The organism is Actinopolymorpha sp. B11F2 (genome assembly GCF_040195635.1).
Lineage (GTDB): Bacteria > Actinomycetota > Actinomycetes > Propionibacteriales > Actinopolymorphaceae > Thermasporomyces.
Genome location: NZ_JBEFTX010000004.1, coordinates 286,156 through 401,498, shown reverse-complemented (window position 1 = coordinate 401,498; position 115,343 = coordinate 286,156). Strand labels below are relative to the sequence as shown.

General features: G+C 68.8%; 105 protein-coding genes, 1 tRNA gene and 2 pseudogenes (2 of these 108 only partly in view). 71 read left to right on the top strand and 37 right to left on the bottom strand.

Annotated elements, in window-relative coordinates; all coding sequences use genetic code 11:
- From ABN034_RS10750 to ABN034_RS10725, 6 genes are all read left to right on the top strand, one after another.
- Positions 1-1,331, top strand: partial view of an FGGY-family carbohydrate kinase gene (locus ABN034_RS10750; RefSeq protein ID WP_349690847.1) — the 3' portion only. It extends 157 nt beyond the left edge of the window; the window shows 1,331 of its 1,488 coding nt (coding positions 158-1,488); the start codon falls outside the window, past its left edge; the stop codon is at positions 1,329-1,331.
- Positions 1,332-1,613: 282 nt separating this feature from the next.
- Positions 1,614-2,258: a histidine phosphatase family protein gene (locus tag ABN034_RS10745; protein ID WP_349690846.1), complete on the top strand. Its 645-nt coding sequence runs from the start codon at positions 1,614-1,616 to the stop codon at positions 2,256-2,258.
- A gap of 109 nt (positions 2,259-2,367) precedes the next feature.
- Complete coding sequence (locus ABN034_RS10740) at positions 2,368-3,444, top strand: 2-hydroxyacid dehydrogenase (protein ID WP_349690845.1); 1,077 nt, start codon at positions 2,368-2,370, stop codon at positions 3,442-3,444.
- Positions 3,441-4,994 carry an FGGY family carbohydrate kinase gene (locus ABN034_RS10735; protein ID WP_349690844.1) on the top strand — a complete coding sequence of 518 codons (1,554 nt, stop codon included), beginning with the start codon at positions 3,441-3,443 and terminating at the stop codon, positions 4,992-4,994. Before ABN034_RS10740 ends, ABN034_RS10735 begins: the two co-directional genes overlap by 4 nt.
- Positions 4,991-5,707, top strand: coding sequence for a class II aldolase/adducin family protein (locus ABN034_RS10730; protein ID WP_349690843.1), 717 nt, complete (start codon positions 4,991-4,993; stop codon positions 5,705-5,707). Before ABN034_RS10735 ends, ABN034_RS10730 begins: the two co-directional genes overlap by 4 nt.
- Positions 5,708-5,709: 2 nt before the next feature.
- Entirely contained in the window at positions 5,710-7,434 is a 1,725-nt protein-coding gene (locus tag ABN034_RS10725) for a glycerol-3-phosphate dehydrogenase/oxidase (RefSeq protein ID WP_349690842.1), read from the top strand.
- Between the two features lie 283 nt (positions 7,435-7,717).
- On the opposite strand, the gene ABN034_RS10720 is transcribed toward ABN034_RS10725, so the two are convergent.
- Genes ABN034_RS10720 through ABN034_RS10710 form a run of 3 tightly spaced genes read right to left on the bottom strand, consistent with a single transcriptional unit; the run spans position 7,718 to position 9,732 of the window.
- The gene (locus ABN034_RS10720; RefSeq protein WP_349690841.1) at positions 7,718-8,641 is read right to left on the bottom strand and encodes a sulfotransferase family protein; all 924 of its coding nucleotides are present in this window, start codon (positions 8,639-8,641) and stop codon (positions 7,718-7,720) included.
- Between the two features lie 30 nt (positions 8,642-8,671).
- A complete protein-coding gene (locus ABN034_RS10715; RefSeq protein WP_349690840.1) occupies positions 8,672-9,115 on the bottom strand; it encodes a nitroreductase family deazaflavin-dependent oxidoreductase in 444 nt (147 codons plus the stop codon).
- Positions 9,112-9,732: a PadR family transcriptional regulator gene (locus ABN034_RS10710; RefSeq protein ID WP_349690839.1), complete on the bottom strand. Its 621-nt coding sequence runs from the start codon at positions 9,730-9,732 to the stop codon at positions 9,112-9,114. The genes ABN034_RS10715 and ABN034_RS10710 overlap by 4 nt, the downstream gene beginning before the upstream one ends.
- Before the next feature lie 165 nt (positions 9,733-9,897).
- Between ABN034_RS10710 and ABN034_RS10705 the strand changes: the two genes are divergently transcribed.
- From ABN034_RS10705 to ABN034_RS10685, 5 genes are all read left to right on the top strand, one after another.
- Positions 9,898-11,436: a xylulokinase gene (locus ABN034_RS10705; protein WP_349690838.1), complete on the top strand. Its 1,539-nt coding sequence runs from the start codon at positions 9,898-9,900 to the stop codon at positions 11,434-11,436.
- An 84-nt stretch (positions 11,437-11,520) separates the two neighbouring features.
- Positions 11,521-13,335, top strand: coding sequence for an NAD-binding protein (locus ABN034_RS10700; protein WP_349690837.1), 1,815 nt, complete (start codon positions 11,521-11,523; stop codon positions 13,333-13,335).
- 109 nt (positions 13,336-13,444) lie between these two features.
- Positions 13,445-14,392 carry a tetratricopeptide repeat protein gene (locus ABN034_RS10695; RefSeq protein ID WP_349690836.1) on the top strand — a complete coding sequence of 316 codons (948 nt, stop codon included), beginning with the start codon at positions 13,445-13,447 and terminating at the stop codon, positions 14,390-14,392.
- 129 nt (positions 14,393-14,521) lie between these two features.
- A complete protein-coding gene (locus ABN034_RS10690) occupies positions 14,522-16,270 on the top strand; it encodes a hypothetical protein (RefSeq protein WP_349690835.1) in 1,749 nt (582 codons plus the stop codon).
- A gap of 6 nt (positions 16,271-16,276) precedes the next feature.
- Complete coding sequence (locus tag ABN034_RS10685; protein WP_349690834.1) at positions 16,277-17,281, top strand: DUF8094 domain-containing protein; 1,005 nt, start codon at positions 16,277-16,279, stop codon at positions 17,279-17,281.
- A 69-nt stretch (positions 17,282-17,350) separates the two neighbouring features.
- Here the strand turns inward: ABN034_RS10685 and ABN034_RS10680 are convergent, their stop codons facing one another.
- Entirely contained in the window at positions 17,351-18,022 is a 672-nt protein-coding gene (locus tag ABN034_RS10680) for a GmrSD restriction endonuclease domain-containing protein (RefSeq protein WP_349690833.1), read from the bottom strand.
- 221 nt (positions 18,023-18,243) lie between these two features.
- On the opposite strand from ABN034_RS10680, the gene ABN034_RS10675 reads away from it, so the two are divergent.
- The 3 genes from ABN034_RS10675 to ABN034_RS10665 all read left to right on the top strand — a co-directional run bounded on the left by ABN034_RS10675 (position 18,244) and on the right by ABN034_RS10665 (position 22,608).
- Entirely contained in the window at positions 18,244-20,997 is a 2,754-nt protein-coding gene (locus tag ABN034_RS10675; RefSeq protein WP_349690832.1) for a glycoside hydrolase family 84 protein, read from the top strand.
- A gap of 384 nt (positions 20,998-21,381) precedes the next feature.
- Entirely contained in the window at positions 21,382-21,573 is a 192-nt protein-coding gene (locus ABN034_RS10670; RefSeq protein ID WP_349326075.1) for a hypothetical protein, read from the top strand.
- 267 nt (positions 21,574-21,840) lie between these two features.
- Positions 21,841-22,608 carry a class I SAM-dependent methyltransferase gene (locus tag ABN034_RS10665; RefSeq protein ID WP_349690831.1) on the top strand — a complete coding sequence of 256 codons (768 nt, stop codon included), beginning with the start codon at positions 21,841-21,843 and terminating at the stop codon, positions 22,606-22,608.
- A gap of 267 nt (positions 22,609-22,875) precedes the next feature.
- Here ABN034_RS10665 and glgB read toward each other — a convergent pair whose 3' ends face one another.
- From glgB to ABN034_RS10645, 4 genes are all read right to left on the bottom strand, one after another.
- Positions 22,876-25,095, bottom strand: coding sequence for a 1,4-alpha-glucan branching protein GlgB (gene glgB, locus ABN034_RS10660; protein WP_349690830.1), 2,220 nt, complete (start codon positions 25,093-25,095; stop codon positions 22,876-22,878).
- 101 nt (positions 25,096-25,196) lie between these two features.
- A complete protein-coding gene (locus ABN034_RS10655; protein WP_349690829.1) occupies positions 25,197-26,627 on the bottom strand; it encodes a maltokinase N-terminal cap-like domain-containing protein in 1,431 nt (476 codons plus the stop codon).
- Positions 26,628-26,729: 102 nt separating this feature from the next.
- Positions 26,730-28,550, bottom strand: coding sequence for a maltose alpha-D-glucosyltransferase (gene treS, locus ABN034_RS10650; RefSeq protein ID WP_349690828.1), 1,821 nt, complete (start codon positions 28,548-28,550; stop codon positions 26,730-26,732).
- On the bottom strand, positions 28,547-30,907 hold the full coding sequence (locus tag ABN034_RS10645) for an alpha-1,4-glucan--maltose-1-phosphate maltosyltransferase (RefSeq protein ID WP_349690827.1): 2,361 nt from the start codon (positions 30,905-30,907) through the stop codon (positions 28,547-28,549). Before ABN034_RS10645 ends, treS begins: the two co-directional genes overlap by 4 nt.
- Positions 30,908-31,198: 291 nt before the next feature.
- Between ABN034_RS10645 and glgP the strand changes: the two genes are divergently transcribed.
- Complete coding sequence (gene glgP / locus ABN034_RS10640; protein ID WP_349690826.1) at positions 31,199-33,913, top strand: alpha-glucan family phosphorylase; 2,715 nt, start codon at positions 31,199-31,201, stop codon at positions 33,911-33,913.
- 151 nt (positions 33,914-34,064) lie between these two features.
- Positions 34,065-35,000: a putative endonuclease domain-containing protein gene (locus tag ABN034_RS10635; protein WP_349690825.1), complete on the top strand. Its 936-nt coding sequence runs from the start codon at positions 34,065-34,067 to the stop codon at positions 34,998-35,000.
- A gap of 75 nt (positions 35,001-35,075) precedes the next feature.
- Here the strand turns inward: ABN034_RS10635 and valS are convergent, their stop codons facing one another.
- Positions 35,076-37,706: a valine--tRNA ligase gene (gene valS, locus ABN034_RS10630; protein WP_349690824.1), complete on the bottom strand. Its 2,631-nt coding sequence runs from the start codon at positions 37,704-37,706 to the stop codon at positions 35,076-35,078.
- A gap of 267 nt (positions 37,707-37,973) precedes the next feature.
- Here valS and ABN034_RS10625 point away from each other — a divergent pair, with 267 nt between their 5' ends.
- The gene (locus ABN034_RS10625; RefSeq protein WP_349690823.1) at positions 37,974-38,333 is read left to right on the top strand and encodes a hypothetical protein; all 360 of its coding nucleotides are present in this window, start codon (positions 37,974-37,976) and stop codon (positions 38,331-38,333) included.
- A complete protein-coding gene (locus tag ABN034_RS10620) occupies positions 38,326-38,784 on the top strand; it encodes a hypothetical protein (RefSeq protein WP_349690822.1) in 459 nt (152 codons plus the stop codon). Before ABN034_RS10625 ends, ABN034_RS10620 begins: the two co-directional genes overlap by 8 nt.
- Before the next feature lie 225 nt (positions 38,785-39,009).
- On the opposite strand, the gene ABN034_RS10615 is transcribed toward ABN034_RS10620, so the two are convergent.
- Positions 39,010-39,642, bottom strand: a complete 633-nt coding sequence (locus ABN034_RS10615) for a GNAT family N-acetyltransferase (protein WP_349690821.1) — start codon at positions 39,640-39,642, stop codon at positions 39,010-39,012.
- Between the two features lie 73 nt (positions 39,643-39,715).
- Here ABN034_RS10615 and ABN034_RS10610 point away from each other — a divergent pair, with 73 nt between their 5' ends.
- From ABN034_RS10610 to ndk, 6 genes are all read left to right on the top strand, one after another.
- A complete protein-coding gene (locus tag ABN034_RS10610) occupies positions 39,716-42,424 on the top strand; it encodes a valine--tRNA ligase (RefSeq protein ID WP_349690820.1) in 2,709 nt (902 codons plus the stop codon).
- A 68-nt stretch (positions 42,425-42,492) separates the two neighbouring features.
- Positions 42,493-42,726 carry a DUF6364 family protein gene (locus tag ABN034_RS10605; protein ID WP_349690819.1) on the top strand — a complete coding sequence of 78 codons (234 nt, stop codon included), beginning with the start codon at positions 42,493-42,495 and terminating at the stop codon, positions 42,724-42,726.
- 23 nt (positions 42,727-42,749) lie between these two features.
- On the top strand, positions 42,750-43,163 hold the full coding sequence (locus ABN034_RS10600) for a PIN domain-containing protein (protein ID WP_349690818.1): 414 nt from the start codon (positions 42,750-42,752) through the stop codon (positions 43,161-43,163).
- Between the two features lie 133 nt (positions 43,164-43,296).
- Positions 43,297-44,676, top strand: coding sequence for a bifunctional folylpolyglutamate synthase/dihydrofolate synthase (locus ABN034_RS10595; protein WP_349690817.1), 1,380 nt, complete (start codon positions 43,297-43,299; stop codon positions 44,674-44,676).
- A 10-nt stretch (positions 44,677-44,686) separates the two neighbouring features.
- Positions 44,687-45,202, top strand: a complete 516-nt coding sequence (locus ABN034_RS10590; RefSeq protein ID WP_349690816.1) for a DUF4233 domain-containing protein — start codon at positions 44,687-44,689, stop codon at positions 45,200-45,202.
- A gap of 74 nt (positions 45,203-45,276) precedes the next feature.
- A complete protein-coding gene (gene ndk / locus ABN034_RS10585; RefSeq protein ID WP_349326091.1) occupies positions 45,277-45,687 on the top strand; it encodes a nucleoside-diphosphate kinase in 411 nt (136 codons plus the stop codon).
- Positions 45,688-46,059: 372 nt separating this feature from the next.
- On the opposite strand, the gene ABN034_RS10580 is transcribed toward ndk, so the two are convergent.
- Entirely contained in the window at positions 46,060-47,724 is a 1,665-nt protein-coding gene (locus ABN034_RS10580) for a glutamate--tRNA ligase (RefSeq protein ID WP_349690815.1), read from the bottom strand.
- Positions 47,725-47,923: 199 nt separating this feature from the next.
- Here ABN034_RS10580 and ABN034_RS10575 point away from each other — a divergent pair, with 199 nt between their 5' ends.
- Positions 47,924-48,832: an ankyrin repeat domain-containing protein gene (locus ABN034_RS10575; RefSeq protein WP_349690814.1), complete on the top strand. Its 909-nt coding sequence runs from the start codon at positions 47,924-47,926 to the stop codon at positions 48,830-48,832.
- A 398-nt stretch (positions 48,833-49,230) separates the two neighbouring features.
- Here ABN034_RS10575 and ABN034_RS10570 read toward each other — a convergent pair whose 3' ends face one another.
- The 5 genes from ABN034_RS10570 to ABN034_RS10550 all read right to left on the bottom strand — a co-directional run bounded on the left by ABN034_RS10570 (position 49,231) and on the right by ABN034_RS10550 (position 54,502).
- Positions 49,231-50,688, bottom strand: coding sequence for a sulfatase family protein (locus ABN034_RS10570; RefSeq protein WP_349690813.1), 1,458 nt, complete (start codon positions 50,686-50,688; stop codon positions 49,231-49,233).
- A 75-nt stretch (positions 50,689-50,763) separates the two neighbouring features.
- A complete protein-coding gene (locus tag ABN034_RS10565; RefSeq protein ID WP_349690812.1) occupies positions 50,764-51,783 on the bottom strand; it encodes a LacI family DNA-binding transcriptional regulator in 1,020 nt (339 codons plus the stop codon).
- A 150-nt stretch (positions 51,784-51,933) separates the two neighbouring features.
- Positions 51,934-52,362 (bottom strand): hypothetical protein, encoded by a 429-nt coding sequence (locus ABN034_RS10560; protein WP_349690811.1) that lies wholly within the window; start codon positions 52,360-52,362, stop codon positions 51,934-51,936.
- A 283-nt stretch (positions 52,363-52,645) separates the two neighbouring features.
- The gene (locus ABN034_RS10555) at positions 52,646-53,659 is read right to left on the bottom strand and encodes a magnesium and cobalt transport protein CorA (protein WP_349690810.1); all 1,014 of its coding nucleotides are present in this window, start codon (positions 53,657-53,659) and stop codon (positions 52,646-52,648) included.
- Positions 53,660-53,791: 132 nt separating this feature from the next.
- Positions 53,792-54,502: a hypothetical protein gene (locus ABN034_RS10550; RefSeq protein ID WP_349690809.1), complete on the bottom strand. Its 711-nt coding sequence runs from the start codon at positions 54,500-54,502 to the stop codon at positions 53,792-53,794.
- Positions 54,503-54,694: 192 nt separating this feature from the next.
- Between ABN034_RS10550 and ABN034_RS10545 the strand changes: the two genes are divergently transcribed.
- The 15 genes from ABN034_RS10545 (at position 54,695) to ABN034_RS10475 (ending at position 69,087) form a co-directional block, all read left to right on the top strand.
- The gene (locus tag ABN034_RS10545; RefSeq protein WP_349690808.1) at positions 54,695-56,626 is read left to right on the top strand and encodes a TIGR03960 family B12-binding radical SAM protein; all 1,932 of its coding nucleotides are present in this window, start codon (positions 54,695-54,697) and stop codon (positions 56,624-56,626) included.
- A gap of 10 nt (positions 56,627-56,636) precedes the next feature.
- A complete protein-coding gene (locus ABN034_RS10540; RefSeq protein ID WP_349690807.1) occupies positions 56,637-57,503 on the top strand; it encodes a TIGR03936 family radical SAM-associated protein in 867 nt (288 codons plus the stop codon).
- 182 nt (positions 57,504-57,685) lie between these two features.
- A complete protein-coding gene (locus ABN034_RS10535) occupies positions 57,686-60,835 on the top strand; it encodes an Rne/Rng family ribonuclease (RefSeq protein WP_349690806.1) in 3,150 nt (1,049 codons plus the stop codon).
- Between the two features lie 249 nt (positions 60,836-61,084).
- Positions 61,085-61,396, top strand: coding sequence for a 50S ribosomal protein L21 (rplU, locus tag ABN034_RS10530; RefSeq protein ID WP_349326624.1), 312 nt, complete (start codon positions 61,085-61,087; stop codon positions 61,394-61,396).
- Between the two features lie 68 nt (positions 61,397-61,464).
- Positions 61,465-61,734: a 50S ribosomal protein L27 gene (gene rpmA / locus ABN034_RS10525; RefSeq protein WP_349326102.1), complete on the top strand. Its 270-nt coding sequence runs from the start codon at positions 61,465-61,467 to the stop codon at positions 61,732-61,734.
- 177 nt (positions 61,735-61,911) lie between these two features.
- A complete protein-coding gene (gene obgE, locus ABN034_RS10520; protein ID WP_349690805.1) occupies positions 61,912-63,273 on the top strand; it encodes a GTPase ObgE in 1,362 nt (453 codons plus the stop codon).
- Entirely contained in the window at positions 63,273-64,415 is a 1,143-nt protein-coding gene (gene proB / locus ABN034_RS10515; protein WP_349326104.1) for a glutamate 5-kinase, read from the top strand. The genes obgE and proB overlap by 1 nt, the downstream gene beginning before the upstream one ends.
- 15 nt (positions 64,416-64,430) lie before the next feature.
- Complete coding sequence (locus ABN034_RS10510) at positions 64,431-64,787, top strand: DUF8830 family protein (RefSeq protein WP_349690804.1); 357 nt, start codon at positions 64,431-64,433, stop codon at positions 64,785-64,787.
- A gap of 152 nt (positions 64,788-64,939) precedes the next feature.
- Positions 64,940-65,344, top strand: a complete 405-nt coding sequence (locus ABN034_RS10505; RefSeq protein ID WP_349326106.1) for a VOC family protein — start codon at positions 64,940-64,942, stop codon at positions 65,342-65,344.
- Positions 65,345-65,556: 212 nt separating this feature from the next.
- The gene (locus ABN034_RS10500; RefSeq protein ID WP_349690803.1) at positions 65,557-66,819 is read left to right on the top strand and encodes a glutamate-5-semialdehyde dehydrogenase; all 1,263 of its coding nucleotides are present in this window, start codon (positions 65,557-65,559) and stop codon (positions 66,817-66,819) included.
- An 82-nt stretch (positions 66,820-66,901) separates the two neighbouring features.
- Positions 66,902-67,066 (top strand): hypothetical protein, encoded by a 165-nt coding sequence (locus ABN034_RS10495; protein WP_349690802.1) that lies wholly within the window; start codon positions 66,902-66,904, stop codon positions 67,064-67,066.
- 58 nt (positions 67,067-67,124) lie between these two features.
- Positions 67,125-67,727 carry a nicotinate-nucleotide adenylyltransferase gene (gene nadD / locus ABN034_RS10490; protein ID WP_349690801.1) on the top strand — a complete coding sequence of 201 codons (603 nt, stop codon included), beginning with the start codon at positions 67,125-67,127 and terminating at the stop codon, positions 67,725-67,727.
- Between the two features lie 121 nt (positions 67,728-67,848).
- Positions 67,849-68,274 carry a ribosome silencing factor gene (gene rsfS / locus ABN034_RS10485; RefSeq protein ID WP_349690800.1) on the top strand — a complete coding sequence of 142 codons (426 nt, stop codon included), beginning with the start codon at positions 67,849-67,851 and terminating at the stop codon, positions 68,272-68,274.
- Positions 68,271-68,909 (top strand): histidine phosphatase family protein, encoded by a 639-nt coding sequence (locus ABN034_RS10480; RefSeq protein WP_349690799.1) that lies wholly within the window; start codon positions 68,271-68,273, stop codon positions 68,907-68,909. Before rsfS ends, ABN034_RS10480 begins: the two co-directional genes overlap by 4 nt.
- 105 nt (positions 68,910-69,014) lie before the next feature.
- A tRNA-Ala gene (locus ABN034_RS10475) sits at positions 69,015-69,087 on the top strand.
- A gap of 480 nt (positions 69,088-69,567) precedes the next feature.
- Here the strand turns inward: ABN034_RS10475 and ABN034_RS10470 are convergent.
- The 4 genes from ABN034_RS10470 to ABN034_RS10455 form a co-directional block, all read right to left on the bottom strand.
- Positions 69,568-69,999 carry a class I SAM-dependent methyltransferase gene (locus ABN034_RS10470; RefSeq protein ID WP_349690798.1) on the bottom strand — a complete coding sequence of 144 codons (432 nt, stop codon included), beginning with the start codon at positions 69,997-69,999 and terminating at the stop codon, positions 69,568-69,570.
- Positions 70,000-70,020: 21 nt separating this feature from the next.
- The gene (locus ABN034_RS10465) at positions 70,021-70,329 is read right to left on the bottom strand and encodes a class I SAM-dependent methyltransferase (protein ID WP_349690797.1); all 309 of its coding nucleotides are present in this window, start codon (positions 70,327-70,329) and stop codon (positions 70,021-70,023) included.
- Positions 70,330-70,886: 557 nt separating this feature from the next.
- Complete coding sequence (locus ABN034_RS10460; protein WP_349690796.1) at positions 70,887-71,279, bottom strand: hypothetical protein; 393 nt, start codon at positions 71,277-71,279, stop codon at positions 70,887-70,889.
- Between the two features lie 436 nt (positions 71,280-71,715).
- A complete protein-coding gene (locus tag ABN034_RS10455) occupies positions 71,716-72,159 on the bottom strand; it encodes a hypothetical protein (RefSeq protein ID WP_349690795.1) in 444 nt (147 codons plus the stop codon).
- 925 nt (positions 72,160-73,084) lie between these two features.
- Between ABN034_RS10455 and ABN034_RS10450 the strand changes: the two genes are divergently transcribed.
- Together ABN034_RS10450 and ABN034_RS10445 are read left to right on the top strand one after the other, a co-directional pair.
- The gene (locus ABN034_RS10450; protein ID WP_349690794.1) at positions 73,085-73,351 is read left to right on the top strand and encodes a hypothetical protein; all 267 of its coding nucleotides are present in this window, start codon (positions 73,085-73,087) and stop codon (positions 73,349-73,351) included.
- A 197-nt stretch (positions 73,352-73,548) separates the two neighbouring features.
- Positions 73,549-73,695, top strand: coding sequence for a hypothetical protein (locus ABN034_RS10445; protein ID WP_349690793.1), 147 nt, complete (start codon positions 73,549-73,551; stop codon positions 73,693-73,695).
- A gap of 102 nt (positions 73,696-73,797) precedes the next feature.
- On the opposite strand, the gene ABN034_RS10440 is transcribed toward ABN034_RS10445, so the two are convergent.
- Both ABN034_RS10440 and ABN034_RS10435 read right to left on the bottom strand, forming a co-directional pair.
- Entirely contained in the window at positions 73,798-74,328 is a 531-nt protein-coding gene (locus ABN034_RS10440) for a GNAT family N-acetyltransferase (RefSeq protein WP_349690792.1), read from the bottom strand.
- Between the two features lie 21 nt (positions 74,329-74,349).
- On the bottom strand, positions 74,350-75,351 hold the full coding sequence (locus ABN034_RS10435; RefSeq protein ID WP_349690791.1) for a phosphotransferase: 1,002 nt from the start codon (positions 75,349-75,351) through the stop codon (positions 74,350-74,352).
- A gap of 230 nt (positions 75,352-75,581) precedes the next feature.
- Between ABN034_RS10435 and ABN034_RS10430 the strand changes: the two genes are divergently transcribed.
- The 3 genes from ABN034_RS10430 (at position 75,582) to helR (ending at position 80,461) form a co-directional block, all read left to right on the top strand.
- Positions 75,582-76,049, top strand: coding sequence for a hypothetical protein (locus ABN034_RS10430; protein WP_349690790.1), 468 nt, complete (start codon positions 75,582-75,584; stop codon positions 76,047-76,049).
- A 907-nt stretch (positions 76,050-76,956) separates the two neighbouring features.
- Entirely contained in the window at positions 76,957-78,162 is a 1,206-nt protein-coding gene (locus ABN034_RS10425; protein WP_349690789.1) for a glycosyltransferase, read from the top strand.
- Between the two features lies 1 nt (position 78,163).
- The gene (helR, locus tag ABN034_RS10420) at positions 78,164-80,461 is read left to right on the top strand and encodes an RNA polymerase recycling motor ATPase HelR (RefSeq protein ID WP_349690788.1); all 2,298 of its coding nucleotides are present in this window, start codon (positions 78,164-78,166) and stop codon (positions 80,459-80,461) included.
- A gap of 37 nt (positions 80,462-80,498) precedes the next feature.
- Here helR and ABN034_RS10415 read toward each other — a convergent pair whose 3' ends face one another.
- Both ABN034_RS10415 and ABN034_RS10410 read right to left on the bottom strand, forming a co-directional pair.
- Positions 80,499-80,912, bottom strand: a complete 414-nt coding sequence (locus tag ABN034_RS10415) for a hypothetical protein (RefSeq protein ID WP_349690787.1) — start codon at positions 80,910-80,912, stop codon at positions 80,499-80,501.
- Positions 80,887-81,294 carry a hypothetical protein gene (locus ABN034_RS10410; protein WP_349690786.1) on the bottom strand — a complete coding sequence of 136 codons (408 nt, stop codon included), beginning with the start codon at positions 81,292-81,294 and terminating at the stop codon, positions 80,887-80,889. Before ABN034_RS10410 ends, ABN034_RS10415 begins: the two co-directional genes overlap by 26 nt.
- Positions 81,295-81,448: 154 nt before the next feature.
- On the opposite strand from ABN034_RS10410, the gene ABN034_RS10405 reads away from it, so the two are divergent.
- Positions 81,449-81,574 carry a hypothetical protein gene (locus ABN034_RS10405; protein ID WP_349690785.1) on the top strand — a complete coding sequence of 42 codons (126 nt, stop codon included), beginning with the start codon at positions 81,449-81,451 and terminating at the stop codon, positions 81,572-81,574.
- Positions 81,575-81,915: 341 nt separating this feature from the next.
- On the opposite strand, the gene ABN034_RS10400 is transcribed toward ABN034_RS10405, so the two are convergent.
- Entirely contained in the window at positions 81,916-83,178 is a 1,263-nt protein-coding gene (locus tag ABN034_RS10400; protein WP_349690784.1) for an MFS transporter, read from the bottom strand.
- 209 nt (positions 83,179-83,387) lie between these two features.
- On the opposite strand from ABN034_RS10400, the gene ABN034_RS10395 reads away from it, so the two are divergent.
- Together ABN034_RS10395 and ABN034_RS10390 are read left to right on the top strand one after the other, a co-directional pair.
- Positions 83,388-84,437, top strand: coding sequence for a LacI family DNA-binding transcriptional regulator (locus ABN034_RS10395; protein ID WP_349690783.1), 1,050 nt, complete (start codon positions 83,388-83,390; stop codon positions 84,435-84,437).
- A 53-nt stretch (positions 84,438-84,490) separates the two neighbouring features.
- Positions 84,491-85,381: a hypothetical protein gene (locus ABN034_RS10390; RefSeq protein ID WP_349690782.1), complete on the top strand. Its 891-nt coding sequence runs from the start codon at positions 84,491-84,493 to the stop codon at positions 85,379-85,381.
- A gap of 57 nt (positions 85,382-85,438) precedes the next feature.
- Here the strand turns inward: ABN034_RS10390 and ABN034_RS10385 are convergent, their stop codons facing one another.
- Both ABN034_RS10385 and ABN034_RS10380 read right to left on the bottom strand, forming a co-directional pair.
- On the bottom strand, positions 85,439-86,341 hold the full coding sequence (locus ABN034_RS10385) for an aminoglycoside phosphotransferase family protein (RefSeq protein WP_349690781.1): 903 nt from the start codon (positions 86,339-86,341) through the stop codon (positions 85,439-85,441).
- Complete coding sequence (locus ABN034_RS10380; protein WP_349690780.1) at positions 86,338-87,372, bottom strand: phosphotransferase enzyme family protein; 1,035 nt, start codon at positions 87,370-87,372, stop codon at positions 86,338-86,340. The genes ABN034_RS10385 and ABN034_RS10380 overlap by 4 nt, the downstream gene beginning before the upstream one ends.
- A 485-nt stretch (positions 87,373-87,857) precedes the next feature.
- Between ABN034_RS10380 and ABN034_RS10375 the strand changes: the two genes are divergently transcribed.
- The 6 genes from ABN034_RS10375 (at position 87,858) to ABN034_RS10350 (ending at position 92,763) form a co-directional block, all read left to right on the top strand.
- Complete coding sequence (locus ABN034_RS10375; protein ID WP_349690779.1) at positions 87,858-88,148, top strand: type VII secretion target; 291 nt, start codon at positions 87,858-87,860, stop codon at positions 88,146-88,148.
- Between the two features lie 16 nt (positions 88,149-88,164).
- Entirely contained in the window at positions 88,165-89,871 is a 1,707-nt protein-coding gene (locus ABN034_RS10370) for an alpha/beta hydrolase (protein WP_349690778.1), read from the top strand.
- Positions 89,868-90,374, top strand: a complete 507-nt coding sequence (locus ABN034_RS10365) for an LppA family lipoprotein (RefSeq protein WP_349690777.1) — start codon at positions 89,868-89,870, stop codon at positions 90,372-90,374. Before ABN034_RS10370 ends, ABN034_RS10365 begins: the two co-directional genes overlap by 4 nt.
- 5 nt (positions 90,375-90,379) lie before the next feature.
- Entirely contained in the window at positions 90,380-91,429 is a 1,050-nt protein-coding gene (locus tag ABN034_RS10360) for an endonuclease/exonuclease/phosphatase family protein (protein WP_349690776.1), read from the top strand.
- Positions 91,426-92,274 (top strand): hypothetical protein, encoded by an 849-nt coding sequence (locus ABN034_RS10355; RefSeq protein WP_349690775.1) that lies wholly within the window; start codon positions 91,426-91,428, stop codon positions 92,272-92,274. Before ABN034_RS10360 ends, ABN034_RS10355 begins: the two co-directional genes overlap by 4 nt.
- A 75-nt stretch (positions 92,275-92,349) precedes the next feature.
- Positions 92,350-92,763, top strand: coding sequence for a cupin domain-containing protein (locus tag ABN034_RS10350; protein ID WP_349690774.1), 414 nt, complete (start codon positions 92,350-92,352; stop codon positions 92,761-92,763).
- A gap of 37 nt (positions 92,764-92,800) precedes the next feature.
- Here the strand turns inward: ABN034_RS10350 and ABN034_RS10345 are convergent, their stop codons facing one another.
- The 3 genes from ABN034_RS10345 to ABN034_RS10335 form a co-directional block, all read right to left on the bottom strand.
- The gene (locus tag ABN034_RS10345; RefSeq protein ID WP_349690773.1) at positions 92,801-94,174 is read right to left on the bottom strand and encodes an amidase; all 1,374 of its coding nucleotides are present in this window, start codon (positions 94,172-94,174) and stop codon (positions 92,801-92,803) included.
- 86 nt (positions 94,175-94,260) lie between these two features.
- Entirely contained in the window at positions 94,261-95,010 is a 750-nt protein-coding gene (locus ABN034_RS10340) for a TMEM175 family protein (RefSeq protein ID WP_349690772.1), read from the bottom strand.
- A 5-nt stretch (positions 95,011-95,015) separates the two neighbouring features.
- A complete protein-coding gene (locus tag ABN034_RS10335; protein ID WP_349690771.1) occupies positions 95,016-96,344 on the bottom strand; it encodes a CocE/NonD family hydrolase in 1,329 nt (442 codons plus the stop codon).
- 338 nt (positions 96,345-96,682) lie between these two features.
- Between ABN034_RS10335 and ABN034_RS10330 the strand changes: the two genes are divergently transcribed.
- Together ABN034_RS10330 and ABN034_RS10325 are read left to right on the top strand one after the other, a co-directional pair.
- Positions 96,683-97,630, top strand: coding sequence for a hypothetical protein (locus ABN034_RS10330; protein ID WP_349690770.1), 948 nt, complete (start codon positions 96,683-96,685; stop codon positions 97,628-97,630).
- Positions 97,631-97,844: 214 nt separating this feature from the next.
- Positions 97,845-98,729 (top strand): peptidoglycan-binding protein, encoded by an 885-nt coding sequence (locus ABN034_RS10325; RefSeq protein ID WP_349690769.1) that lies wholly within the window; start codon positions 97,845-97,847, stop codon positions 98,727-98,729.
- A 31-nt stretch (positions 98,730-98,760) separates the two neighbouring features.
- Here ABN034_RS10325 and ABN034_RS10320 read toward each other — a convergent pair whose 3' ends face one another.
- Positions 98,761-99,279 carry a DinB family protein gene (locus ABN034_RS10320; RefSeq protein ID WP_349690768.1) on the bottom strand — a complete coding sequence of 173 codons (519 nt, stop codon included), beginning with the start codon at positions 99,277-99,279 and terminating at the stop codon, positions 98,761-98,763.
- 187 nt (positions 99,280-99,466) lie between these two features.
- On the opposite strand from ABN034_RS10320, the gene ABN034_RS10315 reads away from it, so the two are divergent.
- The 5 genes from ABN034_RS10315 (at position 99,467) to ABN034_RS10295 (ending at position 102,662) form a co-directional block, all read left to right on the top strand.
- Positions 99,467-99,829, top strand: a complete 363-nt coding sequence (locus tag ABN034_RS10315; RefSeq protein WP_349690767.1) for a GNAT family N-acetyltransferase — start codon at positions 99,467-99,469, stop codon at positions 99,827-99,829.
- A gap of 63 nt (positions 99,830-99,892) precedes the next feature.
- Positions 99,893-100,498: a winged helix-turn-helix domain-containing protein gene (locus ABN034_RS10310; RefSeq protein ID WP_349690766.1), complete on the top strand. Its 606-nt coding sequence runs from the start codon at positions 99,893-99,895 to the stop codon at positions 100,496-100,498.
- Positions 100,495-100,959 carry a HEPN domain-containing protein gene (locus ABN034_RS10305; protein ID WP_349690765.1) on the top strand — a complete coding sequence of 155 codons (465 nt, stop codon included), beginning with the start codon at positions 100,495-100,497 and terminating at the stop codon, positions 100,957-100,959. Before ABN034_RS10310 ends, ABN034_RS10305 begins: the two co-directional genes overlap by 4 nt.
- A 249-nt stretch (positions 100,960-101,208) precedes the next feature.
- Positions 101,209-101,739, top strand: coding sequence for a pyridoxamine 5'-phosphate oxidase family protein (locus tag ABN034_RS10300; protein ID WP_349690764.1), 531 nt, complete (start codon positions 101,209-101,211; stop codon positions 101,737-101,739).
- A gap of 23 nt (positions 101,740-101,762) precedes the next feature.
- Positions 101,763-102,662 (top strand): phosphotransferase, encoded by a 900-nt coding sequence (locus ABN034_RS10295; RefSeq protein ID WP_349690763.1) that lies wholly within the window; start codon positions 101,763-101,765, stop codon positions 102,660-102,662.
- A gap of 239 nt (positions 102,663-102,901) precedes the next feature.
- Here ABN034_RS10295 and ABN034_RS10290 read toward each other — a convergent pair.
- Positions 102,902-103,476, bottom strand: a pseudogene (locus ABN034_RS10290) (IS701 family transposase); the annotation flags it as partial.
- Between ABN034_RS10290 and ABN034_RS10285 the strand changes: the two are divergent.
- Positions 103,460-103,708 carry a DUF488 family protein gene (locus ABN034_RS10285; protein ID WP_349690762.1) on the top strand — a complete coding sequence of 83 codons (249 nt, stop codon included), beginning with the start codon at positions 103,460-103,462 and terminating at the stop codon, positions 103,706-103,708. The pseudogene ABN034_RS10290 and the gene ABN034_RS10285 overlap by 17 nt on opposite strands.
- Before the next feature lie 688 nt (positions 103,709-104,396).
- Here ABN034_RS10285 and ABN034_RS10280 read toward each other — a convergent pair.
- A complete protein-coding gene (locus ABN034_RS10280; protein WP_349690761.1) occupies positions 104,397-105,212 on the bottom strand; it encodes an LLM class flavin-dependent oxidoreductase in 816 nt (271 codons plus the stop codon).
- A 47-nt stretch (positions 105,213-105,259) separates the two neighbouring features.
- On the opposite strand from ABN034_RS10280, the gene ABN034_RS10275 reads away from it, so the two are divergent.
- The 3 genes from ABN034_RS10275 (at position 105,260) to ABN034_RS10265 (ending at position 108,792) form a co-directional block, all read left to right on the top strand.
- Positions 105,260-105,763, top strand: a complete 504-nt coding sequence (locus ABN034_RS10275; RefSeq protein WP_349690760.1) for a GNAT family N-acetyltransferase — start codon at positions 105,260-105,262, stop codon at positions 105,761-105,763.
- A gap of 567 nt (positions 105,764-106,330) precedes the next feature.
- A complete protein-coding gene (locus ABN034_RS10270) occupies positions 106,331-106,876 on the top strand; it encodes a dihydrofolate reductase family protein (protein ID WP_349690759.1) in 546 nt (181 codons plus the stop codon).
- A gap of 359 nt (positions 106,877-107,235) precedes the next feature.
- A complete protein-coding gene (locus ABN034_RS10265; protein ID WP_349690758.1) occupies positions 107,236-108,792 on the top strand; it encodes a carboxylesterase/lipase family protein in 1,557 nt (518 codons plus the stop codon).
- 237 nt (positions 108,793-109,029) lie between these two features.
- Here the strand turns inward: ABN034_RS10265 and ABN034_RS10260 are convergent.
- Positions 109,030-109,167, bottom strand: a pseudogene (locus ABN034_RS10260) (IS701 family transposase); the annotation flags it as partial.
- Positions 109,168-109,336: 169 nt separating this feature from the next.
- Between ABN034_RS10260 and ABN034_RS10255 the strand changes: the two are divergent.
- The 4 genes from ABN034_RS10255 (at position 109,337) to ABN034_RS10240 (ending at position 112,105) form a co-directional block, all read left to right on the top strand.
- Positions 109,337-110,365 (top strand): phosphotransferase enzyme family protein, encoded by a 1,029-nt coding sequence (locus ABN034_RS10255; protein WP_349690757.1) that lies wholly within the window; start codon positions 109,337-109,339, stop codon positions 110,363-110,365.
- Positions 110,366-110,387: 22 nt separating this feature from the next.
- Positions 110,388-110,672: a hypothetical protein gene (locus tag ABN034_RS10250; protein ID WP_349690756.1), complete on the top strand. Its 285-nt coding sequence runs from the start codon at positions 110,388-110,390 to the stop codon at positions 110,670-110,672.
- Between the two features lie 64 nt (positions 110,673-110,736).
- Complete coding sequence (locus ABN034_RS10245) at positions 110,737-111,366, top strand: hypothetical protein (protein ID WP_349690755.1); 630 nt, start codon at positions 110,737-110,739, stop codon at positions 111,364-111,366.
- Between the two features lie 253 nt (positions 111,367-111,619).
- Positions 111,620-112,105 (top strand): hypothetical protein, encoded by a 486-nt coding sequence (locus tag ABN034_RS10240; RefSeq protein WP_349690754.1) that lies wholly within the window; start codon positions 111,620-111,622, stop codon positions 112,103-112,105.
- An 88-nt stretch (positions 112,106-112,193) separates the two neighbouring features.
- Here the strand turns inward: ABN034_RS10240 and ABN034_RS10235 are convergent, their stop codons facing one another.
- The 3 genes from ABN034_RS10235 to ABN034_RS10225 all read right to left on the bottom strand — a co-directional run bounded on the left by ABN034_RS10235 (position 112,194) and on the right by ABN034_RS10225 (position 113,760).
- The gene (locus ABN034_RS10235; protein WP_349690753.1) at positions 112,194-112,643 is read right to left on the bottom strand and encodes a DUF6174 domain-containing protein; all 450 of its coding nucleotides are present in this window, start codon (positions 112,641-112,643) and stop codon (positions 112,194-112,196) included.
- Positions 112,644-112,749: 106 nt separating this feature from the next.
- Positions 112,750-113,109, bottom strand: a complete 360-nt coding sequence (locus ABN034_RS10230; protein ID WP_349690752.1) for a VOC family protein — start codon at positions 113,107-113,109, stop codon at positions 112,750-112,752.
- A gap of 324 nt (positions 113,110-113,433) precedes the next feature.
- Positions 113,434-113,760, bottom strand: coding sequence for a hypothetical protein (locus ABN034_RS10225; RefSeq protein ID WP_349690751.1), 327 nt, complete (start codon positions 113,758-113,760; stop codon positions 113,434-113,436).
- 309 nt (positions 113,761-114,069) lie between these two features.
- Between ABN034_RS10225 and ABN034_RS10220 the strand changes: the two genes are divergently transcribed.
- Complete coding sequence (locus ABN034_RS10220) at positions 114,070-114,990, top strand: transglutaminase domain-containing protein (RefSeq protein WP_349690750.1); 921 nt, start codon at positions 114,070-114,072, stop codon at positions 114,988-114,990.
- A 279-nt stretch (positions 114,991-115,269) separates the two neighbouring features.
- On the top strand, positions 115,270-115,343 hold the beginning of the coding sequence (locus ABN034_RS10215; protein ID WP_349690749.1) for an NUDIX domain-containing protein. Its footprint extends 451 nt past the window's final position; 74 of the gene's 525 nt are visible here — the first part of the coding sequence; it begins with the start codon at positions 115,270-115,272; its stop codon lies beyond the right edge, outside the window.

Here is a 115,343-nt window from a genome sequence, read left to right as displayed (position 1 = left end):
TGCGGGACGGTCACCGGCACGAACAGGACCCGGAGGACTGGTGGTCGGCGTTCATCCGTGCCGCCGGGTCAGCCACGCGCGACCTTGACAGCGCGCGGATCCGTGGCTTGTCGGTGTGCAGCACATCGGGAACCGTTCTCTTCGTGGAGTCCGCGGGTGACGAGCCCTCGCGGCCGGTGTCGCCGGCACTGATGTACGACGACGGTCGGGCAGTGGAGTACGCCGACCGGATCGGTCGGGCGCCAGCGCCGGGATGGCTCACCGCGGGCGCCCGGCCGCAGGTGACCTGGGGACTCGCCAAAGCGCTGTGGTTGCTCGACCACGCCGACGTGCCGCGCCGGGCGCGACTCGCCCACCAGGCAGACGTCGTGACCTCCCGGCTGGTCGGCGTACCGGTCGCGACCGACTGGAGTCACGCGCTGAAGACCGGTGTCGACCTGGAGACCGGCGAGTGGCCGGTGGACGTCCTCGAGCGCTGCGGGCTCGACGCCGCTCGGTTGCCCGCCGTGGTCCCGCCGGGGGCGATTCTCGGAGCGGTCGGCGCGGGGGCCGCCGCGCTCACCGGGATCCCTGCCGGTACGCAGGTCTTCGCGGGGCTCACCGACGGATGTGCCGCGCAGGTCGCTTCAGGTGCGCTGGCGGTCGGCTCCTGGAACTTCGTCCTCGGCACGACGCTGGTCCTCAAGGGCACCACGAAGGAGCCGCTGCGGGATCCGAGCGGTGCGGTCTACTCCCATCGCAGCCCGGACGGGACATGGTGGCCGGGCGGCGCGTCGAGCGCGGGCGCGGGTGCGCTCGCGGCGGAGTTCGGCGGCGCCGACCTGGCGTCGCTCGATGAGGCCGCCGCCGCGCGGGAGCCGGCTGGGTGCCTGCGATATCCCCTCGTGGGAACAGGGGAGCGGTTCCCGTTCCGGCGCACGGACGCCGTGGGGTTCACGGTGGGGTCGCCCCGCGATGATGCCGATCGTTACGCCGCGCTGTTGCAGGGCGTGGGTTTCGTCGAACGGCTGAGCCTGGACCACGTGCGCGGGCTGGGCGCGTCGGTCGGTACGTCGGTCCGGCTCACCGGCGGGGGAACCCGCAGTGCGTACTGGTGCCAGCTCCAGGCCGACATCCTCGGTGGCGAGGTGGTGGTGCCGGAAGTGGCGGACGGAGCGTTCGGGATGGCCGTGCTGGCGGCGCGGTCGGCGTACGGCTCGCTGGAGGACGCGGCGGCCAAAATGGTGCGGATACGGGCGCGATTCGTGCCCCGGGCCGAGGTGTCGGAGCGGCTGAGTGAGGCCTACGTCCGATGGCGGGCCGAACTCCGCTCCCGCGGCTGGCTGTCCTGATCGGGACGTCCGCCCAGACCCGGCGTCCCGTGATCATGATCGTGATCATGAAAGTTTTGTCGATGTATGCGCCGTTTTTCTTCATGATCACGGCGGGACACTTGCGGTCAAGAAGTTCCGCGGGCGAGGTCAAAGCACGGCCGAGCCGTCATGATCACGGCGCGACCCTTGCGGTCAAGAAACTCCGGCGGGCGAGGGCAAAGCACGGGCGAGCCCGTCATGATCACCAGTCGGGGCGCCTGGCGAGCGTAGGGGGTTGCGGCGACGGTCTATGGTCGATGCGTGACGAGGCGCACCAGCACCCCGGTGACCGTGTTCCTGATCCGCCACGGCGAGACGCCCTACCACGCAGAGAACCGCTATGCCGGCAGGACCGACCTGCCGTTGACCGATCGCGGCCAGGCGCAGGCGCTCGAGCTCGGCGAGTGGGCGGCGGCGGCTCGGCTGTCCGGCATCGTGGCTTCGCCACTGCGCCGGGCGCGCCAGACCGCGGAGCCGGTGGCCAGCAAGACCGGGCTCGACCTGGTGCTCGACGAGCGCCTGGTCGAGCTCGATTTCGGTGCCGCCGACGGCCTGACCGCCGCCGAGATGCGGGAGCGGTTCCCGGCGGAGCGGGCGGCGTTCGAGGCCGATCCGTACTCCCATCCGTTCCCGGATGGCGAGGCGCCGTGTGACGCGCTGACCCGCGGGCGGGCGGCCTTGGCCGACCTCGCCTCCGGCGAACGCGGCGAGCGGGTACTCGTCGTGGCGCACGGCACCTTCCTCCGGATCGTCCTGTGCGACCTTCTCGGTCTTCCGCCCGGCCGCTACCGCTCGGCGTTCCCCGTGATCCGCAACGCCACGGGTGCGGTGTTGCGGCGTACGGCAGATTCCTGGGGTCTGGTCGCGTGGAACCCGCCGCTCGTGCTGGGCGCGCACACCTGGTGACCGGACTCGTCGGACGACGTCGGATGACAGGGGGTCAGCGACCCGGTGACCGCGCGAGGGGGATGTGGTGATCATGAAGCCTGACGGGTCCGTGAAGGATGACGGGGCTATGGAGCCCCGAAGCCTTCATGATCACGATCATGATCACCGGATTCTGGCGGTGGGGGATGAGTTCGTACGCACGGACCTGTTGGTGCGGGCTCTGCGGGACCGGATCGGTGCGGGACCAAGGATCCAGGAACTCGCGCTGGATTGGCCGACGACGCCGTGGGGCGATGTTGCGGAGGTGACCGAGGCGGCGGGCGATGAGGACACGATCATCGCCGCCCTCGCCGGAGTCCACGCCGCCGTCACCCACCTGGCGCCGTTCACCGAACGCGTCTTCGCGGGCGCCCCCGACCTGCGCCTGGTCGTCGTGTCCCGCGGCGGCCCTGTCAACGTCAACCTGACCGCGGCCACCGAGGCCGGCGTGACCGTCTGCTACGCACCTGGACGCAACGCGCAGGCGGCGGCGGAGTTCGCCGTGGGCCTGCTCCTCGCGACGTGCCGCAACATCGCGGCCGGCCACGCCGACCTCCGCAGCGGTAGCTGGCCCGACCACTACTTCCGTTACGACTCCGCCGGCTTCGAACTGCACGGCTCCACCGTCGGTCTGGTCGGCTACGGCGCCATCGGCCGGATCGTCGCCCGGATCCTCACCGCGTTCGGCGCCCACGTCCTGGCGTACGACCCGATGGCGCCGGCGAAAGCGTTCGGTCCCGAAGTCGAGCGGGTCGACGCCCTCACCGACCTCCTGGCCCGCTCGCGCGCGGTGAGCCTGCACGCGCGGCTCACCCCCGAGACGACACATCTGATCGGTGCCGCCGAGCTGGCGGCCATGCCCGAGGACGCGGTGCTCGTCAACACCGCACGGGGTGGGCTCCTCGACTACGACGCACTCTGCGACGCGCTGGACTCCGGCCACCTCGCCGCATCCGGTCTCGACGTCTACCCGGCCGAACCCCTCCCGCCGGACTCGCGTCTCTTCACCACCCGCGGCATCGTGATGGCACCGCACATCGCCGGCTGCAGTCGCGAGGTGGCCGAACGCGCGGCCAGGATCTGTGCCGACGAGGTGGGTAGGTGGCTCGCCGGTGAGCCACCGCTGCACTGCGCCAACCCCGACGTGCTGGGGGCCGCCACGTGAGCTACATCGGCGTCGACATCGGTACGTCGGTCATCAAGGCCGCGAGTTTCGACACCGGTGGTCGCCAGCTCGCGGTCGCGTCCCAGCCCGCACAGGTCGTGAGCCCGCGGCCGGGGTGGTTCGAGCAGGACATGGACGACGTCTTCGCGGCGGTCGCGGGCGTGATCGGGCAGCTGGTGGGCGGCGGCGCGGCGGCCCCGGAGCTGATCGCCCTCACCGGGCAGGGCGACGGTGTGTGGTTGGTCGACGCCGACGGTCACGCCGTCCGTCCGGCCGTGTCGTGGATGGACGCCCGCGCCGCCGGGATCGTCGACCGGTGGCAGGCCGACGGCACGGTCGAGGCGGCGTTCCGGCGTACGGGTGGGGCGATGTTCCCCGGGTCGCCAGGGCCGGTGCTCGCCTGGCTCGATGCGTACGAGCCGGACGTTCTCGACCGAGCCCGCACGGCGGGTTACTGCAAGGACATGGTGATGCAGCGGCTCACCGGCCTGCGGGCGACCGACGCCTCCGACGCGTCGCAGCCGTTCCTCGATCCGGCCACGAGGACGTACGCACGAGACGTTCTCGACCACTGCGGCCTCGCCCACCGGGCAGACCTGCTGGCGCCCGTGGTCGAACCCGTGCCGGCGGCCGGTCTCACCGGGAAGGCGGCGACGCTGCTCGGCCTGCCGGAGGGTACGCCGGTCACCGCCGGGCCGTTCGACCTGCCGGCCTGCGCGCTCGGCTCCGGCGTCACCGCACCCGGCCAGGGTCACCTCATCGTCGGCACCACGCTCGCCTGTCAAGTCATCGTTGACACCCTCGACCTCTCCGGCGAGGTCGCCGGGCTCACGCTCGCACTCACCACGCCCGGCCAGTGGTTGCGGGCGATGCCGGCGATGGTCGGTACGGCGGCGCTGGACTGGATCCTCGCCCGCGTCGGGGTTCCCCATGCGGAGGTCGACGACCTGCTCGCGGAAACGGAGCCGGGTGCGGGTGGGGTCGACTGCCTGCCGTACTTCTCGCCGGCGGGGGAGCGGGCGCCCTTCGTCGAGTCGGGTGCACGCGCCCGCCTCGACGGGCTCACCCTGCACACGTCGACCGGCGAGCTGGTACGTGCGGTCTGCGAGGGCATCGCGTTCGCCGCCCGACACTGCTTCGAGGCGGCCAGCGCCGGTGGGGCGACCCTGCAGGAGGTCACGTGCTGCGGCGGCGGGACCCGGAGCCGGCAGTGGCTGCAGTTGTTCGCCGACGTCCTCGGCCGGGAGGTCCGGGTCGCCGCCAAACCGGAGGTGGGAGCCTATGGGGCAGTACTCGCCGGGCTCGCGGCAATCGACACTGGGGTCGACACCGGCGTCGACACCAGCGGATGGACCGAGCCGGCCGCCGTCGTGCAACCCGCGCCCAGGTCGATGGGTGTCTACGCAGAGAAGTACGCGCGATACCTCGCCGCCGTCGGCCGGGCCCGCACGGAGTGGAAGGAGCGTTCGTTGACTCATCCGTCCGACGCAGTTCGCGGCCACCCTGCTGGCGCCGACGACCAGCCCGGCGCATCTGGAGGTCCGGCATGAAACTGGAGCGGGAGCGCGCTGAGGTCGTGAGGTACGCACAGTCGCTGCGCCCCGACGGCCTCGTGGTCGGTACGTCGGGCAACCTCAGCATCCGGGTCGGCGATCTGGTCGTCGCGACGCCGAGCGGCCTCGACTACGACGCCCTCACGCCCGAACTCGTCTGCGTGTGCGACCTCGAGGGCCGGCTGCTCGAAGGGCCGCTGGAACCCACCTCGGAGATGCCGCTCCACCTGTCGGTCTACACCACGACGGCCCACCAGGCGGTGGTCCACACCCACGCGACCGCCGCGGCCGCGGTTTCGCTGCTCGTGGACGAGCTGCCGTCGATCCACTACCTCGTCGCGCTGTTCGGCGGAGCGGTCCGCGTCGCGCCCTACGCGACGTACGGCACTCCCGAACTCGCCTCCTCGGTGATCGAGGCCCTCGAAGGGCGGACCGGCGCCCTGATGGCCAACCACGGGACGGTGACGGTCGGTACGAACCTCGCCCAGGCGTACACGCTGAACCACTACCTCGAATGGCTGTGCGAGGTCTGGCTGCGGGCCTCGACCGCGGGCGGAACGATGGGCCTGCAGCCGCGCGAGCTGCCACCGGAGGAGATCGAGCGGGTGATCGCGAAGTTCGCGACGTACGGCCAGGCCGTCCCGGCGGACCAGGCTGAGCCGTCCGGCGAGACCAGCGCGGATCCGTCCGGCGAGACCAGCGGCGGGTGACGATGGACCGGTCCCGCCTCTCCGCCGCCCGCAGGGACGAACAGCTGCGGACTCTCGGCGCCCGCAGCTTCGATCTCGCGGTCGTCGGTGGTGGCGTGACCGGGGCTGGCGTCGCGCTGGACGCCGTGGCCCGCGGGCTCACCGTGGTGTTGGTCGAGGCCGGCGATCTGGCGAGCGGTACGTCATCGCGATCGGGCAAGGTCTTCCACGGCGGGCTGCGCTATCTCGAACAGCTCAACTTCGGGCTCGTCCGGGAGGCCCTTCTCGAACGCGACCTGATGGTCGAACGGTTGTGCCCACACCTGGTGGAGGCCGAACCGTTCCTCTTCCCGTTCACCCGACACTGGCAGCGGCCGTACGTCGGGGCCGGTGTCGCGTTGTACGACCTGTTCCGGTTGAGCGGCTCGCGCAGCGTGCCGGGGCACCGGCACCTGCGGCGGCGGGCCGTCCTCGCCGAGATGCCCGCGTTGCGGCCGGACCGGATCACCGGCGGTGTGCAGTACCACGACGTCCGCGTCGACGACGCCCGGCACACGATGACCGTCGCCCGGACAGCCGCGAGTCTCGGCGCGACGGTCATCACCCGGGCGCGCGTGGTGGCGACCATCCGCGAGGCCGGGCGGGTGCGGGGCGTACGCGTCCACGATCTCGAGTCGGGCCACCACGTCGATGTGTCGGCACGCGTCGTCGTCAACGCCGCCGGTGTGTGGGCCGACGAGGTACAGGCGCTCGCCGGTCAGCAGAACCTCATGGTGACGGCGGCGAAGGGGGTCCACGTCGTCGTACCCGCCGACCGGATCGAGTCGCGTACCGGCCTCATCGCGAAGACTCGCGACAGCGTCTTCATCATCCGCCGGTGGTTCGACTACTGGCTGATGGGGACGACCGACACCGCGTGGGAGTACGACCGGGACCGTCCACTCGCGACCAGGGCCGACACCGACTACCTGCTCGACCAGGCCAACCACTGGCTGCGGCGCAAACTCACCTACGACGACGTGGTGGGCGTCTATGCCGGTCTGCGGCCCCTCCTCGCCCGCACCGGGGGAGGAGCGAGCGGCCTGCTCGGCACCGACTCGACCGCGGCGGTCCGGCGGGACCACACCGTGGTCGAAGGACCGCTGGGCATGGTCACGGTGGTCGGCGGCAAGTACACGACGTACCGGCTGATGGCCCGCGACGCGGTCAGCGCCGCCGCCCGCCCTCTTCGTCGTACCCTCCCGGCGTCCACCACCGACCGGCTGCCGCTGCTCGGTGCGGTGGGGTTCGAGGCCCTACGGCACCAGCGGGAGGCGTTGGCCCGCGACGCCGGTCTCGACGTGGAGTGGATCGACCACCTGCTCGGCCGCTACGGCACCCTCGTCACCGAGGTGCTCGACCTCATCGCCGACAACCCGGCCCTCGGCCGGCCCTTGCTCGGTGCGCCGCACTATCTCGCCGCGGAGGTCGTCTACGCGGTGCAGGCCGAAGGTGCGCTCCATCTCGTCGACGTTCTGGCTCGCCGCACGCGGGTGTTCATGGAGACCGCTGACCGGGGTACGCATGCGGCGCCGAACGCAGCCCGGTTGATGGGCGAGGTCCTGGGTTGGGACGACACGCGGCGGGGCGAGGAGATCGCGGCCTATCGCCGGATGGTCGACGCCGAGCGCCGAGCCGCGGAGATGCCGACCGACGAGAAGGCCGTCGAGACCTGGCGCTCTCTCGCGGATTCGCCGGACTCGACCTGATCCGTGATCATGATCGTGATCATGAAGAGTGTGCGGATCTCCCATGATCAAGAGGCAGAAACCGGGCGTTTGAGTCCGGCAAAAGCCCCGTAAGTGACTCTTGATCATGGACGCCGCCGGGTGCTGGACTGCTGGCGGAGCCACGACGCCGCCCTGCGCGTGGACAAGCGCTGCCGCTCCGCGCGTGACCAGGACGACCCGTCCCGCGCGTGGACCAGGACGGCCCGCTCCGCGCGTGGACCAGCGCTGCTGCCCGCGCGTGAACCATGACGGAAGAGGCGTGTCAGTAGCCGTAGCGCCAGCGGGTGGGTGCCGTGAGCGTGGACACGACGAGCCGCCGCACCGGGTCGAGATCGTCGCGCCACCTCGTGTCCGCGCGTACGGCGACCGCGCCGGTGGTGAACCGCATCGGGTTGCCTGAGACCGCGTGGCTGCTGGACAGGCGTGCCACCTGGTCGGCACCCAACGGCACCGCACCGCGATGACCGGCGAAAGCAGCGACTGCCCGGAACTCCTCGACTGGCCTCGCGGCGAAATCTTCGTACCGCACGCGGCGGGTCGGCACGCCCCGACGGGCGAGTGCGGCGAAGACGGAGTTCTGCGCCATCCACTGTGCGGCGGCCACGCCCGGTGAGTACCGCGCCATCTCCTGCTCGGGGCTGGTCGCTGTCGCCTCCGGTCGCCGGACCTGCTTGTTCCAGGCGTACGCCACCGCCCGCGGATCACGCACCACGTGGACCACCTGGAACCGCGCGCCGTAGCGCTGCCACAGGCACGCGGCGAGGGAACCGTGCTTGCTGGCGTCCACGACGACGCCGCAGCCGCTGACTGAGGCGATCGCCGCGTAGAGCCGGTGGTACAGCTCGGTGTAGCGGTCGATCCTGGCGGCCAGTTCGCGCGGCGGGCGCGCACGCAGGAGGGACGGAACGAAGCGCATCCGGTCGACCGAGTCCTTGAGGGCGAGGATCTCGCCGGCGTCGACGCGACCCCATCCGCCGTAGGCATGGTTGCCGACGGCGCGCCAGAACCCGCAGTCGCCGAAGGGTGCGCCACATCCGCAGGCCTCGTTGTCGACCAGGCTTCGCCGCCACATGTGCACGACCTCGCCGACCGAACACACGCCGGGCAGCTCGCCGAGGAGCCGCTCGACCAGCGTTGATCCTGACCGGCCCATCCCGCCGACGAAGACCAGCCGGAAATCATCCACGAGCAGGCATCTTGCCATGCCGACGTCGGCTCACAGGCGTTCGATGCGGAACACCCCGCAGCGCTGCGCGGCGGCCTCGAAGCCTTCCGGGGTAGGGCTCTCCACCGTCCCCGTCTTGAGGAACATCGTCACGCCATGGGGCACCTTCACCGGAAACTCGCGCAGGATCCGTCCCCGCTCGGCTACCGGTAGCTCGACCAGTCGGACGTCTTCGCGGCGACGTCCACGAGCGAGGATCGCGTTGCCTGCCGCTCGAACGTTCTTCGCCCAGTCGCCGTCCACCTGGCCGGCGACGACGTAGCGCTGCCCGTCGACGGTGTACGGCGACACCGGGGTCGTGCGCGGCGCCCCGGTGCGGCGGCCAGGCACGGTCAGGAGGTGCATGGTGCCGAAGGGGAGGCCGAGCCGCTGGAGGCCGATGATGATCTTGTTGGCCCACTTCAGCCAGGGCGGAGGAAACGTCGAACTGCTCATGGGTTCTCCTTGTCGCTAGGTGTGGCGGACGTCTCGGCTCGGGCTGGCTGTTCGATCCATGGAAGGGCCCCTTCGCGTACTGCGTCCACGATCTGGCGCAGCCAGTGAAGTTCCGCTCGGCGCAGAACCTGGGCGTACTCCACTTCGAGGAGGACGACGCGGGCGATGCCGGCCTCGCGCAGCGGCTCGAGTTGGCGCTCGGTCTCGTCGATATCGGCGTGCACGGACTCCGCGCGCGCGTCGAGCAGGTCGACCGCGTCGCCCGCGGTCACGTTGAGGATGTGGGCCAGTCCGGCCGCGAAGACCGGGTACTCCTGCGCGGGGACGCCGACGTACTCGCGGACGAGCGCGTCCAGTAGATCGCGTCCAGCCTCGGTGATGGCGTAGGCCGTGCGCTCGGGCCGGCCGCCGGACCGGCTGGTTTCCACCGGTTCGACCAGTCCGGCCCGGTGGAGGCGCCCCACGCTGTCGTAGAGCGAACCGCCGCGCAGCTTCACCACCTCGCCGATGTGGCGGGCGCGGACGAGCGCCTGCAGCTCGTACGGATGCCGCGGTTGTTCGCGGAGCAGGCTCAGCACGGCCATGGTCAAGGGCGTGCGGAGAGCGCGGAGCGACATCGACGATCTCCCTTCGCGCCTTGCGGTGACTCTAGTCGAACTCGGTTAATCGATATCGACTATACGTCCGAAGGCGGCGCGCGGACAACCGGGGCGGCGGTCCGGCGGCATGCTGGTGCCTACATCCGGCTGGTGATGTGGTCCCGGAGCGGAAAGCAGGGTGGGATGGTCGGCGGCAGGGTCCACGGCGACGGTGTGATCGGAGTCGACATTGGGACGACCGGCGCCAAGGCGGTCCTGGTCGACGACGCCGGGCGGGTCCGTGCCGAGGCCGGCGAGGAGTACCCCACCCGGTACCTCGAGCCGAACGGCGCCGAGCAGGACCCCGACGACTGGTGGGCCGCGACCTGCCGGTGCGTACGGGCGGTCCTCGGTCGGTCCGGCATCGACCTCGCACGGATCGGCGGGATCGGCATCAGCAGCCAGGCCCCGAGCGTGGTCGTCGTCGACGCGTCGGGTGTTCCCGTGCGGCCCGCACTGCTCTGGCTCGACCGGCGTGGGCAGCCCGCCTGCCGGCAGCGCGCGGACGCCGCCGCAACGGTCGTCTCGACGACCGGCAACCGGATCGACGCGTACTTCGCGGCTCCCAAGCTCGCCTGGCTCCTGGCGAACGAGCCCGGGATTCGGCAGACCGGCGCCGGCGTCCTGATGGCCAACGGCTATGTCGTACGCAGGCTCACCGGCGTGGCGGTCTGCGACTCCGGGCACCTCGGGCTGACCCTGCTCGGGGACCTCGACACCGGCCAGTGGTCGGCCGGCATGGTCGACTTATGGGGCGTGCCGCCCGCGTGGCTGCCCCCGGTAGCGGAACCGACCGATGTCGTGGGAACGGTGACGAACGACGCCGCGGAGGCGACCGGACTGCTGGCCGGTACGCCGGTGGTGGCGGGTGTCGTCGACGGGGCGGCGGCCAGCCTGGAGGCGGGACTCGCCCACCACGGCGACGTCTGCGAGATGACCGGCCAGTCGACCGTCGTCAACGCCGCCGTGGAGGCGAAGCGCCTCCGCCGCGACCGGCTCGGCACCCTGAGTGTCCTGCCGTACCCCCTGCCCGGCCACCATCTCGTCTACGGCTCCATGGTCGCGACGGGCGGGATCCTGCGCTGGTTCCGCGACGAGTTCGGCGACGCCGAACCTGCCTCCGACGCGTTCGCTGCTCTCGACGCGCTCGCCGCGACGGCGCCGCCCGGTAGCGGCGGCCTCGTCCTCCTTCCGTATTACCTGGGCGAGCGCTCGCCGCTGTGGAACGCCGACGCGCGAGGTGCGCTGGTCGGCCTGTCGATGGCGAGCCGGCGGGCCGACGTCGTCCGCGCGATCCTCGAGGGCACGGCGTACGGTCTCGCCCACAACCTCGAGGAGCTGGGGCGGCTCGGCCTGCGGCCGGGTGTGCTGCGCTCGGTCGGCGGAGGCGCCCGCGGAACCACCTGGACCCAGATCAAGGCCGACGTCACGGGCCTGCCGATCGACGTGCCGAAGGAGTCGCGTGGCGCGCCCGTCGGCGCCGCACTGGTGGCGGCTGCCGCAATCGGGCTCGTCCCCGACCTGGCCGCGACGGTGCGCTCCCGGGCCGCCGGCGTTCTCCGGCACGTCGACCCCGATCCGGCGCGTCATGCGGTGTACCAGCGCTACTACGCGGTCTTTCGGGACCTCTACCCGGCACTCGGTCGTACGTTTGACCAGCTCGCGGGCCTCCGCGCCACCTGAGGACTCCGAGCGGAAGCTCTAAGATCGTTTTCGCCGCGTACCGACACGGGAGGGTTCGAACGGGTGCTGACGCGACTGCGACGCATGCTTGACCTTCAGACCAGGACGCGGAACGGCATCGTCGGACGGGTCCGCGACCGTGGCCGCGGCCGCACGCAAGAGCCCGCTGCGGAGCGTTCCGACACCAGGAAGGCCACCCGGACGACCGGCCACTACGTCGTGTGTGGCTCGGACAGCACCGCCGCGCGGATCACCACCGAGCTGCTGGCGGTCAACGAGGCCGTGACGGTGATCGTCCCCGACGCCGACTCCGACCATGCCCAGGAGATGGCGGCCATGGGAGCAACTCTCGTCGTCGCCGCGCGACCCCACGAAGCGGCGCTGCGGGAAGCCGGAGTCGAGACCGCGCAGGCGATCGCCCTCGTCGCGCCCGATGATCTCGGCAATGTCCATGCCGCCTTGACCGCGGAGGAGCTGAACAAGTCGATCCGGCTGGTCGTCCACATCGTCAATCCGCGGCTCGCCGAGTTCGTCGAAAACCTGGTCGCCTGCGAGGCCATGTCGGCGGCGGACATGGCCGCGCCGGAGTTCGTGGCCGCGGCGTTGGGGGAGTCCGAGATCCAGTCGATGACGGTGGGTGGGCGGAAGGTCGTCGCGGGGCCGGCCGAGCTCCTCGCCGACCCGCCACTGACCGGGCTCGCGCGGACATCGGACGGTCGTACGGAGCTGTTGCCGAACGAGCACGCCGACCTGGTCCTTGCCACCGGAGTCCGGCGGAGGCCCAGGCGGGTGCATCCACGACTGGACGACTTCCTCACCGACCTGCGGCGGGTCTTCGACGCCCGCCTCCGGCTGGTCGCCCTGTTCCTGGTCGCTGTCATCGCCGTGGGCAGTCTGCTCGTGCACTTCTGGCCGCGGAAGCAGAACCAGGAGATCGAGTGGCCCGACGCCATCTACATCGCCGTCTCGACCGTGACTTTGACGGGTTTCGACGACCCGCGAACGTCCGGCGCGACCACCTGGGTCAAGCTTTTCGCGGTCGGTGTCCAGCTTTTCGGGCTCGTGATGGTGTCGCTGGTGACGGCAGCGATCGTCGACGCGTTCGTGGGCGCCTCACTGGCGCGGTCGCTCGGCGTCCTGCGTGGCCGGCCGCGCGGGCATGTCGTGGTGTGCGGGCTCGGCACGGTCGGCACCAGGGTCGCGGAGTTGCTCCATGACAGGGGTTTCAACGTCGTCGCGGTGGAGGTCGATCCTGAGAAGCCGGGCGTCCGCACCGCCCGCGCGCTCCGCATCCCCGTTCTCATCGGCGATGTCAGCCAGGACGCGGTGCTTCGCGAAGCCCGGCTACATCGCTGCCGAGCACTGCTCGCCGTCACGAACGACGACGTGGCCAATCTGCAGGCCGGGCTGTACGCACGAGCACGCAACGCCGATGCCCGCGTCGTCCTGCGCCTCTTCGACCACGAGTTCGCCGGACGTGTCCAGGACCGTAAGGGAATGGGCTTCACCACGCGAAGCGTGTCCACGCTCGCCGCTCCCGCGTTCGCCGACGCGCTGCTGGAGCGTCGGGTCGACGCGGTCGTACCGGCCGGGCGGCGGGTGATCGTCGTCACCGAGGTGACCATCCGCGACGGTGCCGCCGTCGTGGGTGACCTGCTCGGCGACCTGGTGGAGCCGCAGATGGTCCGGTTCCTCGCCCACCGGACGCTCGCCGGGGGATGGAACTGGGATCCCGCTCTCACGACGCCGCTGCGCGCCGGTGACCGCGTGGCGGTCGTCACCAGCCGGGCCGGGCTGGCCCGCGTCCTGCTGGCCGCCAGGCCCGCGCGGCAGCCCTCGGCCTCATCCGCCGCCGACCAGGACGATTCGCTGAGTTCCGACATCCACGCTGAGGCATGAGTGGTGCCGACTCGCAGACGAGGCGTGACCAGCGGACCCGCCCCTGCCCACGCGCATGGATGGGGACCTCCCGTGGCAGGGAGAAGTCCAGTCGGGAAGAATCGCCCTCATGACGTCCGAGAGCTTCTCGCGCCCCGGTGCCGTCGACCTGTCCGGCCTCAGCGCACCAACAGGCTCACCGGGAGCGACGACGGGTCGACCCGGTGCGCCCGGCCAGGGTGCTGCGGGTGGCGGATACGTCGTCGAGGTGACCGAGGCCAACTTCCAGACCGAGGTGGTCGAACGGTCGGTCACCGCACCTGTCGTCCTCGATTTCTGGGCGACATGGTGTCAGCCCTGCAAGCAACTGAGCCCAGTGCTCGAGCGTCTCGCGACGGAGTACGCGGGACGCTTCCTGCTCGGCACGATCGACGTCGACCAGAATCCCCGGATCGCCCAGGCGGCCGGGGTCCAGAGCATCCCGCTCGTCGTGGCCGTCGTCCGGGGTCAGCTCGTGCCGTTGTTCCAGGGGGCGGTGCCCGAGGCGCAGGTCCGGCAGTTCATCGAGGAACTCCTTCGACTGAGCGAAGGTCAGGGCGCCGCCGGTACGCACCAGCCGGTCGGTGGCGCACCGGTCGAGGATGCCGGCGAGGAACCCGCCCGCGACCCGCGCTACGCCGATGCCGACGCGGCCCTGGAACGCGGCGATCTCGACGGGGCCGTCGCCGCCTTCGAACGGATCCTCGCCCAGGCACCCAGCGACGCCGAGGCAACCCGTGGCCTCGCCCGCGCCAAGCTCCTGCGGCGGGTTTCGGCTCTCGGCTCCGGCGCCGATGTCCGGGCGGACGCGGCGGCGAAGCCTGACGACGCGCGCGTCCAGTGCGCGGTCGCCGATCTCGACGTGGCCGGCGGTCATGTGGCCGACGCGTTCAGCCGGCTCGTCGACACGGTCCGGCGTACGACCGGAGACGACCGCAACGTCGTCCGGCTGCATCTGCTGGAGCTGTTCGAGGCCGTCGGGCCCGAGGACGAGCGGGTCCGGCAGGGCCGGAAGGACCTGAGCGCCGCGCTCTTCTGACCCGCCGGATCGAGGGTCGCCGGGTTGTCCACCGGTGGAGAATCGTGCCTGACCCGACCTGGCTCGGCTTGGTTAGGCTACGGATCAGCAGGTACTTCCGACTTTGGTCACAGGGGTCATCAGGTGAGCATGCGTGCTTTGCGTGTGGCTGCCGGGATCCTGGCTGCCCTCGTCGGAGTGGTGGCGCTCGGCGTCGGCGCCGTGGTGGGTTTCTGGATCGTCGGCCCCGACGACGTCCTGAGCGCCGAACCGCGGCCGGTCGCCAGCAAGGGACTGGCGCTCACGGCCCCACCCGATCTCGTCGACTACTACGGAACTCGCGCCGTGGTGACAGTCGATCCCGCGATGGCGGACAGGGACGTGTTCGTCGGCGTCGGGCACGACATCGACGTCCGCAGCTACCTCGACAAGGTGGCGCAGACCCGGTTCACCGAGGTCAGCTACCCGTCGACGGTGAAAACCCAGGAGGTCAGGGGCGCTACCTCGCGCGTCCTGCCACCGACCGAGCTGGACTGGTGGACCGCTCACGTCTCGGGTCGCGGCGCCCAGACGCTGGAGTGGGAACTCGCCGACGGTCCCTACGACCTGGTGATCATGGCGGCCGACGGCACGCCCGGTGTCGACGTGACCGCCACGTTCGGGTTGGAGATCAAGGGCGCCTTCGCGAGTTCTCTCGCCGTGGCTGGCGCAGGGATGGTGCTCCTCGCCGGCGCCGGTCTGCTCTTCCGATCCCTCCGGAAGGATTCTGCGCTCGACAACGACGTGCTGTGGGAGGACCGGGAGCTCTGGGAGAGCAACGGCTACTGGGGATCACCCGAGCGGTCGGTGCCGTTGGCGGAGCTCCCCGGCATATCGGCAGACGCCCGCGCCGTGCCTGCCCACGCATCCAGCGCGCAAGGCCCTGCGCGGAGCGCGCCCGCTCATCCCGGGCAGGGACGGCACCCCGGTCAGCAGGGAGGGCACTCCGGTCAGCAGGGAGGGCACCCCGGTCAGCAGGGAGGGCACCCCGGTCAGCAGGGACAGGGGATGCCGACAGGACCCTCGGCGGCACCACCCCCGGGCAGCGCGTGGCCGCCGCCGGGGGTGTGGAATCCCGACAGCCGGCCACAGCGCATCTCGGGCGGCCCCGCGACCGTTCCGCCCTCGCCTTCCTCAGCGCCCGCCGCGAGGCACAACGGCAGTTGGCCGCCGGCGCATCGCCACCCTCCTGATCTGCCGGGGAGGCCGACGGACCCGCAACACCACATCCCGCGGAGCGCACCTCCGGGCACGCCACTGGGCGCGCCTCCCGGTGGTCCGACCGGCTTCAGCGAGGCATCCGCCCGACTTCCATGGCAACCGCCGATTGGGCCCAGCGAACTGAGCGCCCCCGACGGCGTTGGCGGACCGAGCGGGGTTGGCGGCGTTGGCGGGCCGAATGAGGTCGGTGGGCCGAGTGAGGTTGGTGGACCGAGCGGGGCCGCCGACGTTGGCTGGTCTGGCCCACCGGCAAGCCCGACTGCGCCCGGCCAGCCGACTGCGCCTGGCCGGCCGAGCACAGCCGATGGTCTGGGTTGGCAGAGCAGACCTCAGGGAAGTGGGCAGAGCGGACCCCAGGGAAACGAATGGTGGAGCGCTGCCCGCGGCGCACCCACCTCGCCTGCTTCCCGTGCACCGGAAGGGCCCGACTGGCGGCCCCAGCGAGGACCTGCAGCTTCGCCGACGCCCGACCTGTCGGACTTCCCGGCGTTCGAACCGGATCTCTCCGACTTCCCGTCCTTCCCGCCCGTCGACGCCAGCGGGCACGGTTACTCCCCGCCCGCGGACCGTGCGTACGACGACCGGACCACCATCGACGCCCTGTTGCAGGGCGACGCCGACCGGGCGGAAGGTCGGTGACGGAGGATGCCTGACCGGCGCCCCCGGACCGTCCGCCGTGCCGTCCCCCTCGGTGCCCTGCTGCTCGCACTGGCCGCGAGTGCGGGCTGCGTCTCGCTGCCCGAGACCAGGACCGGAAGGTCGCCCGAGTGGTCACCGGCGAGCCAGGACAAGACGATCGGGTTCCTCCAGCGGTACGACAAGATCAACGCCAAGGCGAGCGCCGCACGCGATTCCGACCTCATCGAGTCGATCCAGTCCGGCCCGCTCCTGACGGCGAGCCAGGCCCAGTTCCGGATCGCCAAACGGCTCGACCCGGACGACAAGAATCCCGGCGCGGCGGTCAGCCACAGCGATCCGCGGGCCTACCTCCCCGCGTTCGAGGGCTACCCGGTGTGGTACTTCGCCGTCTCGACGGTCGCCGGCGAGGGCGACACCGCCGTCGACCTGGTCATGCGCCCGACCGCGGGTTCACTGTGGCGCAAGGCCCAGTCCGTCGTCCTCGACGACGACGCGGAGGTCCCGGAGATCCTCGACCGTGACAGCGCTGCCGTCGTGGTGCCTCCGGGCGAACGAGAGGGCCGGGCCCGGGCACCCGCTGAGGCGGCGGCCGCCTACGCGGCCTTGCTCGAGGAGGGGCCGGAGGCGCCCCAGGCCCCGGCGTTCGTCCCTCATCCGGACACCGAACGCAGCCACCGCGCCTCCCAGCAGAACCGCAGCCAGGCCAACGCCTTCACCTACGAGCAGGAGTTCTCCGTGACGTCGGTGCGGGCGCTCGCGACCAAGGACGGTGGCGCGCTCGTGCTCTTCACGATGACGGAGGCGGAGAGTATCGCGATGCGCAACGCGAGCCTGGAGTTCGACCAGGACGACGCCGTCGCCGCCTACACCGGGCTCGCCAAGGGGGAGGCGTTCCTGCGTACGTCATGGATCTGGCAGGTGGTCGCGGCGGTCCCGACGCAGGACGCCGAGGACATCAGGGTCCGCATCCTCGGCACGGAGCGTTCCCTCGCGTCGGCTGACATGAAGTGACGGCCCGCCTCCCGACCGCCTCCCCAGCCCTCCCGTACGCGAGGGAACGCACCCGACCGCAGTGACCGCTCAGCAGGAGCCGAGCAGTGACTGCAGGGCCTGCTTCTCGGCAGTGTCCACGGTGAGCCCGTAGCTGCTCTTCACCCAGATCCACTCCCGGGCGTAGATGCACCACGTGTTCTGGTTCGGTGGTGTCCACTCGGCTGGGTCCTTGTCACTCTTCGAGGAGTTACTTGACGCGGACACGGCGATGAGTTGGGCGATCGAGAGGTTGTTCGCGAACTCCTGCCGCCGCGTGGTGGTCCACCCGCTGGCACCGGACCGCCACGCCTCGGCGAGGGCGACGATGTGGTCGATGTCGACGTCGGAGGAGTCGGTGACCCAGGTCGCGTCGTAGACGCTGTACCACTGGCCCGTGGTGGGCTGGCAGGACGAGTCGACGGCGACGCCGGTCCCGTCCCGCTGGAGGACGACTTCACGGGTGTCGCATGCCCCGCTCTGGTTGATCCAGTGCGGGAAGAGGTCGCGGTCGTATCCGTCGGACGATCCCTCCGGAGCGACCGTGAGCGCGGCGAGCATCGACGCGGCCTCGCCGGCGCTCGGCGGGGTGGGCGGGTACGCCACAGCGGACTGCTGGGTGGACAGGACGAGCGCCACGCTCGCCAGGACGACGACGAGGATCGCCGGCCGCTTGCGGGGACTTCGACGGGCTGGGTCGGGACCTGATCGCCACCTGGACACGGCTGCCACCTCCGGGCTCATCGCCATCGCGGATCTCGCGAACTGATGCGGTGTCATTCGGTGTCTCGGGTTTCTCATCCCAGTTTGGGCCGTTTGCTGGTGAGCCGGAGGAACGCCTGGGTAAGCACCTGATGACCTGTCCGGGTCTGGCAAGGGGGTGCCAGGGAAATCCCCAGGGCGTACCGGGGGATCCGGTCACAGGTAAGGGGGACGCCGCGGCGATGGGTGGACGTGAGCGAGGCGGGCTCGTACGCCGGTTGGTCGTGGCGGCGGTGGGGGTCCTGGTGGCCGTGGCGATGTTGCCGAGCGCCGAGGCCGAGGTGGCGCGCTCCTTCGAGGGATTCGGCCTGATCGGCCCCGTCGGGATCGTCCGCGGCGCCGACTCCGACGAGCAGACCGAGCAACTGGTCCGCGATGTCCTCGCCCGCGCCGGTGTCCGCACGGTGGTCGACACGGACGGAACACAGCCGCGCACCCACCTCACTGTGTGGCTCGGCGACGCTGCCACGACTCTGGCGGCCCTCGGCTCCAAGACGGCCGACGCGCTACCCGCCGACAGCTACATCATCGCTGTCGGGAAGGACCACGACGGGCGTGGTCACGTGGTGCTGGACGGTGCGGGCGCCGACGGGACCTTCTACGCGGCCCACGCACTGGATGACCTGTTTCAACGTCGCAGCGGACCCGACTTCATGCCCCCGACGCACGTGCAGGAGACGCCCTCGATGCGGTACCGCGGCGTGGTCGAGGGTTTCTACGGCACGCCGTGGTCGTTCGAGGAGCGCCTCGATCTGCTCGACTTCATGGGCACGCATCGGATGAACACCTACGAGTACGCACCGAAGGACGATCCGTACCAGCGCGAGCTCTGGCGGATGCCGTACCCCGCCGAGAAGCGCTCCCAGCTGGCCACGCTGGTGCGCAGGGCACGGCAGAACCGCGTCGACGTCGGATTCACGCTGTCGCCGGGACTGTCGATGTGCTTCAGCGGCGATCAGGACTTCAAGGCCCTGACGGCGAAGCTCGACTCGATCTACGCCCTCGGCGTCCGGTCCTTCACGATGGGCTTCGACGACATCGATCCCACCCAGTGGCACTGTGCCGCGGACGAGACGACGTACGCCGACAAGCCGGGAGGGTCCGCCGAGGCGCAGGCCGCTCTGCTCACCCGTCTCCAGCACGAGTGGGCGAACGGCAAGCCCGACATCGCGGCGCTGCGGATCGTGCCGACGGAGTACGACAGCGTCACCGACTCGCCCTACAAGAAGGTCCTGCGGGCCAAGCTGCAGACGGGTGTGACGGTGTACTGGAGCGGGGTGGCTAACATCCCGCGCTCAGTCAGCCGCGACCAGGCGGCGCAGGCGGCCAGGGTGTTCGGGCACGAGATCATCCTCTGGGACAACTATCCGGCCAACGACTACATCCCCGGCCGGATCCCGCTCGGTGCGTACTCCGGCCGGGAGAACGGGCTGTCCGGTGAGGTCGCGGGCGTTCTGTCCAACCCGATGAACCAGTCGGCGTTGAGCAAGATCGCGTTGTCCGCGGTCGGCGAGTTCGGCTGGGACGACGAGGGCTTCGACCCGGCGGTAGCGTGGACGCGCGCACTGGCCGCCCAGGCAGGTGGCGACCGGAGAGTGGCCGGCGCTCTCCGCTGGTTGGCAGACCTCAACAACTTCGACGGCGCGCTGCACTATGCCCGGGCGCCGGTGCTCTCGGTGGAACTGGCGGACTTCTGGACCGCGTGGAACGACGGCGACCGGACCCGCGCGGCGGCGGAGCTGCGTCGCACGCTGGCTGAGATCGCCGCGGCACCGCAACTGATCCGGGAAGGTGTCGACGACCCGAACTTCGCGACCCAGGCCGCCGGCTGGCTCGACGCGACCGAACTGTGGGCCCGAGCCATGCAGGCATCGCTCGCCGCCCTGGTAGCGGCGGAGGAGAACAACCTCGCGGCGGCAGCGGACGCCCGCGCCGCGGCGAACGGCCTGGTCGAGCGCGCCAAGGAGATCCGGGACACCCGAAGCCCGCACGCTGGTCGTCCTCTGATGGTCGGCGACGGGGTGGTCGACGATTTCGCCGCCCGGGTCGACCGGGCGGTCGATGCCGCCCTCGGCATCGGGCTCGACCGGCCGCAGGCGCAGGCATCCATGGACACCTACGCCGGCCACGAACCGGCCCAGATGCTCGACGGCGACAAGAGCACCTACTACTCCAGTGCGCGGGCTCCCGTGGTCGGCGACTTCGTCCAGGTCGATCTCCGTGTCGAGCACGAAATCGGCGAGGTGCGGCTCGAGCTGGCGTACGCCAACTCACCGAAGGACTACCTCCGGTCGGGCGTACTGGAGTACTCCACCGACGGCGAGACCTGGACCGTTCTTACCCGAGGCGACGCTTCGGAGGTGGTGGCGAAGGCGCCGAAGGGGACGCGGGCGCGCTACGTCCGCTACCGCGCTGCGGCGGCGAACGCTCCGTACTGGCTCGTGGTCCGTGAGTTCGACGTCGAGGTACTCGACCGTACGACTCTCTCCGTCGACGGCGGCTCCGAGAATGAGGACGAGTCCGACGGCGAGAACGGGGCGGACGACGAGAACGGGGCGAACGACGAGAACGAGGCGGACGGCGAGAACGATGCGGGCGGCGCGAGCGGTACGGCGAATGCCGCGGTGGACGGCGACCCCCACTCGAGTTACCTCGGGACCGGTCCGGAGGGCGACGATGACCATCTGGTGGTCACGCTGTCGACGGCCCGCCCGCTGGAGCGGGTGAGCCTCCTGCAGGCCGCAGGCGAGATCTCGCAGGGGACGCTGGAGGTGCGCAGGAGCGGGACGTGGTCGGTGATCGGCCAGGTGGGCGGCACCTACACGTCGATCCCGGTGCGGGACCATGCCCCGGTCGAGGCACTCCGCCTACGGTGGGAACGCGGCGAGGTCGCTCCCAGGGTCGCGGAGATCGTTCCGCACTACCTGCCCGACTGAGGCAGCCCGCGCCGCCGTGGAGGGCGGGGCGGGCTCAGGAAGTTGGACCCGGACCAGAAATATCTTGCGAAGGCTGGAATGTCCGACCAGGCTACGACGTTGCCACCTATTGGTTGGGAAGGCACCAAGCCGAAGCACCGCAGAAATACTGCCCACACAAACCCGGATCATCATCGAAGGAGTGGTCAGCCAGCGAGCTGCCACGCGAGCCAGCCGGTCGCACCAGCGCCGGTTCGGCCGCCGGAGTCGACCCAGAAGTCGACGCCACTCGATGTCGGGGGTCAAGGAAGACGCCTGGGCAAGGCGGCGTGCGGCTGGTCGTCGAGGGAGTGAACCTCCCCGTTCCCGACCATTCATCACCAAACCTACGGAGATCGAAGAACCATGTGGCCTGCCATCAGCAATTTCGCCAACGACTACAACTACCGGTACGACGAGCGGACCCGGCACCAGGTGGTGCCCTTCCCGCGTCAGCGCAACCGGTGGGTCGTCCGGTCGCTTCGCGGCACCGGGGCGCAGCTGGTCCGGTTCGCCGACCGGCTCGACGCCCCCCGTCCCAACGCCGAGACCTGCTGACCGGACCGGACGGGCCTGGTCAATGACCTGACCGGACCGTCCAGGTCACGCACGCACAGCGCTACCTGGAGCAGCACGTCCTGCGGGGCCCCTTTTTGCAGGGGCCCCGCAGTCTTGTGTGCGACGGGCGGAGGTGCTCCCGAGCGTGTCCCAGACGGGGGCGGCCCTGCGAGCGCTGTCCCAGACGGGGGCATCGCGTCTGCTACCGACGTTGCTGCGCCGGAAAACCGCTCGCGGCGACCCGGCGTGGGGGTCATCCTTCTCGCTATGGCCACCACAACAGCGTCGTTCGAAGAGTTGCTCGCCGAAGGCGAGGCCGTACCTGTCGAAGGGTGGGACTTCTCCTGGTTCGAGGGTCGGGCGACCGAGGAACGTCCCTCCTGGGGCTACTCACGCCTCCTCGCCGCCCGCATGGCCACCGCCGCAGCCGGTCTCGACATCCAGACCGGGGGCGGTGAGGTCCTGGCCAGCATCCCCCAGGCGCCGCCCGTGCTGGCCGCCACCGAGTCGTGGCCGCCGAACATCGAGGTCGCCCGACGGAACCTGCGCCGGCTGGGCGCTTCGGTGGTCGAGGTCGCCGACGATGCGCCCCTCCCGTTCCCGGATGCGTCGTTCGATCTGGTGGTGAGCCGGCACCCGACGGTCACGCTGTGGGACGAGATCGCACGGGTTCTCCAGCCGGGTGGGACCTACCTGTCGCAGCAGGTGGGTGCCGGTACGGTCCGCGAGCTCAAAGACTTCATGATGGGCACCCAGCCGGTGGGAGGCGACAGCACCCAGCGGGCCGCGACGGAGGCCGACCGGGCCGGCCTCGAGGTGGTCGACCTGCGCCACGAGTCGCTGCGTGCGGAGTTCTTCGATGTCGCCGCCGTGGTGCACTTCCTACGCAAGGTGATCTGGATCGTCCCCGGCTTCACGGTCGAGGCGTACCGCCCCAGGCTGGCCGACATGCACGCGCACATCGAGCGGCACGGGTCCTTCGTCGCCCACACCCAACGGTTCCTCGTCGAGGCCCGCAAGCCCGATGTGAGCTGACCCTCAGGCTCACTGTCGACCCGCCGCCCCGTCGCCTCCGGTGCAGCCGCCCCGCCGCCCGGTAAATGACCACGCTGAGCATGCCAGTGGCAGCGGGATCAGCCATCCACGCCTCGCCGGATACCACAGGCATGCTCAGCGTGGTCATTTGCCGGGCGTTGCGTGCTCAGCGTGGTCATTTGCCGGGCGCTGCGTGCTCAGCGTGGTCATTTGCCTCATTTGCCTCAATCGCCGGGTCGTCGCGGCGGGCCAGGACCCGAGTCCCGGTCAGGGCGCAGGCTTGTGGCGGAGCCAGACGGTGCCGAGGGGCGGGACCCGGAGGGTCGCCGACGCCGGGCGGCCGTGCCAGGGTTCGGCCACTGCCTCGACGGCACCCAGGTTGCCGACGCTACTGCCGCCGTACGCATCGCCGTCGGTGTTGAGCACCTCGTGCCACGCGCCCGTCGTAGGAAGTCCGATCCGATACCCCTCGTGCGGTACGGCGGCGAAGTTGGCGACGCACGCCAGCAGCGAGCCGTCCGGCCCGGCCCGGACGAAGCTGAAGACGTTGTTGCCCGCGTCGTTCGCGTCGATCCACGCGAACGCACCGGAGTCCTGCTCGCGCGCCCACAGCTCCGGCGACTCGCGGTAGACCCGGTTGAGGTCGCGTACCAGCGCCTGCACGCCCTGGTGTTCGGCGAACTCCAGCAGCCACCAGTCGAGCTCGCGCGACTCTGCCCATTCGTTGCTCTGCGCGAACTCCCCGCCCATGAAGAGCAGCTGCTTGCCCGGATGAGCCCACATGTATCCGAGGAAGGCCCGCAGGTTGGCGAGCTGCTGCCACCGATCACCCGGCATCTTCGCGATCAGGGACCCCTTGCCGTGCACGACCTCGTCGTGGGAGAGCGGCAGGACGAAGTTCTCGGAGTACGCATAGATGAGGGAGAACGTCATCTGGTGATGGTGGTACTGCCGGTGGACCGGCTCGTGTCGGATGTACTCCAACGAGTCGTTCATCCAGCCCATGTTCCACTTGAACCCGAACCCGAGCCCGCCCAGATGCGTGGGCCTGGTGACCCCGGGCCATGAGGTCGACTCCTCGGCGGCCGTGACGATGCCGGGCACCCGCCGGTAGCAGGTCGCGTTGACGTCCTGCAGGAAGCTCACCGCGTCGAGGTTCTCCCGCCCGCCGTACTCGTTGGGGGTCCACTCGCCTTCCTTCCGCGAGTAGTCGAGGTAGAGCATCGACGCGACCGCGTCGACGCGCAGCCCGTCGATGTGGAACTCCTCCAGCCAGTAGAGCGCGTTGGCCAGCAGGAAGTTGCGGACCTCCCGGCGGCCGAAGTCGAAGACCAGCGTGCCCCAGTCCGGGTGCTCGCCGCGGCGTGGATCGGCGTGTTCGTACAGCGGTGTGCCGTCGAACCGCGCCAAGGCCCACTCGTCGCGCGGGAAGTGTGCCGGAACCCAGTCGAGCAGGACCCCGATGCCGGCCTGGTGCAGCGCGTCGACAAGCGCTCGGAAGCCGTCCGGGTCACCCATCCGCGCGGTCGGCGCGAAGTACGACGACACCTGGTAGCCCCACGACGGACCGTACGGATGCTCCATCACCGGCATGAGCTCGACATGGGTGAAGCCGAGGTCGCGGACGTACGGCACCAGCTCGTCGGCGATCTCGCGGTAGGACCGTCCCATCCGCCACGATCCGAGGTGCACCTCGTAGATGCTCATCGGTTCGGCGTGCGGCTGGGCGGCGGCGCGCCGGGCGAGCCACTCGCCGTCGTCCCAGGCATACGACGAGGTGTAGACGATGGAGGCGTTGGCCGGTGGCGCCTCGGACCGGAACGCCAGCGGATCGGACTTCTGCCGCCACCCGCCGTCGCGCACGAGGATCTCGTAGCGGTAGAGGGTGCCGTCGCCGACGTCGGGGATGAACAGCTCCCAGACGCCGCTGCTGCCGAGCGAGCGCATCGGATGCCCGCGCCCCTCCCAGAAGTTGAAGTCGCCGACCACTCGGACACCGCGCGCGTTGGGCGCCCAGACGGCGAACGACGTACCGGTGACCGGACCGGCCGGGGTGTCGTAGGTGCGGACGTGCGCACCCAGCACGGTCCAGAGCTGTTCGTGACGACCCTCGCCGATGAGGTGCAGGTCCATCTCGCCGAGCGTGGGCAGGAAGCGGTACGGGTCGTCCGTACGGACGCTCACTCCGTCGGGATAGCTCACCTCGAGCCGGTAGTCGGGTACCTGCGAGCCCGGGAGGACGCCGACCCAGATGCCTTCGTACTCGTGGGTGAGCTCGACGAGGGTGCTCGTGTCAGGTGTGGCGCCCACGCGGACGCAGACCTTCTCCGCCAGCGGACGCAGGACGCGGACGGTCACCACGCCGTCGGAGCCGACGTGGGGGCCGAGGATCCCGTGCGGGTCGTGGTGCTCCCCGGCGACCAGCCGGGCCAGCTCCTCGCGGGCGATCTCGGCGGGCTGGGCGGGAACGGTGGTGTGGTCGGGCATCGTGGGGACACCTTCTTCGGGCCGATGCTGCGGCGTGTCTCGCGGTATGAGGGTGGCGCACTCCAAGGTGTTCGGTGCCTATTACCTCATCAACGGACTGTTCAACCGGCGAGGCGCCGGATCGCCGCGAGGGGGATCCCGATCCAGTCGGGTCGGGTGCGGGCTTCGTAGACGACCTCGTAGACCGCCTTGTCGGTTTCGTACGCACGCATCAGGACGCCCTGGTCGCGCGGGTCGCTGCCGGCCACCTCGCCGTAGCCCTCACAGAACGCCGAGCGGTTGCGCTCTGACCACTCGGCCGCGCGGTAGGCGAGCTGGTGCTCGTCGGGGTGGTCGTGGCCGGCGAGCAGGTGCTGCGCGGCGTAGTCGAACGAACGGAGCATCGCCGCCACGTCGCGGATCGGGGAGTCGAGCGCGGTGCGTTCGGCCCAGGCGCGGGCCGGCTCGCCCTCGAAGTCGATGATCCGCCAGCCGCCGACGGTCCGCATGGTCTGGCCGAGGTGGAAGTCGCCGTGGATCCGCTGGACCTGGACGGACTCGAGGGCGCCCTCGAGGTCGTCGTAGGCCTGGCGCAGGCCGCTGGCGTAGGTCTGCAGGGCCGGTACGACGTCGATCGCCGCGGCCAGCCGGGACCGCATCGCTCGGGCCAGGCTGACCAGCTCGTCGCGCCCCCACTCGCCGGTCGGGAGGTAGCGGGCCATGTCGGCGTGGATCTGAGCGGTCGTGGCGCCCAGCCGGTGGGACTCAGCCGCGAAGTCGCCGCCTACCTCGTCGGCGTGCAGGTCGGCCTCGGCGTAGAGGTCGCGCACACTGGTGATGGCCAGCTCCCACCCGTCGGTCGCCGTACGGAAGAAGTCGCTGAACATCCCCAGGTCGCCTCGCCCTGGCTTGCCGTCGGCGTCGGGCCACTCCGCCTCGATCCAGCCGAAGAGGCGGGCCACATTGCCACAGTCGTGCCGGGCGAAGGCCTCGTGCACCTCGATGTCGGGGTTGCGCCCGTGGTGCACCCGCCGGAACACCTTCAGCAGCACGTCCTCACCGAACACCAGGGACGTGTTGCTCTGTTCGCCGGTCAACACCAGCGACGGCAGCTCGGTGTCGACGTTCAGGGTCCCGATCCGCTGGAACGCCAGGTCGCCTGTGACCGTCGTACGCAGCAGACCCTGGAGGAAGGCCGGTGTGGCCTCCTTGTCGTGCAGGGCGTCGTAGGCCCAGACGATCTTGCCGCCGAGCTCGGGCTCGGCCCAGTCGGCGATCGCGGCGTGGCCGAGGTGGTCCTCCGGTTCGCGCCGGTAGGAGACCGGGAGCTGGTAGACGTCGACCAGGTTGCCTCCCCCGTCGGCATAGCGAACGGTCACCAGCTCGATCCGGACCGCGGGCCAGGCCGTGTTGTTCGAGTCGGCCGGCGGTGCGGAGAGCCAGCTCAGGGGGTGGATGGCTTCCACGGTGAACTCTCGTCCCTTGCCCGCGAACCATCGCTGGCGTTCGAGATAGTCATGGAGACCGGTGGTCTGAGCGGCTTGTCCCATCATCGCCTTTCGGTCGCCTTCCTCGAGAGCGGTGTCGTCTCAAGACTGTGTTGACTCGAGAGTGTGTTGACTCGAGGAAGTGTCGTCTCGCCCTGTCGCTTTGCCTCAGGCCAAGGGCTCCTCACCTGTGGGTAGGGGCAGCCGGAACCAGTAGAACCCGTGGCCACCGAGGGTCAGCAGGTACGGCAGCTCGCCGATCTTCGGGAACCGCACCCCGCCGATCAGCTCGATGGGCTCGACCCCCTCCCATCGGCGCAGGTCGAGCTCGACCGGCTGCGGGAACCGGGACAGGTTGTTGACGCAGAGCACCGCGTCGTCGCCCTGTTCCCGAACGAACGACAGGACGCTGGGGTTGCTACCCCCAAGATCGGTGAACGAACCGGAACCGAACGCCGGATTCTGCTTGCGTACCCAGATCATCCGGCGCACCCAGTGCAGCAGCGAGGAGCTGTTCTGCAGTTCGGCCTCGACGTTGACGGCCTGGTAGCCGTAGATCGAGTCCATGATGACCGGCAGCGCGAGCCGGCCGGGGTCGCAGGCGGAGAAGCCGGCGTTGCGGTCCGGGGTCCACTGCATGGGAGTACGTACGCCGTCACGGTCGCCCAACCAGATGTTGTCGCCCATGCCGATCTCGTCGCCGTAGTAAAGCACCGGCGACCCGGGCAACGACAACAGGAGCGCGGTGAACAGCTCCATCTGGTTGGTGTCGTTCTCCAGCAGGGGAGCGAGGCGCCGGCGGATCCCGATGTTCGCCTTCATGCGGGGGTCCTTGGCGTACTCCGCCCACATGTAGTCGCGGTCCTCGTCGGTGACCATCTCCAGCGTCAGCTCGTCGTGGTTGCGCAGGAAGATGCCCCACTGGCAACGGTCGGGGATCTTCGGCGTCTGCGCCATGATCTCCGAGATCGGGTAGCGCGACTCCCGGCGTACGGACATGAAGATGCGGGGCATCACCGGGAAGTGGAACGCCATGTGGCACTCGTCGCCACCGCTGCCGAGATCCCCGAAGTACTCCACGACGTCGGCCGGCCACTGGTTGGCCTCGCAGAGCAGCACCCGGTCGGGGTACTCCTTGTCGACCTCCTTGCGGATCCGGCGCAGGAACTCGTGGGTCTTCGGGAGGTTCTCGCAGTTCGTGCCCTCCTCCTCGAAGAGGTACGGCACGGCGTCGAGGCGGAACCCGTCGATCCCGAGGTCGAGCCAGAACTTCAGCGCGTCGATGATCGCTTCGCAGACCTTCGGATTCTCGAAGTTGAGGTCCGGCTGGTGGGAGAAGAACCGGTGCCAGAAGTACTGCTTGCGTACGGGGTCGAAGGTCCAGTTGCTGGTCTCGGTGTCGACGAAGATGATCCGCGCGTCCGGATATCCCTCGTCGGTGTCGGCCCAGACGTAGAAGTCGCCGTACGGACCGTCGGGGTCGTTGCGGGACGCCTGGAACCACGGGTGCTGGTCGGAAGTGTGGTTCATGACGAAGTCGATGATCACCCGGATACCCCGGGCGTGCGCGGCCTCGACGAACGACACGAAGTCGTCGTGGCTGCCGATGTCGGGCGCGATGGCGGTGTAGTCGGCCACGTCGTACCCGCCGTCGCGCAGCGGCGAGGCGTAGAACGGCGGCAGCCACAGGCAGTCGATACCCAGCCACTCGAGGTAGTCGAGCTTCTCCCGCAGCCCGCTGATGTCACCGATCCCGTCGCTGGTGGAGTCGGCGAAGGAACGGACGAGCACTTCGTAGAAGACCGCCCGCTTGTACCACTCGGGATCCGACCCGAGGCCGCCAACCACGCCGGACGCGCTGGCGTCCGGTGCCGTCGATGTGGAACCGGCCGTCGATGTGGAACCGGCCGTCGACGTGGAACTGGGGTCGGGAGGGCGCCCGCCGGAGGTCCCGGACGGGCGGTCCCCTGGGGCAGCAGTCTGGATCATGCGATACCTCGTCGGAGGGAGAGGATGTGGGCCGGCTGGACAGCGGGGTCGAGCCGGAGATAGTTGTGCTGTCCCCAGCGCCAGGTCTCGCCGGTCAGCTCGTCGTGCACGACAAAGGTGTCGTGCCAGTCCAGGCCCAGGTCGGGCATGGTGAGGGAAACGACCGACTCACGGGTCCCGTGCGGGTCGAGGTTGACTGCGACGATAACGGTGTCGGCTGCGCCGCTGCGAGCGCTGTCGCGCTGCCCGTCGGTGTGGTCGCCGTCCGGCAGCTGCTCGCGCTTGGAGAAGACGAGCAGACTGTCGTCTGGAACATGGTGGAAGCGTAGGTTGCGCAGGCGTTGCAGGGCCGGATGTGCACGGCGGATGTCGTTCAGTTGGCGCAGATAGGGCATGATCGACTGGCCCTCGCGTTCGCCGCCCGGTTCGTAGGCGGACCAGTCGCGGGGTCGGTACTGATACTTCTCGGAGTCGAGATACTCCTCGCTGCCCGGACGCAGGGCGAGGTGCTCGCAGAGCTCGAAGCCGGAGTAGACACCCCAGGTGGGGGAGAGCATCGCCGCCAGGACGGCGCGGATCTTGAACGCCGCCGGCCCGCCGTCCTGCAGGAACGCGGTCAGGATGTCCTGGGTGTTGACGAAGAAGTTCGGCCGCAGGAACGCCGACGTCTCGCGGCTGAGCTCGGTGAGGTAGGACTCGAGCTCGTGCTTGGTGTTGCGCCAGGTGAAGTACGTGTAGGACTGGTGGAAGCCCACCTTGGCCAGCGTCTGCATCATCGCCGGCCGGGTGAACGCCTCGGACAGGAAGAGCACGTCCGGATCGGTCGTACGAATCTCGGCGAGCAGCCACTCCCAGAACTGCACCGGCTTGGTGTGCGGGTTGTCGACCCGGAAGATGCGTACGCCGTGGTCCATCCAGTGCCGGACGATCCGCAGCACTTCGGCGTAGATCCCCTCGGGGTCGTTGTCGAAGTTCAGCGGGTAGATGTCCTGGTACTTCTTCGGCGGGTTCTCGGCGAAGGCGATGGTTCCGTCGGACAGCGTGGTGAACCACTCGGGGTGCTCGGCGACCCACGGGTGGTCGGGCGCGGCCTGCAGGGCCAGGTCCAGCGCGACCTCCAGGCCCAGCTCGCCCGCGCGGGCCACGAAGGCGTCGAAGTCCTCCAGGGTGCCCAGGTCGGGATGGACGGCGTCGTGGCCGCCCTCGTCGGACCCGATCGCCCAGGGCGAGCCGGGATCGCCGAGCCCAGGATCGAGGGTGTTGTTGGGGCCCTTGCGGTTGACCTTGCCGACCGGGTGGATCGGTGGCAGGTAGACGACGTCGAAGCCGTTGGCGGCGATGGCGGGCAGGCGTTCGGCGGCGGTCTTGAACGTGCCGGAGACCCAGCGGCCATCCTCCGCGGCGAGGTAGGCGCCCTCGGACCGCGGGAAGAACTCGTACCAGCTTCCGTACAACGCCCGCTCGCGGTCGACCCGCAGCGGGAAGGGTTCGGAGGCGGTCAGCAGGTCGCGTAGCGGGTGCGCGGCCAGGACGTCGGACACCTCCGGCGCCGTGGCGACATGCAGCCGGGCCTCGGCGGGGCGGGAGTCGTCACGGAGCGCGTGGACCGCCGCCTCGAGGATCGCGCGACCGGCCTGGTCGGCCGCCGGAAGGTTGACAGCCGCGCGCTGGAGGACCTGGGCGCCCTCGGCGAGCATGAGCGGGACGTCGAGACCAGCAGGGACTTTGATCTCCGCAGCGTGCCGCCAGGTGGACACGGGATCGCCCCACGCTTCGATCGTGTAGGTCCAGTCACCCTCCGCATCGGGACGGATCTCCGCGAACCACCGGTCGGTCCCCGGCTCGCCGGGGCGCATGGGGATCCAGCCGAGGGTGTGCCCGTCCGGGCCGAGGGTGACGACATTGGCGCCGAGCGCGTCGTGGCCCTCGCGGAAGATCGTCGCCGCGACCGTGAACGCCTCGCCGACGACGGCCTTCGCGGGGAACTGCCCGCCGGCGCGTACGACCGGATCCACCGAGATGATCGGGATCCGGCCGATGACGGTGTGCGGGGCCCAGGACCGGTCCGCTGCCGGGTCGGGCCGGTGGCGCGCACCGGTGGTGTCCTCGCCGACCTCCGCGACCTCGGGGGCCTCGGTCACCTCCGCGACCTCGGGGGTCTCGGTCACCTCCGCGACCTCGGGGGTCTCGGTCTCGGTCACCTCCGCGACCTCGGGGGTCTCGGTCTCGGTCCCCTCCGTGACCTCGGGGGCCTCGGTCGCTTCGGCGACCTCCCCCGAGGTGATGGTGCCGCGGCCGGGATCCGGCGCGCCGTGAGCCTGCTGCCTGGGGTCTTGGGGCATCTCGTTGGGAGCCATGGAAGTCCGGGAGCTGGGGGATGGGCGGGCGTGGGATCGGTTGTTTCGGGATCGACGCTGAGACACAGCGGTGAACCTACTCATCCCAGTATCACGGGTAGAGCCAGGGCATGCTCGGGTTGGGTACGGTTGGCGCCGCGCCGCCAACGCGAGGCCCGCCACGAGGCCGACCAGCAGCAGGTTCATACCCGGGTGGTTCCCCCGGAGCGGCTGCAAAACCTTGCTTGTTCTGCAACGACAGAGCAGGCCCCACGGCGTGTCGGAGATGGCGCTGGGTTAGCGTGTGCCCTCGTGCGTGCCATCCGTCGTTTCACCGTCCGTCCGATGCTCCCCGAGCCGCTCGCGCCGCTCGGCGACCTCGCCCTCAACCTCCGCTGGTCGTGGCACCCGCCCACCCAGGACCTGTTCGCCGCCGTCGACGGCGAGTTGTGGGAGGCGAGCGGCCATGATCCCGTACGCCTGCTGGGCGAGGTCACGGCCGAGCGCCTCGCCGAACTGGGCTCCGACCAGGGCTTCCTGGCCCGCCTCGGAGAGTCCGCGGACGACCTGCGCGACTACCTCACGAGCGACCGTTGGTACCAAGCGCAGGGGCCGGATGCTCCGCGCCAGATTGCGTACTTCTCACCCGAGTTCGGGATCAGCGCGGTGCTTCCGCAGTACTCCGGCGGCCTCGGCATCCTTGCCGGCGACCACCTCAAGGCGGCCAGCGACCTCGGCGTACCGCTGATCGGTGTCGGCCTGCTCTACCGCCACGGCTACTTCGTCCAGTCGCTCTCCCGCGAAGGCTGGCAGCAGGAGCGCTACCCGATCGTCGATCCGCAGGCGATGCCGCTCACGCTGCTCCGCGAGGCGGGCGGTACGCCTGCCCGGGTGAGCGTCGCGCTGCCTGGTGGCCGGCAGCTCGCCGCCCAGATCTGGGTCGCCCAGGTCGGCCGGGCGCCCTTGCTCCTCCTCGACTCCGGCATCGAGGACAACCAGCCCCTCGAACGGGACGTGACCGACCGGCTCTACGGCGGCGGCACCGAGCACCGGCTGCTGCAGGAGATGCTGCTCGGCATCGGCGGCGTACGCGCCCTGCGGGTCTACAGCCGGATCACCGGCGCGACCCCACCGGAGGTGTTCCACACCAACGAGGGCCACGCGGGCTTCCTCGGCCTCGAACGGATCCGGGAGTACGTCGAGGGACACGGCCTCGACTTCGACGCCGCGCTGGAGATCACCCGGGCCGGCACCGTCTTCACCACCCACACTCCGGTCCCTGCCGGCATCGACCGGTTCACCCGCGAGCTCGTGGAGCAGCACTTCACCGTGTGGGCGCGTACGCCGGTGGCCACGTCCGCGTCATGGGAGCGCGGGCACGACGGGTCCGGCGCTGCCGCAGGCTCGGGCTCCGGCGATGGCGGCGCGGTGGGCGCCGGCATCCCGATCGGCCAGGTGCTCGCACTCGGCGCCGAGGACTACGAGGGCGGCGACCCAGGCCTGTTCAACATGGCGGTGATGGGCCTGCGGCTCGGTCAGCGCGCCAACGGCGTCAGCGCCCTGCACGGCGAGGTGAGCCGCGGCATGTTCGCCGGGCTGTGGCCCGGCTTCGACGCCACCGAGCTTCCGGTGATCTCCGTCACCAACGGCGTCCACGCTCCGACCTGGGTCGCCCGGGAGATGAGCGAGCTCGAGGCTGGCGCCGACGGGTCGGGCGATCCTGACGACCGCCTCGCCGGGATCGTCGATGCCCCCGGCACCTGGGACGTCGCCGACCAGATCCCGATGGCGGAGATCTGGTCGGCCAAGGCGAAGCTCCGGGCCCGGCTCGTGGAGTTCTCCCGCGCGCGACTGCGCAAGGCGTGGCTCGCCCGTGGTGCCTCCGAGGCCGAGCTGGGCTGGATCGACGACGCGCTGGACCCGAACGTGCTGACGATCGGCTTCGCCCGGCGGGTTCCTTCGTACAAGCGGCTCACTCTCATGCTCACCGACCGCGAGCGGCTCAAGCGACTGCTGCTCGACCCCGAGCGGCCGATCCAGCTGGTGATCGCCGGCAAGTCGCACCCGGCCGACGACGGTGGCAAGAAGCTCATCCAGGAGATCGTGTGGTTCGCCGACGATCCCGAGGTGCGCCACCGGATCGTCTTCCTGCCCGACTACGACATGTCCCTGGCGCATCCGCTGGTCACCGGCTGCGACGTGTGGCTCAACAACCCGTTGCGCCCGTACGAAGCGTGCGGGACGTCCGGGATGAAGGCGGCACTCAACGGCGGGCTCAACGTCTCGATCCGCGACGGCTGGTGGGACGAGTGGTTCGACGGCGAGAACGGCTGGGCGATCCCGTCCGCCGACGGGGTGGACGACGCCTACCGCCGGGACGAGCTCGAGGCGACCGCGTTGTACGACCTGGTCGAGAACCAGGTCGCGAGGCGCTTCTACGACCGTGACGCCGCCGGCCTGCCGCGCCGCTGGCTGGAGATGGTGCGGCACACGCTGAAGTCGCTCGGGCCGAAGGTGCTGGCGAGCCGGATGGTCGGTGACTACGTACGCGAGCTGTACACGCCGGCGGCCCAGAGCTCCCGGGCGCTCAACTCCTCGTTCGACGGGGCGCGGGCGCTCGCGGCATGGAAGCGCAGCGTGCGTGACGGCTGGTCCGGCGTACGCGTCGACCATGTGGAGTCGACGGGCGCCGGCGATGGCGCCCAACTGGGTGGCTCGGCCGCGTTGCGGGTCTTCGTCAGCCTGGGGTCGCTCGCGCCGGAGGACGTCGACGTGCAGGTGCTGCACGGCCGGGTGGACGACTCCGACCAGCTGAGGGACCCGACCGCGGTGTCGTTGAAGCAGGCCGAGGCGTATGAGGCGGGGCGGTATCGCTACGAAGGGGAGGTCCACTTCGACAGGACCGGCCCCGTCGGCTACACGGTGCGGATCCTGCCGCATCATGAGCGGCTGGCGAGTCCCGCCGAGCTGGGTCTGGTGGCCTGGCCACCCTCGAGTCCCGGCTTCACCAACGGCGACCTCCGCTAGGCGTTCCTGCCCGCGATGACCTGTTGGAGGTTCATCGGCATAGAAGCCGACGAACCTCCAACAACCCGGCAGGCGGGAGGAGTTGTCCACAGCGCGGCGGCTGTGGATGACCGTCTGCACGAGCGGCAGAAGGACGGCACGCTTTCCCTTCATGCCACGAAGTGTGCGAAGGCCCAGCCGTGACGCATTCACCGCGCTCGCCGCCGACCAGGACGGTGTGGTCTCGCGAGCGCAGCTTGCAGACCTCGGTTGGGACGCCGACCACGTCGCGAGCGAGGTGACCGCCAGACGATGGGCGGCGTACGGCCATCGTGCCGTCGTCCTCCATCGCGGTCCGCTCACCACTCGCCAGCGCAGGTGGGTCGCCGTCCTGAACGCGGGTGCGACCGCGACACTCGCTGGACTCACCGCCGCGGAAGAGCTCGGGCTCCGCGGCTTCGAGACCGAAACGATCCATGTCGTCGTAGTCCAGGACGCCTGGGTGCCGCACAGCCACCCCGGCGTCAAGGTGCACGTGTCCCGCCGCTTCGACACCGGCCACCGCCATCCCGCTCGCCTACTTCCGACCGTGCGTATCACCCGGGCGCTCGTGGATGCCGCGGCATGGACAAGGTTCCCGCGCCGGGCGGCAGCGATCGTCACGGCAGGCGTCCAGCAACGACTGGCTCGACCTGATCAGCTGCGTACAGAGCTCGAGGCGGCAGGTCATGTCCGCCACCGGCGCTACCTGCTGGCTGTCCTCCACGACGTCGAAGGCGGTGCCCAGGCGCTGTCCGAGCTGGACTTCGTACGCCTGTGCCGGCGATCTAGTCTCCCAACGCCGGAGCGCCAACGCCGGCGCCGAGGAGCAGATGGCCGGATCCGCTACCTGGACGCGGTGTTCATCCGGCGGGATGGTCGAGTTCTCAACGTCGAGATCGATGGCGCCGCCCACTTCGACGTCCTGGCTGCGTGGGCCGATATGGATCGGGACATCGCGTTGCTGGAACTGGGCGAACCCACGGTCCGGATACCCAGTGCCATCCTTCGGGCCGACCCGCAGGGCGTAGCGAGACGCCTCCGAGCGCTGCTGGACGCACCATTTTGACCAGGTGAGCGCCATAGCGTTGTTGGAGGTTCATCGGCTTCTAGGGCGACGAACCTCCAACAACTGACGAGGCGGTCAGGCGTCGACCGTCACGGCCGTGTCCGCGTCCGGATGCAGGTCGATGACTCCGATCCGGCCGGCGTTGCGGAGGTCCGCAGCCGCTGCGGCGATCCTGTCAAGCTCGGCTTGCGCCCCGCGCACGGTGACCCGGGACAGCTCTGCCTTCATGGAAAGCTTGCGAGCCGACTTCGCTCCGCGGACGGCCGCGAGAACAGTGCTGATCGCGCTCAGGAGGGCTGGGTCGCCGTCCAGGTGGGCGAACTCCTCGCCGCTCGGCCACGACGCACGGTGGATGGAACCTTCCTGCCACCATGACCAGACCTCCTCGGTCACGAACGGCATGTACGGCGCGAAGAGCCGCAGCTGCACCGACAGGGCCAGTGTCAAGGCCGCCTTGGCAGACGTACTCCCCGCGTTGTTCGCACCGCCGTTACCAGCACCGTCCTCGCGACCCTGACCGGCGTACGCACGGTCCTTCACGAGTTCCAGGTAGTCGTCGCAGAAGTCCCAGAAGAACCGCTCCGCCGTCTCCAGGGCGCTCGTGTAGTCGTACGCGTCGAGCGCTTCCGTCGCCGCCCGCACCACCTCGGCCAGTCGGGCGAGCAGGGCACGGTCGAGCGGTTCGGTCACCAGCGTGGGATCGGGCGAGGCCGAGCCGAGCCCGAGCACGAACCTGCTGGCATTGAGGATCTTCGTCGCGAGCCGCCGGCCGACCTTCATCTGCGCCTCGTCGAACGGCGAGTCCAGACCCGGCCGGGCACCGGCTGCCCGCCAGCGCACGGCGTCGGTGCCGTAGCGGTGCAGCACGTCGATCGGCGTACTGGCGTTGCCGGTCGACTTGCCCATCTTCTTGCGGTCGGGGTCCACCACGAAGCCCGAGATCGCCGCACGCTTCCACGGCAGCGAGTCGTGAGCGAGGTGGGAACGCACGACGGTGTCGAAGAGCCAGGTCCGGATGATGTCGTGGGCCTGGGCGTGCAGGTCCATCGGGAACGTCTTCGCCCACAGGTCCGGGTCGCGTTCCCACCCGCAGATGATCTCCGGCGTCAGGGACGAGGTGGCCCAGCTGTCCATGACGTCAGGGTCGGCGATGAACCCACCGGGAACGCCGCGCTGGTCTGCGCGGTAGCCGTCGGGAACGTCCGACGCCGGGTCGACCGGCAGCCGGTCCTCACCAGGCAGGAGCGGCCGGTCGTAGTCCGGATCGCCCGCGGCATTCAGGGGATACCACACCGGGAACGGCACCCCGAAGAACCGTTGCCGGCTGATCAACCAGTCGCCGGTCAGCCCTTCGACCCAGTGTTCGTACCTGTGGCGCATGAAGTCAGGGGTCCAACCCAGCTCGCGACCACGCGCAAGGAGAGCTTGACGTAGCCTCGGATCCGTTCCACCGTTACGGATGTACCACTGCCGGCTGGTCACGATCTCGAGCGGCAGCTCGCCCTTCTCGTAGAACTTCACCGGATGGGTGATCTCACGAGGTTCGCCGATCAGCTCGCCGGACTCGCGCAACAGCTCGACCATCCGCCGCTGTGTCTGCTTGATAGTGTGGCCGGCGAGTTCCGCGTACGCCGTTTTCCCTTGTGGGGCAAGGCCTTCTGGCGGATCGGCGAGGAACCGTCCGTTACGTCCGATCACCGCGCGGATCGGCAGGTCGAGCTCGCGCCACCAGGTGACGTCGGTGGTGTCGCCGAACGTACAGATCATGGCGATCCCGGTGCCCTTCTCGGGATCGGCCAGCCGATGGGCGAGGACCGGGACCCGCGCACCGAACACCGGCGTACGCACGGTCGATCCGAACATCGGCTGGTAGCGCGCGTCATCTGGATGCGCGACGAGTGCGACGCAGGCAGGCAGGAGTTCGGGCCGGGTGGTCTCGATCTCGATCGTGCGGGGGTACTCGTTCGGGCGGGCGTTGTCAGAGCCTTCGTCGGCGTGGAACGCCACACGGTAGAAGGCTCCGGGACGTTCCCTGTCGTCGAGTTCGGCCTGGGCGACCGCGGTCTGGAACGTCACGTCCCACAAGGTCGGTGCCTCCGCCTGGTAGGCCTCGCCGCGGGCCAGGTTGCGCAGAAACGCCCGCTGCGACACCTGGCGGGCCGTTGCGCCGATCGTCGTGTAGAGCTGCGACCAGTCGACCGAGAGCCCGACCTGACGCCAGAGTCGTTCGTAGGCCTGCTCATCCTGCAGGGTCAGAGTTTCGCAGAGTTCGATGAAGTTCCGCCGGGAGATGGCGGTCTGCTGGTCGCGGATCGCCTTGGGGCGCTGGTTACGCGGCGTCGCGACGAGGTTCGGGTCGTACGCCAACGACGGATCGCACCTGACGCCGTAGTAGTTCTGCACCCGGCGTTCGGTGGGCAGGCCGTTGTCGTCCCAGCCCATGGGGTAGAAGACCTCGCGTCCGCGCATGCGCTGGAAGCGGGCCACGATGTCGGTGTGGGTGTAGGAGAAGACGTGGCCGACGTGCAGGTCGCCGGACGCCGTGGGCGGGGGTGTGTTGATCGAGAAGATCTGCTCGGCCGGCGCTGTGGGGTCGAACCGGTAGGTGTCGTTGGCGTCCCAGGAGTGCAGCCACTTGTCCTCGAGACCGTCGAGGGAGGGCCGGGCAGGGATCTGCCGGGAGGTAGGCATGTGGACAGGCAGCATGGATGGCTCACCTTCGAGATGTCGCGGCACGCGTCGTGGGCGTGCCACGGCAAAGGTCGGAAGAACGAGAGGGGTCGGAGAGCGCTCAGAGGCGCGTGGCTACTCGCGCCCGTGCGCTGCCGACGCGGGCGTGGACGCTGTGAGGGTGCGCTCCGTTAGCCATCGGGGCCAATGCTAACCCAAAGCCTCGACCCACCGCAGTTCTACTACCGTACGTAGTACTACAATGCGGGGAAACCTGCATGCCCACCCGACGGAGGAAGCGCGATGATCGGCGTCCTGGTGACCGTGCTCGTGGTGCTGGGGCTGGTGTTTTCCGTAGGTTCGTTGCTGACCGGCCTGCTCAACCGGATCCCGGGGATCGTTCTGGTCGGCGGAGCCGCGCTGCTGGAGCTCGCGCTGATCGGCCAGCTCATCGCCGCGGTCGTGCTGATGCTGAGCGGTGAGCGGCCGGCGGAGTTCGCGACGTTCCTCGCGTACCTCATCGTCTCGGTGCTCGTGCTGCCGATCGCTGTCCTGTGGGCCGCGTCGGAACGCAACCGGTGGAGCGGCGTGGTCCTCGGGGTCGGCGGACTGGTCGTCGTCGTTCTCGTTGTACGCCTGCAACAGGTGTGGGCCGGTGTCTGACGGGCTCGAGACCCCTGACCGGCCTCGACGACCCGGAACGTCGGCGCCGGGCGGCGGCCACCCCAGGTCGACCCGGTCCGGGCCCGGCCGGGTGCTCGTCGCGGTGTACGCGGTCTTCGCGGTGGCCGCCAGCGCCCGGGCGGCGGTCCAGATCGCGTCGCGGTTCGATGAGGCGCCGGTGGCCTACGCACTCTCGGCGTTCTCGGCCATCGTCTACGTGGTGGCGACCGTCGCCCTGGCCCGTGGCGGTCGCGTCGCCCGGCCGGTCGCGTACGCCGCGTGCGGGATCGAACTCGCGGGGGTCCTTGCGATCGGGACGTTCAGCGTCCTCGACCCGGCGGCGTTTCCGGACGAGACGGTGTGGTCGGCGTACGGGCGCGGCTACCTCTTCATCCCGCTCGTCCTCCCCGTCCTCGGCCTGCTCTGGCTCCGGCGCACCGCCCGCGCCTGACGTCGGGCGCGGCGATTGGCCTGGCTGGCCGGGTATGTGGGGACGGAGCCGGGTTCGGCTGTCGGGATGGGGCGGCCATTGGCCTGGCTGGCTGGGTCTGTGGGGAGCGGAGCCGGGTTCGGCTGTCGGAGGGCGCGGCCATTGGCCCTGGCTGACTGGGCCTGTGGAACCTGGAGATGCGTCGACACCTGTTCGGGTGACAACCTGCATGGGCAGCGTGGTCATCTACCGCAGGTGCTTCACCCGCGTCTCGGCGGACTCGTCGACGGCGACGATCTCGTACCCCTCTGAGGCGTAGAGGCGGGCGGCCGGGTTGGCACGCTCCACGCTCAGGCTCAGCCGGGAGACTCCGGCGGCCCTGGCCCGGTCGGCTATCCCGCGCAGCAGGGCCCGCCCGAGGCCACGGCCGCGCCACGACGCCACGACCGCGATGCCGATCTCGGGTACGTCGTCGGCCACGTAGCCGTACCCCGGCTCGGCTGACGAGAAGTACCGCCACCACGCCGCCCCGACCGGCACAGGACCCGTGCCGATCGAATTCGAACCGGCGCCGGTCGACCTCGAAACCGTGCCGGTCGACCCCGAATCGGCGCTGGTCGACGTGGAATCCGCGCCGGTCGCTGTGGGATCTCCGCCGCCGGCCGTGCTCGAGGTCTCCGCGATCACGCCCTGCTCCCCGGACGCCGGCCAGCCTTCGACGTACTTCGCGAGCGCCGGATCGGCCAGCAACTGCGCCATCGTGAAGGGGGTCCGGTCGGGATCCCAGTTGAACGCCTCCAGCGTCATCAGCGCGATGAAGTCGGCGTCGCTGTCCCTCGCCGGTCGTACGACATAGGAGGATTCCGTCGGCTCGCTCACCCGCACGAGTCTGCCGCCGACCCGCCCGACCGCCATCGCGGGGTGGGGCGGGAGGGTCCCTACACTGCACCGCATGAGTGCGCCCGAGCGTCCCGATCCCTCCCCGCAGGCCCCAGCACCGGCTCCCGCGCAGGCCCGAAGCTCAGCGCAGCCCCCGGCGCGCACCCCCGCGCGCGACCTGCCGCAGGCGTTCGCCCCTGGCGAGGTCGAGCAGCGGTTGTACGACCGATGGATCGAGCGCGGGTACTTCTCTGCTGGCGGCGAGAACTCGGACAAGCCGGCGTACTCCATCGTCATCCCACCGCCCAACGTCACCGGCTCCCTGCACGTCGGCCACGCGCTCGACCACACGATCCAGGACGTCCTGGTCCGCCGCCGCAGGATGCAGGGCTACGACGCCCTCTGGCTCCCGGGCATGGACCACGCCGGCATCGCCACCCAGAACGTCGTCGAACGCGAACTCGCCAAGGAAGGACTCTCCCGCCACGACCTCGGCCGGGAGGCGTTCGTCGAGCGCGTCTGGCAGTGGAAAGCCGAGTCCGGTGGCGCGATCCTCGGCCAGATGCGCCGGCTCGGCGACTCGGTCGACTGGAGCCGCGAGTGCTTCACGATGGATGAGAGCCGTTCGCGCGCCGTGCTCACGATGTTCAAGCGGCTGTACGAGGACGACCTGATCTACCGCGCCGAGCGCATCATCAACTGGTGTCCCCGGTGCCTCACCGCGCTCTCCGACATCGAGGTCGAGCACTCCGACGACGACGGCGAGCTGACGTCGATCCGCTACGGCGAAGGGGACGCCTCCGTCGTCGTCGCCACGACACGCCCCGAGACGATGCTCGGCGACACGGCCGTGGCCGTCCACCCGAGCGACGAGCGGTACGCCCACCTGGTCGGCACCGAGGTGGAGCTGCCGTTGACCGGGCGGCGGATCCCGATCGTGGCCGACGTCCACGTGGACCCGGAGTTCGGCACCGGCGCGGTCAAGGTCACACCGGCGCACGACCCCAACGACTTCGAGATCGGCGGCCGGAACGACCTGCCGAGTATCACGATCATGGATGAGCACGGTGTCATCACCGCCCACGGTCCGTTCCAGGGGCTGGACCGGTTCGAGGCACGTCCCGCCGTCGTCGCCGCGCTGCGGGAGCAGAGCCGGATCGTGAAGGAGGTACGCCCGTACCGCCACGCCGTCGGCCACTGCCAGCGCTGCGACACGGTGGTCGAGCCCCGCGTCTCGTTGCAGTGGTTCGTCCGGGTGGAGCCGTTGGCCGCGGCCGCGAGCGACGCCGTACGCGACGGCCGGATCGAGATCCACCCGTCCGAGATGGCGAAGCGGTACTTCTCCTGGGTCGACCACATGCACGACTGGTGCATCTCCCGGCAGCTGTGGTGGGGGCACCGGATTCCCGTCTGGTACGGCCCGGCCGGCGAGGTCCTGTGTGTCGGCCCGGACGACGAGCCTCCCACCGGCGACGGCTGGACCCAGGACGAGGACGTCCTCGACACGTGGTTCTCGTCCGGGCTGTGGCCGGTGTCGACGCTCGGCTGGCCCGACGAGACGCCCGACCTCGCGCGCTACCACCCGACCAGCGTTCTGGTCACCGGCTACGACATCCTCTTCTTCTGGGTGGCGCGGATGGCGATGTTCGGGCTCTACGCCATGCAGGACAAGGGCCCCGTCGACTCCGTCCCCTTCAGGACCGTCGTCCTCCACGGCATGGTCCGCGACGCCCACGGCAAGAAGATGTCGAAGTCGTTCGGCAACGTCGTCGATCCGCTGGACTGGATCACCCGCTACGGCGCCGACGCGACGCGGTTCACCCTGACCCGCGGCGCCAACCCCGGCTCCGACGTACCCGTCAGCGAGGAGTGGTGCCAGGGCTCCCGCAACTTCGCCACCAAGCTGTGGAACGCGACCCGCTTCGCGCTGATGAACGGTGCCGACCCCGCCCTGCCGCTGCCACCCGCCGACCAGCGGTCGGCCGCCGATCGGTGGATCCTCTCCCGGCTGCACCGGCTGATCGCCGACGTCGACGCGTCGTACGAGACCTATGAGTTCGCGAAGGTGTGCGAGGCGATCCAGGCATTTGCGTGGAGCGAGTTCTGCGACTGGTACCTCGAGCTTGCCAAGACGACCTTGACAGCAGGCGGTGCGGCGGCTGACGGCACGCGGGCGGTCCTTGGACACGTGCTCGACCGCCTGCTGCGGCTGCTCCATCCGGTGATGCCGTTCGTGACTGAGGAGCTGTGGCTCGCCGTCACGAGAGGCGAGTCGGTGGTCGTCGCGGAGTGGCCGGCCGCCGACCCGTCGTACGCCGATGACGAGGCGGAGGCGGAGATCGGGTCACTGCAGCGGCTGGTGACCGAGGTCCGGCGCTTCCGGTCAGACCAGGGCCTGAAGCCAGGTCAGCGCGTGCCGGCCCAGCTGGTGGGGATCAACGCGACCGTTCTCGCGTCCCATGAGCGGGCCATTCGTACCCTCCTGCGGCTCGAGGCGCCCGGTGACGGCTTCTCGCGGACGGCATCGGTGCTGATCGAGAACGTCACCGTCGAGCTCGACACCGCCGGCACGATCGACGTCGGCGCCGAGCGCAAGCGCCTCGAGAAGGACCTCGGCAGCGCCCGCAAGGAGCGCGACCAGGCGGGCCGGAAGCTGGACAACGCGGACTTCCTGGCGAAGGCGCCGGCCGCCGTGGTGGAGAAGGTCCGCGGCCAGCTCGCATCCGCCGATGCCGAGATCGCCCGGATCGAGAGCCAGCTGGCCGGTCTGCCCGAAACCTGACGAGATGTTCGGTATGAGGCGGCCGGAATCTCGTGGCTGTGACGTGCTCCACGTGGGAGACTGTGGGCATGAGCAAGCGAAACCTCACCGTCCAACTGGACGAGGAAACGATCGCCAAGGCGCGCGTCCTCGCCGCCAAGCGCGGCACCTCAGTGAGCCAGCTCGTTGCACAGCAGCTTGTCGAGTTGGTCGAGGCTGACGAACGGTACGAAGAGTCATGGCGGCATGCCCGCCGACTTATGGCAGACGCGAAGCCACGGGGAGGCCGGACGTGGAGCAGGGACGACCTGTACGACCGCTGAGACTGGTCCGGCAGCTCACGTTTGTGGATACGAACCTGCTTGTCTATGCCCATGACCTCACGGAGACCAAGAAGCGGCCCGTCGCGCAGGCCACGCTTGAAGAACTATGGCGGACTGCGTCGGGTGTGCTGAGCATCCAGGTCCTGCAGGAGTTCTACGCCACGGCGATCAGGAAATACTCACCACCGATGTCGCCCGCAGAGGCGCGCGAGGTCCTGGCGGTCTACGCCGACTGGCCGCTCGTGCGGCCCGATGCAGGTCTGATCCTGGCCGCCTCGGAGTTGCACGAGCGGCAGTCGGTGTCGTTCTGGGACGCGCTCATCGTGGAAGCCGCGCAACGTGCCGGTGCGAGCAGGTTGCTCACCGAGGACCTCCAGCACGGCCGAACGTTCGGCGCTCTCACCGTGGAGAACCCCTTCGCCGACGCCTCCGGCTAGCGGCACGTCGGTGGACGCGTGATAGTGCGGCCACCCGTCGGCGCGCTGCCAGCTCGATGAACCCCCTCTCACCGCGTGGGCCGACCGGCGCGGAACAATACGTGGGTGACCCAGTCAGCGATCGAAGGCAGGCATGGCCAGTCCTGAGGAGCGTGCGAACGCGAAGTCTGCCGGCTCGGCGTACGTCGAGGCGGAGAAGGCGTTGCTCGGTCGGCTCGCCGAGCACAAGTCGATCGAGCGACCCGACATCGACCGAATCCGCCACCTCTGCGAACTGCTCGGCGACCCGCAGCACTCGGCGCCGGTCATCCACCTGACCGGTACGAACGGCAAGACCACCACGGCCCGGATGATCGACGCGCTGCTCGTGGCGTTCGGCCTGCGAACCGGCCGGCTCACGAGCCCGCATCTGGCCGAGGTGCGCGAGCGGATCAGCCTGTCGGGGGAGCCGGTGGCGCCGGACCGGTTCGTCGACGCGTACGCAGAGCTCGCGCCCTTCCTCGAACTCGCTGACCGCAAGCTCGACCGGCCGCTGTCGTTCTTCGAGGCTTCCACCGCGCTGGGCTTCGCGGTGTTCTCCGACGCACCGGTCGACGTTGCCGTCATCGAGGTCGGTCTCGGCGGCCGATGGGACACCACCAACGTCGCCGATGGCAAGGTGGCCGTGGTCACGCCGGTCGCGGTGGACCACGCGAAGTACCTCGGGAGTACGCCGGCAGAGATCGCGGAGGAGAAGGCCGGCATCATCAAGCAGGGAGCCGTCGCGGTGATCGCCCAGCAGGAGCTGGAGGTCGCCGAGGTCCTGATGCGGCGGGCCGCCGAGGTCGGCGCGAGCGTGGCGCGGGAGGGGCTGGAGTTCGGCGTCGTCGAACGTGAGCTCGCCGTGGGCGGGCAGCAGGTCACGATCCAAGGGCTGTCCGGGACGTACGACGGGATCTACCTCCCGCTGCACGGCGTCCACCAGGCGCACAACGCCGCGTGCGCGCTCGCCGCGGTCGAGGCGTTCCTCGCAGGTGGCGTGACCGAAGGCGAGGGCCTGGACGCCGAGCTTGTCCGGGCCGGCTTCGCGGGGGTGAGCTCACCCGGTCGGCTGGAGGTCGTACGCCGGAGCCCGGCGGTCGTGCTCGACGCCGCCCACAACCCGCATGGCGCGCGGGCGACAGCGGCTGCGGTGGGGGAGGCGTTCTCGTTCGAGCCGCTCGTCGGCTGTGTTGCGATGATGCAGGACAAGGACATCGAAGGCGTGCTGGAGGCGTTCGAGCCGGTGATGGACCGGATCGTGTGTACGCAGAACTCCACCGCCCGGGCGATGCCGGCCGCCGAACTGGCCGAGGTCGCCGTCGACATCTTCGGCGAGGATCGGGTCGAGACGGCCGCGGGCCTCGACGACGCGATCGACCTCGCGGTCCGGCTCGCCGAGGAACAGAGCACCGCCCTCGGCAGCGGCGGCGTCCTCATCACAGGGTCCGTCATCACCGCCGGCGAGGCGCGGGTCCTGCTCGGGGCCGGGTGAGTTGGCGGTCATGCGTCCGGTCCTGTCGGCGATCCTGGTGTTCGAGGCGATCATCGTCGCGCTCGCGATTCCGGTCGCGGTCGCACTGAGTGATGTGGACGGAGGGCTCGCCGGCACGGTGGGTGCGGGACTCGCGGTGGCGTGCCTCGTGGTGACGGGTCTGCTGCGCTACCGGGTGGGGCGGATCGCGGGCTCGGTGTTGCAGGTCGTCGCGATCGGGCTGGGGTTCGTCGTACCGCTGATGTTCCTCCTCGGGGCGATCTTTGCCGTGCTGTGGTTCGTGTGCCTGCGCCTCGACCGCCGGATCACGGCGGAGCGCGCGGAGCGCGAGAACGCTGAACGTGAGGGTGCCGAGCGTGAGGGCGCCGAGCGTGAGGGTGCGGAACGTGAGGGTGCTGAGCGTGAGGGTGCTGAGCGTGAGGGTGCCGAGCGTGAGGTTGCCGAGCGTGAGGTTGCCGAGCGTGAGGGTGCGGAGGGCGCGCCGGCTGAACCGGAGGGCGGGCAGCGGCGAGACCCGGATACGTGAGGGGCGCGCGGTGAGCGTGGCCGCACAGACCCGTTACGCTGCGCACGTTTGATCGCCTCTGGAGGAGTTGACGCGTGTCCGAGCGCACCCTGGTCCTACTCAAGCCCGACGCCGTACGCCGCGGTCTTGTCGGCGAGATCCTTGGCCGATTCGAACGCAAGGGGCTCACCCTTGTCGCCATGGACCTGCGGACGATCGACGGTGCCATGTCGGACCGGCACTACGCCGAGCATGTGGAGAAGGCGTTCTACCCGCCGTTGCGCGACTTCGTGACGAGTGGTCCGCTGGTTGCCGCGGTACTCGAGGGTGACGAGGCGATCGAGGTCGTACGTCTGATGTGCGGTGCGACGGACGCCCGCAAGGCCGCGGCGGGGACGATCCGGGGAGACCTCGCCCTGTCCAACCGAGAGAACCTCGTTCACGGCTCGGACTCGCCCGAGTCGGCGAAGCGTGAGATCGCCCTCTGGTTCCCCCACCTCGCCTGACGGCCTGTTCTCCTCCGCGAACGTCCCGCCGGCGCCGCCTCCCCGTGATCATGAAGCTTTGGCGTGCGTATTGCCCCGTTTCTCTTCATGGTCCGGTTTCGCTTCATGACCGCGCTATGGCCCGGTCTCGCTACCCGGTCTCGCTACCCGGTCTCGCTACCCGGTCTCGCTACCCGGTCTCCTTCGTGGTCCGGAGTCGGAGGTCGCGGAACCACGATCATGAACGCAAACAGAACGGTGAACGTCACGCGGACCTATGACCCCGTTTCCCTTCATGATCACGATCATGATCACGAGGGGATCAGCATTCGTCGGAGGGTAGGCATCTGGGGGTAGGCAACTGTCAACGAACCCGCGACGGGATCAGGCCGCTCAGCCGGAAGCGAGAGCGCGGGTCCGGCGGACGACCTCCTCGGGCCCCAGCGCCTGCGCCACCGCGAAGAGGTCCGGACTCCGCGTCGAACCCGTGAGCGCCACCCGGATCACCTGCGCCGCCTCGCGGATCGACCCCGGATAGGCATCCGGATCCCGCTTGTACTCCTTGGCGTTCTTGGCGAACCCGTGCCGCGCGGCCAGCGTCCGGATCTGACCGAACCACTCCTGCGGGTCGTCGAGTGGCTGGTAGCCGGACGCGAACTCCTCCGCCACCGTGCGTACGAGCTCCGGCGCCAGCCCACCGAGCCGCGGATCAGCGGCGTCGGAGACGACCTCGAACAGCCCCGGGAAGAAGAAGCCGTACGCCGGACGGAAGTCCGACCACTTGCGCAGGTCCTTGCGCGGGTTGTCGACCCCTTCCCGTTCGACCGCGAGCGCACGCAGCGCCAGGTCGCGCTCGCCGTCCAGCACCGCCCGCATTGGCGGGTCGTAGGTCGCTGCCCACTCCTTGACCGCCTCCAGAATCGTCTCGCCGGACAGGGCGGCGATGTGGTCGGCACTGATGTCCTCGAGCTTCACGACGTCGAAGAGTGGACCCGCAACCCCGAACTCGGCCAACGAGATGGGCGTCGCCAGCGCCTCGTCCAGCGGCAGCTCGGCGAGCCGCCCGTTGGCCAGTCCGCGCAGGTAGTGGAGCACCGCCTCCCGGGGATAACCGGCCTCGATGTAGAAGTCGACCGACATCTCCGGGTCCTTGCGCTTGGACAGCTTGCGCTTGCTGCCCCCCTCCTGCTTGAGGAGTGGCGCGATGTGGGCGTACTCCGGCGGCTCGAAGCCCAACGCCTCGAACAGCTGCAGGTGCAGCGGCACCGACGAGATCCACTCCTCGCCTCGGATCACGAGGTTGACCCGCATCAGGTGGTCGTCGACGGCGTGCGCGAAGTGGTAGGTCGGCAGCCGTGGCTCGGTGTCGGACGACTTGAGGATCACGGCGTCGTTGCGGTTGGCCTCGTGCTCCAGCGGGCCGCGGATCGCGTCGACGAAGCGGGTCCGCGCACCGGTCTCGCCCGGCGAGCGGAAGCGCACGACGTATGCCTCCCCGGCGGCGAGCCGCTTCTCGACCTCCTCCGCGGGCGCGTCGCGCCACGTCGCCCATTTGCCGTAGTAGCCCGTGGGAAGCCGCGCCGCCTGCTGTGCTTTCGTGGTGCGTTCGAGGTCCTCCTTGGTGGCGAAGCAGAGGTAGGCCTTGCCTTGGCGGAGCAGCTCACGGACGTACGACTGGTAGATGAGGGAGCGCTGTGTCTGCCGGTACGGACCATAGGCCCCGGACTCTCCGTGTCCGGCTACGCCTTCTGCCTCGTCCGGCGTGATCCCGAAGTACACGAACGCCCGCTCGAACTGTTCGAGCACCCCCGCGACCTCCCGCGCCTGGTCGGTGTCCTCGACGCGGAGGAAGTACACACCATCGGTGGAGTGTGCGATGTCGCGGTCGATCATGGCGACGTACATGAGACCGATGTGCGGCGAGCCGGTGGGTGACGGACCGACCCGGGTGACCTTCGCTCCCTCGGGCAGGTCGCGCGGTGGATAGCGCTGCTCCCAGTCCGCCGGCTCCGGAAGGTCGGCGGGAAAGAGGGCGTCGACGGCGGCGCGGTCGAGCATCGGTGGCGGTCTCCACATTCTGGAAGGGCATGGCTTCGTCGGGGCGGGCTCGGTTCTCCGGCGGGGATCGGCGCGCGACCGGAGACAGCGCCCGCGTACGAAGTCTCTCAGGACCCGGTTGTCGCGATTCGAGTGGTCACCGGAGTCGATCAGGAATCGAGGACCTGTCCTGTCCGCGAGTCGTCGTACGGTGTCGGGCATGACCCACCTCAAGTCTGACCTGGTCGGCCTGTCCGACTACGCCTGGAGCCGGCTGCGGACCCGGCTCACGGGGCTCACGGACGAGGAGTACCTCTGGGATCCCGCGCCCGACTGCTGGTCCGTGCGCGCGGTGGGGGACGGGACCTTCGCCATGGACTCGGCGGCTCTGCCGCCGGAGCCCGCGCCCTTCACCACTGCCGCCTGGCGGATCAGCCACGTCATCGACGTTCTCCAGGCCGAACGTACGGCGACCTGGGTCGACGTTGCGCCGACGCCTGAGGACGGCGAACCGACCGTGCCCGGCACCGCGGCCGACGCACTGCGGGCGCTCGACCGCGCCCACGCCGCCTGGCGCCGCCGGTTGACGGCGGTCGACGAGGACGGGCTGGGTACGACGATGGGCCCGATCGCCGGTCCGTACGCCGCACACACGCGGCTGTCGTTCATCCTGCACATCCTCGACGAGCTCATCCACCACGGTGCCGAGATCGCGGTCGTGCGCGACCTCTACCGTGCGAGTCGGCCGCGGGAGCCGTTCGTTGCCGCCTGCCTGGGGGGTGACGTGGCAGTGGCCGAGGCGTTGCGGGCCGCCGATCCCGGCGTGGTCGACGTGGCGCGGTCCGGCCAACCGGACCTGCTGCGTCTGGCCGCCGCCCGCCAGCGGTGGGATGTCGTACGCCTGCTCGTCGAACTCGGGTTTCCGGTCGACCTCGCGGCGGGCGAACCGGGTGCGTCGGCGCTCCACTACGCCGCCGGGGCGGGCGAGTTCGAGGTGGTCAGGCTTCTCGTCGAGCGCGGTGCCGACCGGGGTGTCGCGGATCCGACGTTCAGCGACACTCCGCGGGGCTGGGCGGCGCACTTCGGCCACGACAAGGTAGCGGCCTATCTCGACGCTCTGCAGGCGTAGCGCGCGCCCCTGCAAATGACCACGCTGAGCAGGTATGTGGTACCCGGCAGCGTGTCGGTGCCTGTCCCGGTGTACAGACGCCTTGCCCGGCCCGGATATTGACCACGCTGAGCAGGCTTGTGGACTCCCGCAAAGTGCCGGCGCCTGTTCCGGCGAGCAGACGCCTGGCTGGCGGGGTGAGTGACCTTGGTGTGCAGGCTTGTGGAGCCTGAGTGACCTTGGTGTGCAGGCTTGTGGAGCCTGAGTGACCTAGGCGAGCAGGCTTGTGGAGGCCCGCGGCGCGTGGCGCCTGTTCGGGCGAGCAGACGCATGCTCAGCGTGGTCATTCTCCGGTGTTCGCCGCCCTATTGCCCGGCGCTCACCGTCATACGCGGCGACCTGCAGGTCTTGCGCAGGGTTCACCCGCTGGCGGGCGGCTGGTGGCCGAAGCGGGTGGGCGTACGGGTCGACGTGTGGACGGCCGGGTCGGTTCTGCGCTGAGCGACCGCGGGCACGGTGGGCGCCGGCTCGATCTGCGCCTCCGCCTCGCCGGCCTCGCGCATCCGCGCGACCAGCCGCGCCCGCAGGTCGTCCGCCACCTTGCGGTGCGACGGCATCCCCGCCAGGTTGACCAGTTCGTACGGATCGTTGGCGAGGTCGTAGAGCGCCGTCTCCACGTACCGGGTCCCAGCGGCGTCGTTCCACGGGTGCGCGTCGGGGTCGACGACGTAGTACTTCCACCGGGACGTACGCACCGCCCGGCCCACTTCGGACTCGCTGACCTGGACGAACACCTCGTCCGGCCACTCGGACGCAGGGTCGCGCAGCAACGGCAGGAACGACCGCCCCTGCATCTGCGCCGGCACCTCCAACCCCGCCGCGTCGAGCAGCGTCGGCGGTAGGTCGATCGTGCTGACCGGCCGATCCAACGCACCGCCGCCGTCGAAGCCCGGACCCCGCAGGGCCAGCGGCACCCGGATCGAGGCGTCGTGGCATGACCGCTTGTACTCCGTGTTCCGGGTCTTGAAGTGGCTGCCGTGGTCGGAGGTGAACGCCACGATCGTGTCGTCGGCCAGTCCCATGCTCCGCAGCGCGTCGAGCAGCCGGCCAAACCCCTCGTCGATCCTGCGTACCTGTCCGCAATAGCCACCGAGGTGCTGGTGCGCCGTGCCGAGCCCTTTCGCCGACAGCGCGGCCAGGTCGGGCGGCATCCACCTGCCCTGGTAGCGCTCCGCGTAACCCTCGGGCGCCGGATAGGTGTCGACCTCGTTCTGGTGGTGCGGCTCGATCAGCGAAAGGAAGAGGTAGAACGGCGTGGCCGCGCCGGAACCGTCGGGCGACGAGCGATCGGCAACGAACCGGATCGCCGCGTCGATCAACGCGTCGGACCGGTAGCCGGGCAGCATCACCGGCGTACCGGAGTCGTCGAACACCGTCGTGCGGTAGGCGTCGGAAACGAACTCCAACACGTTGGCGCCCAGCCACGACTGGTAGCCGCCGCGCTGCGCCTCCGGCACGGGTTCGGTATTGGCGAGGTGCCACTTGCCGATGTAGCCGGTCGCGTAGCCGGCCGATCCGAAGTGGTGGGCGAGCGTGCGGGCGTCGTCGGGAAGTATGCGGCCGTTGCGATAGACGCCGGACGACGTGGGATAGACCCCGGTCTGGATCGCCGCACGGGCGGGTGCGCACACCGGCTGTGGCGTGAACGCCTGTACCGCATGGGTTCCGGCCCGCGCCAGCGCATCGAAATTCGGCGTGAGGTCGAGCGGGTTCCCGTGCACGCCGGTCGTGTCCCAGCGCTGCTGGTCGGTGAAGACCACGATGACGTTGGGACGTCTGGCCGGGGAACTCGACGGCGTGGGCGAATCTGATGGCATCGACGAACCTTTCGCAGGGGGTTGGGGCGACCGTGTGGCGTGGGAAGCCCGCTCACACTGATACCACTCGAGGCATCAGGCCGAGCCGCGGCGGATGAAAGACCAGGGAGTGAGGCGTTCGCGCCCTGGCAGCGGTGCGTCGCGCAGGACGCGGTCGAACAACAGGCGTGCGACCTCCGCGTAGTCTTGCGCCGCCGGTCCGACGGTGCTGAGGGTGGGTCTGGTGACGATGCCCTCCTCCAGGTTGCCGACCCCGATCACGGCGACGTCCTCTGGTACGGCGAGCCCGGCATCAACCGTGGCGCGGATCGCGCTGATGGCGGCCCGGTCCGACGCCGCGAAGATCGCGTCCGGTCGGTCGGGCCGGGCAAGGAGATCCGTCACGGCCCGGTAGCCGGCAACGCGCGAGTTCGCCCCCGGCACGATGATCTGCTCTGTAGCAGGGACGCCGTGGCGTTCGAGGGCGTCGACGTACGCGGTCCGGCGTTCAGATGCTTCCTCGGCTGCCACCTCGTGCGCGTGACCGACGAAGGCGATCCGTCGCCGGCCACTCCGGAAGAGATGGTCGAGAGCGTCGCCGCACGCCTGGCGTTCCGGGGCTCGTACGACATCGAAGCCGTCCGGCCTCACGCTGTTGCTCATCACGACCAACGGGAGTCCCGCGCGGGCAAGGCTGGCGAGAGTGTCCTCCTGCATGTGCGGGACGGAGGATGCGATGACGGCGCCGTCGGCGATCCGCTGGCGCAGGAGATCGACGGCCTTGAGCGCCCGAGCAGGCGTGTCGACGACGAGTGTGATCACGCCGTAGCCGGCATCGTCGGCACTGGCGTGCAGGTCGATCGCGAGTTCGTCATAGGCGGGTACGCCGATGGATCCCACGACCAGAACGACCCGTTCAGTTCGCCGGCGTCGCAGGCTGCGGGCGGACTGGTTGGGTGCGTACGCCAGTTGCTGGGCGGCAGCCAGTACCCGATCCCTCGTCTGGGCGCTGACCCGGCGGTCGTCTCGTCCGTTCATGACGTAGGAAACGGTCGCGACCGAGACGCCGGCGAGTTCGGCGACGTCCCGTGAGGTCGGATGCTGGCGACCTGGCATGGTTATACGTTTAAGGAGGCGACCTCCAGGGTCAACCTTCTGTCCGCCACCGGGCACCGGGGCCATCACGGATGCAAAAGTACGCGGTCTACGAGCCGGCACACGAAGCGGCACGGCCGCCGTGAGTGCCGGCGAAGCGCGCGGGCCTGGTCAGGATACGAGGGCGGACCCCGAGCCGAAGACCGCCGGCGGCGGCGCTCCTCGGCCGGCGGGCCGCCGCGGGGCTCCAGGCTCCGCCTCAGCGGCAGAGCCGACCTTGACCTCGGCCTCGGGCCCGACGGCAGCGGCCCTGACCTCGGGCTCAGGTTCGGCCTCGGGCTCAGGATCAGCCTCAGGTTCGTCCGCGACCTCAGCATCCGGCTCCGGCGTGGCGGGAGCGGCGCCAGGAATGATCGTGCGCGACACGGTGACCGGAACGCTGAGTGCCACCTCGGCGCTGTCGTCACCTGCCAGGGGTGGCGTGCCGACCTGAACGGGCGCGGAGTCGGCGGCGCCGAGCGCCCTCGCCCGCGCGACCCAGGTCTCGACATCGGCGAGGGTCAGGTCGGCGCCAGTGGGGAGCAGCAAGAACGCAGCCATGCGCCTATGGTGCCATCCGCCAGCCCCTGCGCCGATCACGCCTTGCCGAGAGCCCCGACGGCGACCCACCAACTGGTTGGGGGTGCCCGCCCCTGCGCCGGAGCCGGGCTGGTGGAGGGTGCCCCTGTGGCGGAGCCGGGCTGGTGGAGGGTGCCCCTGTGGCGAACCCATTGGTGGGGGTGCCCCTGTGGCGGAGCCGGGCTGGTGGGGGTGTCCCCGTGGCGAACCCATTGGTTGAGGGTGCCCCTCTTCCACGTGAGGGGAGCGGTGGACGCGCCGCCCCTCAGAGCCAGCCGCGGATCTTGAAGAAGGCGTAGAGGATCAGCCCCACCACGAACATCAGTCCGAGCGCGAACGGATAGCCATAGGCCCAGTCCAGCTCGGGCATGGAGGCGAAGTTCATGCCGTAGACCGTGCCCACCAGCGTCGGCGCGAAGATGATGGCGGCCCATCCCGAGATCCGCTTGACCTGTTCGTTCTGCTCGAAGCTTGCCTCGGAGAGCCGCTTCATCTCCTCGTTCTGCCTCTGGGCGACGAGCGCGGAGTTGACCGTCAGCATGGACCCCAGCAGTTGCCGGAACGAATCAACCCGCTCCGCGACCCGTACCGCGTGGTCCCGGACGTCACGCAGCAGCCGACGCAGCTCGAGGTCGACGGCGTACTTGTCGAAACCTGCCATCAGGGCGTCGAGGACCTCGACCAGCGGCCGGCACGCCCGGTCGAACTCGATCACCTCGCGGGAGAGCTGGTAGACCCGGCGGGACACCTCGATCTCGCCGCCGAACACCTCGGTCTCGATCTCGTCCAGGTCGTGCTGTAGTCCCCGGAGGACGGGCTGATAGTCGTCGACGACCTGGTCCATGATCGCGTAGAGCACGGCCTCCGGACCCATCTTCAACAGGTCCGGCTGTCCCTCCAGGCGACCGCGTACCGGCTTCAGCTCGGGTGCGGGGCCGTGCCGGATGGTGACCACGAAGTCGGGCCCGACGAACACGTGCAGCTCGTCGATCTCGACGACCTCTTCGTGGTCGACGTAGCGGGCCGGCCGCAGGACCACGAACAGCGTGTTGCCGTAGCGTTCGAGCTTCGGTCGCTGGTGGGCGTGCACCGCGTCCTCGACGGCGAGCTCGTGCAGGCTGAACTCCCGGGCGACCGACCTGATCTCGTCGTCGTCGGGTCGGTAGAGCCCGATCCACCCCATGCCGCCACTCTGGCGGAGCAGGTCGTAGGTCTGGTCGAGCGACTCCGGCTCCATCCGGTGCCCGCCCGCGTAGATCGCGTTGTCGACGACGCTCATTGCGGTCCTTCGTGTCAGCGGCTCCTACTCGGGTGCCATTGTGCCCGCAATGTCGTACGCATTCCGGCTGCCGAGCCGGCGTGGTCTTCGGTGTCGTCCGGATAACGCCTCTACCTCGGCGTAACTCTGGCGCTACGCACTGCCGCCGGCGAGGAAGGTCGCGAACTCGGCAGGCGTCCGCACCCCGTGGTTCAGGACGGCGTCGTAGACCTCCATGCCGCCGACCTCGTACGGATAACAGTCCAGGCGATGCCACACGTCCTTGATCCACAAGATGGCGAGGCGTGTCTCGTCCGTGAGCCGCTCGCGGAGCCGCCCCGCGTCGATGAACTCGCCCCGAGGTCCGGCGTCGGTCCAGAAGGACAGATCGATCTTCCACTCCTGGTCCCCGGCGCCGAGGTAGTGGAGGACAACGTAGTAGCGCTGGTCGTGTGTGCCGCCTGACGGGCTGCGTGGACCCACCTCGTTCCGGTACTCCGCCTCGAGCATGCGCGGATCGGCGAGCAGGTCGCGGAGCGCTGTCGCCACGTCACGGCCCGGCTCCGCACCGGTGCAGTAGATGCTGAGGTCGAGGTCACGCCACACCATCAACCCGGACGCCGCGCTGCCGATCGGCACCACCCGCCCCACCTGGCCGAGTACGACGTCGAGCCTGAGGTCGGCGCTCACCTGCCCCGCCTCGGCCTGGAGATCGTCCTGCCGCTGGAGCAGTTCGGCGACGCGGGCGGCATCGAGGGCCCGATCCGCCGCCGCGGCGTCCGCCTCGGTCCGCGGAGCTTCCGGGTTCCCGGTCCCGGTTACGCTGGCTGCTTCGTACGACCCCACCGACACCTCCGACCCCACTGAGTTCTCCGACCCACTGATTCCGCCGAACCGACTGATTCCCTCCGACCCCTCCGAACCCCGCTGAACCCACCCGCCGAACCCACTGAGCCGTCGAGTTCACACCGGAAGATCTGTCCGGCCGATCCCGGCGTCCACCGCTCCAGGTCCACCGAACTGTTGCGTACACCCCGCCCCGGAGGCACCACGAAAATGCCCGTCGAGTCGCTCTTCCCCCGGTTGGAACCGCTGTTGCCGCAGGTGCAGAAGCCGATCCAGTACGTCGGCGGCGAGCTGAACTCGACCGTCAAGGACTGGGACGCGGCGCAGGTCCGCTGGGCGTTGATGTACCCCGACGCCTACGAGGTGGGCCTGCCCAACCAGGGCATCCAGATCCTCTACGAGATCCTGAACGAACGCGACTGGATCCTTGCCGAGCGCACGTACTCCGTCTGGCCCGACATGGAGCGGGTGATGCGGGAACACGGCATCGGCCAGTTCACGGTCGACGGGCACCGCCCGGTCCAGGCGTTCGACGTCCTTGGTGTGTCGTTCGCGACCGAGCTGGGCTACACGAACCTCCTCACGGCGCTCGATCTCGCCGGCATTCCGCTGGAGTCGCGGGACCGTACCGACGCGCACCCGATCGTGCTGGCAGGCGGGCACTCGGCGTTCAACCCCGAGCCGGTCGCCGACTTCCTCGACGCCGCGGTCCTGGGGGACGGTGAGGAGATCGCCCTGGCGATCAGCGAGGTGATCCGCGAATGGAAGGCCGAGAGTGGGCCCGGTGGGCGGACCGAGCTGCTGCGTCGCCTCGCCGCGTCCGGCGGTGTCTACGTACCCGCGTTCTACGACGTCGACTACCTCCCGGACGGACGCATCAAGCGGGTGGTTCCCAACCACAGTGGCATCCCGATGCGCGTCGTCAAGCACACGTTGACAGACCTCGACGAGTGGCCCTACCCGAAGAAACCCCTTGTCCCGTTGGCCGAAACCGTGCACGAGCGGTACTCGGTCGAGATCTTCCGCGGTTGTACGCGCGGTTGCCGGTTCTGCCAGGCGGGCATGATCACCCGGCCCGTCCGCGAACGCAGCATCACCACGATCGGGGACATGGTCCAGCAGGGCATCGAGGCGTCGGGCTTTGAGGAGGTCGGGCTCCTGTCGCTGTCGAGCGCCGACCACTCCGAGATCGGCGACGTCGCCAAGGGCCTTGCGGACCGGTACGAAGGCAGCAACGTCTCGCTGTCGCTGCCGTCCACCCGCGTCGACGCGTTCAACGTGACGCTGGCGAACGAACTCTCCCGCAGCGGCCGGCGGTCCGGGCTGACCTTCGCGCCAGAAGGCGGCAGCGAACGCCTCCGCAAGGTGATCAACAAGATGGTGTCCGAGGAGGATCTGATCCGTACCGTCAGCACGGCCTACGCCGGCGGCTGGCGCCAGGTGAAGCTCTATTTCATGTGCGGGCTCCCGACCGAGACCGACGAGGACGTCCTCGAGATCGCCGACCTCGCCCGCAAGGTCATCGCGGCCGGGCGTGAGGCGACCGGCCGGCGCGACATCCGGTGCACGGTGTCGATCGGTGGTTTCGTCCCCAAGCCGCACACGCCGTTCCAGTGGGCGGGCCAGGCGGCCTGGGAGGTCGTCGACGGGCGGCTGGCGAAGCTTCGCAAGGCGATCCGGAGTGACCGGAACTACGGCAAGGCGATCGGTCTGCGCTACCACGACGGCCAGCCGTCGGTGATCGAAGGGCTCCTGTCGCGCGGGGACCGTCGGGTCGGTCGGGTGATCCGGGCGGTCTGGGACGGCGGTGGCCGCTTCGACGGGTGGAGCGAGCACTTCTCCTACGACCGCTGGGTGAAGGCGTGCGAGGAGGCGCTCGCGGACGAACCGGTCGACCTCGACTGGTACACCACGCGGGAGCGGGAAGCGGCGGAGGTCCTGCCCTGGGACCACCTGGACGCAGGGCTCGACCGCGAGTGGCTCTGGGAGGACTGGCAGGACGCCCTCGACGAGGTGGAGGTCGACGACTGCCGCTGGACGCCGTGCTTCGACTGCGGTGTCTGCCCGCAGATGGGTACGGAGATCCAGATCGGCCCAACCGGCAAGAAGCTCCTCCCCATCGCCGCCGTCTCCCACAGCTGAGTGCCGCGAGATGAGTCGCAAACCCACACCTCCCGACCGCCACACGCCGGCCACCGTCCAGCGGCTACGCCTGAGGTACGCCAAGCGTGGGCGGCTGCGGTTCACGAGCCACCGCGACTTCCAGCGGGCGCTGGAGCGGGCGCTGCGGCGGGCCGCCGTACCGATGGCGTTCTCTGCCGGCTTCAGCCCGCACCCGAAGATCTCCTTCGCGGGAGCGGCGCCTACCGGCGCGGCGAGCGAGGCAGAGTACGCAGAACTCGGGCTGGCCGTCGTCCAGGATCCCGAGGCCGTCCGGATTGCCCTGGACGCGGCGCTACCTGACGGTCTGGACGTCCTCGAGATCGTGGAGGCGCGAGGACAGTCGCTGGCCGAGCGGCTCCAGGCGTCCCACTGGCGTATCGAGGTGCCGGTCGCGGAGATGGACGGGCTTGCCGCCGCGGTGGAGGCGTTCCTCGCCCGCGAGACCGTCGAGGTGGAGCGGCTGACCAAGAACGGCCGGAAGGTGTTCGACATCCGTCCGGCGATCCTGCGCCTCCTGGTCGCGGATCCACCGCACGACCCGGAGGCGGTCGCCGCGGCTCCTGGCGAGGTGGCTCGGGCAGTGTCTGGCAGCCCGCAACCGGTCGGTTACCAGGTGTCGAGCCAGGCCTGTGCGATACTGCAGGTGGTCGTCCGGCATGGAACGCCCGCCGTACGACCCGACGATGTCCTCTCCGGGCTCCGCCTGGCGTCTGGGTTCGAGCTGTCGACGTCGCCTCGTGCGACCCGGCTGGCGCAGGGCCCTTGGGACGAGGTGTCCGGCACCGTGGGCGATCCGTTGGCGCTCGACCGCGACGCCCCCGTCACACCGAAAGTGACGGAGGCCGTTCCGCGGTAGGCCAGAGCAGCCGGGGTTGCGGTGCTGCCGGTGAGAACGTCGTCGCGGCGATCGGAGAGAACCATTTCTCCCGGTCGGAGCCGACGAAGACGACTTACGTCCGCGTTGCCCGGCGCAACGCAGGCGACCGACAGGGCCTTTGTGCGGCTTTCGAGCCCGAGGGCTGACAGGAGAAAGACTGCATGCTCGACCACGAGCAAGACACCAACAAGTCAGAACAAGCTGAAGATCCTTCGCAGACCGCCGCGAATCCGGCCGACGACCAGCAGGCCGACTCGCCCGGGCGGCGGTCGAGCCGGAAACGGACGACCTCGCGGAAGTCCGCCCGCTCGAAGTCCGACGCGGGGGAGTCCTCCGGCGACCCGGGCACCACGCGTGACAGCGGCGACAGCGGCAGTGTCGGCACGGGTGGCAGCCCCGCGGAGCCACCGGCGGGATCCGGGCGAGCAGCTCAGCCTCCCGCGCAGACCGTGGCGTTCCAGGCGCCGTCGGTGCTGTTCCAGCCGCCGGCGATCGAGACCGCGCAACCGGTGACCGACGAGGTTGTCGACGAGCCCGCCCCCAGCCGGCGCAAGCGGAGCCGGACCGCCAAGGCCAGCGACACCGGCGACTCCTCTGATGCCCGCGAGGAGGCCGACACCAGCGGCCGTTCCGAGAGCGACAGCGCCGGCAGTACCGGCGCCAGCTCGGATGGCGACGACTCCGACGACGAAGGTGGCCGACGCCGGCGACGCCGGCGTGGTGGCCGGCGGCGCAACAAGAACGCCTCCGACGACGACTCCGGCGCGGACGGCGACGACAGCTCCGACGAGGACCGGTCCGAAGGTGGCCGCACGTCGGGAGACGACGACGCCGAGGCCGACCACGCAGGCGACACCGACGACAGCCAGGCCGACGACGCCGACGGGTCGGGCACTGACGACGAGTCCGGCGGCGGCAACGGGTCCCGCAGGCGCAGGCGCAGGCGCCGGCGCAAGGGAGAGGCGATCGAGGCCGCTCCCGACGACCCCGAGACGACCATCGTCAAGGTGCGGGAACCTCGCAAGTCCGACGAGGTGACCTCGGTCGAGGGCTCGACCCGCCTCGAGGCGAAGAGGCAGCGCAGACGTGAGGGCCGCGAGGCCGGCCGCAGACGGCCGCCGATCCTGTCCGAGTCGGAGTTCCTCGCCCGCCGCGAGTCCGTCGAACGCACGATGGTGATCCGACAGCACGGCGACCGGACCCAGATCGGCGTTCTCGAGGACGACGTACTCGTCGAGCACTACGTCACCCGTGAGACCCAGTCCTCGATGATCGGCAACGTCTACCTCGGCCGGGTCCAGAACGTCCTGCCCAGCATGGAGGCCGCGTTCGTCGACATCGGCCGCGGCCGAAACGCCGTGCTCTACGCCGGTGAGGTCGACTGGAGCGGCCTGGGCCTCGAAGGTCAGCCCAAGCGGATCGAGACCGCGCTCAAGTCCGGCCAGGCCGTGCTGGTCCAGGTCACCAAGGATCCGGTCGGACACAAGGGTGCGCGGCTGACCAGCCAGATCAGCATCCCGGGGCGCTACCTCGTCTACGTACCCCACGGCTCCATGAACGGCATCAGCCGCAAGCTCCCCGACACCGAACGCAACCGGCTCAAGCAGTTGTTGAAGGAGATCGTCCCCGAGGAAGCCGGCGTGGTCGTCCGCACCGCCGCCGAGGGTGCGAGCGAGGAGGAACTCTCCCGCGACGTGTCGCGCCTCCAGGCACAGTGGCAGGAGATCGATAAGAAGGCATCGAACGGTCAGGCGCCGAACCTCCTCTACGCCGAGCCGGACTTGCTGATCAAGGTCGTCCGCGACCTCTTCACCGAGGACTTCACCCGCCTCGTCGTGTCCGGTGACGACGCCTGGGACATGGTCGAGGGCTACGTCCGCCACGTTGCCCCGCACCTGGGCGGCCGGCTGGAGCGCTGGACGACGCCGAAGGATGTCTTCGCGTCGTTCCGGATCGACGAGCAGATCATGAAGGCGCTCGACCGCAAGGTGTGGCTGCCGTCGGGCGGGTCGTTGATCATCGAACGCACCGAGGCGATGACGGTCATCGACGTCAACACCGGGAAGTTCACCGGCGCTGGCGGCAACCTCGAGGAGACGGTCACCAAGAACAACCTCGAGGCGGCCGAGGAGATCGTCCGGCAACTCAGACTGCGCGACATCGGCGGCATCATCGTGGTCGACTTCATCGACATGGTGCTGGAGTCCAACCGTGACCTGGTGCTACGCCGCCTGGTGGAGTGCCTGGGCCGGGACCGTACGAAGCACCAGGTGGCCGAGGTGACCTCGCTCGGGCTGGTCCAGATGACCCGGAAGCGGATCGGTACCGGCCTGCTCGAGTCGTTCAGCGAGCCCTGCGAGGCGTGCAACGGTCGCGGGTTCCACATCCGGCTCGACCCTGTCGAGTCCGACGATCACCCTGCGGACGGCGAGGGCGGCGGACGCCGGTCGCGCCGGCGCCGGCGCGGAGGGGGCGGGGGAGCCGCTACGGCAGAGGGCCCCGATGCCGACGAGGCATCGTCGGAGCCGGACGCCCAGCCCGACACGGACGAGCAACCTGCCGCAGAGGCTAGGTCCGACGCGGACACCGCAGAAGCTCCGGCCGCGGTGGAGGCCGATACCGCGCCAGCGCCTGAGGCGCCGGTTGCGGCAGACGCCCACGCCCAACTCGTGGCGGCGGCCGAGGCTCAACTCGCCGCGGAGGCCGAGACACACGAGGCCGTCGAGGCCAGGGCTGAGGAGGCGGTCGAGGCCGTCGGGGCCAGGGCTGACGAGGCGGTCGGGGCTAGTGCTGACGAGGCGGTCGGGGCTAGTGCTGACGAGGCGGTCGAGGTGGAGGCGGATCCGTCAGCACCGGCGGTGGCTGAGGTCCAGCCGTCCCCCGCCCAGGAACCCGCCCACGTCGACGAGCCCGGTCAGCCAGGCGAGCTCGAGCTGGGCGAGCCCGGTCAGCCAGGCGAACTCGATCAGCCAGGCGAACTCGATCAGCCAGGGGAACTCGATCAGCCAGGGGAACTCGATCAGCCAGGCGAACTCGATCAGCCAGGCGAACTCGATCAGCCAGGCGAACTCGATCAGCCAGGCGAACCTAGTCAGTCAGCAGAGCCCAGCGACCAGGGCGAAGCACCCGATCACGGCGAAGCGTCTCAGCAGGGCGAAGCGTCTCGGCAGGGCGAAGCGCCGGAGCACGAGGAAGCGCCCCATTCGGACGAAACGGTCCTGGAGGGGGCACAGCAGGAGAAACAGCAGGAGAAACAGCAGGAGACACCGCAGGCCCAGGGGAGTCCCGTCGGTCGTACCAGCTGGTGGTGACCGACCAGGGACCGACGGTGCTCCGTCGGGCGGTCCCGACCTCGGCTCGGTCCACCCTGGCGCAGGCCGCGCGCTCACCCGCTTTGGACCCCATCGCCTCGGTTGGGTATCCTCAACGATCGGCGCGGAGTTCGCGTCTTCGTCGTGTCTGCCGTCGTTGGTCCGGCGCAGTCCTCTGAACTTCGAAGGCGCACAGATCCGAAGCTGCACTTCCCGAAGAGCTTTATCCCGAAGAGAGTGAGACGAGCGGTGTACGCGATCGTGCGCAGTGGCGGCCGGCAGCACAAGGTTGTGGTCGGCGACGTCCTCGAGGTCAACCGGCTCGCCGAGGAGACTGGTGCCACAGTGCAGCTTCCGGCGGTGCTGTTGGTCGACGGCGAGACCGTCACCTCCGACGCCGCGGCGCTCGGCAAGGTCGCCGTCACCGCCGAGGTCCTCGGCGACGCCAAGGGACCCAAGATCAACATTCTCAAGTTCAAGAACAAGACGGGCTACCGCCGCCGCCAGGGTCACCGCCAGAAGCTGACGCAGCTCAAGGTGACCGGCATCGAGACGAAGTAGTCCTCACACAGCACGGCAGGACCACCGGATCCTGCTCCCACCGCGAACGACAGGCAAAGGGTCGACCGATGGCACACAAGAAGGGCGCCTCGTCCTCCAGGAACGGGCGCGACTCCAATTCGCAGCGGCTCGGCGTCAAGCGCTACGGCGGCCAGCTGGTCAACGCCGGCGAGATCATCGTCCGGCAGCGTGGCACGCACTTCCACCCCGGTGTCAACGTCGGGCGTGGCGGCGACGACACGCTGTTCGCACTGTCCCAGGGCAAGGTCGAGTTCGGCCGCCGGCGCGGGCGCCGGGTGGTGAGCATCGTCGCGGGCGACGGTGCTCCGTCTGAGTGACGCCACTTTCCTGGACACGGAGTGATGCCGCGAACGCGGCAGTGAGACCTCGAGGGGCGGGCCAGCTGGCCCGCCCCTCTTCACATCGCCGGGGCCCTTCGCACGGGGTTTCCGGTCGCACGCCGACCGCACAGATCACGTCGTACGCATGAAGGATCGAGACGAGGGAGGTGAGCCGTGGCGGTTCCGACGTTCGTGGATCGGGTCACCCTGCACGTGGCCGGCGGGGATGGCGGTCATGGCTGTGCCTCCATCCACCGGGAGAAGTTCAAGCCGCTCGGCGGGCCGGACGGCGGTAACGGAGGGCGGGGCGGAAACGTCGTCCTCCAGGTCGATCCCGGCGTGACGACGCTGGTCGACTACTACCACGCACCGCACCGCCGCGGCGGCAACGGCAAGCGTGGCCAGGGCAACAACAAGTCGGGCGCCGAAGGACCCGACGTCATCCTGAGGGTTCCCGACGGCACAGTCGTCAAGTCCATCAACGGCGAGGTGCTGGTCGACCTGATCGGTTCTGGCACGTCGTACGTCATCGCGTCCGGAGGCCATGGCGGTCTCGGCAACGCGGCATTGGCCTCGAAGAAGCGTCGTGCGCCCGGTTTCGCGCTGCTCGGCGAGCCGGGCGAGCGCCGGACGGTGGTCCTGGAGCTGAAGCTGGTCGCCGACATCGGCCTGGTGGGGTTCCCGAGTGCGGGCAAGTCCAGCCTGATCGCCGCGGTGTCGCGGGCACGGCCGAAGATCGCGGACTATCCGTTCACCACACTCGTTCCCAATCTCGGTGTCGTCACGGCGGGGGACACGTCGTTCACGGTGGCCGACGTTCCGGGCTTGATCGAAGGGGCGAGCGAGGGACGCGGGCTCGGCCACGCGTTCCTGCGTCATATCGAACGCTGCAGCGCGCTGTGTCACGTGATCGACTGCGCCACGATCGAATCCGGTCGTGACCCGCTGACCGACCTCGAGGTGATCGAGGCGGAGTTGCGTGCGCACGGTGGGCTCGACGACCGTCCCCGCCTGGTGGCCCTGAACAAGGTGGATGTGCCCGAGGGACGCGAGCTGGCCGAGATGGTACGTCCGGAGCTGGAGAGCCGCGGCTACGCCGTCTACGACGTGTCGGCGGCCACCAGGGAAGGCATGACGGAGCTGACGTACGCCATGGCCCGGCTCGTGCAGGGGCGCCGTGCCGCCATGCCGCCGGCCGAGCCGACCCGGATCGTGCTCCGCCCGAAGGCGGTGGACGACTCGGAGTTCACGGTCGTCCGCGAGGGAGAGATCTGGCGGGTCACCGGCAGCCGGCCGGAGCGGTGGGTTCGCCAGACCGACTTCGCCAACGACGAGGCGGTGGGCTACCTCGCCGATCGGTTGAACCGGTTGGGCGTCGAGGACCGACTGCGCCAGCTCGGTGCGGTGCCGGGTGACGCGGTGGCGGTGGGCTCGGATGAGAACGCCGTCATCTTCGACTTCGACCCGTCGGTGGAGTCAGGGGCGGAGCTGCTCCGCGGGCCGCGCGGCAGCGACCCGCGGCTGGAGGGTCGGTGATGGCCGAGGTTCGGGCCGATGTGGCCGGGGCCCAGCGGGTGGTGGTGAAGGTGGGTTCGTCCTCGCTGACGACCCGCCGAGGTGGGATCGACCCACACCGGATCGATGCGATGGTCGACGTCCTCGCCGACCGACTTTCCGCGGGAATCGAGATCGTCCTCGTCTCGTCCGGCGCGATCGCGAGCGGGATCGCACCGCTCGGCCTGCGTACCCGCCCGCGCGACCTCGCCACCCAGCAGGCGGCTGCCAGTGTGGGGCAGGGTTTGCTCGTCGCGCGCTACACGGAGGCGTTCGGGCGCCACGGGTTCAGGGTGGCGCAGGTCCTGCTCACGCTCGATGACGTGACCCGACGGTCCCATTACCGGAACGCCTATCGCACCTTTGCCCGGCTGCTCGAGCTCGGCGTCGTCCCGCTCGTCAACGAGAACGACTCCGTGGCCACCGAGGAGATCCGGTTCGGCGACAACGACCGGCTGGCCGCGTTGGTCGCGCACCTGGTCCACGCCGATCTGTTGGTGCTGTTCTCCGACGTCGACGGGTTGTACGACGGAGACCCCCGACGCGCCGGTACGCAACGGATCGCGGAGATCCGGGCTGAGGCCGACCTCGACCAGGTGATGCTCGGCCGGACGGGCCGCTCAGGTGTCGGGACCGGTGGGATGACGACCAAGGTGGAGGCCGCCCGAATCGCCACGGGCGCCGGCGTACCCGTGATCCTCGCCGACGCGGCCGATGCGGCACGGGCACTCGTCGGCGAACGGGTCGGGACCTACTTCCACGTCACCGGCCGCCGACGTCCGACCCGGTTACTCTGGCTCGCACACGCGACCACGCCACGCGGGCGGCTACGCCTTGACCCGGGTGCGGTGCGTGCGGTCTGCGAACGTCGGGCATCCTTGCTCCCAGCAGGGATTGTCGAGGTCGAAGGCAGCTTCGATGCCGGCGATCCGGTGGACCTGATAGACCCGGATGGCCAGACTGTCGCTCGCGGCCTGGTCAACTTCGACGCACAGGAGCTGCCCGGTCTGCTCGGGCGGTCGACTCGTGACCTCGCGCGGGAGTTCGGTCCGGCCTACGAGCGCGAGGTCGTCCATCGGGACGATCTCGTCCTGACCCAGCGCCGGCACGGCGCCCGAGCGTGAGGAGCGCCGGCGGTGGTGAGCTCAGAAGAGCCACGGATGTGGCACATCACCGTCACGGTGGCCGGTGAGCCGCATGATGTCGCCGAGGTCCAGGCTGGTCTGGAACGTCTGACCGAGGAGCGGCCCTTCCTGCTGACGGTCCGTTACCGGGCCGACCGGGTGGAGGTGCGGTACTGGGAGCAGGCCACCACCATCCTCGACGCGGCGTCCCTCGCCCTTCGGCTCTGGACCGAGCATCGCGACAGCGCCCGGCTCCCGCGATGGGAGGTCATCGGGCTCGAGGTACTCGACCGGGAGACCTTCGCCATGCGGGTCGACGAGGGGACCGCCCCGCCGCCCGTCGCCGGTGCCGCCGACGTCCGCCCGTACTGATCTGTCGTCCGTACGGATCGGTATCTGTCCGATCTGTCGTACCCCTCCGTTCGCGATCCTCGGACAACTCGTGCAGCGCACGGTGTGGGCCGCGTCGAAGCTGGACATTCTCTGAGGAAGGGACAGCTGGCGACAAGTACGCGGAGGCTCGCATGAATCGGGTCGTTCACTTCGAGATCAAGGCAGACAACCTGGATCGGGCCGAGCGGTTCTACGCGAACGTGTTCGGCTGGTCGTTCCGGCGCTGGAACGGTCCGACGGAATTCCGGTTGATCACCACCGGGTCCGATGACACGGCAGGCATCAACGGGGGACTCGCGCCACGTCAGGGCGATGCCAGCGTGGATCACACGAACGCGGCGGGGGCGTTCCTGTGCACGATCGAGGTGGACGACCTCGACGTCGTGGAGAAGGCCGTCGCCAACGCCGGTGGCCGCCAGGTCGGCGAACGGCGGGCACTTCCGAGTGTCGGCTGGATGGCCTACTTCGTCGATCCCGAAGGCAACCACTTCGGCGCGCTGCAGCCCGACGACACGGTGGTCGCGCCCCGCATGTGAGAATCGCGCTCCCGCTGAGAATCGCGCTCCCGCTGAGAACCGCGCTCCCGCTGAGAACCGCGCTCCCGCTGAGAACCGACCGCGCGCGCAAATGACCACGCTGAGCATGCTTCCGGTAACCGGGCCATGCGTACATGCCGGGTCCGGGTACCACAGGCATGGGCAGCGTGGTCATTTGCGGCCGGGACTGGCAGGGCGCCTAGGATCGGACCATGAGCACTGATCGCGATGCCGTGCGCGAGACGGCCGGCCGGGCGCGGACGGCGGCGGTCGATCTCGCGAGCCGCTCCCGGGCTGACAAGGACGCCGCGCTCCACGCGATGGCGGCCGGCCTCGAGGCGGCGTCGCCCACGATCATCGCCGCCAACGCCGGTGACGTCGAGCGGGCCCGCGACGGGGGTACGTCCGAGGCGATCATCGACCGGCTTCGACTCGACGAGAAGCGCATCCACGCCATGGCCGACGGACTCCGCGACGTCGCCGCCCTGACCGACCCGGTGGGTGAGGTCGTCCGCGGCTACACCCTTCCCAATGGGCTCGAGCTGCGACAGGTGCGGGTGCCCTTCGGTGTGGTCGGGATCATCTACGAAGCCCGCCCCAACGTCACCGCCGACGCCGCCGGCCTGTGCCTCAAGAGCGGCAATGCCGTGCTGCTGCGCGGCTCGTCGTCGGCCCGTGGCTCCAACGAAGCGGTCGTCGCCGCCCTCCGCAACGCCCTTGTGAGCAAGGGATTCCCAGCAGATTCGGTCCAGTTGGTCCCCGGCGACAGCCACGAGTCCGTCAAGCACCTGATGCGGGCCCGCGGCCTCGTCGACGTGCTCATCCCGCGCGGGGGAGCCACCCTGATCCGCAGCGTGGTCGAGGAGTCGACCGTGCCGGTGATCGAGACCGGCGTCGGCAACTGCCACGTCTACGTCGACAGCGCGGCAGACCTCGACATGGCGATCGACATCCTGCTCAACGCCAAGACCCAGCGGCCGAGCGTCTGCAACGCCGCCGAGACCTTCCTCGTCCATGCCGACATCGCCGGCACGTTCGTTCCCCGTGCGTTGGCGGCACTTGCCGGGGCCGGCGTGACGGTCCACGGGGACGAGCGGATCCGGTCGTACGACAAGGACCACGTCGTGCCGGCCACACCAGAGGACTGGGGCACCGAGTACCTCTCGCTCGACATCGCAGGTGCTGTCGTCGACTCTCTGGATGATGCCTGCCGGCACATTCGTACGCACGGATCGGGTCACACCGACGCTATCGTCACCGGCTCCCAGCAGGCGGCTCGGCAGTTCGTGCAGGCGGTCGACTCGGCGGCAGTGGTCGTCAACGCGTCGACGCGGTTCACCGACGGCGGGGAGTTCGGGTTCGGTGCCGAGATCGGGATCTCCACGCAGAAGCTGCACGCCCGCGGTCCGATGGGCCTGCCGGAGTTGACGTCGACGAAGTACGTCGTGGTCGGCGAGGGTCAGGTCCGCGCCTGACCGCCAGACTGGATCAGCGGACTGGATCGACGGTCGGGCCTCGCGGCGGGGGCGGCATGGCGCGCCCGGTAGGCTGCCCGGCATGGAGTCGTACGCCACGATCGTCGGCAGCATCGTCCTCGCCCGGCCGGCCCACCACATCGAGCTGCCGGTGCCGGCCGAGGTCATCGGCCTGGGAAGTTTCGTCCTGCTGACGGTGCTCCTCCTGATCACTCTCGCGATCGGCAAGGGCCGCCCGCACAGCTGAGCGGGTACGCGAGAGGGTGGTTGAGGCTGTTGAGCGCGCAGGGCGCGGGAGGCCACACGTGAGCGACGCAAGGCCGCAGCGCCTGGGCGTGATGGGCGGCACGTTCGACCCGATCCACCACGGGCACCTTGTGGCGGCCAGCGAGGTGCAGGCCTGGTTCGATCTCGATGAGGTCATCTTCGTCCCCACCGGCCAGCCATGGCAGAAGGACGATCGGGAAGTCTCCCTCGCTGAGGACCGCTATCTCATGACGGTCATCGCGACGGCGTCCAACCCGAGGTTCTCGGTGAGCCGGGTGGACATCGACCGCCCAGGGCTCACCTACACGGTCGACACGTTGCGGGATCTCCGCGAGGCGCGCGGGCCGGACGCGGAGTTCTACTTCATCACCGGCGCTGATGCCCTGACCCAGATACTCACCTGGCGCGACGTGGACGAACTCTTCGCGATGGCGCACTTCGTGGGGTGCACGAGGCCGGGGCACACGATCGACACCGACCAGATCCCGTCCAACGGCATCACGCTGCTGGAGATCCCCGCCCTGGCGATTTCGTCTACGGAATGTCGTGAGCGCGTCGCAGCCGGTCAACCAATCTGGTATCTCGTACCCGACGGCATCGTGCAGTACATCAACAAGAGGCGGATGTACCGCGGTGGCTGAGCCAGATTCGAATCACCGGTCAACTCGGCGAATGCGGCGTGAGATCCTGGAGTCGTTCGTACGCCGATGAGCGAACGGCGGGTCGGGCCGCAATGTCCGGGTTTCGCCGAGAAAGGACCTCGTGCCCGCAACCACCCACGCCGTCGAGTTGGCCCACCTGGCCGCGCGGTCTGCTTCTGACAAGCTGGCCAACGACATCATCTGTTTTGACGTCTCTGAGCGGCTCGCCCTCGCCGATGCGTTCCTTTTGTGCTCTGCCACCAATGACCGCCAGGTCGGCGCCATCGTCGATGAGATCCTCGACCGGTTGGCCGCTGCTGGCGCGAAGCCCGCACGCCGCGAAGGCGAGCGGGACAACCGCTGGGTTCTTCTCGACTACGGCGATCTTGTCGTTCACGTTCAGCACGTCGAGGAGCGTGAGTTCTACGCGCTCGAACGTTTGTGGCGTGACTGCCCGGAGATCCCGCTCCCCGAGACCGTCCTCGCGGGGGCGCCCGGTGGCGAGTCGGTCGCTGACCGTCCCCGTCCGACCGGCACCGACCTGTGACTGCCGCGCGCCTGGTGGTGTGGCGGCACGGCCGCACGTCGTGGAACTTCGAGGGAAAGTTTCAGGGCCAGACCGACATTCCGCTCGACCCTGTCGGCGTGGAGCAGGCGCGCGCGGCCGCTGCCCGGCTCGCTGCCCTGCGCCCTGCGGCGATCGTGTCCAGCGACCTGCAGCGGGCCGCGCAGACCGCCGCCGAACTCGCGCGACTCACCGGCCTCGAGGTCACCTACGACCTGGACCTCCGGGAGATCGACGTAGGCTCGTGGGCGGGCATGACGCGCGAGGAGTTCCGGGTCCGCTTCCCGGACATCCAGGCACGTGGCGATGCGGGCGAGGACTACCGCCGGGGCGGTGACGGCGAGACCGTCGCCGAACTCGCCGAACGAGCCGAGAAGGGCTTACGGCGGGCGATCGATCTCGTTCGTGACGGGGAGACCGTGGTCGCGGCATGTCACGGCCTCGCCATGCGGGTGGGCATCGCCCGGCTGGTCGGCCTGCCCGCTGCGTACTGGGAGGCGTTGGGTGGGTTGAGCAACTGTTCCTGGGTGGTGTGCGAACCGGGACGACGCGGCTGGCGGATCGTCGAATGGAACGCCGGAACCTTGCCTGAGCCGGTACTGAGTGATGATCGCTGAGGACCCGGCCAACGCGGTTGTGGCCCGCCCGCGCGGAGCGGTGACCTGATTTCACCTCGCGTACGCCGACCAGATATGCTCGCCTGGCCCGAGTGAGAGGGCCGCGGGGCTGTAGCGCAGTTGGTAGCGCACCTCCATGGCATGGAGGGGGTCAGGGGTTCGAATCCCCTCAGCTCCACCCAAGAATCCGCAGGCCAGGGGCCCAAGTTGCGAACGCAGCCAGGGCCTCCCGCTGTTGGATGTCCGATTCTGGCAGCGAAATGGGAGCGAAGGAACTCAGGACACCCCTGCCCCCCCACACCTGGGTATGGAGTTGCGTAGTGACTGGGGAAAGTGTGGGAGGCCAGGAACCTGATGACTGTCACGCCCGCTGTCACGCCGCTTCTGCAGGTCAAGGACGGTTGAGTGACAGGTGACAGTGGTGACAGAGCCGGCATGTCCCTGGCGTCGCCCACGCTGAGAACAGCGACCTGGGCATCAGCGCGCTCCTAGCATTGCCGAGCCTGGCTCTCTTGATCAAGGTCGCCGCTGGCGCGGCGCTCGCCGGCCACCCTTTCGGGCGCCCTAGGGGGCCCTCCTCGGACGGCCGGCGCATGGCGAGACTCCTGCACTCAACGAAGACCTCGTCTCGCGACCTTGTCGGGACGTGCGCTTGTACTCATTCGCGCGTTGCTTTGATCACGTAGACCGCTGGCAGCCAGGTCGCGGGCTCGCCGAGACCGTCATACATGGTGGGGTACGGCGCCTCGAAGAACTCCTCGATACGCAGTCCGGCCCGCATGAGGCTCATCACGACGTCGCTCACTGGCCAGAGGAACGCGTCGAACGAGATCTCAGGCGTCCACCCGATCGGGCGCTTGGACTGGTCGTAGGTCTGTTCTTTGGGCTGACCGCGGCCGAAATAGTCGACGGTGACAGCTACCTCGCCAGGCCGTCGGACGCCGAGGACCTCCCAGATCGGGTGGTGCTCGTTGAGCAGGAACGTCCCGCCGGGGCGCAGACGGTCGGCGATCATCTGAGCCCACCGGTCAAGGTCGGGGAGCCAGCACACGACGCCCGCTTGGGCAAAGATCACATCGAAGTCCCGCAACTGGCTTGCATCTCATACATGTCAGCCGCGATGAACTGCGCGTCTGCCCCGGTCTCGGGCCAGAGTTCTCGCCGCCTCGATCGCGACGTCACTGATGTCGACACCGGTCACTGAAGCACCGAGGAAGGCCCAGGAGATCGAGGCGTTGCCGTTGGCGCATGCGAGGTGAAGCATCCGCTTACCGGCAACGTCCGGCAGGAGTCGAGGTTCCCAGTCCTCGAGCGTGGTGCCACCTTGCAGGAAGAACTCAGGCGGCTGTGATGGCCGAGCCGGGGCGATCGCATTCCAACCGAGCCGGTTCGACCTCGTATGGGCAAGGATTCGGTCCATGGGCCGGACCGTACTCACCATCGCCGCACCTCACCAACCCGAATACGCCAAGCCGATCACAGCGCGACCAACGACCTACTCCGCCGGGCCACGCGAGCACTTGGTCGACAGCCTAGAGAGCGAGCCGCGTGCCAATCGTCTGCCAGATGGAGCGGCCGGCCACGGTCCGTCAGGGTCAGCAGCGGTCACGACTGTCGACGACTCGTGAAAACCGACCCCGTGCGGGTTCGGGAAAGGTGACCCCCAGAGGTTGGCTCAGTGGCGGGGCCGTCTCTGCCACTCGGGCTGCGTTGGGGAACTGGGGGCCGTCCTCGGATGGCTGGCGTCCGGCGGGAGAACTGCACTCATCGAAACCTCAGTTACGGCGCTCATTCGGGCAGGGGCGGCGGCTCCTCTGCCATCGGACGACCGCTGCTAGCGTAGCGGCGATGCGGGTGCGGGCTAGCTTCTCGCCTTCTCGCAGGTCATGGCTATCGTCCCTGAGATGAGCACCGAACGTGCCCCCTGGACCTCCATATGTGTTGACTATCGGTGCAGCCGACGGGTCACCACGTTGCCTATGGGCACACTCCGTTCATCGGCTCAACCGGGGTTACCGCGAGAAGCTTTCCGGAAGCAGCCTCGCGAGCGTGGGCGACCGCGTGGTCCAAGAGCCTCGCCACTGGGGCACCCTTGTGATAGGTGGGATTGAGCGGCGGCAGCTCCACAGGTACTGCTCCGGCATCAACCTCTTCGCTCGCCAGCATTCGGCTCTCAGTCACAATCTCGACGAGCAGATCAGTAGCAGGCTCCGCGCTTACCACGACGTATACCGCCGGGCCGTCGGCCGGTCCGCACCCTACCTTTGCGCTCAGTTCGACTTGCACGCCCGGATCGTTCGAAGGACAGGCTGTGAGCACGGCGAGACTTCCCAGCAGCAGCCCCAAGCCAGATCGCTTCACGAAGGTCATGGTTCTCAACCGCGCTCGGGTCGATCGGGCGCTGGTCGGGAGCCAACAGCGACAAGCACCACACCTGCGACAGTGAGGACCAGGCCGAAGAGCAGCGCGAGCGATCCCGGCCCGGGCAGTATCAACATGGCGGGCCCGGCGGCCGTGAGAAGGCCGCCAATCCCGGGACATCCCAGCCGAGAGTCCGCACAAGGACGACGATTCATCGCATCCTCCCAAGTGGGAGAGCAGCGTACCGAAGAGTCTGTGACCGGCGGGCGTGCATGGGCAAGGAAGAGCCGGGCCGCCTGTCGTCGTGCAACCCGCGTGCAACAATCGGCTGGACGATCCTGGATTGGTCTGGACATACGAGTGCCGAGGAGGCCGTCCGAGCGTTACAGAGCAGGACCTGGACTGGTCTGGACCAGTGACGATGGGGTCCGAGGCGGTGCAGGCGCTACTGGATTTTCACTATGCCAAGCAGCGCCTCTTGCTTACGGGCAGGGTCCCTAAACACAAATCCATCGCGCTTCTTGTCTGTCCTGCCTTCGTATTGATGCAGGACTGCCTTGAGCCTGGTGGCATCGTAGATGATCAGTATGTCTATCCGGACCGGTTTGTTTCCAATGGAAACTGGGCCATGGTAAAAGCCCCAGCTAAGACCCCAAAATAGCCGCATGCGCTGCGTGACTTTGCGGCGAAAGGCAAAGAGGTCAATGTGCTTGTTTTGCAAATTATCGTACCGGAATCCTTTGCGATTTGGATCGTATCGATCAGTGCCATGCTGCTTGATGATTTCGATCATTTCATCAACAGTCTTGCCGGGATGATCTCGTGAACAAAGGGCGCGGGCAACTACTGTTCGGCCCATAAAGTGCCTCTGTATTTCGGCATCAACCACCTTCCCGATGGCCCTATGGTCGGGCTCTGTGTCGACCCGATACTGAGGTAAGTGGACAGTGAAGACAGGAGTAACCATTTCTGTTAGCAACCCCTCTCCGTGCGAGAGCCACCCATGTCGAGTGCACCGACGGCGACGCCCCTCGTCCCGTGTGTCACTCGCAGCAAGATCCTATCCGCAATCACGCCGGGCATGCTGCTGCGTGCTACCCAACTGGCTGACGTGCCATCCGCGTTCCATCAACCGAGGTCAGGTAGGGTCAGCAAGGCCGCTCCAGGCCACTCGGCCCTGCGGGAGCGGCGTTTTCTTCCCTGCGATTCGTACGGTTTCCAATCTGAGAGTTCCCCGGGCCCGGACGTCCTGGGCTTAAGCGCGCTCATCGGGCGGCTAGGAGCGCGTATCCCGCGACCCAATTTTTCAGCGATGGTCTTCTCGATGAGACTCGCAATGCACGCGACAAGATGCTGTTCCCGGGTGGGATGGCCTTCTACCGTCCAGGCCCGCTGACCACCAGCCCCGCCGGTCCTCACCCTCCCATGGAGGGACGTGATCGATTGGGTTGTCGGATACGTCGTCACATAACTCCAGCACCTTCTTGATGGCGTCCTCGTAACGCTGGGCGCGCATTTGCGGATCCTTGGAAAGATAGGACGTGGCACTTCTGGTCTTGAGATATGGATACTCAGCCAGGTTGACTCGCGGTCGCTCGCTCATGAGGCCCCTCCGTCAAGAGGAGTCCAGCATGACCGAGGATCTTGACGAGGAACAGCACACCTCTCGCACCGCCTGAATGACTTTCACCGTCACGGCCCGGCACAGCTGTCGGAGTGGCCGATCAGCATGGGTACGCGCGAGGCATTGGTCGGCGGGCAGCTGGTCGGCCTAGGAGCTTCCGAAGCCTCCTGGGGACTGCCATCATCCCGCCATGAGCATGCGGCCGGACAAAGCGGTGTGGCTGAGGCTCGCGCTGGGTTCGGCCTGCTCCCTGACGCTTGCCGGCGCCATGGTGACGATGCCCGCGTCCGTCTTCCCACTGTGGGTCCGCGTGTGCGGCCTCGTGCTCGGGGTCCTGATCGGTTGCGTGGCCGCCGGGGAAGTCGTCGTGTGGATTGTCAACGCCTGGCACAGACGTTCCGAACGCGGCAGAACTGCCTCCGTACCGGACAACAGACAAGTACAGCAACACGACTGACTGCAACCACCCACGCCGGACCACCTCTGACGCTCTGACCTGCAGGAACGACCCCAGCGACCTTGGACGCTCGTTGATTGCACAGGGGAGTTACGGTGCGCTCGCCAGGCCGTCCAGCGACCCTTCCGAAGTTCGTTCGTCCCGACCTGTCACTATCCCGCCATGAGGATCAGCGCGCGGCGACCCGACCGTGGGGCATGGTCGTGCTCGACATCCTGGCGCTGCTCTGCATCATCGGCGTCGGCGTTGGAGTTTTGCTCGGCTGCGGCATCGCCGCGGAGGTCGTCGCCACGAGCGCCAAAATCCGGCGGCGCGCCCGTTCCCGCCGCCATCCAACTGTCTAGACCGCAGCGTATTGCAGAGAAGCACAGCGACAAGACCGACCTGAACCCTGCCTGACAATGACCGGCGGACCTGCTAAGCGTGCCCGCGCCTTCGTCGTGCTGTCACAGCACTCGTTCGTAGCGACGCACCACCGTCTGAGTTGCCTTGCTGGCGAGCCTCTCGCCCGGCATACCACCTGCAGTTACGTTGCCCATCCTCCGGAAACCTTGCCGTTCGTAATAGCGGCACAGGTCCTCGTTGGTTGCCACGCAGTCCAGGCGCACTGCTCGCCGTCCCTCGTCGATGGCTACTTTGGTGACCCAGTCGAGCATCCAGGTGCCGAGCTGCTGGCCGTGGTGGCGTACCGCCATCCGGTGCACGTACGCGGCGTCCGTAGGGAGATCGTCCCAAGCGGCGTCGGCGTGGTCGACAGTGACCGTGGCGACCACATCGACCCCGGCGCGAACCAGCCAAGTCTCCCCGCTTTCGATGGCGGGAAGGAGCAGTCGTTCGGGAAACCTGGTTGGCCACTGCCTGACGCCGCGCTCGTTGAGCCAGGCCGCTGCGTCCTCCAACACGGCGGCGACGTCGGCCAGCTCGGCGGTCGTGGCCGGCTCGATACTCCATCCGGCAGTCATCCGTACAGTAGACATCAGCACTTCCTGGCCCCTCGGCTACGTCCGACCATTCAGGTGGTCGATCAAGGCCTCCAACTCGGCGAGGCTCGGCAGGTCATTCGCCGCGTTGCCGGCCTGTTCTCTGGCGAAGTCATGTTGTTCTGGATGCGTGGCATCGAGTAATAGCTCGGACTGACAACCGAGATAGTTGAGATGGACAGCCACGGAGCTGGCGAGGTGGCTCGGCTCTGTGATCTCTGCGGGACCACCCGCTCGGCGGTACGCCAAGTATGCGCTCTTCCCGCGCACCCGCGACCCCAGGGACCGTACGAAGGATCCGAGTTCCTGGTGAGGAACCAAGGGGCCGGCATTCTCCCAGTCGATCAACCAAGGGCCGTCGTCGCTCCAGATCAGGTTCGGGGCACCGAGATCGGTGTGACACCACAGTGCGCCTGGCTCGCGAGCGCTGTTGACGAGGTCGGAGAGCGCATTGAGGTCCGCTCTGCGTGCGTGCATCGCATCGGCTATATCGGGAGCGGGGTCCTTCATACGCGTAGCCAGTTCGTCCCAATTGAATTTCACCCGCACGAACCAGTCGTCAATTGCGTGATCGTTCGGGTCGACGGCAAGGTTATGGATTCGCGCCATCCACTCCGTTATCGGCGCAATGGTGCGATCGTCCTCCCGGTCACCAGTCTCACCGGGCACCCAGGCCAGCACACGGTACTGACTCTTCCCATCCGGCTGATCATCAACTGTCAACACGAAGCTACCGTTGTCGATCCGCCGGATGGACCGCGGTGCCGGTACCCTGACTGATCCACATCGCGTTGCGAAGTCAACTTCGCGCCGAATCCCGTCTTCACTGAAATGGTTCCAGTACGCGCGCTTCACGGTCCAACAAACCCGCTCGCCATGCATGCGAGTAGTGATGCGGTTGACGGCTCCCATGGCTCCTCGGGCAATGAACGTTGAGTCCAGTGGCTCCCCCAGACCGTAGGCGTCGGAAATGGCGGCGAGCGAAGCGGCTGAAAGCGTAGCCTCCGGATGTAATCGCATCGAGGAAGAGTACATCGGCGGACACTCGGGGACGCCGGCGTCGAGCAGGCCAGCGCATTGTGAGTGTGCGCAAGTACATCGAGGCGCCACGTAACTCGTTGCTCGTCCGGTGGCCGGGTCGCTAGAGTCCTCACGTGGCGTGATCTCTCCAGCGCGGTTCAGCGGCGCAGATGACTGCCGTCTGTCAGTCCCGACCGGCGGCCATCCGACGTATGGGAGAGAACGCCACCATGAATGACCTCAACCTTGCTGACCCCGCCTCGGAACCTGTACGGCAGGTGGTCAACGACATCAACCAAGCCCACGGACTACGGTACGCACTGCGGGATCGCTGCCGTGGTGGGCTCAACGGCGGGGCCCGGGTCCTGATCGACCCCGACGGGCAACAGGCGATCGTGAAGTGGAGAGCACACGATCCAACCGCGCGTAGGGCGCGGCTGATCGAGACGGTCAACCGGATCCACGCCATCGGCTATCCGACACCTCGCTGGATCGCGGCCGGGGTCACCGATGCCGGAACCACTTGCCTGATCCGGCAGGGCGGCGAGGCGGTGGCCGGGGCAGGAGTGCTCGCTCTGTGTGCAGCCGCTACCGCGTTCGACATCCTGCATTTCCAGGCCGAACGCGACCCGGAGAGCCTGCCCTGGGTCTTCGCAGGTCTCAACCACTTGGCCGACATTCTCAGCAATCCTCTGTAAGCCCCACGCTTCAGATCCGGACCGCGCGACCTTCGCGTGGTCCGGATCCAATCCACAGCGCAATGCACACGTGAGCGCTCGACGGTTCACACCAGCCCCCGCAGCGGCGCGACCAGCGCAAGCGTTGTCATGCGCGTGGCGCGAATCGTGCGTGCGTCTTCGGAGGTCTACGAATGGGCGACAAGGCTCGAGCAGAAGTCTTCGCGAGCTTCATCTGTGAGACGTTTCCGGAAGCGGTGTCCATTGCTGACGTTGCGGGTGGACACGGCGATCTTTCGTACTGGCTTGCGATGAGCGGATGCGACCCAACGATAATAGATCCGCGCGCCGCTAGGTTCCCCAAATGGATACAGCGAGACTTACGGAAGCGGCAAGTTAGGGGAGAGCGGCCCCATCCAATGCGACGGATAGTAGCAAGCGTCGAGGATGTTGATCTCTGCGAGTTTGACCTGGTAGTCGCGCTCCATCCGGATCAGGCGACTGAGCCAACGGTTCTCGGTTGCCTGGCGAGTGGTGTGGACTTTGTGGTGGTTCCTTGTTGCGTATTTCCCATCGACGGGACTCGTTATACACAAGAGGGGTGGGTCAACTATCTGGTATCCCTGGCTCCGGGAACGCAGTGTGCGCAACTCCCCATTCGTGGTGCCAACATGGCGATCTTCTCCTCATTCCGCGGTTGTATCCGCAGGCACATGGGAGATCCTCCTGCGCCGACGGTGCCGCCGCACGCGCCAGGTCGCCGCTTCGCGAGCAGGTCGCCGTCCAGAGCGGACATAGAGAAAGGCAAGGAGTCCGCACTCCCTGCCACTCCTAAGTTATAGCGCACCGGGGGGCTTGCCGCAAGGCCCTATTCGTGCCGGAGAATCGTCGGCCGAAGCAAGAATCTGCGGAAGTGGGGGGCACAAAAATGCGTGTGTTGCTGTCGACGTACGGGTCGCGGGGGGACGTCGAGCCGATGGTGGCGCTGGCGGTGCAGTTGCGGTCGCTGGGCGCGGAGGTGCGAGTGTGCGCGCCCCCGGATTTCGCGGACCTCCTGGCCCGTGTCGGCCTGCCGCTGGTGCCCGCCGGGCAGTCGGTGCGCGAGATGGTGCGCCGGGTGCGTACGGAGGAGACGCCGCCGTCGCCCGCGGACCTGGCCCCCGGGTTGGTCACCGCGCAGTTCGACGCGGTTGCCGCCGCGGCGGCGAAGGGATGTGACGTGGTCGTGGCGACCGGCTTGACTCCGACCGTGGCCGGCGCGCAGTCGATGGCCGAGAAGCTGGGCATCCGCTACGTGTACGCGACCTACTGTCCGCTCTGGCTGCCGTCGCCGCACCACCCGCCGCTGTGGCCGTCGCCACCGGACGTGACCGACAACCGAGCGCTGTGGGACCTGCACGCTCAGAGCCTGAACACGGTGTTCGGCACGCCGATCAACGCACACCGGGTGTCGATCGGCCTGCCGCCGATCGACAGCGTCGGCGGTCACCTCTTCACCGACCGTCCGTGGCTGGCGGCGGACCCGGTGCTGGGGCCGTGGCTGCAGCCGGCGGACCTCGACGTCGTGCAGACCGGCGCGTGGATTCTGCCGGACGACCGCTCACTCCCGACGGAGCTTCAGGCGTTCCTGGACGCCGGCACCCCACCGGTGTACGTCGGCTTCGGCAGCATTCCGATGCGCGCCGCGGATGACGTCGCCCGGGCGGCCATCGAGGCGATCCGCGCGCAGGGTCGCCGCGCAGTCGTCTCCCGTGGCTGGGCAGACCTTGCCCTGATCGACGATCGGGACGACTGCTTCGCCGTCGGCGAGGTCAACCAGCAGGCGCTGTTCGGCCAGGTGGCCGCCGTCGTCCACCACGGTGGGGCGGGTACGACGACCACGGCCGCCCGGGCCGGCGCGCCACAGGTGGTGGTGCCCCAGATCGGGGACCAGCCGTACTGGGCGGGCCGGGTAGCCGACCTGGGTATCGGCGCGGCCCACGACGGCCCGACTCTGACCACGGAGTCCCTGTCGACCGCACTCAAGACGGCCCTGACCGCGGAGACCCGAGCGCAGGCGACCGCCGTGGCCGGCTGGATCCGCACCGACGGCGCGATGGTGGCCGCGAAGCTGCTGCTCGATCGGAGCTGCTGACGTGAACCCTCTGACCACCAGCGCGTTCGACCTTCCAGACCAGCTCGCTCGCAAGGCCGAGCCGATGCTGATCGCCGGCGACGAGCAGCACTTCGTGGCCATCGCGGAGTGCCTCGAGCAGTCGATCGCCGACCTGTCCGACCGTCTCGATGTCGCGCGTAAGGCGCCCGGGGGCCAAGGCCAGGAGGCGATGGACCGGGACATGGAGATCCACCGGTTGACCGCTCGCCTGCGCGCCCTGCGTCGCTTCGGCCTGGATCTGTGCCTCGGACACATCGTCAGTGCCGACGACCCCGAACCTGTGTACGTCGGACGACTCGGCCTCACGGACAGTGCGGGCCGTCGGCTGCTGGTCGACTGGCGTTCCCCCGCGGCCGAGCCGTTCTTCGGAGCGACCCACGCCAACCCGATGGGTCTGGCAAGCCGGCGTAGGTATCGCTGGACCCGCGGCCGGATCAGCGACTACTGGGACGAGGTGTTCACCTCGGACGGCTTCGACGGACACGCTGCCGCCCTCGACGACCAGTCCGCCTTCATCGCCAGCCTGGGCAGCAGCCGGTCGCCCCGGATGCGAGACGTACTCGGCACCATCCAGGCCGACCAGGACGCCATCATCCGCGCGAGTTCCCGCGGCGCTCTCGTCGTCGACGGCGGTCCGGGTACGGGAAAGACCGTCGTCGCTCTGCACCGCTCCGCCTACCTCATCTACTCCGACCCACGCCTTGGCCGCCGCCGGGGCGGCGTACTGTTCGTCGGTCCGCACCAGCCCTACCTGGCGTACGTGTCCGAGGTACTCCCCAGCCTCGGGGAGGAGGGAGTGCAGACCTGCACGCTGCGGAACCTCGTCCCTGAGGGAGCCACGGCGGCGATCGAGACCGACCCGAACGTCGCCCGCCTGAAGTCGTCCGCGGACATGGTGAAGGCGATCGAGCCCGCCGTCGGGCTCTACGAGGATCCACCCACCGAGGGGATGGAGGTCGAAACCCCCTGGGGCGACATCTGGCTCAGCACCGCCGATTGGACCGAGGCGTTCGAAGCAGCGGAACCCGGCGCTCCGCACAACGAAACGCGTGACCAGGTTTGGGAGGCGCTGCTCGCGATCCTGATCGACAAGCTCCGGGATGTCGCCGACGAGAAGTCAGAGGACGGTGACGACGACGAGTTCGACGCCTACGGGATGCGGGGCGAAGACCCGGTAACTGCGTTCCGCAGGTCGCTCGCAGGCAACCGTGAGCTGGTGCAGACCTTCAACCGGGCATGGCCGCTGCTGGAAGCGACCGACATCGTAGGAGATCTGTGGCAGGTCCCCGCCTACCTGCGCATGTGCGCGCCCTGGCTCACCCGCGACGAGGTCGCAAGGCTCCAGCGCGAGGACGCGCGCGCCTGGACGGTGTCTGACCTGCCAATCCTGGACGCGGCACGCCAGCGGCTCGGCGACCCGGAGGCCGCACGACGCAGGCGCCGCCAGGAGGCTGCCGTCTCGGCCGAGCGCGCACGCATGGCCGACGTCGTCGATCACCTCATCGAGACCGACGACTCTGACATGGGCGTGATGTCGATGCTGCGCGGGCAGGACCTGCGGGGTGCCCTGGTCGACGAGGGCGCCGTCTTGGCCGCTGACCCGGACCTGCTCGCCGGCCCGTTCGCGCACATTGTCGTGGACGAAGCTCAGGAGCTGACCGACGCGGAATGGCAGATGCTGCTGCTCCGTTGCCCGTCCCGGAGCTTCACCATCGTCGGGGACCGTGCCCAGGCCAGGCACGGGTTCACACGAGGGGTGGGCCCGAAGGGCAGAGGGGCGGTAACAGCAGAGTCGTGGCCGGAACGGCTCGAGCGGATCGGGCTCGACCGGATCAACCTGGCCTCGCTGAGCATCAACTACCGGACGCCCGAAGAGGTCATGGCCGAAGCCGAGCCGGTCATCCGGGCCGTGCTCCCGGACGCCAACGTGCCGACGTCCATCCGCAGCACGGGCAACCCCGTCGTGTACGGATCTACTGCGGAGCTGGGCCCGATCCTGGACACCTGGCTCGCCGAGCATGCCGACGGGATCGCCTGCGTCATCGGTGCCAATGGGATGGCGGATGGCACGTCGCGGGCGACGTCCCGCGTCCGCTCGCTGACCCCGGAGCTGTCGAAGGGACTCGAGTTCGACCTGGTCGTCCTCCTCGACCCCGAGTCATTCGGTAGCGAGTCATTCGGCGCTGGGTCGTTCGGCACGGGCACCGAAGGAGCGGTCGACCGCTATGTCGCGATGACCCGAGCGACCCAGCAACTTGTCATCCTCACCAGCTCATGACGTCGGCCACGACCTCGTGTCGACGGACCTCGGACGCCTACAGGCGGTCGAGCTTGGCGGTCATCTTGGCGACCAGGGGGCGCAACGAGTCGACCACCGGACCCGGGTCCTGTTGGGGGTCCCACCGTTCCGTCGGAGAGATCTTGACGACGAAACGCTCGTACTGGAACGCCACCTCGAGGTTCCCGCTGCCACCCGTGATGTAGCTGAACGCGCCGTCGGAGGGACCGTCGACCTCCTCGACGTTCTTGTCTATTCCTCCCACCGGGATGAACGACAGGTAGTTGTGTGCGGCCTTGGCGTCCAGAAAGCTCATGGTCGCGACCCGGAGGCCGGCGTCCGGCACGAGAATGTCGGCGTCGGACTCCTCGGCGAAACCTTCATGGCGTACGCATTCGTTGTGGACGTAGTTGTTCTCCGTCGGGTCACCCACCTCGCGGAAGACGAGCACACCGGTAGCGCCTGCGACGTTCTCTTCGACCAGCGGGCTGGCGTCCTTGCCGGTGTGGGGCTTTGATGTCGGCATTGTCGATCAGGTCGCAGGCGCGGGCCACCGGGGCGGGGAAGGTCGGCGACTTGTACGTCACGACCGCTGGACCACCAGGGTCCTGGGCCAGGGCGGCGAGGTTGCGGGCGATCCGGTCGAGCAGCTTCGGTCCATCGCCGGTGTCGGTGTAGAGGTGCACGGTGGCACCTTCACCGCGCAACATGAAGTACTTGCCCTCTCGGCTGTCCGTCGCATAGCCACCGACCATCGGACCGGACTTGTAGCGCCGGTCGATCTCCGCGAGGACATCCTCGTCGAGCACGTTGAACGACTGGTACGTCTCCACATCGATCGTCTTGGTGCCGGGCTCGATCGCGTACGCCCACCGGGCGTACGTACCGGTGAAGGTCGACAGGTAGCTGGGGCCTCGACCGGCCGCGCCCGACGCCGTCGTAGAACGACCGCTTGATCGAGGTCGGAAGAGGGTTCGCGATCGGCAAATGGCCGAGCTCGGTGACATCGGCGAGGGGGAGCACGTTGCAGGGGTCGAGCGTCGGCTTGCCGCCGAGCTCGATGCGTCGGGGGCTTTCACTCATCGTGAGGGCCATCGGGTCGCCGACGCCTGAGCTCAACCTCTTTCGTTCATACCCTGGTCTGTCGTGCTGGACGGGGTGCTTCGGTCCGGCATTCACTTCCGATGATCCATCAGCCGCGGACCCATCAACCGCGGAGCCGTCGGCCCCAGACTGCCGATCGCCAGATACCGCGGTAAAGGTGACGGCAGCGGCGATGATCAGAACAACCGCCCCGATACCACCGAGCACGATGGCGACGACGCCGGTCCGTCCGATCTGCCGACCCGGCTGGCCGACCGAACGGCCAGGCAGTTGCCCCAGATGGCGAACGGACTTGTCTCATCCACCTTTCGTCACCGTGGCGTGTGATCGGCGTGCATGCGAGAAGGGAACTATGGCAAGGCAGGAAGCCGTCCGTGTCCGCCGAGCCGCAGCAGCGCCGGCGTGAGCAGGCAGAGGACTGCCGCCAGCGCCGCCACGGCAAGCATTGCCCCGCGCAGCCCGACCGCGTCCGCCCAGAGGCCGACGTAGCCGGGTCCGAGTAGGAAGCCCAGGTACGACGTGGTGCTGACGAGGGACGTCGCACGACCTCGGTGCCGCTCGTCCACGCTGCGCGAGACCAGGCCGACGAGGGTCGGAAAGAGGACGGCGGTGCCGGCCGCGGCGAGTACGAGGCCGAGTGCCGCGACGAGGAACGTGGGCGCGACGGCCATGACGGTGGCACCGGCGGCGGCGACCGATGAGCCGACCACAAGGACGGCGCGGGCGTACGCCGGTCCGAGGCCACCAGCGGCGAACCGCGCGAGTGCGACGGTGCCGGCGAACACTGCCGGGGCCACCGCCGCGCCACCGGGCCCCAGGCCCAACTCCGCGTGCACGTAGACCGCGCTCCAACTCTGGTGGGCGTTCTCGCTGGCGAAGGCGAGGGCGCCAAGGACCCCGAGGAGGAGCAGCGGGACGGTTCTGGGTCGACCGTCGATCGGAGGCCCGGCGTCCGGAGCGTCGGCGTTCAGAGCGTGAGTGTCTGGAACGGCGGTGTCTGGAGCGTCAGTGTCTGGACGGTTGCTGTCCGGGGGCTTGGCCGCAAGGTCGGGCGTCCCACCGCCTCCGGGAGGTCGTATCGTGCCGACCGCGAGCGCGGCGACGAGACAGAGGACAGCGGCAGCGACGAATGGAACTGCCAGCGGCAGGGACGCTGACGAGGCGAGCCCGCAGCCAAGGCTGGCGACGACCACCATGGCGGAGAAGACCCCGTGCGCCCGGGTGATGACCGGCCGACCGGCGAGTTTCTCTGCCCGGCCGGCCACCGCGTTGATCGCCACGTCGGCCGCACCGCTGGAGGCGCCGACGAGAGCAAGGCCGACCGAGAGGCTGCTCACCCCCACCGCGGTGAGGGCCACGACGGCGCCGGACACGCCGAGAGCAGCGATGGTCAGCGCCACGACGGCCCGACCCCACCGGTCCAGCGCCCTGCCAGCCACCAGCATGGCGGGCAGGGCACCAGCGCCCACGAACACGAGCGCGAACCCGAGTTGGCCGTCGGTGAGCCCAGCCTGGTCCTGGACCCGCGGAACGGACGCTCCCCAGACGCCCCAGAACGTACCGAACGCGGCGAACGCCAGGACAGCGGAGGCGACGGTACGGCGGACCGCCACGTGGTCAGGCTCTGAGCCGCCACGCCTCCCATGCGTGCGCCCTGGGCCGGGTCCACCGCGGTGGACCCGTGTTCCTCCGTGCGGTGGGCGAGTGGTTTCCCGGGGCTGTTCCGACATTCGTGTAACGATACACACGCTCGCTGACCCACACCGGACGTGGCGACTCGGGCGCACCAACTCAGGCGCAACAACCGCAATAGGCTGTCGGCGTGACACCCCCGGCCGGCGTCAGGCGCCCGACCCTCAGCCAGGTCGCCGCGCGGGCCGGTGTCTCTGTCATGACTGCCTCGTACACCTACAGTCAGCCGGGCCGCGTCTCCGCCGAGGCAAGGTCCAGGGTGCTCGCCGCGGCGGCAGAACTCGGCTATCCCGGTCCGGATCCGCGCGCCCGATCGCTGCGCCGCGGCAGTACGCACACGCTCGGGGTCATCCTCGGCGAGCACCTGAGCTACGCCTTCGAGGATCCTCAGGCCGCGTCGTTCCTGGCCGGCATCGCAGACGTCTGCGCGGATCGCGCGTACGGCATGACCATCCTGCCGATCACCGGCGCTGCCGATGACGGCCAGCGGATCCGGGCGGCGACCGTCGACGGCTTCATCCTCTGGACTACCTCCGACGACGACCCTGCGCTCACGACTGTGGCGTCGCTGGGGCGGCCGGCGGTCGTCCATGGCGGGCCGGTGGTCGACGGCCTGGGACTTGTGACGATCGACAACGAGGCCGCGGCGTACGCGGTGGGACGGATCACCTTCTCCGGCGCCAGGCGTCCACTGGTCATGAGCTTCCCGCTGGACCGCGCCAGGGTCAGCTCAGTGGTGACGGGCCCCGACACGGCATACGTCCGGTTCCCCGTGACCCGGGACCGGCTGACCGGATTCCAGCGGGCTGCGGAGGAACACGGCCGGCCGTGGCGCGACGTCGTCGTCGCCGTGTGCGCGCACAATGCGGCAGACGAGGCGGAGCGGATCACCGCACGCCTACTGGCCAGGGCCGACCCGCCGGACGCCATCGCCGCCATGAGCGACGAACTGGCCGCGGGCGTCGTCCGAGCGATTCGTACGACCCATGGCAAGGTTCCCGACGACGTCGCGGTCAGCGGGTGGGACGACGCGGCGATCGCCGCCGACCTCGGACTCACGACGGTGGCGCAGTCGCTCCGCGACCAGGGTGCGCAGTGTGCGCGCGCCGTCCTGGGTCTGGAGCCCTCGCCTGCGCCGGCACCGTGGACGGTCGTGGTCCGAGAGAGTACGCGCCGCTGACGCGGCACAAACCGGATCGCACGTCCCGGATCCGGCTCGGTAGGGTCGCACGAATGTTCCCTCGTGCGATTGACAACCCACCGGGCGTCTACCTCGAACAGCTCGGCGGAGTCTTCGCCCGTTTCGGCGCCAACACCCAAGGCTCCGGCAACATCTCCTACGGCGTCGACGCGGACGGCCAGCGACTCTTCGTCAAGACCGCGGGAGATCCGACCGACACGGCCCCATATCTGGACTTTGATGCCCGCGTGAGGCTGCTCCGCAACGCCGCCCGGCTCGCCGAGATGATCCACCATCCGCTCCTCCCCACCTTCCATGGGCTGATCGAGTCGCCCGTCGGACCTCTGCTGGCCTACGAATGGCGGGACGGCGACCACCTCGGCACTCCGCGAGATCGACGGAATGATCCCACGACTGCGTTCCAGCGGTTTCGCTCATTGCCCGCAGAGGAGATCCTGGTTGCTCTCGATGGGTTGTTCGATCTGCACGAGCGGCTGGACGCCGCCGGCTGGATCCAGGGAGACTTCTACGACGGCGGACTGCTCTACCACTTCGACCGCCGGCAGCTGACCGTGATTGACCTGGACTGCTATCGGCCCGGGCCCTTCCGCAACGACATGGGACGGATGTTCGGCTCGGACCGGTTCATGGCGCCTGAAGAGTTCTCGCTCGGCGCGCCGATCGACGGCCGCACGACGGCCTACGTGATGGCCCGCACCGTGCTTGTCTTCCTTGCCGACGGCACCCTTGACCGACGTGCCTTCCGCGCTCCGGATGCGCTGTACGCCGTCGTGCAGGAGGCCGTGACGACGCGGTTCCCCAGCTACGGCGCTTTCCATCGGAGGTGGCTCGCTGCCAGAGGCGATGCTGCCCAGAGTGCCGAAGATCCAGACCCGGCGACGGCACCACCAGTCCCCTCCAGCGCGAGCGTGGATGATCACTAGCGGCTCCCTCCGGCGCACAACGGAAGGTGCCACCCGTACGCACGAATGAACTGGTTGCTATCGAGCCAGGAATTCGGCGGTCTGCTCGAGCAGGTGGATTGCCCAGGCCGGGTCGCCGACCCTCCGGCTGTGGTGGGCGCCGATCGCCGTACGAGCCTGGACCCATCGGGTCACTCGTTCGCGATCGACCTCGGCCGCATCAGAGAAGATTGCCAGCCGGCGCCGCAGCTCAGCCTCCAGGTCGTCGGCTTCGCGCAGGCTGTCGACGCCGCGGACGAGCACAGTGAGTGCGTCGAAGGCCAAGTCGCCGACGTATCCCTTGGGGTCGACCACCAGCCATGGCTCGCGCTCGGCGCGCACGACGTTTCCGAAGTGCAGGTCACCGTGGACCATGGTGTCGGGCTGGTTGCGGCCGAGGTCTCGGAGGGTGGCGAGTGCAGCAGCCAGCGCACGCTGCGACAGGGGATGGCCCAGACTGTCGGCGTCCTTGCGGAGCGTCTCTTCCCACTCCTCGACCTGATCGGAGAGCCGGGGCAGGCTGGGTGGGGCTTGAACGGCCAGTCGTCGGGCGAGGTGTCCTGCCACCGCGATTGCCTGGTCGACGTCGCCGAGGTCGTCAAGAGTCTGCCAATCGGCCTGTTCCAGGAGCATGGCGAAGTTGGCGTCGTCGCGTTCGTACAGGCGTACGGCGCCACGTCCACCCCAGGTGGCGAAGGCATGTGGCTCGTACACGTTGCCCGGATGAGGGAAGGAGACCTTCACCACTGCAGGTGAACCATCGTGACGACGGACAGCCAGGATGATCCCGACTCCGCCGCCGACGATCCGCTCGGTGGGTGTGCAACGCCACCGCTGCAGGATCTCATCCACCAAGCGGGGCAGGGATTGCACCCACGCATGCGCGGACTCGCCCTCACGCTCGACAATCCCGCGGGCAAAGCTCGTGGGGATGTCGATCACCCCGACAGAATAACTGCGATCAGCCGTGCCCAGCGCTCAAGGGCTGTGACGTCCGCGGCCAACGAGGCGATCAGTTCCGGGGCGAGTCGTCTCCGGAGCTCGATGTCGTCGCCAGGTTGCGGGCGGAGGCTGCCCTCGACATTGCGCAACAGCCAGTCGAGGTCGAACTCCGCGGCCATCGCCCAGGCGTCCGGAGCCTCGGCGTCACCGCCGGCCAGTCGGTACGCCGCCACGAACTCCGCCACCAACCGCTCCTGCTCAGCGACAGCTGGCTCCACGCCGGCGAATGACGATGCGGCCACGACGAGCTCGACACCCGGGAGGACCGGTCCGGCGTAGTCCCAGTCGGTGAGGGCGACCCGGCCATCCGGGCGTACGACGGCATTCTTGGGGTCGAGGTCGCGGTGACTCCGCCGCATCGGCAGGCGCGCCGCACGGACCTGGTCCACCCGGCCGGCCATCTCCTCGACGAGGGGCGTACACGCGGCCAGCTCGGCGGCCCACGGTGCCGTCGCGGATCTCGCCCACTCGATCGCCCGCTGCCACCGTTCGAGGTCAACCCCGCGCAGACCGGACGTGTCACCACCAGGGAGCCCCAGCGCGTGGACCCTGCCCAGCGAGCGCCCGACATCGCGGACCAGATCGACCGACGGTGCGACGTCCGAACACGGCGTACCGTCCACCCACGCATGGACACGGACAAGCCTCGGGGCACCAGTGCCAGGTTCGGCGAGTTCCAGCAGCCAGCTACCGGTATCCGGATCGGGCTCAGGCTCCGGCATCGGAACCTGGCCGGTGTCGAAGACGATCCGTTCGACCTCCATGCCGTTCCGCAGAGCGGCACGTTGCTCAGGACCGAGCTCACGAGGGAAGAACTTGACCGCGTACGCACCTGAGGTCGTGCGCACGCGCAGCACGTCGTTGGACCAGGCCTCCCGCACCGGTTCAGCCGCGGTCGCGCCGAGGTGGCTGCCGAGGCCGAACGCGGCCACCACGTTGTCCACGACGCGGGTGAGATCGGGAGTCCGCACAGCACGGGAAACTACGGCATGGTGGCGATCAGTGGAAGGTGGCGCGGCGGCGGTCTTGCCGCTGCGACCCGCTCCCACGCCTCCAGGTGGAGGCGCCTCAGTCCAGCTCTGATGAGGCTTCTCGGTGCTTACGGGAGCCGTAAACTACGCCAGGCCCGGTGGCGAGTGCCTCCTCCTCGCAGGGGCGACACCGCCTTCCGGACTGGACGTTGAGCAGTATCGGTTCCACAACTCGGCCGCACCTGAGGCATTCGCACGTCCACCGCTTCCCAGCCCCTGGGTAAGGAGTCAGGGGGCGTAAGTCTGACGCCATCATCACAGCTGTGGCATCCGATTCGGAGAGACGTCCCACGGCCAGCATGCTAACGGCTGGAATGCCGGCACCGGTTCTCGACGCGTTTCAGCACGAGTACAGCACGGCTACAGGTCGGCTCAGGACCATGGGACGCCAAGGCGACGAGGGCGGCTCGGGAAGGTGGCGTTCGGTGACGTACCAGACGCAGATCGGTGCCTTACGCGATGCCGCCGAAGCGGCCGAATCGGCCGGCGAACAAGTCACCGCCGTGGGGCTCGCCGACGCCATCGACGACGCGGCCACCGGCGTGCCGGGGGGTCGGAGCGTCGCCGCCCTCGGGGCGTTGGGCAAGGCGTGGACCGACGAGATCGCCTGGTGGGTGGGACAGGCCGCCGGTTACGCGAAGGCACTGCGGTCCGCCGCCGACAACTACGAGACGCACGAGGACGCGGCCGCACGCGATCTCTCCGCTTACCGCTGAGTGGGGGTGAACAGCGATGGTCACCTACGGAGACGTACGAAAGTGGCGGCCGAAGCCACTCGACGACGCCGAACGCGCGCTCAAGCGCAAGTCCGACCGGCTGCTCGGCCTTTCCGACGAGTACTCCGACATGGGTACGCCGGCCAGGTGGATCGGCGACGCGGCGAGAGCCGCCCAGGAGACGCGCAAGCACATCACGAACCGGATGGAATGGCTCGTCGCGGGTGTGTCCGCGACCAGGACGGCGTTGGCGAAGGCGGCGGATGCCATCGGCGGTTTGCGGAGTGGTGTCGAAGAGGCCGAAACCCTTGCCCACAAGCATGGTTTCGCGATCGGCGGCGATGGCGCGATCGCCGATGTCGCACTGCCGCAGAACGTGCCCGCCGACCAACGAGATGAGGTCCAGCGCGAACGCGAACGGATCTGGTTCGAGCTACAGGACCGCGTGGAGCAGATCCTGCGCCGAGCGAGCGACATCGACAACGACCTGGCCACCGTCCTTCACAAGGTCGCGACCGGCCAGATCGGTGACGGCGGCGCGACGAACCTCGCGGCCGCCGCGGCGGCCGGAGCGAAGCTGGGCTGGCTCTCGACCGTGGAACCCCCGCCTGGCAAGGGATCTCCGGGCGACAACGCCGGCTGGTGGGACACCCTGTCCGCGGACGAGAAGAACTGGATCATCGCGAATCGGCCGGACTGGATCGGGAACCGCGACGGCATCCCGTTCACCGCCCGCGACCAGGCCAACCGCAGGACGCTCGCCTGGGAGAAACAGCGGCTGCTGGCGGAGCGGAACCGGCTTTCGCAGTACGCGAGAACCCAGCACGCCAGAGGCGGCAGCGCCACCGACGTCGAAGCCAGGCTCCGGTTCCTCGACGAGAAGCTCCAGTCGATCAAGGCGATCGAGGGCGCGCTCGCGAAGCCGGGCGAGCGCCAGTTGCTGCTCTTGGACACGTCGTCCGAACGCGCGGAGGCGGCCGTCGCCAACGGGAACGTGGACAAGGCTGATCACGTTGCCGTCTTCACGCCTGGGCTGACGTCCAATGTCGGCGACAGTCTCGGCCAGTACGACGCCAACATGGCACAGCTCAAGTACCGCACCGAAGGCGAGCTCGGGCGTTACGGAGACGGCGGTTCGGTGGCGACCGTGAGCTGGATCGGCTACCAGGCGCCACAGATCGGTGAGACGATCGGTGACCCCAACTCGGTGGTGACGCAGGGCGCGGCCGAACGCGGTGCCGCCAAGCTGGCGCCTTTCCTGCAGGGCATCGACACCGCGCGTGACTCCGACGCGCACGTCACCGCGATCGGTCATTCGTACGGCTCGACGACGACGGGTCTCGCCCTGCGGCAGAACACCGGGGTCGACGAGGCGGTCTTCCTCGGCTCGCCCGGAGTGGGGACCAGCAATGTGGACGATCTCAAGGTGCCTGACGGGCATGCCACCTACATCGAGGCGAAGAGCGACCCGGTGGGTGACCTCGGTCGTTTCGGTAAGGATCCCACTCATCTGCCGGGGATGGGTCAGGGTTCTTCGGCGGAGGCGAACCTGCCCGACGGGCGGCACCTGTCCGGCGTCACGGGGCACACCAGCTACCTCGAGGACGGGAGTACCAGCCAGTACAACACGAGTGTGATCGTCGGTGGGATGCCCGAGCGGATGGTTCGAGGTGACAATCGCGGGCTGGGGGACCACCCCGAGCTCTGGGGCATGCGACAGTGAACGTCCCCGGCGGCCAGGCGGCACTTGCCGAGTTGCAGAAGCGCCCTGACATCGAGGACGTCGAAGTCGGCTACCTTGACCTGCTCACGGCCCTGCGGACGAGCCTTGTCGATAAGGTGGGCGTCCGCCCCTGGGTGAACCGCATTCAGCTCGCGAACGTTTCCGGCGGTGTGGGGGAGTACGCAACACTGGGAGAGGACGCGGAAGTCCGTCGGTACCACGCGGGTGTCTCGCCGGGCGCCATCGGCGACACCGACTGGCCTGGTGCGCGCTCATTGGTTGCCGGGGTGGTGCGTCGACGTGGGTTCGGTGCGCCGACGGTCGTCGTCGAACGTCCTGGCGACCACGAGGTGTCGTTCGTGGACACGTACGGCGCGGAACTGCTGTTCGGGACCGCCGTCAACACGACGCTGGGCCTCAGCACCGGGTGTCATCTCACGAGGCGTGCTCATCAGCGGAGCGTGCCGGGCAGCGGGTCGGTTGTCCCGGGTGGGTCGCCGTGACGAGGATGGGCGTTCAGGCGGCCGACGCCCCCGTCCTGCCCGACGGCGCGCCGACGGAGGCCACGGCGCAGGTGGAGCCTGAGCACAGTTCACCCGCACCGACGAGGATCACCCGCCGACTCGTTGCACTGGTGGGCTGCGGACTCGCCCTGGCCGCCAGTGCGGCTCTGACGGCCGCACGGCTCCTTGGACTCGATGCGGGGACTGCCGTTGCCCTGCCCATGGCCGGCCTGCCGTACGTCGCCGCCGGTACGGCGATCGTCGCCCTTGTTCTGCTCGGGGTGAAGGCTCGCTGCCTGGCCCTGGTGGCAGCCGTCCTGCTGGGGGTGGAACTCGCCATGGTTCTTCCGCGGTTCGTTCCGGACGCGAGGGATGTTCCGGCGACGGCGCCGAGGCTGCGGGTGGCGACGAGCAACGCCTACCTGGGCAGGATTGACGAGGCGGCGCTGGTCGACCTCGTGCGTACGGCCCGGCTGGACGTCCTCGCCGTGCAGGAGATGACGCCGGACAGCGCCCATGCCCTCGACGGCGCGGGTCTGCGGGAACTGATGCCGTACCGCATCGTGCGACCCGAAGCCGACACGGCGCTCTACTCTCGTCGGCCGCTGATCGACGCGCGAGTCCTCGACCGGCCCACCACCTGGCCCCAGGTGACGGCCGGGATCGACGTCGGCGGTCACGTCGTACGCCTCGTGGCGGTGCACACGTTCTATCCGGCCGGCGATCCGCGCCGCTGGGACCTCGACCTGCGGGCGTTGCGGGATGAGGCGACCGAGACCGGTGCGGACGCGGTGCTGCTCGGCGACTTCAACGCGACCCTCGACCACGCGCCGATGCGGTCGCTCCTGGACGACGGCCTGGTCGACAGTCACGCGGAGCTCGGTCGCGGCTGGGCGCCAACCTGGCCGGCAGGGAGGCCGACGCTGCCACCACTGATCCAGCTCGACCATGTGCTGCACGGCGACGGACTGGCCGCCGTCTCGGTGGCGGAACGCACGATCCAGGGAGCGGACCACCGCACCATCGTCGCTGAACTCGCGGTCGTCGACTCATGACCGCCGCCGATCCGCGCCCGGGCGATGCCGAGGAGACTCCGTACACCTCGCCGCTCACCTATCCAGGGACGACGCCATCCTCATCCGGACTGGTCGTCGGTCCCCGCTACCGCGAGATTCCCTGGGCGGCCGTGGACGCCGAACTCGCCCGGTTGCACGTCGCGCCCCTCGTGCACCGCACGCCCGTGGTCGCGGTCGGATCGAACGCCGCACCCGCGCAGCTCCGCGCCAAGCTCGCCCCTGCCGGGCGCTCCGCACCCGATCCGCTGGTCGTTCCCATGGCGTACGTCGAACTCCACGGCCTCGCCGCGGGTGTCTCCGCGCACGTGAGCCGGCCGGGCTACGTACCTGCCACGCCCGTACCCACCGATGGCGGGATGGGGCACGCCTTCGTGGTGTGGTTGGATCCCGTCCAGCTCGCCGCCGTGGACCGTACCGAGCCCAGCTATGACCGCGTCCGCCTGCCTGAAGCGTTCGGTGTCCTGGAGGCGGACGGCGGCGCGCCGTTCGACGGGTGTGATGTCTACGTCAGCCGCCACGGTTGCCTGCTCGATGCGTACGGACGTCCCCGCAGGTTGGTGGCGCAGCGGGCGTTGCTGCGGGCCCTGCTCGACGAGTCGGAGCAGTTGCGTGGCATCGCCGGCGAGTGTCCCGAGTCGTGGGTCACCGCGATGCGGGATAGGCAGGCACGCGCAGGTGCGCAGGCGATCTGGCGGAGCGAGGGTCGCGTGCGAGAATCCAGCGGAGCGTTGACAACGCCGCGCCGAAGCCGTAGAAACAAGGCGCCCCCGGGTAACCGTCTGACGGTACGCCCGGGGGACCAATCTCCCTCGCCGCTCAGCTGAGCTGTCGCGTGCCGAAGCGTCGCCCACCGAGCGTCGCAGGCTGTCGAGACCGTTGTCGTCGAAAGAGGGGCTCGCGTGCGGATCCGGCCAGACGAACTGACCACCATGACGTTCGACTGGGGCTCGATCAAGTGGTTCGTGACGCCGCAGCGCATCGATGGCGCAGCGTCGAGTCTCGGCGAGGTGATCGTCAACCCCGGCCGTGGACACGCCCGGCACAACCATCCCGACGCCGAAGAAGTCATCTACGTCATCTCCGGCGAGGCGTTGCAGATGGTCCACGACGAGGAACCGTTCGTGATCCGGGAGGGTGACGCGGTCCACGTGCCGACCGCGGCCTACCACTCGACGCTGAACACGAGCTGGCGCCCACTCCGGCTGATCGTGACGTACGTACCAGGCGGTGAGGAGCAGGCCCTGACCGGCGCACCCGACTTCGGACTCGTCGAGCCGGGGGTCGCGCCGCAGTGGGACCGGTCGACCTCCTGACTCTGGCACTGGGGCCGTCCCGGTAGCCGTGTGAGCTTCACGCCATGCCGGCGGCCGGCTGCCACCCTCCGGTCGCCGCCTCGACGGCGGCCGCCGCCCGGAGCGCCACGTCGTCGCGGAGCGGCCCGGCGATCAGTTGGACGCCGATCGGGAGTCCGCCGCGCGAGGTTCCGGCGCGAACGACGGCGGCCGGCCAGCCGAGCAGGCTCGACGGTGCCGTGTAGGTGAACTCCGGAACCCCTTGCTCGCGGCGGTCCCCGCCACCCCCGCCGTTCCCATCGGCGCCGCCTCCTCGCCGCGGCGCCGGGGATGCCTCGACCGGGCAGAGGATCAGGTCGTACGCCCGCATGAACGCCCCTGCCGTCCGTTGGTAGTCCTGCCACCGGTCGAGGAGCCCGAAGTAGTCCCGCAGAGTCCCGTCGCCACCGCACCTGCGCCAGTAGTCGAGCGTGATGTCCCACGCCAGGTCGAGCTCGGGTGGCACGACCTCGGTCAGCTGGGCTCCGGCGTCGGCGAGGACGTCGGCGGCCCGGCGTACCGTCGCGACGGTCTCCGCCGTCGCCGGGACGAGGCCGTTGTCGGCGTGGACGGCGACCCGCAGGCTTGCCAGCTCGACGGCACGCCAGTCGCCGAGCGGTACCGGCAGTGTCGTCGGATCGTGCCAGTCGGCGCCGCTGATGATCGACAGGGCCAGCCCGACGTCGGCCACGGTGCGGGCGAGGGGACCGGCGACGGTGCGGGGGTCATACATCCCGTCGGCGTCCGTGGCGCGGGGCACACGGCCGTTCGAAGGGCGGATCGTCGCCACCCCGCAGAAGTGCGCCGGCTGGCGCAGGCTGCCGCCGGAGTCGCTGCCCATGCCAAGTGGGGACACGCCCGCCGCGACGAGGGCCGCCTCACCTCCGCTGCTGCCTCCCGGCGTACAGCTGAGGTCGTACGGATTGTGTGTCACGCCCCAGTGGGCCTCGCGGTCGGTCCACAGGGTGGCCTTCGTGACCCCCACGAGGATCCCGCCGGCGGCCCGCAGCCGCGCGACGGCCGTGGAGTCCCGGTCGGCCGTGGCGTCCCGGGCGGGCGCGACGTCTCGATCGGCGGTCGGCCGGTCGGGGCGCGGTGGCATTCCGGGAGCGGCCCGCAGCTGGGCGGTCTCCGGCGACACGGCGTAGACGTCCTTCACGGTGAACGGGACGCCGTGCAGCGGTCCGGTCACCTCGCGACGCGCGGTCGCGCGGTCGGCCTCCAGCGCCTGTGCGACGGCGGAGTCGGCGATCTCGATCACGGCGTTGAGCGACGGATTGCGCCGCTCGATGCGCGCCAGGTGCGCGGTCACGAGGTCGTACGACGAGAGCGCGCCGCCGCGGATCAGCTCAGCGAGCCTGGTGACGGAGCCGTGGTGGAGGTCGCTGGTCAAGGCCTATCTTCTCTGGGCTTCGGGGGCGCGAACCGTGTCGACGGCCGCGACGCGGCGGCTCATGCAACCAGGCGCCTGGGGTTGGGTCAACCAGAAATCGACGGGCCGTTCCCTGGCCGGTCCTGCCTCGTCCGGTCCTGACTCGCCCGGTTCTGACTCGCCCGGTCGTGTCGGCGCAGGAGGAGTACGGCGATGACGCTGAGCAGGGGTACGGCCAGCCAGACGTACGGCGCCAGGGCAGGCGCACTCAGGGCCACCGGAATCGAGGCGAGGAACACGATGACGACGATCAGCTGCATGACGAGCGGCCGGAGTCTGGCGGTCCCGGTGATCGGCGCGTGCGCGGGCCCGGCCTCCCGGGTCAGGTGGAGCCACATCAGGACCAGGACGGAGGCCAGGGCGGCGATCACGATCGCGTACAGCGTCGGACCGACCGGCTTCGTCACGTAGTCCTCCAGCACGGAGGTCGGGAACGGGATCAGCGACACCATGGCGATGAACGCGAAGTTGAGCCAGAGCAGGGGCGCGTCGATCCGGGCGGCGTGCCGCATCACCATGTGATGGTGCCGCCAGAACAGACCGATCACCACGACGCTCAGCGCGAACGCCCAGAGATCAGGCACGGTGCGGTACAACTCGTCCCGGAGCGGGCCGTCGTCGAGCCCGGGTGTGATCCTGATGTCGAGCAGGATGATGGTCATCGCGATCGCCACGACCGCATCGACGATCGCGAAGACCCGATCCACCGGCAGGACGACACCTGTCCCCTCGAGGTGGAGCGGCGCGCCGATCCCTCCCGGGGCGACGGCCGACCGCTCCTCCCGGTCCTCACCCATGCCGGCTATTGGCGCGGCACCGTGCGGGGGAAGAGCGTGCGGTCGAAGAACGTCGTGACCTCCTCCTCCCACGGCGCCGCGTGCAGGTCGTACGCCTGCGACGGGGGAGTGTCAGGAAGCTCCCACACGACCACGTTGGTGCGCGAGCCCTGCTGGTAGACGCGACTCGCGTCGATGCTGCCCTGCTCGCCGATCAACATGACCCAACGCGGAGCGGTGCTCCTGATCGCTCCCTGCAGGCTCCGCGGCGGCAGGGCCTGACGCAGCAACGCGGTTCCGGCGTAGCTGACCATCTCGTTGAAACCCTGGGCCCAGCCCGCCGGACCGAAGGGCAGGGTGACGGTATCCACCGGAGTCCTGCGGCCGGGCCCTTCGGCGACGACGGCACTGACGCGATCGTCCGACGCCGCCTCGGTGAGGGCCGCCTCACCGCCCCTGCCGAGGCCGAACAACCCGATCTTCGCCGGGTCCACGTCGTCACGCGACCACAGGAACGTCACCGCGGCGGCGACGTCGCGTTCCCGTCCCCAGCCCAGCGTCATCGCGTCGCCCTCACTGTCCCCGTGGCCGCGCGCGTCGAAGAGCAGGACGCCGTAACCCATGCGGGCGAGGGCAACGGCATGGACGAGCACGCTCGACCGGGTGCCGCCACTGTCGTGCATGAGCACCACGGCCGCATGGTTGCGGGAGGGTACGTACCAGCCCCGCAGGACGAGCCCGTCGTTGGTCAGGAGTTCTATGTCGTCATAGGCGAGTCCGCGGTCGGCGGGTGTCGTCAGCCCCAACATGGTCGGCGGCGGGTTGACCCCGGCCACGGTCGTTACCAGCGGCGTCATCACGAACAACAGGCTCAACGGGATGCAGGCGAACACCAGCAGGCGCGCGCGGAACGGCATCGTCCGCAGCAGCGTGATCAGCCCGAGGACGAGCAGGGTGAGTCCCACCAGCAAGGCACACAGGCCGGCGGCGGAACGGAGAGACAGTCCGTCCTCCACGGCGTGCGGGATGCCGATCCCTCCGCCGAGCACGGTTCCGGCCGTACCGAACGCGATCGCCATGCTGGCCCGTGGCCGAAGGTCCGCCCAGCGGTCGGCGAGCACTGCCCAACCGGTGACACCGAGCGCGCAGAGGACCCGGCTGACGCCGCCGACCATCGAACCGCCCGGTGCGAGGATGATCGCGAACGTGACGCCGAGCAGGATGAAACCCTGGGGAAGGAGCGTCAGAGGCCGGCTCCGCCCGCGACGCGGCCGTGGTGGACGGCTGCCGAACCTCAGCCGGAGCCCGCGTACCCGCCGCTTCCTTGCCGGACGTTCGGGCGCCACCACCACCACGGCCGACCTCCTCGAGCAACAGGGGCTTTCTGTCGCACAGCTCTCGTTCGCCAGAAGGAGAGAGGCACCCACCGGCGTCGGCGCTGTGCCGGTCGCGGCCTCGCCGATGGGTGCCATCACTACGATGCGGCCCGGCACCGCCTGGTCCTAGGGCCGAAAGATGCGGTGGGGAGCCGGATGGTCCCTGCTCGTGAAGGCCCAGGGTCACGCGTTGTCATCCGTTGCGGGTAAAGAGGTTTGAGTCAAGTAAGCTCTGGCCGGTGTCGACGTCGAGAGGCCGTACGCACAGGGCCATCCGCGAGGCTGCACGACAGGCAGCCGTGCGGACCCTTTCCGCAGTGCCGGTCGGCCGATGGTTCGAGCCACGGGCGGAGGGTCAACCGTTACGCAACGTCGTCGTGGTCACCGGCCCGCACCGCTCGGGCACGACGATCATGGGCCGGCTGCTCCTCCACGCACCGCACACCTTCCTGGTCCACGAGCCGCTGAACCTCGACTGGGGGCTCGTCGGAGTTCCCCACCGCTTTCCGTACCTCACCCCGTCCGACACCGCTCATCCGGCGGCCCAGGTCCTGCGGCGGTTCCTGCGGACGGGCGAGGGCCAGTGGCTCGGTCACGGCAAGCCGCTCCCCGCCAACCACCAGCGCATGCGGACGAACCGGGACAACATCCGGACCCTGCGTCCGTTCGGGTTCACGGTGATCGTGAAGGATCCGTTCCTCCTGCTCGCGCTCGGGTGGGCCAACCATGCGCTCACCATGAACCCGATCGTGGTGACGCTCCGGCACCCCTGTGCCTGGGTCGCCAGCCTGCAACGACGGTCGATGCACCCGCGCGCGGCGCTGGAGTCGTTCCGGGCGCAGGAGGGGTTCGGCGATCCGGTCGTCACCGAGATCCTCGCGCGGCGCGCCTGGGAGGAGGCCGACCTCGTACCCGCCGGCGCCGCCACCTGGGCCTGTCTGGTCCGCATGCTCAACGTGCAACTCGACGCGGGAGCGAGGGCGGAGGTCGTCCGGATGGAGGACTTCGCGGTCGATCCGTACTCCGTCCTGCTCCAGACCTATCGCCGCTGCGGGCTCGGCGTACCCCGGAATCTGGAGCGGATCGTGGAGGAGTACACCGGCGCCCACAACGTCGTCACACCCGACCAGCCAGTGCTGCATGTGCTGCGGCGCAACAGCTCCGCACTGGTCAACGCGTGGCGCACGCGCCTGACCGAAGATGACCAGAAGGTGATCCGGGAGATCACCGAACCCGTCGCCGCCCGGTGGTACGACACCTGGTGAGCGCGGTCCGGCCGGGTCGGTCGGCGGTGTGGCGGAACACGTACCTGGCGGATGTCCCAGATCGCTGGGATCAGAACTGGATCACTGCCGCGAACGCCCCTAGGCTCTGCGGCGGTGCATGACAGGGCGTGCATCGCGACACGGCAGGGCCGATGGCTGGGCCACACGGCATGGCCTTGCTGGGCCACACGGCTGGGCACACGGGAGGGGTCTCATGGCACGGCGTGTCCCGTTGGAGACAGACCTTGGCGATGTCCGTGCACACACGAAGGCGGTGTTCGAGGAGTTCGCCGCGAGGTACGAAATCTACTTCGCCTGGGGTATCGGCGCCTCCGGTGACCACAAGGCCGGCAAGGCACTCGACCTGATGGCCTACTCCCGCGGCGGCGGTCCGGACAACCCGGGACCGATTCGTACGGGCTGGAACGAGACCGTCGCGGAGTACGCCTGGGCCAACCACAAGCGACTCGGCATCGACTACGTCATCTACGATCAGCTGATCCAGTCGAACAACCCGGACGGCTACGCCTATGGCGGCTGGCACGACTACCCGGGTGAGTCGCACGCCAACCACGTGCACATCTCGTTCGAGGAGAAGCCGCCGGCCTACCGGCCACCAGGACCGTCGCCGTACATCGCCTTCCCCGGTGCCGCGCACTTCCGGATCGGTCGCAGGAGCAACACCATCGGCCGGATGAACATGCGGCTGGCGGCGACGGGACACGACGCGCCCGAGACCCGCGAGTTCACGACGGCGAGCAGGTCGGCGTACGCGCACTACCAACGCAGCCTCGGCTACACCGGCGACGACGCCGACGGGATCCCCGGCGAAACGTCGTGGGCGACGCTACGGGTCCGCAAGAACGGGCCACTTCCACCCGGGTCCACAGCTGAACTGGAGGACGCAGTCATGGCAGGTCTTCCCGCCCAACAGGTGCAGGTCGAAGGAGAGTCCGCGATCTTCGCCGTCACCTTCGCAGGCGCGGTCCACATCAAGAACCAGACGCACCTGGAGTTCCTCGTCGCGCAAGGGTGGGTGACCGAGGACCGAAAGACGATCAGCAGGGCCCAACTCGCCGCACTGCGCGAAGACGAGTAACGACACCACGCGAAGGGGCCTGGCCGTGCTGTCAGGCCCCGACTGTCCCGTCGATACCCTCGCGCAGGAAGTCGGCGTGGCCGTTGTGGCGGGCGTACTCATGAATCAGGTGCAGCATCACCAGTCGCAGCGACACATCCTCGCCCCACTTGGCCTGATGGCCGGTCACGTCGAGCGACTCCGCCTCGGCCTCGATCCTTCGGGAGTGGACGACTTCGGCCTGCCAGGCGTCGAACGCCTCCGACCTGGTGGCCTTCGAAGCGTCGTACGCCACCTGGAAATCTCCCTCGGGCGACCACACGAGGGGGATGTCCTCACCGGCGATCACCCGGCGGAACCACGCACGCTCCACCTCGGCCATGTGGCGCACCAGACCGAGCAGGGAAAGCGTCGAGGGCGGCATCGACTGGCGGCGCAGGTCCTCGTCGGACAGGCCGTCGCACTTCATCGCAAGGGTCGAGCGGTGAAAGTCGAGGTAGGCACGCAGCATCTCGCGTTCGCCCGCGATCAAGGGCGGCGCGACGCGTTCGGTGATGACCGCTGGGTCCATGGCTGGAGCATGACAGTTCCGGTCGCCGGGACAGGGATCGGGTTCAGCCCGGCGCGTTCCCTCGCGAGTCGGCCTGACGCTCAGATAACCATTTGCGCCGGGTCGGTTGGTGCCCGAACCTGTGGCGATGTCGGCAGCTGGACCTGGGACCGCGATCATGCCGTTCGAGTCAGGGCATGCTTCGGGCGTGTCCGCCCTGGCCGAGGCCGAGGGGTGGCCGACATTCTCCGATCCTGACCGGGTGCTGCGGCTCTCCGCCGCGCCCGGGGTCTTCTCCAGGGTCGCGGTCCGGGACGGGCGCGTGGTGGGTGCGGCACACCTGCTGAGCGACCGTCACCATGCGTACCTGACCTTCCTGGTGGTCGCCATCGACCACCGCAGGGGAGGCGTGGGACGGCGGCTGATCGGTGAGCTGTTCAAGGCCAGCGGGGCCGAGCGGATAGACCTGTTGTCGACACCGGAGGCCAACGCGTTCTACAAGAGCCTGCCGAACAGTGCGCTCGCCGGCTTCCGGCTCCATCCGGGGCAAAGCGGCTCGTTCGACGCGTAGCGGGACGACGGATTGGCGTGTCGCCACTGGACGTTCCCGTTAGATGGGTTATATCTTCCAGTTATGCGTAGCGAAGCGCCGGCACTGCTGCCGATCTTCCGATCGCGGGCCCAGGCCGATCTGCTGACCCTGCTACTGCTGCACCCGGAGCGGGACTACACGGTCACCGAGGTGGCCAGCCGGCTGGGAGTACCCCTGACGACGCTGCACCGTGAGGCGCAACGCCTGGTGGACGCGGATCTGCTGGTCGGACGGACGGTGGGCCGGTCAAGGCTGCTCCGCGCCAACACCGGCCATCGGGCGTTCGGGCCGTTGTCGCAGCTCCTGACCGTGACGTTCGGGCCGCACACCGTGGTGGCCGACGAGTTCGCCGGGCTTGAGCGGGTGGACCTCGTGTTGATCTACGGTTCGTGGGCCCGGCGGTACGACGGTGAGACTGGGCCGATGCCCCAGGACCTGGACGTGCTCGTGGTGGGTCGCCCGGACCGCGCGACCGTCTACGAGGCGGCAGAGAGGGCGGAGCAGCGGCTGGGATTCGCGGTGAACCCGACCATCAGATCCGTTCAGCGGTGGCGGGATGCCGGTGACGCGCTGGTCGAGCAGGTCAAGTCCAGCCCGACCGTGACCGTGATCGACCGCGACCAACCCGCTGAGAGGGGAGAGCCATGAGCAGGTGGCGGGCAGGAGAGGCCGAGATCGAACGGTTCCTTGCCGAAGCCGGACTGCAGGACGTCAGCGGCGCACAGGCCGATGGGGGCGCATGGCTCACCCGCGCGCGTCGTACTGTGCAGACCGCCGCCTCGCTGGTCGACAACGATCCCGAAAGCGCCTACGTCCTCGCCTACGACGCCGCGCGCTACGGATGCACCGCCCTGCTCGCGCAGCAGGGCCTGCGTCCGACCACCGCCGGCGGACATCTGGTGGTCGAGCGGGCGGTCCGCGCGCAGTTCGGTGATCCGTTCAAGGCGTACGGCATGCTACGGCGTCGTCGCAACGAACTGGAGTACCCGAGCCATCCCGGGGACAGAGCCGACAAGGAGGAGGCCGACGGGGCCGTGACCGCAGCACGAGGGATCATCGACGCGGTCGAGCGACTTCTTCCGCATCTGGGCTTCTTCACGGCCCACTGAGTTCGCCTGCGTGCCACTCCGTCGTCAGGCAGTCTCCCCAGCTCCTCATTGGTGGCTACGCGTTGCTGGGCATCGTCCCAGCCCGAGATCCTCTCCACGTACGCACGGAACGTCGATCGCCGGTCGCGAAGATGAAGTCCCGATCATCAGGGCCGGCAGAACGCGTCCGGACGCCGGCGAACCTCATCTGCCGAGCCTACGCGTCGATGGAGAGAACGCCCTGTCGGTGGAGAGGTGTAGCCAGGACCGATGAACTGGTCTGAGCTGACAGAGAGTCAACCCGCGCTCGCCACTGTTGCGTACGAGAAACTGATCAAGCCCGGTGTGCTCCTGGTGGGCACGACCCGGCGCGACGGTACGGCACGCATCAGTGGCGTCGAACCGCTGGTCATGGATGGCGACCTGTACCTGTCGATGATGCGGACGTCCACCAAGGCACACGACCTGCAGCGCGATTCGCGGATCCTGCTCCACAGCGTGGTGACCGGCCCAGAGCCGACGGCCGAGATCAAGGTGCGCGGCTCGGCACGCCGCGAGAACGACCGTGCCGTGCATGAGCGCTATGCCGCCGCGGTCGCCAGCCAGATCGGGTGGCAACCCGTGGTGGGCGAGTTCACGCTTGTCGCGGTGGGCATCGACGAGGTGAGCTATGTCAGCTATGACGCGGACAATGGTGCCCAGCACGTCGCCCGGTGGCCGGCGGGCGTCGAGTACGTGCGAGCGGCGACGACTCCGACCAGCCTCGGACCTCCAGAGCCTGTCGAGCGACTACTTCGTTGACGGCACGACGCGGGAGGCGTCCAATGTCCGTGGAGATTCCGGCGTCCGTGCTCGTCAACCTGACGGGGCGAGACGCCTGCAGCGTCGTCAACCTCACCACCCATCCGATGCACGGCGGTACCGGCGCGGCGACCGCAGCGGTCGCACGGCTGACCATCCAGACTCGCGAGCGCGACGGCCGCCGACTCGACGAGCTCAGGGTCATCCGCAAGACGTTCCGTCCCTTGAGTTCGGGTAGGCACTGTCATGGTGCTCGCGAGCCGTCCCATTGGACCTACTGGAAGCGGGAGATCAAGGCCTACGGCTCGGGTGTGTTGCCGGCCGGCCCCGGCCTGCGCGCCCCGCAGTGCTACGGGGTGTCCGGGTCGACGATCTACCTCGAGGATGTGGGCGACACTCCCGCGGACGTGCATACGGCAGCTCGTCAGCTCGGCACGTGGCAGGCCCTCGCCGAGCCGCCGAACGTGGCATGGCTGAGCGGGCACCAGTTGGCCCAGCGGATCGAAGCATCCGATCTCGACTGGTCGAACGTCCATTCAGACAGCAGGGCGAAGTTCTTGTGGGACGCACGTCACGACCTCCTCGCCGAGCTGGCGGAGGTTTCTCCGGTTCTGTCTCATGGCGACTTTCATCAGGCGAACCTGAGGGAGTCCGGCTCGGATACGGCGACGCTCGACTGGGGGACTCTCGGGCTCGCGCCCGTAGGGGCCGACCTTGCCCATCTGGCGCTGAGCACGCAGCGGGATCTCCTGGCCGAGTATCTCTCCGGTCTCGGCGGGACGTTTCCCGCGCACGTGGTCGTCCGCGCTTACCGCATCACCTTGGCGCTCGTCGGCTCGAGCCGCGTCCACTGGATGCTCAACGAAGGGATCGACGTACCGGATGGATACGTCGACTTTCTCTGGGACAACCGCCCGCGGTGAAACCCCCACGCCAGCCGTCGCGGCTGACCTAATACTGCCACGGCACTTGTGGGAGTGGATGTCCTCGTCGTTGGTAGTGGCTTTCGCGGGCTTGGTGTTGGCGTCGTCGTCGCCAGTGGGACCATCCCCAGATGTGATCGGGTTCGGGGGCGTGTCGCAAGATCAGATTGACGAGGAGTCGGCGGATCTCCGGTAGCGTGTAATTGATCATGTTTTGTTCGGCTGGGCTGGTTTCCCCTTTATGGTAAGGGCTTCGTGACGGCCAGCCAGGTGAGATCGAGCATCGAGAGGGTGATGTGGGCGTACCATGCGCGAAAACTGCGGGCCCGGCAGTGGTCCGGTCCGGCCTCGTTCTTGGCCTGTTGGAAGCATTCCTCGATTCGCCACCGTGATCCGGCGATGCGGGCCAGATCGGCCAGCCTCGCCCGCCGTGGGCCATTGCAGACGTAGTAGGCGATCTCGCGTCGCTGATCGATCGGCGGGCCAGCAGCCAGTGCCCGCGGCCTGCCTGCCAGCCGATCCGGATCGGGACTCGGGCCCAGTCATAGGTGCTAGGCCTGTGCGCGCCCGGCCCGATCGAGAAGCGTCGCCATGCCCGAGCCGGGAGCTGTGCTACGAGTTCGTCGACCCGCCCATCGCCGCCAGCGCCTGTGATGACGGTGTCGGTGCACTTGGTGGCCAGCACATGAGCTGCGTCGTGTTCTTCCAGCCACGCACGTAGGTCCTTGACCTGCCCGTACGCCTCGTCGGCGGTGACCCAGGCGAACGGCACACCCGCGTCGAATGCGCGCTGAAGCATGCCGATGGCCTGCCGCCGTTCCCGGCCTGGGTCACCTACACACCGAACGTTCGGACGTCGCTACCGCAGCGAACCGAAAGATCCGGAACGGGCGGCGGGTCTGGCGCACCCACGAGAGCTTGCCAAGATGCGAACCCTGACGCTGCTCACCGCCACGAAGGAATCCGAGATCAGCGAAGCGTCCGTGCTTGCCCAACTGCTCGGAGCCAGGATCACCAGGCCGGCGCCCCGCGGTAATCACAGCTGACGCGAGGTCAGGTTGCTCGAACGGGAGGCGTAGATGAGTAACGAACCGCGTCCGGCGGGGTATTCGCCAAAAGTCGAGGGCGTCGTGCTATCACAAACGATGCAGACGGCCACACAGCAAAGTGAGCGTACGAGAACCGCGCCGGCAACACGCGCTTGACCTTCCGCCCGAGCTGTCCGAGCAACTTTGACGGCGGCATCGTGGCCACCGTGCCCGGCATCGGATGGCCCGCGGGGAGGTACCTGCTCAAGCCAGGCGACACCGGATGACAAGGTCTCGGCCCGCCTCCCGCACAGGGTGGGTTCGTGGCGCTGATCTTCCCAGAGCCAGGCCACTACCCGTTCCTGTCCGCGCGTGATGGTCGACGCCGAGCGCCGGCGCGCACCGTGTCGGCGAAGTCGGCGTTCACTGATCCAGTAAGCCATGCGACGGCGGTCCGCGGAGATGTGCGTCAGGCATCATGAAGCCGATCAGCGACCTCACACACTGGACCGCGCTGGTCAACCTGGGCGTCGACGACACCAGCACCGCGCCAGACGAGAAGCAGCAGAGCCATGAGTCACCAAGTCCACCTGCCGTACAGGCGTCTACACGTCCCTCGCAGGCGTGGACGCCTGCGCTCGTAGGCTCCCAAGCTCTTTTCGGGTCTGACCGTCGGGTTCGATCCCTCGCGCGCTCAGCGGTGGTGCTAGCCGGCCGGTGGGCCATTGGCGATGCGTTTGAGCAGATCATCCGGCGAGAGTTCCGAGCCGTCCTGGAACCACCAGGTGACGCCGGCTTGTTCGTACTCCTTCGCCGGTGCGGCGGCCGGCGCGGCGGCGTTGTTCGGCGACCAGATCGCAATGTCGCCGTCGGCATGACCGCCGGCTCGGATGAACTCGGCGCGGATCCCGCGGACTTCGGACGGCGTTGGCAGCCGGAAGTCGTCGGTCTTGTCACGCATCTGCGGGAACAAGCCGTTGGCGTTCCGCGCGCCACGCACGGGTGCCTTTCGTGGCCAGAACCCGCTCGTCCACACAGGGACGTCCGTGGGCGGGAATCGGACGCCGGTGGCCTGGTAGTACGTCCCGATGTGCTCGACAGGCTCACCAGACAGCAGCGCGTGGATCAGCGTGGCGCCCTCGTCAAGCCGCGCGGCGAGCTCAGAGCGCTTCGCTGACTCGCCGTGGTTCGTGTAGTCCCACCCGACGCCTGTTCCGAGGCCGAGGATCAGCCGGCCCCCTGACAGAGACTGCAGCGTGCCCGCCTCCAGTGCGAGCTTCGCCGGTCGGCGTCGCGGTAGCGGGACGACCATCGGCCCGAGTTGGATGGTCCCTGTTGCCTGGGCGATCGCGGCGAGCACTACCCACGGGTCGGCGACCGGCGGGTCATACTGGCCCGGACTGATGAGGTCCCACATGAAGTAGCCGTGCCAACCTGCGGACTCGGCGGCGACCGCCAGGTCGCGGAGGACGGCCGGGTCGCCGTACGCACCGAACGACGGGACATAGATTCCATAGCGCATGATCGCCTCCAACTTCCCCGGTTCCTCGGCTATTCCGCCGCTCCGACTTGCTAACCGGATTACCAACAGGAGCGCAGGACGACCATGGACAGCAGCCGACTGGATTGACCGATCGAACCACTGTCCCGCCTCACCCGACAACGAGTACCCGCGAGCAGAGCGACGGGTTCGTCATCGTCATAGAGGCCGGGACTTCCGAGCGCGGGCACGGTATGTGGGCTGTGAAGTTGGCTGAGACGGGTGAGTACATCGGCTGCGCCGGGCTGCTCTACCAGACGTTGGATGCTCACTTCACGCCCGCGATCGAGATCGCGTACCGAATTGCCCGCAGCGCATGGGCCAGGTTATGCGACCGAGGCGGCGAAGGCGGCTCTGGCGTACGCATTCACCAGCGTCGGCATCACCACGATCGGTCGGTGACGGCAGTGTCGAACACGCGGTCGCACGCCGTCATGCGCCGGCTCGGCATGTCGCACGATCCGGCGGACGACTTCGACCACCCGCGGCTTTCCCCCGCCATGCACTGCGCCCGCACGTGTTGTACCGCCTGAGCGTCGACCAGTGGCGTTCGCGCCACCCGACAAGGCAGCCGTGACAACCGCCGCACCTGTGGAAAGCTGGCGTGCCGGGCCCGAGGTGCTAACCCGTACGATGCTGTACGCGTAGACGGGAGGCCGGTCCATGGTGACCACGGCCGACCAGGCGGACGGGACTGATCGCAAACGCGCCGACGCCCGCCGGAACATCGCGGCGATCCTGGACGCGGGCGTCCAACCGGGCAAAGCTTCCTCGACCCGGCTGCCGGCCTTATCTGCCGCTCTTGAAAGGCAGGCGACGTCGTAGATCCCGATGCCCTCCGACGACCGACAGGCGGCAAGATCGCTCGGTGCGCCGACGGACTGTAGCGTCGAGCTTCGACGACGAAACCCGGGCGACCGACGTACCTACGTCGGTCGACGTATTCCCACCGCCGCTTCCAGGCGTACGTCGTGTGCCAGGGGCTGTGAGAACCTCGCCAGGTCGGTCCGCGATGCTCGCGCTCGACGTCGAGCAAGTTCGGATCAACTGAGTACGTCGTCCATCAGCCCGTTTCGGGTGCCCAGAAGGAGTTTCGTCGCATGCGCAAGATCTACGCAGGACTGTTCAGCTCGATCGACGGTGTGGTCGAGGCGCCCGACCAGTGGCAGCCAAGTTTCGACGAGGAGATGGGTGCGGCGTTGGCCCGCATGCTCGACGGACAGGACGCCGTGCTGCTCGGCCGGGCGACGTACTCCGAATGGGCGGAGTACTGGCCGACATCGACCGACGAACCGTTCGCCAGCTTCATCAACAACACCCAGAAGTACGTCGCCTCCACCACTCTCGACTCGGTGGACGAGTGGTCGAACAGCACGCTGATCAAGGGCTCTCTGACCGACTTCATCGCGGACCTGCGCCAGCAGGACGGCGGCACCATCGGCGTAGCAGGCAGCATTGGGCTGGTCCGATCACTGATCGAGCAAGGGCTGCTCGACGAACTCACCCTGATGATCAGCCCGGTCGTCGCCGGCGGGGGTCTCAGGCGGCTTTTCGCCGACGACTCCGCGCTGACGAAGTTCGACCTGCTCGAAGCCCAGCCGACCAGCAGTGGGGCACTGATCGCGACCTATCGCCCCGTCCGGTAGCCGCACAGGATCGGCCACGCCGGTGACAACCGGAGTGGCCGATCAGGGGCTCCACACCATCGTCTGCTGGTGCAGACGACGCCCGTTCGCGCGGAGGCCTGGCACCTGCGGCGCTGGTGGATCCGAAGGCGAACTGCGTTGTCACCGGTGCCTGATCGTCCTGGCCGGCGCGGAATCAAGCACCGGCTCCGCGAGTGGGTCGGTCGCACCTCTCGTTGTGGCTCTTGACGATGAGATCGTCGGGGCATCTCTCGGATGGGATGTACGTACTGTGACGTAGCGGAAGTGGGGACTGTCGACGTACGCGCCTATTGTCCAGGCCGACAAGACTTGCCGGTATGTCGACTCGCGTTCGTGCCATGTCTCTGCTCGCGGTCGCTGTGGTTGCGGCTGCGACTCTTGTCGCTTCGCCGGCTTCGGCCGTCCCACGCCATCCAGGCCCGGGCGTGGTCCGGGTGGAGTCCGGGTGGCTGCGCGGCAGCGTCACCGATGACCACGTGAACTACTCCGCCGTCCCGTACGCCGCGCCCCCTGTCGACGGGCGCAGATGGCGACCGCCGGCACGTCCGCGGGCCTGGTCTGGGGTCCGCGACGCCACGAGGCCGAGTCCGTACTGCCCGCAGGGCGGACCCGAGGGCATGGTGGGTACGGAAAACTGCCTCTATCTCGACGTCACCCTGCCCACGGATGTCCGACCGGGGGAGCGCATTCCAGTCCTGGTATGGCTGCACGGCGGCGGGTTGAACTCCGGCGGTGCGCGGGAGCACGACGGCGCGCGGCTCGCGACCTCGGGCCGCCTGATCGTTGTCACGGTGAACTACCGGCTCGGTGCGCTCGGCTTCCTTGCCTCGCCCGCCCTGGAGCACGGCGAAGGGAACTATGGACTCATGGACCAGGCCGCCGCACTGCGCTGGGTGCGCCGCAACGTTGACAACTTCGGCGGCGATCCGGACAACGTGACGCTGGCAGGCCAGTCTGGCGGCGCCCGAGCTGTGTGTGCCCAGCTTGCCTCGCCGATATCGCGTGGCCTATTCCACCGGGCGATTACGCAGAGCGGTGCCTGCGACAACCGGGTGCCAACCCTGGTCGAGGCCCACGCGTTCGGCGCCCGGGCCGCCGAGGATCTCGGCTGTGACATGGCGGCCGATGTCGCCGCCTGTCTTCGCGAGCGCACCCCGGCCGAGCTCCTCACAACGCTCGCAGGCGTCGGCTGGCAGCTCAACGGTCGGGTGAGCGACCGGCCGTGGAACCCGGTCGCCGGTACATCGGTGCTACCGCAGCAGCCGGGCGACGCGCTGCGCTACGGATCGGCCGCTCGAGTCCCGCTCATGGTTGGCGGCACCCGGGACGAGATGCGGTCGTTCGTCTCAGGTAGAGCGGCCCTGACCGAGCAGGAGTACCGCGCGATGATCACCCAGACATTCGGGGACAGGGCCGGCGTCGTACTCGCGGAGTATCCGCTTACCGACTACGACAACCCGGCGCTCGCCCTGTCGGCGGTGCTCAGCGACTGGGGCGGTGCCATCGGCGCTTGTCCCGTACTGCGCACGGCCGAGGCCGCCGCCGCGCAGCAGCCGGTTTACGCCTACGAGTTTGCCGAGGACAGCGGTCAGGACCGAAACGGGTTCCCGATGGGCTCCTACCATGGCCTGGACCAGCCATACCTGTGGGACCTCGACCCCCTCTGGCCGAACCCGTACCCGGAGCTCTCCGCTGATCAGGATCGGCTGTCGGCGACGATCGTCGACTATTGGTCGGCGTTCGCCGGCACTGGCAACCCGAACGGTCCCAGCCGGCCGCCCTGGCCCGAGTTCGGCACGGCAGGCACCGTGATCGGGATGTCGACCGGTGGCATCGGCCCGACGCCGTACGCCACCGACCACCGCTGCGGTTTCTGGGCCGGACTCCCACACTGACCCCGGCTAGCAACACACCTATCGCGGTTAATCTGCAACGGCACTTGTGGGAGTGGATGTCCTCGTCGTTGGTAGTGGCTTTCGCGGGCTTGGTGTTGGCGTCGTCGTCGCCAGTGGGACCATCCCCAGATGTGATCGGGTTCGGGGGCGTGTCGCAAGATCAGATTGACGAGGAGTCGGCGGATCTCCGGTAGCGGGTAATTGATCATGTTTTGTTCGGCTGGGCTGGTTTCCCCTTTATGGCAAGGGCTTCGTGACGGCCAGCCAGGTGAGAGCGAGCATCGAGAGGGTGATGTGGGCGTACCATGCGCGGAAACTGCGGGCCCGGCAGTGGTCCGGTCCGGCCTCGTTCTTGGCCTGTTGGAAGCACTCCTTGCGTTCGTTGATCTCGGCGACCACTGCTGTCGGCGCCCACGGATTCTCGGACTCTCTGAACTCCAGCCGGTGCCCCTCCACGTCGCCTCCGAACTCGTCTGGGGAGAACTCGTTACGGTAGTGGTGCCCGCCGACGGCACCCATAGTGAGTCGCTCGAAGGGAGGAACCATGGCCGGCCAGCCGTCCCGTGGAACGATGTCCCGCGAGCTGATCGATGCCGTCAGCGCAGCCTACGGTCTGCCACCCGCAGCGGAGCACCGGGAACTCGGGGACTCGTTCAACCTCAACATGCTCGTATCGCATGGGGATGAGCGGCTGGTCGTACGGATGTACCGGCCGTCGATGACCGCTCCACGGTTGGCGGCCGTGCAGAAGGTCCGCCGATTCCTGATCGATGCTGGCATTCCGTTCGCACCTGTCCGGCCGACGATCGATGGCAGCGACTGGTGTGAGTTCGGGGGCCGCCTGATCGAGGCGGACGAATTCGTGCCGTCGGAGATGTACATGGAGTCCCTCGCGCACATCCGCCTGGCGATGCCCGTGCTCGCGCAGATCCACAACCGGCTCGGCCTCGCCAGTGTCAACGAATCGGCTGCCCATGCTCCTGTGGCCAATCACGTCGACGCCGCTCGCCTGGTCGACCTGGTAGGGGCATGGGTGGCCGCGCTGCGCGCCGACGAATTGTCGAACGAGGAATTCCGGTACGCCGAGGTCGCCGAGACGTTGGCGCATCAGGTGCAGAGAGCCGAGGCAGGTCTCGTCGACCTGCTGCCCCGCCAGCTCGTCCACGGTGACTTCTGGGACGACAACGTGAGGTTCACAGGCTCCCGGATCGTCCTCATCACGGACCTGGACTTCATGGGCTACCGGCCCCGGATCGATGACCTTGCATTGACGCTCTTCTATGCCAACGAGCGACTCGGGCGCGACGACACGTCGGTCCGGCGGCGTTGCCAGCTGCGAGAGCTCGTCGATGCCTATGACGAAACGCTCACTGAACCGCTCTCGAGAGCGGAACGCCACGCACTGCCGTACGCCATCGCACGCACCACGCTGTGCTTCACTGACCAACCGGCACACAGCGATGCGACATGCGCGACTGAGCTGATTCGCCGTCGGGGTCCCGCCTGGGTGTGGGCGTCGGCGGCGATCAACGACTCAGGGTGGACGACCGCATTCGCCTTGGGACCGTCATGATTCTCGTCGTTCGGCGACCAGGATGCGGGGAAGCTTCGACCGCTTTCAAGCCAAGGGCAACCTGATGGCCCTGAGCCTGGCGCTCAACGATCCTGACGCTGGGCCGGCCGAGATCGCGGCCGAGATGGCCGAGATCGTGAGCGGCATCCACGCCGACCATATCCGACACGGAATCAGCTACGCCGGACACCGCGTCTTGTTCGGAGTTGACCTCGACACGCCGCGGAACCGGGCAGTGCTCGATACGGTTTGGACGCGTACCACCACGGTGATGCCGGACCAACTGAACGCCTGGCCATCTCGCTGAACCGCACAAACCCGTGGCCGGGTTGGGAGTCCGTGCAGGAAATCGCACTCGGACCCGCGGCGACGTGCTGACCGGCATCGACTTCTGCAACATCGAGGAGGGCCATCCACCGAAGGACGCCGCCGCGATATTCCACGCGGTACAGGATTTCAACGCGGCCAACCCCCGGCGCCCCGTGGCTCTCCGCACCGAACTCGCGGACCTCGCCGCGCTACCCGACGGCGCCTCCGTCACCGTCGACTACGACGCGGCGCGCCTTGATGAGGTACGCCGACGGCAGACGTACGCGATGGGCCGCATCGGCTCCACCGGAGCGGTCATCGAGGTGTGCCCGACGTCCAACCGAAGGATCGGAGGCATCGTGGACCCGGCGCACCATCCGGCCCGGCGCTTCGTAGCCGCCGGGCTCCCGGTCGTCGTCTCCTCCGACGATCCCGGCAACTTCAGCATCTCGCTGGGCGACGAACTCGACTGGGTGTGCGAGCACACCGGCGGCGGTGCCGAGCTCCGCCAGGAGTTGATCAGAACCGCCTGGACAGCTGCCTCACTCACCTCCGTGACCGGTGGACCGAGCTGCGAAACCTGCCCGACCCTGACCGCGCCCTCCGCAGGCGGATCGAGATCTTCGCCGACGCCGCCGAGATCGACGTCGAGAGGGCGGTGCGCTGGACGCAAACCAGAGCCGTCCAGGTGATACTCCGAACGGGGGGCGCCTTCGATGACGGCGGCGTGCACGACTGGATGGCCACCACACTGGCGGACTGACCATCCCGCGTACGAACCCCGCCGTGGTGACCTCTGGCTGGTAGCGTCGTGCGGTGGCGACAATGCCGTGGCGTAACACCACACATGACTGGGCGGTCGGCGTAGATCTCGCGCACTTGACCGCGATCTGGCGGGACCCTGCCGGGTTCGCGCCGACCGGCGCGATCCACCTGCTGCTCGAGGTGCTGGCCTATGTCGCGGACGAAGCGGCAAGCGGTCACGGCGGCCGATGTCGTGTCTCGGTGTTCGCAGGCGGATCGATCTCGATTGCCGATGACGGACGGGGCACTGACACCCGCCGCGATCCGAGCGGTCGTTTCGTGAAGAAGCCGGTTCTGAGCAGCAAAGACATCCGGTTCTTCGATTCGCCACAGGCGCAGTCGCTGCCCGACGAACATCCGAGGCGGGGCATGTCTGTCGTCGCCGCGCTCAGCGAGTGGCTCGTGCATGTCAACCGTCGCGAAAGCGGTTCGTGGAGTCAGCGCTATGAGCACGGTGTGCCGGTGACGGACCTTGTGCAGATCGCCGACGACGAGACGACAGGGACGACCGTGCACTTTCAACCCGACCGTCGGCTGCTCGATCCGCAGATCGACCTGGGCGAGATTCGCCGCCTGGCCAGCGCCTGGGAAGACCTCAACGTCGAAACCCGCGACCTGCGCGGATAGGCGAAGACTCCACCTCGATCCACCACTACGGGCCTGGTCACCCGGAAGGTCAAACCGTGGCGATCTGCGTCTGCCGGTGCGTCTGGATCTACTGGTCGACCTGTTCGTACGCGGTGATGAGGTACTTTGCCTCGTCGTCGACCGCGTCCTTGTCCAAGTCCCAGACGATCTGAGTCGGATGCCCGTCCGCGGCGTAGGTCACCTCTGCGATGTCGGCGTTCCTGTTCCGTACCTGCTCAACCTCCCGGAGCAGATCGCCCAGTGTCGGTACGATCTGCGGCATCTTCGTGACGACGCGTCTGCTGTATTCGTCGAAGCCTTCCGCCTCCGCAACGTGGCGATCCCGAACCGCGATGCGAAACTTCCCGAGGAGCGCTCGATTCCCCTCGGTCGACTCGAGGGTGTAGGCGTAGGCGCCAGGCTCCTGCCAGGAACTCTTCTGTACTTTGGAGTCGCCCGCGATGCCGCATCCCGCTGAGCCACTCAAGAGCAGTCCGGACACGGTGACGGCGGCTGTGAATCGTCGGAGCAGACTCACGTCAGCGCCCCCTTCGGCTTGCCGTCGTGACGCATCACGGCCGCCAAAGGGTTGCTCGCGGCCACGACCGGTGGACAGCGACACACACGAGTGGGAACCCGTAGGACTAATCGTTCTTGTGGCTGACGATGTTGATCACGTTGCCGTCCGGCGCGCGAACGAGGAACCTTCGCAGGCCCCAGGGTTCCGTGGTGAGCGGATGGACGATCTCGAACCCGCGTCGTTTCGCTTCCTCGTACGCCTCCTCAACGCCGTCGCCGACGGCGACCGAGATCACGGAGTCGCGCGGAGCGGTGGCATCACGGGTGACGAGTTGGACGACCGCTTGGCCATCAGGAGACTGGAACCGGGCAACCCACCCCATGTTGAGCCCCTCGACGCTCAGCCCGAGGTAGTCCACGTAGAAGTCCCGGGCTTCGCCAATATCTGGGACTGACAGGTTCGCAATGATGCGGGTTGGCTGCACGGGTGGCTCCTTCTGTCAGAAAGCGGTACGCCGTCATTCTTTTGCGCTCTGCCGAGTCAGTCCAACTCAGTACGCACCCGGTCGCAAGTGACCCCGTCGGTCGTGTCCGGGTGCGAGGAGTGCTGGCGGTGGGTCGGTCAGCGCAGCGGCTGCGTCGCTGACAGGTTGCTCTACCAGGGCGTCGCAAGTCGGTTCGGCGCATTCGCAGTCAAACGTACGAATGATCTTGCTGGCATCTGGTGGTACAGGGGCTCGCGCGAACGCAGTGAGAGAGTGGGCGACGGAGACCTCGTTGGCGTAGCGCAGCAGGCTCCGCCGCTCGCGTCAACTTCCGCCGGTTGGGCCCGCTGCGATGCGCTCGGCGAACTGGCCCTCGACCGCGGCAAGTGTCTGGCTCACCGTCTGGTTGTCAACAGCGATGGTGGTCGCGTCCGGGGCGGCATCGAGTTGGGTCCGGATCAGCTGCCAGCCCCACAGATATCCATGGTGCACGCCCTCCGGGTGCCGCTTTTCAAGCCTGGCTCGCTGTTCCTCTTGTGAGGGCATCAGCCACACCGCACTGCCGGTGGGCCCGGCCAGGTCGGGAGTGACGAGGGCGCCCTCCACCACCGCCAGGGGCCAGGGTAGAGACATAAGGTCCTCACGGATCATCGGACCACGGTCAAAGTCGCCTGGGCCAACGCTCGGCAGGGCCACGCCCAACGCTGCGGCCCGGTCCCAGTACTCCCAGGTATGGGAGTAAACGCTGTACCAGCGCAAGCCGTGACGCCTCGCCAGCAAGCGACTCACTTTTGTCTTGCCAGCGGCAGCTGGGCCACCGATCCAAAGAACATGCGACAGATCTTCCACAAGCCCTCCCAACGTCGTCCCCAGCGGCGCCGGATCCAGTCGCTGGTCCGTGCCAGGTGAAGCGCGGCACTCGCTTCCAGTTGCGGGTGCGGTACATCTAGGGTCGCGTGTATGACGGATCCACGTGACTGGAGCAGGCACTCGCCGTACTCGGATCCCGGCAGGCATGCGGTGCTACTGGACGATGTGCCCACCGACATTCCGGGCCTTTCAGCGGTGGCGCGCAACGTTATCGTGCACTATCGAGGGTCGGGGCTGGAGCTTCCCGCGACCACCCGGAACGACATCCACAGTCGCTGGCTCGCAATCACGCTGGAGATCGACCAGGAGAGGCACCGGAAGCCACTCGCGGAGCCTCGCGATCCCACCGATCGGGTTCAGGGTTGCTGCCGTGATCACACCCTGTTCTGCGTCGGGGTCCTGCGTCAGCACGGAATTCCGGCCCGCTCGCTGGTGGGTTTCGCGGGCTACCTCAGGCCGGGCTACAACCATGACCATGTGATCGTGCAGACCTACGACAGGGAAATTCAGCGCTGGGTGCGGTTCGACCCGGAAATCGCCGAGCCGACCGAGACACTGCCGACGCCACACGACATTCCGGCTGGTGCCGATGCCCTCTTCCGCACGGCGGCCGAGGTCTGGCACGGTTGTCGCGCCGGATCCCTGGACCCGAACCTGTTCGGGACTGGTCCGGGATCGGACTTCGCCGGGATGTGGTTCATCCACAACTACGTTCTGATGCAACTTGCTCACCGCTATGCCGACGAGCTGCTGCTGTGGGACGGCTGGGGTGCCGTGAGCCTGCCGGGCGGTCCTCCCGACTCCACGCTGGCCCTCATCGACGACATCGCGGACCTACTGATCGCGGCCGAGTCCGCCGCTTCACCTGCGGACGCGGGTCGGTTGGATGCCCTGTTGTTGCAGCGGTACCGCGATGACGAGAGGCTGCACCCCGGCACGTCCGTGACGCAGTATTCCCCGTACGGCGATCCGCCTCTTACCGTGCCGATCGCGCGCCGGCCGGCTCCCTGACAGGCACGCGACCTCCGCCTCTAACACTCCTGACGGAGTGCTCCTTGTACGCGTGGCTCGCTGCGTGCTGGTCAGGGCCGTTCGGGGACACTCGTCCCGGCCCATGGTGGTGCCCGGGGCGTGCACGGTCCAGGCCCGCGCGCCGCGATCCGTCAAGGCAGGCAGCCTGATCGCGACCTCTTCGTACACGTTCTCAAGGCAGTCGACAAGAGCTCGTCGCGCTCGCCGCTGCAGGTCGTTGGGCTCAGCGCTGGAGATTCGTCCAGTAGCGTACGGCGGATGAACGACCACGCCGCGACGGTCGAGCAGCACACGATCCCGCTGGCTCGGAAGCGGATGGGGGCGGGTGCGTT

Coding starts and splice junctions, on each gene's coding strand:
- ABN034_RS10740 (WP_349690845.1), top strand. CDS start 2,368: ATGGAGCCCCGAAGCCTTCATGATCACGATCATGATCACCGGATTCTG.
- ABN034_RS10730 (WP_349690843.1), top strand. CDS start 4,991: ATGAAACTGGAGCGGGAGCGCGCTGAGGTCGTGAGGTACGCACAGTCG.
- ABN034_RS10725 (WP_349690842.1), top strand. CDS start 5,710: ATGGACCGGTCCCGCCTCTCCGCCGCCCGCAGGGACGAACAGCTGCGG.
- ABN034_RS10715 (WP_349690840.1), bottom strand. CDS start 9,115: ATGAGCAGTTCGACGTTTCCTCCGCCCTGGCTGAAGTGGGCCAACAAG.
- ABN034_RS10710 (WP_349690839.1), bottom strand. CDS start 9,732: ATGTCGCTCCGCGCTCTCCGCACGCCCTTGACCATGGCCGTGCTGAGC.
- ABN034_RS10705 (WP_349690838.1), top strand. CDS start 9,898: ATGGTCGGCGGCAGGGTCCACGGCGACGGTGTGATCGGAGTCGACATT.
- ABN034_RS10700 (WP_349690837.1), top strand. CDS start 11,521: ATGCTTGACCTTCAGACCAGGACGCGGAACGGCATCGTCGGACGGGTC.
- ABN034_RS10695 (WP_349690836.1), top strand. CDS start 13,445: ATGACGTCCGAGAGCTTCTCGCGCCCCGGTGCCGTCGACCTGTCCGGC.
- ABN034_RS10690 (WP_349690835.1), top strand. CDS start 14,522: ATGCGTGCTTTGCGTGTGGCTGCCGGGATCCTGGCTGCCCTCGTCGGA.
- ABN034_RS10685 (WP_349690834.1), top strand. CDS start 16,277: ATGCCTGACCGGCGCCCCCGGACCGTCCGCCGTGCCGTCCCCCTCGGT.
- ABN034_RS10675 (WP_349690832.1), top strand. CDS start 18,244: ATGGGTGGACGTGAGCGAGGCGGGCTCGTACGCCGGTTGGTCGTGGCG.
- ABN034_RS10670 (WP_349326075.1), top strand. CDS start 21,382: ATGTGGCCTGCCATCAGCAATTTCGCCAACGACTACAACTACCGGTAC.
- ABN034_RS10665 (WP_349690831.1), top strand. CDS start 21,841: ATGGCCACCACAACAGCGTCGTTCGAAGAGTTGCTCGCCGAAGGCGAG.
- glgB (WP_349690830.1), bottom strand. CDS start 25,095: ATGCCCGACCACACCACCGTTCCCGCCCAGCCCGCCGAGATCGCCCGC.
- ABN034_RS10655 (WP_349690829.1), bottom strand. CDS start 26,627: ATGATGGGACAAGCCGCTCAGACCACCGGTCTCCATGACTATCTCGAA.
- treS (WP_349690828.1), bottom strand. CDS start 28,550: ATGATCCAGACTGCTGCCCCAGGGGACCGCCCGTCCGGGACCTCCGGC.
- ABN034_RS10645 (WP_349690827.1), bottom strand. CDS start 30,907: ATGGCTCCCAACGAGATGCCCCAAGACCCCAGGCAGCAGGCTCACGGC.
- ABN034_RS10635 (WP_349690825.1), top strand. CDS start 34,065: ATGCCACGAAGTGTGCGAAGGCCCAGCCGTGACGCATTCACCGCGCTC.
- valS (WP_349690824.1), bottom strand. CDS start 37,706: ATGCTGCCTGTCCACATGCCTACCTCCCGGCAGATCCCTGCCCGGCCC.
- ABN034_RS10625 (WP_349690823.1), top strand. CDS start 37,974: ATGATCGGCGTCCTGGTGACCGTGCTCGTGGTGCTGGGGCTGGTGTTT.
- ABN034_RS10610 (WP_349690820.1), top strand. CDS start 39,716: ATGAGTGCGCCCGAGCGTCCCGATCCCTCCCCGCAGGCCCCAGCACCG.
- ABN034_RS10605 (WP_349690819.1), top strand. CDS start 42,493: ATGAGCAAGCGAAACCTCACCGTCCAACTGGACGAGGAAACGATCGCC.
- ABN034_RS10595 (WP_349690817.1), top strand. CDS start 43,297: ATGGCCAGTCCTGAGGAGCGTGCGAACGCGAAGTCTGCCGGCTCGGCG.
- ABN034_RS10590 (WP_349690816.1), top strand. CDS start 44,687: ATGCGTCCGGTCCTGTCGGCGATCCTGGTGTTCGAGGCGATCATCGTC.
- ABN034_RS10580 (WP_349690815.1), bottom strand. CDS start 47,724: ATGCTCGACCGCGCCGCCGTCGACGCCCTCTTTCCCGCCGACCTTCCG.
- ABN034_RS10575 (WP_349690814.1), top strand. CDS start 47,924: ATGACCCACCTCAAGTCTGACCTGGTCGGCCTGTCCGACTACGCCTGG.
- ABN034_RS10570 (WP_349690813.1), bottom strand. CDS start 50,688: ATGCCATCAGATTCGCCCACGCCGTCGAGTTCCCCGGCCAGACGTCCC.
- ABN034_RS10565 (WP_349690812.1), bottom strand. CDS start 51,783: ATGCCAGGTCGCCAGCATCCGACCTCACGGGACGTCGCCGAACTCGCC.
- ABN034_RS10560 (WP_349690811.1), bottom strand. CDS start 52,362: ATGGCTGCGTTCTTGCTGCTCCCCACTGGCGCCGACCTGACCCTCGCC.
- ABN034_RS10555 (WP_349690810.1), bottom strand. CDS start 53,659: ATGAGCGTCGTCGACAACGCGATCTACGCGGGCGGGCACCGGATGGAG.
- ABN034_RS10545 (WP_349690808.1), top strand. CDS start 54,695: ATGCCCGTCGAGTCGCTCTTCCCCCGGTTGGAACCGCTGTTGCCGCAG.
- ABN034_RS10540 (WP_349690807.1), top strand. CDS start 56,637: ATGAGTCGCAAACCCACACCTCCCGACCGCCACACGCCGGCCACCGTC.
- ABN034_RS10535 (WP_349690806.1), top strand. CDS start 57,686: ATGCTCGACCACGAGCAAGACACCAACAAGTCAGAACAAGCTGAAGAT.
- rpmA (WP_349326102.1), top strand. CDS start 61,465: ATGGCACACAAGAAGGGCGCCTCGTCCTCCAGGAACGGGCGCGACTCC.
- proB (WP_349326104.1), top strand. CDS start 63,273: ATGGCCGAGGTTCGGGCCGATGTGGCCGGGGCCCAGCGGGTGGTGGTG.
- ABN034_RS10505 (WP_349326106.1), top strand. CDS start 64,940: ATGAATCGGGTCGTTCACTTCGAGATCAAGGCAGACAACCTGGATCGG.
- ABN034_RS10500 (WP_349690803.1), top strand. CDS start 65,557: ATGAGCACTGATCGCGATGCCGTGCGCGAGACGGCCGGCCGGGCGCGG.
- ABN034_RS10495 (WP_349690802.1), top strand. CDS start 66,902: ATGGAGTCGTACGCCACGATCGTCGGCAGCATCGTCCTCGCCCGGCCG.
- ABN034_RS10465 (WP_349690797.1), bottom strand. CDS start 70,329: ATGGACCGAATCCTTGCCCATACGAGGTCGAACCGGCTCGGTTGGAAT.
- ABN034_RS10460 (WP_349690796.1), bottom strand. CDS start 71,279: ATGACCTTCGTGAAGCGATCTGGCTTGGGGCTGCTGCTGGGAAGTCTC.
- ABN034_RS10450 (WP_349690794.1), top strand. CDS start 73,085: ATGAGCATGCGGCCGGACAAAGCGGTGTGGCTGAGGCTCGCGCTGGGT.
- ABN034_RS10445 (WP_349690793.1), top strand. CDS start 73,549: ATGGTCGTGCTCGACATCCTGGCGCTGCTCTGCATCATCGGCGTCGGC.
- ABN034_RS10440 (WP_349690792.1), bottom strand. CDS start 74,328: ATGTCTACTGTACGGATGACTGCCGGATGGAGTATCGAGCCGGCCACG.
- ABN034_RS10435 (WP_349690791.1), bottom strand. CDS start 75,351: ATGCGATTACATCCGGAGGCTACGCTTTCAGCCGCTTCGCTCGCCGCC.
- ABN034_RS10430 (WP_349690790.1), top strand. CDS start 75,582: ATGAATGACCTCAACCTTGCTGACCCCGCCTCGGAACCTGTACGGCAG.
- ABN034_RS10425 (WP_349690789.1), top strand. CDS start 76,957: ATGCGTGTGTTGCTGTCGACGTACGGGTCGCGGGGGGACGTCGAGCCG.
- ABN034_RS10405 (WP_349690785.1), top strand. CDS start 81,449: ATGGCCGAGCTCGGTGACATCGGCGAGGGGGAGCACGTTGCAGGGGTC.
- ABN034_RS10390 (WP_349690782.1), top strand. CDS start 84,491: ATGTTCCCTCGTGCGATTGACAACCCACCGGGCGTCTACCTCGAACAG.
- ABN034_RS10370 (WP_349690778.1), top strand. CDS start 88,165: ATGGTCACCTACGGAGACGTACGAAAGTGGCGGCCGAAGCCACTCGAC.
- ABN034_RS10360 (WP_349690776.1), top strand. CDS start 90,380: ATGGGCGTTCAGGCGGCCGACGCCCCCGTCCTGCCCGACGGCGCGCCG.
- ABN034_RS10355 (WP_349690775.1), top strand. CDS start 91,426: ATGACCGCCGCCGATCCGCGCCCGGGCGATGCCGAGGAGACTCCGTAC.
- ABN034_RS10340 (WP_349690772.1), bottom strand. CDS start 95,010: ATGGGTGAGGACCGGGAGGAGCGGTCGGCCGTCGCCCCGGGAGGGATC.
- ABN034_RS10325 (WP_349690769.1), top strand. CDS start 97,845: ATGGCACGGCGTGTCCCGTTGGAGACAGACCTTGGCGATGTCCGTGCA.
- ABN034_RS10320 (WP_349690768.1), bottom strand. CDS start 99,279: ATGGACCCAGCGGTCATCACCGAACGCGTCGCGCCGCCCTTGATCGCG.
- ABN034_RS10310 (WP_349690766.1), top strand. CDS start 99,893: ATGCGTAGCGAAGCGCCGGCACTGCTGCCGATCTTCCGATCGCGGGCC.
- ABN034_RS10305 (WP_349690765.1), top strand. CDS start 100,495: ATGAGCAGGTGGCGGGCAGGAGAGGCCGAGATCGAACGGTTCCTTGCC.
- ABN034_RS10300 (WP_349690764.1), top strand. CDS start 101,209: ATGAACTGGTCTGAGCTGACAGAGAGTCAACCCGCGCTCGCCACTGTT.
- ABN034_RS10295 (WP_349690763.1), top strand. CDS start 101,763: ATGTCCGTGGAGATTCCGGCGTCCGTGCTCGTCAACCTGACGGGGCGA.
- ABN034_RS10285 (WP_349690762.1), top strand. CDS start 103,460: ATGCCGATGGCCTGCCGCCGTTCCCGGCCTGGGTCACCTACACACCGA.
- ABN034_RS10280 (WP_349690761.1), bottom strand. CDS start 105,212: ATGCGCTATGGAATCTATGTCCCGTCGTTCGGTGCGTACGGCGACCCG.
- ABN034_RS10270 (WP_349690759.1), top strand. CDS start 106,331: ATGCGCAAGATCTACGCAGGACTGTTCAGCTCGATCGACGGTGTGGTC.
- ABN034_RS10265 (WP_349690758.1), top strand. CDS start 107,236: ATGTCTCTGCTCGCGGTCGCTGTGGTTGCGGCTGCGACTCTTGTCGCT.
- ABN034_RS10255 (WP_349690757.1), top strand. CDS start 109,337: ATGGCCGGCCAGCCGTCCCGTGGAACGATGTCCCGCGAGCTGATCGAT.
- ABN034_RS10250 (WP_349690756.1), top strand. CDS start 110,388: ATGCGGGGAAGCTTCGACCGCTTTCAAGCCAAGGGCAACCTGATGGCC.
- ABN034_RS10225 (WP_349690751.1), bottom strand. CDS start 113,760: ATGATCCGTGAGGACCTTATGTCTCTACCCTGGCCCCTGGCGGTGGTG.
- ABN034_RS10220 (WP_349690750.1), top strand. CDS start 114,070: ATGACGGATCCACGTGACTGGAGCAGGCACTCGCCGTACTCGGATCCC.